Raw genomic sequence first — 111,852 nt, forward strand, 5'->3', positions numbered from 1 at the left:
CGACAACTGGCATGGCTTCCCCGAGATGACGGCGGGCTTTGCCATGACCGACCCGAACAAGCTGACGCTGCTCACGCCCGGGTTCGACCATGCGACCGGCGCCTATGCCGAGCACGGCGTCCCGGCCCCGGTGGTGGCGCAATATCTGCGGGAGAACCGCATCGTCGCCGAGAAAAATGACCTCAACTCCCTGCTCTTCCTGCTCACGCCCGGCGTGGAGGCGAGCAAGGCGGGGACGCTGATCTCGGGGCTCGTCGCCTTCAAGAAATTGCATGACGACAATGCGCTGCTCGAAGACGTCATCCCCGAATTCTTCCGCCGCCGGCCCGCCCGTTATGCTGGCGTGCGCCTGCGCGACCTCTGCGGCGACATGCACCGCTTCTTCCGCGCGGCCAATGTCAGCGCGCTGCAGCGCAAGCAGTTCCTGCCTGAGCACCTCCCCGACATCGCGATGTCGCCGCGCGAGGCATCACGCTACCTCGTGCGCAACGACGTCGATTATCTCCCGATCGACGAGGTTTCGGGCCGCATCGCTGCAACCCCGTTCGTGGTCTACCCGCCCGGCATCGCCACCATCGTGCCGGGCGAGCGGCTGTCGGAACAGACAAGGCCGATGATCGATTACCTGAAGATGTTCGAGGCATCCTTCAATGCCTTCCCCGGCTTCGAGGTCGAGATCCAGGGCGTCTACAAGGAGATCGACGCCACGGGGCGCGTGCGCCTGTTCACCTATGTGATTTCCGAGTGACGGCCGATGAACGAGGAGAGGATCACCGTCAGGGCCTCGCGCGAGGCCGATGTCGAGGCCATGCTGTCGATCTACCGCCGCCACATCCGGCGCGGCGTCGACGACAGCGTCGAGGACAGCGGGGTGCCGGAGCCGGACGATTTTCGCGACCGGCGCAAGAATTTCCGCAACCATCGCCTGCCGCATTTGGTCGCGACCCGTGCCGGCGAGGTGGTCGGCTATGCCTATGTCGTGCTGTTCCGGAAGCGGCCGGCCTATCGCTATGCAGTAAAGCATTCGATCTATGTGCATCACGAGCATGTCGGCCGCGGCATCGGGCGCCTGTTGCTCGGCGAACTGATCGACGCCTGCGCTGCGGCCGGGTTTCGCCAGATGATCGGCTATATCGACAGCGACAACGCACCCTCGCTCGCGCTGCATGAGCGTTTCGGCTTTGCCCGCGTCGGGCTCCTGCCCGGCGTCGCCTACCGGTTCGGCCGCTGGGCCGATACCGTGATGGTGCAACGCTCGCTCGGCCCCGGCACCACCGAGGCACCGCCCCCCGCGCCATTATCGCGGAGGTGAGCAACCCTCGGCCAACTCGGCCGAGTCGCTATGTCGGCCGCCAGCGCACCGGGAAGCTTCGCGCGACCGCAAGCGCCGCGCGCTCGTTGGCCTCGAGCGCGATCTTCTGCGCCAGCATGACGTCGCCGGCCACCAGCGTGTCCCTGGGCACGAAACACCAGCCGGCATGCAGCCGGCCGAGCTCGTCCAGCTCGTAGATATTCATGCCGGTGCCGTGACGAATCCGGTAGCGCCTGCCGCTGTGGCAGCCGATCACGTCGAAATGGCCGCTCGCCTCATATTGCGCAAGCTGCTCCGGCGTCAGCCACTCCTTCAGCAGCGCCAGACCGCGTGACTGGCTGTCATCCAGTACGCAATATTCGACGAACCGCCGCCACGCCGCACGCGCCAGCCGCGCGGCCTCGGCGAACGCCCGCGACAGCCTGCCGGACATGGACCGGCTTAGCCGCCGACAAGTCGCGGATAGAACAGCGTCTCTTCGGCCTTCGGATCGAAGGAACGGACCACGGTCGGCTGCCCCGACACGTCCCGCACCGCAGCGGTGTACCCGCTCTTCATCAGTGCGTCGAAGCGCAATTGCGCCTCGCGCAGAGCCTTCTCGTCGGCGGGATTGAAGTTGTGCCGGCTGTCGCCAGTGTGATCCATCACGATTTGCGTCGCCATCCCCGCACTCCCTTGCTGGATGAAACTGCAAAGCTAATGAGAGATTAGGGCGAAAGTTCCGGCTGCGCCAGTGCAAAGTCGTGCGAGGTCTTTCGATTTTGCACGTTGGCATGATAGCCTCAATTTTAGCCACCGCCGAACCGGGCGCTGCGCCCGCCTCGGTGCAGCGCACCGCCTCATGACGATGGCGGGTTTGTGGCTTGATGAACCGGAAGACCGCTTCGGGATGCGGTGACGGCCAAGGCGGATCTAAAGCGGGCGGGTCTGAAGCGGGCGGATCGGAAGCGGCGGTGACATGTCCCTCGAGGAATCCGGCCGGCATGTCGTCGAGTTCGTCAGGGATCACCGGTCCTGGGCGGCGCCGATCGTCTTCGCGCTGGCCTTCGCTGAATCGCTCGCCTTCCTCTCGCTTGTCGTGCCGGCCTGGGCCGTGCTGGTCGCCATCGGGGCGATGATGCGCAGCGGCGGCATCGCCTTCCTGCCGGTGTTCGTCGCCGGCGCGCTGGGTGCTGCGTCCGGCGACTGGCTGTCCTACTGGATTGGCGGCAAGTTCAAGCATGCGATCGGCCGGATGTGGCCGTTCTCGCGGCATCCCGACCTCCTGGTTCACGGCGAGGCCTTCATCAAGAAATGGGGCGTGCTCGCGATCTTCATCGGCCGCTTCTCCGGCCCCTTGCGCGCCTCGGTGCCGATCGTCGCCGGCATGCTGCGGATGCCGTGGCAGCCATTCCAGATCGCGAATTTCGTCTCGGCCTTCATCTGGGTGGCGGTGCTGCTGCAGCTCGGCGACGTCGGCGCACTGCTGTGGGGGTGGCTGTGGGAGCACGTGGTGCAGCGGTTTTGGGGGTGAGCGGCGCAATGACGGGTGAGATCGGATTCAAATTTCAAACAGCTCTCCGTCGTCATCGTCCGCGAAGGCGGACGATCCAGTATTCCAGAGGCAGCGGTGCTTGAGCCGAAAGTCCGCGGGTTACTGGATGCCCCGCCTTCGCGGGGCACGACGGTTGAGTGCGGTGCGAGGATGTGACTCCGCATTCTCGCGGCACGAACTGCCCGAGCTTTGCGTCTCGTTTCACCCTCCGCGATAGCAGAGGGCGCAGGGAAAGCCGGGTGCTGGTTGCACCCGTGGGTCCCGTGCAAAGGTAGCACGGGGGTAGGACCACAGGTTCAACCGATTCACACCGGCTTTCCCTGCGCGATGGTTTTACGGCTTACTTCGTGCTCTTCCCGGTGACCGGGCTTTCTTGCCACCGTCACCTCTCGCGCAAACTTGTTTGCGCAAAAGGCTTAGCGCCAGCGTCGGGGCGCCAGAACCACACGACTTCGCCGTCCGCTGATATTGCGTTCGTCTGTCGCAACACCAGCGTCCACCGCCTCCCCGAGCCCAACGTCCGTGACGATCGCGATACGCCCCTCTTGATCGGGCCGGGATGGCGGCGGCTTTTAAAGTGATTTGCGGCAGGCGACCACCGATTTCTTTTTTCGCGCGCGACTGGACAGCGCAAATCAGCTTGAAAGCATTGGAGAAATTCGCGCGAGCGCGCAGGCGCCCCAATGGTCCTTCCGGCGCGACATCTTTCGCTTTCGCGCGCCAGTTCGAAACGTGTAGAACGACAGCACACCAAGAAGAACAAGCTTTAGAGGGAGGCACGACTTGAAACGACTGGCCATGATTGCCGCTGTTCTTGCGATCGCAAGCTCCGCGGCCTCCGCGCAGACCTATCCGGCGCGGCCCATCACCCTGCTGGTGCCGTTCGCCGCGGGCGGCGCGACCGACACGGTGGCGCGGGTGACGGCGCAATCGATGTCGAAGCAGCTCGGCCAGACCATCATCGTCGAGAACGCGACCGGCGCCGGCGGCACCATCGCGGCGACGCGCGCCGCCCGCGCCGAGCCTGATGGTTACACCCTCCTGATCCACCACATCGGCATCTCGACGGCGGCAACGCTTTACCGCAAGCTGCCCTACGACACCAAGACGGCGTTCGCGCCGATCGGCCTCGTCACCAACGCGCCGATGACCATCATCGCCCGGCCCGATTTGCCGCCGAACAATCTCGCCGAGCTGGTCACCTACATCAAGGCCAACGGCGACAAGATGACCTTCGCCAATGCGGGCCTGGGCGCCGCCTCGCATCTCTGCGGCATGCTGTTCATGAAGGCGATCGACAAGCAGATCCTCACCGTGCCCTACAAGGGCAATGCGCCCGTGATGAACGACCTGATCGGCAAGCAGATCGACCTCTCCTGCGACCAGACCACCAACACGACCGGCCCGATCTCATCCAAGGTCATCAAGAGCTACGCCATCACCACCAGGACCCGCCTCGCCTCCATGCCCGATTTGCCGACCGCCGACGAAGCCGGCCTGAAAGGTTTTGAAGTCGGCGCCTGGCACGGCATCTACGCGCCGAAGGGCACGCCCGACGAGATCGTGCGAAAACTATCCAAGGCGCTGCAGGACGCGCTGCGCGATCCGGACCTCGTGAAGCGCTTCAACGAGATCAACACCGAGCCGGTAGCGCAGGACGAAGCCACGCCCGAAGCGCTGCAGGTGAAGCTGGTGAGCGAGGTGGACCGGTGGAAGCCGATCATCGAGGCGGCGGGGCAATTTGCGGATTGAGGGCAATCAGGGCCGGAGCATAGGCCCTCATGGCCGCGCGACAGCTTCCATGACTTCCTTCGGACGTCGCTTGATCGCCAACAGGTAGGCGGCGGCGGGAGCATCCGGCATGCGCCGTCCCTGTTCCCAGTTTTTCAGCGTGGGAAGCGGAATGCGATACGCCGCCGCGAAGTGATGTTGCGACATCCGCAGCGAACGACGGATGGCCTTGACGTCAGGCAATTCAACCTTGGAGACACGCGAACCCCGCACCTTCTTGCCAGCGGCATGCCTTGCCGCCTGTTGCAGACTCTCGATCAGCTCTTCTCCGAACTTGCCCATGCTTCTTCTTCCTTTCCCGTCGCTCACCTCTTCAACACCGCGACCAGCTTTCGAACGATCTTCTTTTCGTCGGCCGTGAGATTTTCCTGGCGTGCTTTCGCGTAGACCATCAGCAAATAGAGCGGACGGTCGCCGCTATAATAAAAATAGATCACCCGCGCGCCGCCCCGTTTGCCGCTGCCGGGCCGCATCCATCGAATCTTCCGCACCCCGCCGGTTTCGGGAATCAGGTCGCCCTCTTCGGGATTCCGCGCGATGAACTCGATGAAGGCTTCCCGCTCGGCCTCGTCCCAGACATCCTGGGCCTGGCGGACAAAGACCGACGTTTCCGCCACGGTGATGAATCGTCGAACCACCTCAGCAATATACGCCATTGGCGCCCATAACACCAGCAGAAAGACGCCACTGGCGTCTAGCGCAAATTCGCGGGCGGGGCCGAGCGGCGTAGCGTGCTGCTCATGACTGTCGTCAACAACCAGAGCCCGCCGTGCCCTACAAGGGCAATGCGCCCGTGATGAACGACCTAATCGGCAAGCAGATCGACCTCTCCTGCGACCAGACCACCAACACCACAGGCCCGATCTCATCCAAGGTCATCAAGAGCTACGCCATCACCACCAAGACCCGCCTCGCCTCCATGCCCGATTTGCCACACCGCCGACGAAGCCGGCCTGAAGGGTTTTGAGGTCGGCGCCTGGCACGGCATCTACGCGCCGAAGGGCACGCCCGACGAGATCGTGAAGAAACTATCCAAGGCGCTGCAGGACGCGCTGCGCGACCCGGATCTCGTGAAGCGCTTCAACGAGATCAACACCGAGCCGGTGGCGCAGGACGAAGCCACGCCCGAAGCGCTGCAGGTGAAGCTGGTGAGCGAGGTGGACCGGTGGAAGCCGATCATCGAGGCGGCAGGGCAATTCGCGGATTGAGATGTCGCGTGCCGGCTCAATAGGCAAACCGGTCGCAGTCAGGTGGGATCCAGCGCTCGGCTTTGCTCCACTTGCCTTACCCATCCCACTCACTTCCCGCATGGCAAGCGTGGCTTTTCTCCACCAAGGCTGATGCCGAGACTCAGGCCAGATGGCAATTGTTCGATGGCGATAAGAGCGCGGTTGTCGGTAATAAGTCGACCATCGTGGAGTTCCGCATAGGAAGGAAACCACTTGTCGTCTTCTGAGTGAAATTCGTACACGATCAATTTAGGATGAAAACCTCTCCATTTCATGTTTTTTACTAAATGCTGGGCCTGTACGGCGGCATCCGGCAAAGCGTCGTGTGCATCGTAATGCCGCTTCACGCCTGTTCCTCGAAACATAAAGGAAATCTGACAATCGTCGTGAAACGATTGAATCTCCACAGTAGGTTTTTTTCGTTCGGAGAGCTTTGACAAGAACATCCGCAGCCAATTTCGCACACCGACATAAACTTCCTTTCCGGCCTCGGTGGCGATGGTCGTTACAAAGGGCTTAAAAATAAGTGTTATAAAGAGCACGCCGATAACGATGAGTTCAGTCGTGCTCTCAGCCGCGTTGTTTGACAGCGGTATTCGTTTCACCGGCATTGGAGCCGTACGCAGCACGTCATCAATCCATTGCGAATCCACTTCTCTCGGATCGACGGCAAAGTTAATCCAACAGTCATTATTGATCGCTGGAAGAAATGCCGGTGACGATGGGGCCGGCGCTGTATCCACTTCAAGATCACGAAAACTAAGCCGCTTACCATCGTAAAGTCCGAGAACCGCAGCCACAAATCTCTCGCCACTCGAACTGGTAAAATCGGCCGCGGCCAAGACCTTGCCGAGGGGAAAGCCCGGATCATGTCCCTTGAGCAGTCTGAGCCCGTCACCATTTATTTTGTCGACGATGTAGACGGGATCGATCGGAACGAGCAGTTCTCCGTCTGGTCCGGTCGCGTCGGACCAGATAACTGAACCGACAACTTTTCCGAAGATGGCGGTGGCCGAATGCCTCTGCTTTATTTGCTCAACCCATAAACAGGCATCGGCACTATTTGCGAGCAAATCCGGCATTTAACCTCCGAGCTACAGTTACTTCAGTCGTTTTCCAAGGTCATTGTCGTCGGCAGCGACAGTGTGAATTGCGCACCGCGACTAACGCCGAATCATTTGGCTACCATCAGCCGACACGCGAGCCGCTGATCTCCCCACCGAATGGCAAAGGTTTCCGTAACCTCAAACCAGCTACCATCATTGCCCGCACCGTGATGCGCACCCATACACGAACATTCACATTCGTGTCCTAAAGCATTCTGGCAGGCCGGTGAGCATTTCTCTTGCTCGCGATAAGGCTGGATGATGTAAAGTTTCCTATATCTCTCCAGGGCGCGTTCAACAAAGTCATTGAACCAAGCCTTGGGAATCTCCCAGTATCCAAGTCTTGCAACCCACGCTGGGGCGATCCTTCTTCCATTTCGTAACCAATCTCCATTGTCCGGCGAGTACGGAAGCCTTAGTCTTAGGCGCTGACCCTTTTTCGCTCTCCTCAGAACAATCGGAATTTCTGTTTGATTCCAAGCCCGTCGTCGCATCTCTCCATCTGGGTCCACGGGTTACCAAAAAGCGTTACGCGCTTCGCTCCTGAAAGAGCCTCTCGAACATGTGGTCCGCGCCCCAAGCTTGAGCTGACGTAAAGGCCACGAGACGCTTCTGCTCCCCGGTAAGAGGAGTATCGCCAGGTTTGTATGCGAGATCATGATCAGCCTCGGACCACGCGTGCTGAAAAAGTGTCTTTATCTGGAGTTCAAAAAAATTAGGGATCAAATCTTTGTCCATATCCCCGTCGATCACGTCAGAAGGCAATACCAGCACTAAATGGTGTCCAAAGTACCCAAATTCCGATTCTAAATCCGGAACGATCTTGCGATATTCGATAGCCGTGAAGTATCGCTTCACAAGGGCATCAATGCGATCCACATCGGACTTATAGAAAACGATGATGCGAGCACCGACCTGATCCTGAATTTGATCTAGCGGCTCATCATACTTCGGCCGTTCCCCAATCTGACTAGCGGCTTTCTTGAGAAAGCGGTCCACGTCCTTAGCCCTCGCCGAAATTCGATCAATACGTGGCTCCCCGCTCAGCATACCGCGAAGGTACTCGTCGACGTTCCGGGCTAGCCGAACCAGAACGGGATGCCGTCGGTGATAGGCCACACTCAATGGATCAGCGTTTGGGCCTGAGCCTCTCATTGACTATCCTGCCTTGCGTAACGAACCGCACATCCCCGTCAGGGCCATCGATCCCCTCTCGATGAAATACGTCGTCAAAGTCTGACGATGGCGCAGTCAGCGTGCCACCATTGCTTAGCTCAACGGATTTGAATGCGATTATATTTTTGAATTCATCGGCATCAAAAGTGAATCGCTCCTGCGCGAGTCTTGGTGCTTTTAGTTGGCTGGAAATGGCAGTACAGGCCTCGGCTGATAGTCCAAAGCGCCGACCAAAGTCATCAATGCTTAACCGCTGGCCGGCGAGCCCTGAAGCCAATGTCGCGGCAGCTACAATCTCCCTCTTAACACTCAGGTCCGATTTCTGAGCAGCCGCCCGTAAGGCATTGGCAAGTCGACGTGTCCCAGCCGCAGCCGTTACCGTCAGTTGTGAGGCTAAGAAATCCAAGATCCAGTAATTCGAAAACTCCCCTGCCGGATTGTTTAGCTGCTTGTCGATCGCTCGACCGTTCCAAAAGCCCCCTCTTAGAGAGGTATCGCGATAGACAGCGGCCTTGTACGAGGCCCTGTTTTTCATGAATACACGTTCGAGAAACTCTACTGTAAGTTTGTTCGGGTCCTCATCAACGTAGATCGCGTTGTCAGTGGGAAAGCGCGAGATCACTATCTTATGGTCTCGCCCTTCTTTGCCGCAAATAAGGAACAGCAAGCCGATCCCAGATCGACCATCGGTGTTTCGTTCTAAGCGCTCCGCGATTACTCGACCGTGAGCTAACGTTGGGTCGCTGAGATAAGCGCGAATTAGATCACGACAGTCGTTCTGCTGCTTACCGTCGACGCTGGGACTAAAGGTAATCTCAACATCGGCTTCTTGCTCGGATTTGATGTAGATGTTGTTGAGTAGATCGTACATCTTCCCATGCAGTGAAACGGTGGTCCCATTAATCGGCGAGATACCGGCGCCCCCTTTTCTAGGGTGAGCAACAAACGTATGAATGTGCTGGACTGCCATGCAATTTCCCCGCCCCAAGGCGAATCTTATACCTTTGGGTTGCAGCGAAATAGCTGACAGCCGTTTTTACTGTGCAAAAGGTCCTGAGCCATAAGGCGGAGGTGGTCAGCCAAGCTGCCCTCATCCTACCTAGTTACCTACCGCGGCCGCCACTTTCGGCGAAGTCGGGAGCGTTCGAGACGGCATTTTGTGGATCATATCCGCGACCACAGCCACCTCGTTGCGCGCTTCGCGCCGCGCAGTGCAAGACGGTAATCCACCGCTTTGCGGTACGTGAATGGCGGATTACGCTGCGTTAATCCGCGCTGCGAGCAAAAGCTTGCATCATCCACCAAACGGTCAGAACGCAGCCCTTCCGTCGATTGCAATCCAACGATAATATTTAGCAGGGGTTGTGGATGCGAATCATAATTCCATGGGCCATCTCCCCCTCACTAGCGTCTTCTTCTTACGGAGCTTTTTGGGGGCGTGACATGACAGCGGAATCGAACTCTGCTCCAAGAAATTCGCTTATCCAAGCCTACGGACTGTTTTGGCGCGTTGATGAAATAAATTGGTCGCCAGGGAAGGGGCGGCACGACTGGCATTTGTATGGCCGAAATGGCGCGCAAGCGTCGAAAATCAAAGTAGCGGATTTTCGAACTCAGAAAGGCATCTACATTCTCTATGGAAATTATGGGCCCCACTATGTTGGGCTGACGAGGAAAAAGGGATTGGGCCGCAGGCTGAAAGACCACCTGTTCGATCAGCACAAGGGGCAGTGGGACCGATTCAGCTGGTTTGGCTTTTGTACCGTTTTGAAAGCAAAAGATGAAAACGGCCTTCAGCGGATAAGAGAAATGCCTCTGTCAAAGATCACAGACATCAATAGCACAATTGGCGATATGGAGGCGCTTCTCATTAGAGCTATGGCGCTTAGAAACGTTAATCACATGAAATTCCGAAATGCAGTGGAATGGACACAAGTAAAGCTCGACGAACTGGATAAGTACGGCAGACGTATCAACGATTGAAAAGCAAGATCGCAGCGCGGATTAGCCAGCTCGTAGGGCGGATTAGTTAGTTAGCCGAAGTCGTAATCCGCCGCTTGCGGCACGTGAACGGCGGATTACGCTGCGCTGATCCGCCATAGGCGTTGAGGTGTCCCTGTGACACGCGAGACCCCATTCCGCGAAGCGTTGCACTCCGTAACGCCTGACTTGATCGTGGACCTTTATCTTTATCCGGTCGAGGCAGGTGGCAGGAGTGGGCCTGTCCGTCTTGGCTGGGGCTGCCCATGCACCAGGGACAAAAGTGTTGATGAAGGCTGGGATGGTTATCCCCTGCTCGAACGCGCCATGATGCCGGGCGAACGCAGGCGTCTGGGTTTCGTGTTCTTGTGTCGCGAAGAGGCAGTTCAAGCGCTCGGATCGACTGATCGCTTTTATCTCTGGGAGGGGCGGTGGATCGGCGAGGCGGCCGTCGTTCGATAGCCGTGCGCGGACATCGCAACGGAGCGATGTGCCCTGGCAACGTCGGCGAAGTGCGCGGCACGTGCGGCGGATTGGCCGGAGGCATAATCCGCCGTGGCAAGTGAACGGCGGATTACGCTGCGCTCATCCGCCCTGCGCGTTGCACTATCATTTCCGTCCGGCTACTGCACTACCAGCACCGGCACGCTTCCGTCCACCAGGACCTCCGATGTTTGGCTCCCCAGCAATAGCTTCCTGAGGCCGCGACGCCCATGAGAGGCCATGACGATCAAGTCGCAGCCTCTGGACTTTGCGGTTTCGATAATCGCGGTGGCTGGTTGCGCATTCGGAACATGCAGGAGTTCTGCAGATATCCCGATCTGCTCCGCCATGGTTCGAGCTTCATCGAGCACTTTGCCCGCACCTTCCTTGCAGGCTGCGTCAAAGCGATCGAACTCTGCCGGCGAGGGAATCCATCCCATGGCGTGTCCGCTCCCATAGTAGACCGGGAGCGGTTCCGTTACGGTGATGACTGTCACTTTGGCGTTCAAGGCCTTTGCCAAGGCAATCCCATGCTTGACGCCTTTTCTCGCGACATCCGATCCATCCGTGCACAAGAGAATATTGGCGTACATTTTCGGGCTCCCTTGCTCGTCGAACATTTTCCCTAAAAGAGTGATGCTTGCTTATCCGGCCGACCGTCGCCGTCGGCCAAGCGAACATCAGCTATGGCTCCGTATGCGAGAAATCGCCGAAGACCTCGACCAGGCGAAAGCGCTCGCACATGAGCATCATATCCTCACTGTATCTTCCGAGCCGGCCGAAATAGGCCCGATGGGCGCTACGCCAATAGGCCAGGCTCCGATCGCCTTCGCCCTCATCGTACGCAAAGACAGAGTCGATTTCATTGAAACGCCGATACGTTATCTCGGTGGTTTCGATGACACAGCGCGGTTCTCCACGTCCGTCGAGCACGACCCAACGCTCGCCGGGCGCAGAGGCGTTCGGCTCGTCTTCCGTGCCACACGTAGCGGTCTTAACGCCTCTGACTACAAGTTCAAGCAACTCGTCGGCGAGTTCGGGACTGTCGCCGAAGGCGAACGTCCGGAGGTGTTGATAGCGTTCGGGGACCAGCTTGCTCATGGTCTTCCAAATCTTCAGTGAACGACGACCTTCGCCGCGATGGCCGGCGAGCAGCCTAACTGGCCGGGTCCGGCGCACGCAACTGCTGCGCTGGGGCAAGGTCGCCGCTTTGCCGTACGTGAACGGCGGATTACGCTGCGCTAGAGCCTGATCCGATCAGGTTGAATCGGCTGCGAGTTGGCTTCACCTCCCCCGCTTGCGGGGGAGGTCGGCGCGACGCGCCGGGTGAGGGTTCTCTCCTCTTGGGGAGTCCCAACGTGGAGACAGCCCCCACCCCAGCCCTCTCGGAGCGAGCTATGCTCGTCTCCCCCGCAAGCGGGAGAGGGAGCGCAGCTTCGGCGTGGTTGCATTTCAACCCGATCGGACCACGCTTTGGTCCGCCCTACGCACTGCCGATCAGCGACGCGAAAATCATCGCCGACTTGCGGGCGGACGGCGCCGCGCGGCAGTTCGTCAAGCTTTGTCGTTTATCCGTGAGGCCGTGAACCTAGCACCAGCGGCACCGTCCCCAGCGGGCGCAGCAGCCGCCGCAACCCCCGCAGCCACCGCAGGCACGCCAACCACCGCAACCGCGGCAGGCACGGCAGCCACGGCAACCGCCGCAACCTCGGCAGCCGCGAACGACAACGGCGGCTAGCTGCACGTCGCTGCCAGCGTTTTCCTTATCGAAGAGATAGAACGTGGCGAGACTGACGTCGGCCATTTCCTCGTCGCCAAGGACCAGGCGCTGATTGGGCGAGATGTTGTCAGACTGCGGGATATCAGCCGTGGGCATCGCGGACGCGGACGCGCCCCCCGCCAGCGAAAGACCCAGTCCAGCCGTACCGAGTGCCGTTACGGCGCCGGCTTTCGTTGTGCGCGTGTGCTTCGCAGCTTGCTTCACCCGTGGCATGGTCACACCCTTTGTAAGTTTGTTGTGCAGGGTCAACTTGACGTAGCAAGTGTGCCTGTAGGCCTAGAAGTGCGACCTTGCGCATCCGGTTCCTCGCGCGCGAGGCCTTTTTTAGTTGCAACTGGCGGGCGAGGCGAGCGGGAACGGTATTGAGGCAGCAGTGCTGTCCAAACGTGCCGCGCCGCGCCCACGTGTTCTGAAGCAGGACCCGCGCTCTCCTGACCGACGGTATCGCGCTCTCCGGATTCGCAAGCCTTGCGGAGAGCGCGTGACGCTCGGGCGAGTTAGAGCAATCCACTGCCTTCGCGCCCGCCGATTGCGCGTTTCGCCTTTGCTCGTGAGGCGAGAGCAGAAGGTTATTCCGCCCGGCGGTATCGCTTGTGCCGCGCCACGCCTCCCCGGACTTCCGCCCCCGCCCAACCTTCTGCTAGTAACATCTTCTGCGAAGCGGCGTCGCAGCGGAATGAACGTCGCGCAACGGGAGGAACTTGTAGAATGTTCTCGCATGTGATGATCGGGACCAACGACCTCGACAAGTCCAAGGCGTTCTATGATGCGCTGCTCGGCACGCTCGGCGTGAAGCCCGGGTTTGTCGATCGCCATCGGGTGTTCTGGCGCACCAAGACCGGCACGTTCTCGGTGTCGAAGCCGATCGACGGCAAGGCGGCGACCTTTGCCAATGGCGGGACGATCGGCTTCAATGCGGCGTCGAAGGAGGAGGTCGATGCCTTCCATGCGAGCGGCATCGCGGGCGGGGGCAAGACCTGTGAGGATCCGCCTGGCATCCGCGAGATGGGCGAGGTGAAGCTTTATATCGCCTACTTGCGCGATCTCGACGGCAACAAGCTTTGCGCCGTGCATCGGATGGCTTGAGCGGACGAAGCGAATTCGTAAGGCGGGTTAGCGGTGGCGTAACCCGCCGACTCTCTCGCGTGTGGTTTGGCGGATTACGCTTCTGCGCGCTTCTATCGCGGCGTTCTCACCACCAGTCCCACCTCGGGATATACTCCTCCTGATTTCCGTAGCGTATCACCGGCGCTACGGGCGGGCCGTATGGATCGACGCGGTCGTCCTCGGGGCGATAGCGATATCGTGGAACGATATAGTAATCCCAGTAAGGCGTTTCCCTTACTATGGGCACCCTGATGATAGGCCTCTCCCGTGATTCACGAACGACTTTGGCCTTCTGCGCATGCGCTTCGGCACTAAACGTCCCCAGGCTGCACAGCACCAGGGCCGTTCCGAGAGCGAACGCTGTCATTGTTCTCATGCTTCGGCCTCCTTGCCCTACTCTGCCGCTTGCTGCTGGACCGGCGTTTCCAACCCCTCCAGCACTTTCGGCGGCGACATCGGCAGCGCGTAGAACCGCTTGCCTGTCGCGCGGTAGATCGCGTTGGCGACGGCGGCCATCACCGGCACCAGGGGCACCTCGCCGACGCCCTTGACGCCTTGCGGGTGTTTCGGGTTCGGGACTTCGACCAGCACGGTGTCGATCATCGGCAGATCCGAGCACACCGGCATGCGGTAGTCGAGGAAGCCGGGGTTATCGACCTTGCCGTCGCTGCGGTAGATGTATTCCTCGTTCAGCGCCCAGCCGATCCCTTGCGCGACGCCGCCCTGGAGCTGGCCTTCGACATAGCCGGGGTGGACGGCGCGGCCGACGTCCTGTACGGCGGTGTAGCGGATCACGCGCGCGATGCCGAGCTCGATGTCGACCTCAACGTCGCAGATGTGGGTGCCGAAGCCGCCGTCGGCTCCTTGCGTGTTGAGCTGAACGCCGGCGCCGATCGGGCCGCCCTGCATGGGCGCTTTCTCGGCGAGGTCCTCCAGCGTCAGCGGCTCGAACTGGCCGGCGTTGGGGCTCGCGGGGTGCGCGGCGCCGTTCTCCCATTTCACCGCCTCGGGGTCGATCTCCCAGATCTTCGCCGCGCGCTCGCGCAGGGTGTTGATCACCTTCTCGGTCGCCTGCGTCACCACCATCGCGGAGGCGAACAGCACGCGGCTGCCGCCGGTGAGGTTGGAGAAACCGACGGTCTGGGTGTCGCCGATGATGACGGAGACGCGACGATAGTCGATGCCGAGCAATTCGGCGCAGATATTGGCGATGCCGGCGCGCGAGCCGCCGATATCGGGATGCCCGGTGGTGACGACGACGTTGCCGTCCTCGGTGATGTTGACTTGCGCGGAGGATTCACCGCCGGCGTTGAACCAGAAGCCGGAGGCGACGCCCCTGCCCTGCAGCTTGCCGAGCGGGGTGCTGTAATGCGGATGGTTCTTGGCCGCTTCGACCGTCTCGATATAGCCGATGCGGGGGAAGACCGGGCCGTGCGCCGCTTTCGTGCCCTGCTTGGCCGCGTTCTTCAGGCGGAAGTCGAGCGGGTCCATCTTCAAGGCTTCCGCCACCTCGTCGAGCACGCATTCCACCGCATAGGCGCCGATCGGCGCGCCCGGCGCGCGATAGGCCGCGACCTTGGAGCGGTTCGAGCAGACGTCATAGCCGACCGAGAGCACATGCGGGATGTCGTAAGGCGCAAAGCTGCAGCCGGCGGCGCCGCGGATCGGCGAGCCCGGGAAGGCGCCGGCCTGCAGATAGAACGTGCCTTGCGCGGCGACGATGGTGCCGTCCTTTTTCGCGCCGATCTTGACCGTGCTCTTCGAGCCTGACGTCGGCCCGGTGGCGCGCATCACCTCCTCGCGCGTCATCACCATCTTGACCGGGCGGCCGGATTTCTTGGCGAGCAGCGTGGCGAGCGGCTCGAGATAGACGATGGTCTTGCCGCCGAAGCCGCCGCCGATCTCGGCGGGAATGGCGCGGATGTCGCTCTGCGGGATGCCGGTGAGATAGGCCGTCATCGCGCGGACCATGAACTGGCCCTGGCTCGAGCTCCAGATCGTGGTCTTGCCGTCGGCGGCGACCGAGATCAGGCAGGCGTGCGGCTCGATATAGCCCTGGTGCACCGGGCGGGTGGTGAAGGTGCGCTCGATGACGACATCGGCCTGCTTGAAGCCTTGCTCGATATCGCCCTTCTTGTGCTCCAGCGTGCCGACGATGTTCGATGGCTTGCCCTGGAAGGTGTTGAACTCGTGCAGGATCGGGGCATCAGGCTTGATTGCGTCGTCGATCTCGATCGACCAGGGCAAGACCTCGTAATCGACCTCGATCAATTCGCAGGCTTTTGCCGCGATCGCTTCCGTGGTGGCGGCCACCGCCGCGACGGGGTGACCGGGGAACAGCGCCTTGTCGCGCGCCATCACGTTGCGGCACATCCAGCGCATGTCCTGGATGCCGAGCATCACCGATTTATCCAGCGGGAAGTCGACGACGTCGCGCGAGGTGACGACGGCCTTCACGCCGGGCAACGCCTCGGCCTTGGAGGTGTCGATGGAGCGGATGCGCGCATGCGGATGCGGGCTGCGCAGGACCTTGCCCCAGATCATGCCGGGCATCGCGGTGTCGGCGGCAAAGGCCGCGCGTCCCGTGACCTTGTCGACGCCATCGGGACGGATGGTGCGCTGGCCGATCCACTTGTTGTTGACGACGATGTTCATTGCGCAGCCTCACGGATTGCTTCGTTCCGGATTTCTTGGGCGGTTTCCAGCACGGCGCGGACGATCTTGTCGTAGCCGGTGCAGCGGCAGAGATTGCCGGCGAGCCAGAAGCGGACTTCCTCCTCGCTCGGGTTCGGGTTCTTGCGTAACAGCGCCTCGGAGGCGACCAGCATGCCCGAGGTGCAGATGCCGCATTGCAGCGCGGCCTGCTCCAAAAATTTCTCCTGCAGCGGATGCAGCCGGCCGCCGCGCGCCATGCCCTCGATGGTCCTGATCTCGTGCCCTTCGGCTTCGGCGGCCAGCATCAGGCAGGAGCAGACCAGCCGATCATCCAGCGTGATCGAGCAGGCGCCGCAATCGCCCGACGCGCAGCCCTCCTTGGAGCCGGTGAGCGCGAGCTGGTTGCGCAGCGCGTCGAGCATGGTTTCAAAGGGCTCGCAGAGGAATTCCAACGGCTCGCCGTTGACAGTGGTGGAGACGTGCAGCTTTGCCATTTGTCAAATCCCTTGCGCGCGTTCTGCGGCGATCTTCGCGGTGCGCTTCAAGAGCACGCCCGCTACTTTCGTGCGGTAGGCGATGGTGCCGCGCTTGTCGTCGATCGGACGGCAGACGGCACGGCAGGCGTTCGCCGCGGCGTTGAGCGCGGCGTCATCGAGGCGGGAGCCGAACAGCGCCTGCGCGGCCGGCTCGACCAGCAGCGCGGTCGGCGCCACGGCGCCGAGGCCGACGCGGGCGTGGGTGCAGACGCCGTCTTTCAGCGTCAGGCTGACGCCGCAGCCGACCACGGCGATGTCCATCTCGGTGCGCGGGATCATGCGGAGGTAAGCGTCGCTCGAGCCAGGTGCGCGCGGCGGCAGTGTGAAGGAAACCAGGATCTCCCCTGGCTTGAGGTTGGTGCGGCCGGGGCCGGCGGGGACATCCTCGACATCGAGCTCGCGGCGGCCGTCCGGGCCCTGCACGGTGACGACGGCGCCGGCTGCGATCATCGCGGGCACGCTGTCGCCGGCGGGCGAAGCGTTGCAGAGATTGCCGCCGGCCGAGGCGCGGCCCTGCACTTGCGTGGAGCCGATCAGGTTCACCGCTTCCAGCACGCCGGGCCAAGCCTGCCGAAAGCGCTTGTGCTCGGCCAGCACCGCGCCCGGCACGGCGGCGCCGATGCGGAAGCCGCCGCCGGAAATCTCTTCGATGGCAGTGAGTTCCTTGACCTTCTTGATGTCGACGATCAGGCCGGGTTTCACCGCGCCCGAACGCATCTGCACCAACAGATCCGTGCCGCCGGCCAGGATGCGCGCGGCGCTGCCCGCCGCGGCATAAGCGCCGACCGCTTCATCAAGCGTCTGCGGCGCGACGTATCGGATATCCGTCATGGTCGTGTCCGATGCCTCCCTCGTTCCCTTGTTCGTGCCCTCTGCGGGGGTTTCTTAAGCAAAGATTACACGGCGTGACGCAATCGGAACAGTCTTTGGCCCCGGACGAAGTGGCACCCTCCCATGCGCAAAGGGAATTTGCACATGAGCGCCTTCACACAAATCCGTCACGATCCGCCCCCGCCTTGGCTTGTGAAGCGATCGCGCAACCGCAACGGAGCTCCGCTCCCTCTCCCGCTCGCGGGAGAGGTGAAGTGGCGACATTCGCGACGCAACATTGCGCCCATCGGTCGCGTGCGTGCCCATACTTGATGCAACCGCTGCTAACGCGCCATTAACCCTGTCAGCCGTAGGGTTTGGCCCGCGCCGGAAGGCCGGTTGTCGGGTGGCGGTGATGTCGTTTGCACAAAAGAAACCTACGGTCTTCCCGGCACAAGAAGAACGGCGGCGCTTCCAGCGCGTCAAGGTGCACCTGCTCGGCCGTTACATGCTGCCTGACCGGCGCGAGTTTCCTTGCCAGATTATTAACATGTCGCCCGGCGGGCTGGCGCTGCTCGCGCCCGGCATCGGCAATGTCGGCGACCGCGTGATCGCCTATCTCGACCATATCGGCCGGGTCGAAGGCAGGATCACCCGCATCATCGACAACGGCTTTGCGATGACGATCATCTCGACGCCGCGCAAGCGCGACAAGCTCGCCGCCCAGCTCACCTGGCTCGCCAACCGCGATATCCTCAATCTGCCGGAAGACCGCCGCCACGACCGCATCGTGCCGCGGAATCCGATCGCGCTGCTCACGCTGGAGGACGGCAGCAAGATGACCTGCCGCATCATCGACCTCTCGCTGTCGGGCGCGGCGATCGCCGCCGAGAACCGGCCGCCAGTGAAGTCGCTGGTGATGCTCGGAAGGGTGCAGTCGCGCGTGGTGCGAAACCTCGACGACGGCTTCGCGCTGGAATTCGTCCACGAGCAGGCCGCCGAGACGCTCGAAGACGCGGTTACCGCGCGGTAAAGCCCGCGCGGCTCAAATCCCCTGATTTTCAACGCTCATGAGGCGGCATCCGCGATGGCGGACGCCGCCTTTGCCCTGTCTTGCACCCGCCGAACGCGGTTAACGCGGGCCGATTTCGCGACGAGAAAGATGCACTGGCAAGGCGTCAGGGTCGTTAATGCGTAAAATTTGAATCAATTGCAGTTGTCTCGAATTTTAGTCGAATTCGCTTCAAGTATAGATCGAATTTGCTGCCAGCTTTACTTGCATTCGCGTCAAATCACCTTTGCTGACTTAGCCGCACCGCAAAACCTTTGTGCGAAACGTGGTCCCAACAAGAAAAACGGGGGCCACGATGGTTTTCAGGGGACAGGGGAAAGGATGGGCGGTTGCCGCCATCCTGTTCGGGTTGAGCATCACGACCAGCGTCGCGGCGAAAGCCGGCGACGTGGTCTATGCCAGCCTCGGCGACGCCACGCGTTCGCCGATCGGCTGGGTCGAATTCTGCGCCGAGAACGCCGGCGAATGCCGGCCCGGCGCGACGCAACCGCGCGACATCGTGCTGTCGCAGACGGCGTGGCGCGATCTGCTCCGGGTCAACAAATGGGTCAATGAGACCATCAAGCCGATGACCGACATGGAGCATTGGGGCGTGATCGAGAAATGGTCGTTGCCGACGGACGGCTACGGCGACTGCGAGGACTACGTGCTTCTGAAGCGCAAGATGCTGATCGACGCCGGCTGGCCGCGCGAGGCGCTCTTGATCACTGTCGTTCGCGACAAGAAGGGCGAAGGCCACGCGGTGCTGACGGTGAAGACCGACAAGGGCGAGTTCATCCTCGACAACCAGAACGAGGACGTCGTCGCCTGGACCGAGACTGGCTACCGTTTCGTCAAGCGGCAGTCGCAGGGCGATCCCAACGTCTGGGTCTCGCTCGGCGACAACCGCCCGGCGGTGGCCACCGCCAGCTCCCGGCAATAAGCGAAGGAATTATCTGAAACCGCGACCCGGTCACATCCCCACCCCTCCCCGTCCCAGACCGGTTCGCGCGCGGCCAGGCTCCCCCAAGCCTGGCCGCAACTTTTTGCGGCGCACGTGTGGAACCTTCACGAAACAATTGATGCGGGAGACGAAACCATTATCGGGCTTTCTCGAAATTCTCCGGAAACGGGCGCTCCATATCCTTATCGTGGGCGCTGGAGAACGACGATCGGCAGGTATTGCGGGGACTGCTTTTTGAGGTGCGCCATGCGTGAAGAATTTGCATCTTACAGCTTTCTCGCCGTCACCATCGCCGGGATCGTCCTGTTGTGCTCGGGCCTTGTCGCGCTGGCGTTGACCTGATCGCGCTGACGGGGGCGCAGGTCACCCCGAGCCTGGCCGACGTGCTAAACCAGACGTCCCATGCGCGCCCTCGTTTATTTCGGGATAACAGCACTTTCGGCGCTCTGCGCTTGTCGCGTCGTGCATGCAGCCTCGCTGACGCCCGACAGCGTTTCTCTGAGCGAGTCGGCGATTACGTGGAGCACCGTCAAGTACGCGACCGATGCGGAGAACGGATTTCTCAGCGGGTCGCTCGACAAGAACGCGATCGTCGACCGCACGTTCACGGCCCACGTGCTCGAGAATCGATATCTGAAGGTAACGCTCGTGCCCGAATTCGGCGGGCGCATTCTTTCCATCATCTACAAGCCGACCGGCCACGAACAACTTTATCGGACGGAGGTCGGCGTGCCCTACGGGATCAAGGCCGGAAATTTCTACTATGACTGGCTGATGGTGTACGGCGGCATCTTCCCCACATTCCCAGATGCCGAGCACGGCAAGACGTGGCTGAAGCCGTGGGCTTTCGAGGTGGTGAAGGAGAGCGCCGACGAAGTGACGGTCGCGATGTCGCTCAAGGACAATTTCGAGTATTCCGCACGACCTGACAAGTTCAGGGACGCAACCGGCATCGAAGCGACCTATTATGTCACGCTGAAAGCCGACCGTGCTGCACTCGATGCGCGCGTGGTGCTGAAGAATCCGCACGACCAGGCGATCAAATACGAGTATTGGACGTGCACGACGCTCGCGCCGGGATCGGAGCCGAAACATCCCAAGACGACCGCCGGCGCCGAAATCATCGCGCCGATCCGAACTTACAGCACGCCCGGCTGGTCGGCCAATCTGGCAGACGCCGATGCGAGCGTGGGCATGGGCAGGCGGCGCTTCGAAAACCTGCGCTACTTCAAGAACTGGCCGACGATGGGCATCGCCTACGCGGCACCCGATATGCAGGGCGGGAATTTCTGGGGCGTGATCAACCATGACAACGAGGAAGGAATTATTCGCATCGCGGACAATACGCTCACGCGGGGCCTGAAAATGTGGACGTGGGGATTTCACTCGTTCACCGGCGAAACCGATGCCCGCAAGGAGCCGAACGAGTGGCGGCCGTACATCGAATTGTGGGCGGGCATGTCAGACCAATTTTTCCACAGCGCTGACTTTCCCGCACTGGGTGAGGTCTCGATTCCGGAAACCTACAGTCCGACTGTCGGCATGAGCAACGTGACGCAGGCGAATGAGAAGATCCTGATCAATCTCTCGGCCGAGGCGTCTGGCGTCACCCTTCAGTTCTTCAGCATCGAACCGGCCGTCCCGTTGCGCGTAACGTTGAAACGCGGCGACACTGCACTGTTCGACGAAATCGTGAAGCCCGATCCGAAAAATGGAAATCGCATTTCGGCAACGATCCCCGACGGCCGCAGCGGCGAACAGGTGCAACTCACGATCAGGACCACGGAGGGAAAAGAACTGATCGCGGCCGAGGCAACAATAAATTGATTTCTTTCCGATGGTCGTAGAGGAGCGAAGCTTATCCTGGTCGCAGCGAGGCCGTGTACTCATGAACTGGGTTGCGTGACGCACCGATGTTGAAGTCCGCGTTGCTCCTAAAGCGACGCGGTTGCTGCGCAGCAGCGAAATAACGCGAAGGGTCAAAGGCGACGTTGGGTTCGTTAGTCATGAGGGGCGTGAGGTGCAGGCCGCGCCCCGAAAGGCACGGCCCGCATGCTTGGCGCCGCGGGATCAATCGGCTTTGGCTTTCTCTCGCATCGCCGCCACACGACCCAAAGCGGACCAATCTGCGCTGTCACCCTGCCGCCAGTGCCGGCGAGCAGGCAGTAAGAGGCGAACTGCAGCTCCTATCGCTTCTGTGCCACCAGTTCCGACGACCCGAGCCTGAAGCTCACTTTGTTAAGCTTGCCAGTGAAGCGGAATGGCACCTGGTAGTCGGCGTCGTCCACCGGCGTGCGGGTGTCAGAGCCGATGTCGAAGGTCTCGTCGATCGTCAAGACCGCCGGGATAGTGTGAGGAATGCTCTTGGTTGCGACCTCCTTGCCGTCGACTTTCAGGACGCCCTTACCGCCTTTGGCCATGCCGGGGCCGTCGTAGTCGAAGTCGAAGTCGAGAACATGCCTACCCGGAGTGAGCGGCTCCTGCCCTTCCCACCTAAATTTCTCGATGGCGAGAAAATTGTAGGTGAAGACGGGCTTGCCCTTCAGCAAATAGAGTCCGTAGCCGCCGAAGCGGCCGCCATTCGTGACGATCACCCCATCTCCACCGCCCGCCGGAACGTCGATGTCCGCCGTGATGGTATAGGACTTGGCCAAAATGTTCGGGGCGTTGCTGTTGGGAGTGCCGGCCAGTTCGCGCCTATAGGTGAACTCGGTTCGCCCAGCGACATAGCTTGGCTTGGGCGCCAAAATGCGCTGGAGGACGTCATTGTCCAGGGGAAACACTTGATATTTCGCCGCCTCGACGAGAAACAGCTCCTGCATCTCGCGCAGTTTGTCGGGCATCCTGGCCGCGAGATTGCTGGCCTGCGAGTAGTCCTCGGCTAGGTTGTATAGCTCCCACCGGTAGCCGTTCACCACGTCTGGCAGCTTTGTCAGGCCCATCAACCAGGGTCCCGCAGGCGGGGTGGTGCAGGCATACCACCCTTTGTGATAGATGCCGCGGTTGCCGAACATCTCGAAATACTGCGTGTCGCGCTTCGACGCGGCGTTGGCATTGGCCTTGTCAAACGTATAAGCCATGCTCACGCCTTCGATGGGTTTTTGGGCGATCCCATTCACCATCTTTGGCGCCGGGATGCCGGTGACGTCGAGAATGGTGGGCACGATGTCGATCATGTGATGAAACTGATGGCGGATGCCGCCTGCGTCCTTGATGCGGTTGGGCCAGGCGATGACCATGCCCTGCCGGGTGCCGCCGAAATGGGAGGCGACCTCCTTCGTCCATTTGAAGGGCGTGTCGAAAGCCCAGGACCACGCCACCGACATATGCGGAGTGGTCGCGGCCGAGCCCCAGGCGTCGTAGTACTTCAATTGCTCGGCAACCGGCACGTCGACGCCTTGGATCGCCGCCATGTCGAAGGGCGTGCCGAGGGTCGAGCCCTCGGGGCTCGTGCCGTTGTCGCCACTGATGTAGATGATCAGAGTATTGTCGAGTTTGCCCATATCCTCCACCGCCTGGATGACCCGGCCGATCTCATGGTCGGTATAGGCGGCATAGGCGGCGAAGACTTCCGCCTGACGAGCAAAGAGCTTCTTCTCATCGGCAGACAGCGTCTCCCATTTCGGCAGCTTGGCGCCGCCATACTCAGGTTGGCCGTCCGGCCATGGCGTGAGCGTCGTGTTCGCCGGGATCACACCGAGCCGCTTCTGGTTGGCCAAAATCTGCTCGCGCAGTTCGTTCCAACCCATATCGAACTTGCCCTTGAACTTATCGATCCATTCCGGCGTGGGCTGATGCGGTGCGTGGGTGGCGCCGGGAACGTAATAGAGGAAGAAGGGTTTGTCGGGTGCTGCCGTGTTGAGTTCGCTGAGATACCGGATGGCGTCATCCGCCATGCCGGTGATCATGTTGTAGCCGGGCTGGTCGCGCCAGGGAAAGATTTGCGTGGTGTTGCGAAACAGGAATGGCGTCCACTGATCGGTCTCGCCGCCCATGAAGCCGTAGAAATACTCAAAGCCCATCCCAGTGGGCCATTGGTCGAACGGCCCAGCGGCGCTGTACTGATAATCAGGCGTGTTGTGGTTCTTGCCGAACCATGACGTGGCATAGCCATTGTCCTTCAAGATTTGGCCGATGGTGGCATTTTCGATGCCAATGATGGAGTCGTAGCCCGGATAGCCGGTGGCCTGCTCGGAGATAACGCCAAATCCCACCGAATGATGATTGCGGCCGGTGATGATCGCAGCGCGCGTCGGCGAGCAAAGCGCCGTCGAGTGGAATTGCGTGTAGCGGAGGCCCATCTGCGCGATGCGATCCATGGTCGGCGTCGGAATGACGCCGCCGAAGGTGCCATAGACCCCATACCCCTGATCGTCCGTCATGATCAGCAAAACGTTGGGTGCGCCTTTGGGCGGGACGATGTTGGGCTGCCACCACGGTTTGGAATCCTTGGCGTCGAGGCCGATCTCGCCACCGAATACGGGCGGCGGATTGGGAAGGTAATTGCCGTCGATGGTCGTGGTGGCGTTCGGCGCTCCGGGCGTGCCGGTGGTTTGCTGTGCCGCAGCGGGCACGCTCGCTGCCATCGAGGCAACGAAACACGCAACTAAACGGAGCCATCTGGGATCTCTGATGTTCATGACTAATCCCTTTGATCGCAAACATCTACGCGCTCCCCGGCGCATCATGGTTCGCGGCCAGGGCGATCTGCATCTCAGTCGCGGTGGGAGGTTAGGCGAAGGATGGTGTCGCGCACTATGCGATTTCGGCTAAACGGCGCACCTCGGCCCATGATCCGGGTAGCGCTTTCGTTACGGCACCAAGCGAAACAATTTCCAGTGGTTTACCGGATAGACTGTCCCGGAAAAATTGAGGAAAAGCCTCCGCATTCACCAAGCGTCTCCGCCGAATGGCATCAGTCGAACCGGCAGTTGACTGTCGTTCGATCAACAGCCCCACCAAGCAGTCGCGCGCGACGGTGAGCACAAACGTAAATGTGCACACGATCTGGGAATCGCGCGCACATCGTAGTGATGCCTCATGAAACCTGATCCGGGCTGAAGCCGGTCGCGACCGGCATCCATGACCCTCGTCCGGCTTCATGATCACACCAGGTTGCTGTAGCCCATCCCCTTCAGAGGCGGTCCATGAAGCTTTTGCGCGTTGCTGTCGGCTCAATTCTCCTGGCTGGGGGACTTTACATCGTCATCGGCGAGCACTTCGCGGGAACGTCGGCAGATGCCACTGTCAACGCGCGGCTTTACGTTGTTCGCGCGCCTATCGAAGGCAGGGTGGCGCTGGCCGTCAAGAGCATCGGCGCGCGCGTGAACCCCGGTGAGCTCGTGGCTGATGTCACCGACGACCGGTTCGACACGGCTCGTCTTCTGGAACTCGAGCGCGAGCGCGACAATCAGCGCATCGAGCTCAAACGCATCGCTGGCCAGAGGGAGGCCATGTCGCTCTCGAGGGCCGGATTCGAAGCCCAATCGGCCGACTACCAGACCGGCCGCGTCAGGCAGATCGAGGCGCGGGTCGCCGAGATGAAGGCGGCAGAAGACGCGGCAGCGGCACGCCTGCGCGAGGCGGACGCCGAGTTCAAGCGCACCAATGAATTGAGGAATCGCGGCGTTCAGACCGTGGCCAATCTCGATAAGGCCCGTGCCGCATTCGACGTCGCCAGGCAAGACCTGACGAGTACGCAGCAGCGAGGCAATTACTTCGAGGCGGAACTCGCGTCAGCCCGCTCCGGCGTATTCATTGGCGAATCCTACAACGACTCGCCGTTCTCGACCCAACGCATCCGGGAGCTCGATATGCGGCTCGCAGGACTGTATGTCGACGAGGAACAGCTCAGGGCGCGCATCAGCCAATACGATCGCGAGATCGATTCCGAGCGTCTCCGCGTCAATCGATTGACATCGGCCGCGCTCCATTCCCGCGTCGCGGGCGTGGTGTGGGATTTCCTGGTGGACGACGGCGAACATGCGCGACGAGGCCAGGATCTCGTCAAGCTCGTCGATTGCAACAGCCTCGTCGTGACGGCCGGCGTTTCCGAAGCGCTTTACGACGGCCTGTCCGTCGGCGCGCCGGTTCAGGTCCGGCTGTTCGGCGACGACCGGATCTTTGACGGAACAGTCACCCGGCTCGGCGGATCGGGCGCTTCTTCGCTCTATGCGAACCTTGCCGTGGGCCCGAGCGCCCAACACCTGCAGCGCTTCGACGTTACGGTCACCGTGCCTGAACTTGCGCAGCAGCCGGATCTCGGCTGTGCAATCGGTCGAACCGGTCGTGTGATCTTTTCGAGCGGGCCGGTCGCCACTTTCCGTCAGCTTCTCACACGCTACGGCTTCTGATGCTGCTGCTTGCGCCACTTCTGGCGGCCTTCGCGGGAGCCGCCGTCATCATGGGGCTACGGTTGCTCGTGCTGCCGCTGATCAGCCCCAGCCGCTGGTATTGGCGCGCCATGCTGCTCGGAGCGGCGGTCGTTCTATCGTGGCGTTACGTGGTGTGGCGCTTCACCGATACGCTCGTGCCGCTCGACTGGACCGTCGATGCGCTGTTCAGCTGGGGTTTTGCGACGCTTGAAGCGCTAACGGTGCTCTCCTCATCGATCGCTTTTTTCATCCTGTCCCGGGTGAAGGAACGGACCACGGAGGCAGACCGACATGCCGGGTGGTGGTCGCCCGGGCTGCCGCCACGGGTCGATATCTTCATCACAACCGTCAACGAAGAGCTCGACGTCCTTAGACGCACAGTCGTCGGAGCGAAGGCGATCAGGTTTCCCGAAATTCGCGTGTTCGTCCTCGATGACGGCCGCAGGGACTGGGTTCGGCAGTTCTGCGAACAGCAAGGCGTCGGCTACATCGTCCGCCCCGACAGCGCGCACGCGAAGGCCGGAAATATCAATCATGCGCTGGCCGAACGGGCTCGCGACCCGGACCGTCCCGACTTTGTCGCCGTGCTCGATGCGGACTTTGTTCCGCATGTCGATTTCATCGAGCGGGCCGTGTCGCTATTCCACGACCCCAACGTGGGGCTCGTCCAGACTCCACAGCATTTCTTCAATCCGGATCCCATTCAGCACAATCTCGGAATCAGCTCAGCCTATCCCGACGAGCAGCGCCACTTTTTCGACAATGTCGAGCCGGCGCGGGATGCCTGGGGCATCGCAATATGTTGCGGCACCTCATCCGTCGTAAGGGTCCGGGCACTTGAGCTCATCGGCGGCCTTCCGACGCAAAGCGTGACCGAAGATTTCCTGCTCACATTGAAGCTGGCGGAGAACGGCTGGCGGACCGTCTATCTCAACGAGCCCCTGACCGAGGGCTTGGCGCCCGAAGGGCTGCAGGAATACATCGTTCAGCGCGGCCGCTGGTGCCTTGGGTTCATGCAGATTGTACGCAAATGCTACAATCCGCTCGGCTCTCACCGGTTGAGCCTTATGCAGCGGATCAGCCTGCTCGATTCAATGCTCTACTGGATCAGCACCTTTCCGTTCCGAATTGCCAGCCTGGTATGTCCGCTGCTGTATTGGTGGCTTGGCATCACGACCGTGAACGCATCGCTGGTCGATATCACCAGATATTACGTACCCTACTATCTGGCAGTTCTGGTGGCTCTCAACTGGCTTTCCAAAGGGCTCTTCATTCCGGTCCTGAACGACACTGCGCAACTCATCGCCGCCTGGCCGGTCTGCCGGGCCACCGCGCTCGGCCTTTTCACCAAAGGCCCCCACAGGTTTTCGGTTACGGCCAAGGGAGGGGATAGAACAAAGGTCGTTGTTCAATGGTCATTGATGTGGCCGTTCCTGATCCTCTTCGGACTGACTGTCGGCGGCCTCGTCATGCCGTTGAATTCGGATTTTCTCTTCAACACCGCATCGACGGCCGGCGACGGCCTGGCCGTCGTCATGTTCTGGACGGTTTACAATATCCTGGTCCTGCTGGTGGCCATTGCGGTGTGTATCGAGCGGCCGCGATACAACCGGCCGCAACGGCAAGTCGCCGAACCCGTCACGCTGACGATCGCAGACGAGAAACACCGCGGCTGGCTCATCAACCTCGGTCCGGAAGGCGCGCGTGTCACTGGTCCGTTCGGCCTTCCCTTGGACGCGAAAGGCAAGCTGTCGCTCCCGGTGATCGGCGACATTGACGCCCGCATCCTCGCCCACACCCGAGACGGCTATCGACTGAAGTTCTCGCCCACCGCGATGCAACGCGCCCAGATCATCGAGAAGCTCCATACGGCCCGCGCCATTCCGGGGTCCGACCGGGGCGATATCATGCGCATGATCGGCGAGTTAGCGCGGGCGCTGACCCATTAAGGAGCCGTGATGACAGGAAGAGGGCTGGGCTTACGTACGCTGGTGTTCTTTGGCGGTGCCGCACTCATGCTGGCGCCGGCGGTCGTTGCCGCGATACTCTATACAACCGCCTTGCGGCAGCGCGGCGAGGAACTGCAGGTTGAGAAGCTGATGATCCGCGGGGAACTGAGCGCCAACCTGCTGGCGCGCCGGCTTTACAGCGTTTGGAGGGATGTGGCGCAGCTGGCCACGCTGATTGATCCGAGCAACCCGATCAGAGCGCATGACGAAGTGCAGTTCCTGAGCCGCCTCGACGATCGTTATTCCTGGCTGGGAGTTGCAGATCTCGAGGGCAAGGTGCTGGCGGCCAGAGACGGAATGCTGGAGGGCGAAAGCGTCGCACAAAAACCGTGGTTCAGGCGCGGCCTGAAGGCCCCGGCGGCAATCGATCTCCATGAAGCAAAGAAGCTCGCAGACCTCTTGCCGGCATCTGCCGAACCCTACCGTTTCATCGACTTGGCTGCGCCCGTACGTCGCGACGGTTCTGTCGCCGGCGTTATTGGCGCCAAGCTGGACTGGAAGTGGATCGCGGAAGGCCTAACCGCCCTGCAGGCGCCCAGCATCGAAGTGCTCCTTCTCTCACGCGATCGGATCGTGCTGTTTGGACCGCCCGATCTCGTCAGCAAGCCCCTGAACGTCGGCTCCGCGCTGGCCGCCAGTCGGGTCAATTCCGCGTTCCTGAGCGAGCGCTGGCCTGACGGCAAAGAATACTTCACCGTGATCGTTCCAACGATAGGCTTTGCGGACCTGCCAAGCTTCGGCTGGTCCCTTCTCATCCGGCAGAATGCCGACGCGGCCATGGCATCGACCCGGCAAATGGTCCGGTCATTCTGGCTCATTCTCGGTGCCAGTGCCGTCACCGCATTGGTTCTGCTCTATCTCGCAGCCGAATGGCTGCGGACACCGCTGCGACGGCTGTCGGAAGCGGCCGAGGCTGTCGTTGTTGATCCCAACTCAAGGGCGCCCTACGCCGAAACGCGATTTGCGGAAGCGGCCAGGCTCAGCGACTCGCTGGTGCGGATGCAATCGAAGCTGATGGGCTATTCCAGTTGAGAGCTAGTAGCTCCCGGGATCGCGAAGCGAGAGGTTCGGTCGGTTCGTGGCCCCTTCCGATTCCAAGCGATGGCTGACCAGCGTCCGAAACGCGCACCAAAGCCGGCATCCGCCCAACACTCAGAGTTTACGGCTTCACGCCCCGGTTCAACTGCTGCAGCAGATCATCCGCCCGTCGCAGATCGGCTGACGTCTCGGCGGAGGAGAATTTCGCCTTCGCTGATGCGAGCACCTCTCGCGCCTCGGCGAGGCTGCGCCGGCTGTTGTTTCTCTCCATCAGGAGGTGCGCGAGGCTGATTGCAGTTCGCAATTCCCAGCCGACGGCCTCTAACTTCCTTGCATAGGCAAGCGATCGGCGGAACAGGCGGATGGCGGCAGCGTCGTCGCGATGCGGCTCAGTGCACAGCAGCGAACCGTGAATCCGGTAGATTTCCGGAGCCAGCCAGCGTTCGCCGGTCTGCTTGATCAGGGATTCGGCCGAAGTCACCAGCGCGAGCGCCCTGTCCTTCTGCCCGATCCGTCCGAACTCCGTCGCGAGCAGCGCCTTGTAGAGCGGAATCTGAATGCATCGATTCTCCGCCGGCAGCTTGCCGATCAGGGCGGAGAGCTTCTCGAGCACGACCGGCGCGGGGCCCCGCGCCGCCAGTGCCGAGGTCGCCCATAGCGGACCGATGACCTGGTACATCGGATAGCCGTAGTCGGCGGCGACCTTCATCCCGTGCTCGACACAGGCCAGATTGGCCGCGAGGTCTCCCTCATACCAGTGATCGCCGACACCAAGGATGTGGGCGAGCGCGATCATGAAGGGATGGCCGATCTCGTTGGCAAGCCGCCTTGCGGATTCACAGCACTCCCTGGCCCGGTTGGGATGGCCGAGCAGCCATTCGATGTGTCCGGAATAGACGAGCGCGACGACGAGCGGATCGTGCTGATAGGTTTGAACCAGCTTGCCGTGCTCTTTCGGATTGTAGCGCGCTTCAATCGCGACAGCCAATTCGCGTGCTTCCTTCAGACGGCCGGTGAAGAAATTGGCGATCAGCGCCGCGGTCGACGCCATCAGGATGGCCTCGCCGTCACGCCACTCCTCGGCGCGCCGGAGGAAATCCTGCGAATGCTCGAGCACCTTGGCGAGCTCGCAATTGACCAGCTTGGCCACCGCTACACCAAAAAGAACGGCAGTCTTCTCGCGGATCGTCCCATGGCTGCCGGAGAGCTTCAGCGCCCGATGATAGGGTTCGTAGACGTTCGGATCGGACCAGCCCGCAATCGCGGTGTAGGCCATCGCAAGGTTGGACTGCAGCGCGATCTCGGCCTCGTAGCGGCGCGACGAAGCAGGCAGCTTCGACAGCAAAGAGAGGCCCTGGCGCAGATGCGCCACCGCCTCCTTGGTGGCCGATCGGCGGAGCGCGGCCTTGCCCGCCTGCAGCCACGCGTCGATGGCCTCCGGAATGTTTTCTGCCTGCGCGTAGTGATAGCCCAGGACGGCCGGCTCGCAGCTCTCTCCGATGTCGGCCCGCTGCAGCAGCCAGGACGCGGCGCGCGCATGCAGCTTGCGCCGATCCTCCTTCAATAGCGAGGAATAGGCCGCCTCCTGAATCATCGCGTGCTTGAAGGCGAACAGCGTGCTTTCCTGCTCGCTGATGCGATACGCAATGCCGGCCCGCTCCAGGGCCTCAAGTGCTGATATCACCGATTCGTCCTGGTCCGGAAGCAGGCTGAAGATGCCCCGATAGTCGAACTGCCGCCCGAACACGGAGGCGATCTGGGCCACGCGCTTTGCGGTCCCCAGACGGTCAAGACGCTCCATCAGGGAATCGTGGACGCTTGCCGGCACCAGCGGGCCGGGCAATTTGCCGTGGTCGGCGCCACTCTCGATCGCCCCGGAATCCACCACCGCCCGCGTGAACTCCTCGATGAAGAGCGGCACGCCGTCGGTTCTCTCGACAATCTGGTTTGTGATCCGCGGAAGGAACTCGATGCCGGCAACGGCGGCCACCATCTGCTCGCACTCGGCTGCTGCCAGTTTCTGCAAAGTGATGCGCTTGATGGTCGGACCCGCTAGCCAGCCTGCCTCGTAGTCGTCGCGGTGCGTGATCAGATACAGGACGCGCTCGCGCGCGCAGCGCGCGACCACCCGTGAGAGAAGGTCGGCGCTCGTCGGATCGATCCACTGGACATCCTCGACGATGAACAACACCGGCTTCCTTCGCGACGCCGCCACGAGAACCTCGGTTATCACCTGGAAGGCACGTGCACGCTCGGATGGTGAACCGAGATCGGCAGGCTCGTAGCCTTCGCACGCCGGTACCGACAGCAGTGACCCGTAATAGGGCAGCGCCTGCTCGACATCGAAGCCGGCCCTCGCCAGCAGATAACGCAGCTTCGTCAGCGATAGAAGCGGGTCGTCGGTCTCGTGGATGCCGGTTGCGCGCTTCAGCCGTTCGATCTCCGGCGCAAGCGGCGTATTGACGTGAAATGGCGAACACTGGACCGAGAGAACATCAACCGCGGACCGATCAAGCGAACTTCGAAACTCGCGGATCAGGCGTGACTTGCCGATGCCGGGCTCGCCGGAGATGATACCGACGCGTCCTGCTCCCCCGAGGCTCTGCGCCCACAGTTCGGCCAGCAGCGCGCGTTCATCGTAGCGGTTGACCATCGGCGGAAGCGGCAAGGTTCGCGCGCGATCGAACCTGCTTTCACCAGGCGAAACGGCGTTCACGCGCCAAGCCTCGGCCGGCTCCTCGACGCCCTTCAGCCGGCGCCTGCCGAGCGGCTCGCAATCGAACATGCCGCGGATCAACTCGTAGGTCCCCGAACCGATGACAACAGCATTCTCGCCGGCGAGACCTTGAAGGCGCGCCGCGACGTGCACCGAGCTGCCGAACACTTCCCGCCGCTCGGAAGGCTCGCCAGGCACGCTGCCGACGACAACAGGTCCGGTGTTGACCCCGATCCTCACCCGCAGCCGGAGGAAGCTGCCGTCCGACATCTGGAATTCGCGTTCCTTGATGGCGGCGGTGATGGCGAGCGAGGCGCGCACCGCGCGCTCGGGATCGTTTTCGTGCGCCTGCGGCACGCCGAAATAAGCGAGCAATCCGTCGCCGATCATTCTGGCGATGTGGCCGCCATAGCGGCAAATCTGCTCGTTGCAGAGATCGCGATAGGTTCGGATGACCGCGAAGAACTCCTCGGGATCGATCCGCTCGCTCAGAGGTGTCGACCCGATGAGATCGACAAACACGACGGTAAGCTGTCGGCGCTCGGCCTGCAGGCCCGCCATGTCAACGTTTGGCAGCGCCGCAATCAGCCGAGGTCCATCAAATCGATCCGGGTTCGCCTGCCCGCTCAAGGTCCAACCATGTTGAGCTTCCGCCGTACCTGCAGGGACGCAAGGTACACGGCAAGCCGCATCCGATTGATGCTACCGAGAGGCCGATGCTGCTGCAAGCAGTTCCACGGGCTGAACATCATGCGCTCGCCATCGAACACCCGATCCGGCCTCAGGAAATTCTGCCTCGGAATCCTGATCTGTCCGATCGACACGGTGCGGTCGCGGGGACGGGTCCACTGCAGGAGAGCGTTCTCGACCTCCTCCGGTGTAGCCGCATGGCGCACCTTCACAGCGAAATCGAACACGACATCGTCTCCAGGTGGAGCTAGATCGCGCAGCATCGCCTCCTGGAGAAAATTCTCGGATCGCGATCCGAAAAGAAGACTCCACCACGACGGGACATCGTTCTGAGGCCGCACGGGACCGACGACGTAGCGCACGACATGGTGCTCGCCCAACAAATAGGGGGACATGCTGTGATAGGTCGCAGTCAGCGGATTGCCGATCCTGACGAGAGCGGTGCGAGCGACCGTGACGGACTGGCAAGGATGGCGAACGGCAAACACAATCAATTTCAGAGTCCGGTCAAACCTCTGGCGCCAGGTCCCACTCGGAGCCATAACCGCTTCCATGAACTCGGAATAGTCGGTCACGTTCTTGCAGAAGAACACCGGGAAGCTGCTGAGCAAGAAATCGTGCTCGCCGGCGGGCGCTATGCGGGGCTCGAGGCCACGAAGAATGGTCTCGCCTGCGACGTCGTGAAGCTTGATCGACATGCCACGGCCGTCGGACTTGCGGTCGCTATATCGCTGGCCCTTTCCGTTGGAGAACCGAACGATGGTCGGATAGCGGGCGCCCGGACGAAACAGCGGTGTCGAGAACTCGGCGGGAAGATCATGCCGGACGACGAATTCGGCGCTGACGCATCCATGAGCCTTGGCGTGCTGATCGCGCATCGCGCAGACGGAACGGTCCGTGGCCTTCATCTCACAGTAGTTCTTGATGACCAGGTTTGCGGCGAGGCGCGCCATGCTGGCGATGAGAGTCGCCTCGCCCGGCACCGCGCGCTCGAATTTCGTCAGCGGCATCGGTCGGTCCTGCAGCTCCAGCGCCTCCGTAAGCTCTTTGTATCTTGCCGGCGTCGGCTCTGAGCTCCGCGCCGTCGGCCTGGGAGCGAGTTGCACGGATTGGCGGAACATTTGCGAGAAACGCCGGAGGTCGCGCACCACACGAAACGACTGAACGACCGGATCTTCCCGCGGCGCTTGCGCGAGAGAAACCGCACTGCTTCGACGGCGGCCGCGCAGCCATCGCTGGATGGTGTCCCGATTCATGCGACGTCAACTCGGCCGGACGCCAGCAGGCCGAGCGCGGCCAGGCTTGGAACGAAGAAATAGTCGCCGCCCTTGGTGGTAACGAAGCGCGGGATGTCAAAGCATATGAACGGTCGTCGTCCGCTGGCTTCGTCGCCCGGGATCATCATTTGCGCGCTGCGACGACCGCCGATCATTGGACGGTTGCCGGCGATCGGGTCCGTATCGTTGCCCTGCTCGAAATCGTCGCCGAAGTTCATCCATTTCTGCTGCACGAACTCGAACTGGTCGAAACCGGAATTGAGCGCAATGAAAATGATGCCGCGCTTTTCCTGGCCCTCGGCTTCCTCCTCCTTGCCCGGTGGCAGATATTTGCCGTAGGCGATTCCGCGCCGGATCAACCGGTGCCGGCTCATGGTCTTGCCGCCGAAGCCCAGCGCGTCGCGCGGGTTCGCGCGTCGCACATGCGCACCGAGGGGACAGCGTGCGCCGGCGGGATCGCCGGCGTAGCCGAATGTATTGCGTTTGTCCTTGCCGGGCCTGTCAGGATAGTTGATCAACGAAGACCCATCCTGCCATCGCCCCATCATCTTGGCAGCGAGAAAGTCCTGCGCGGTAACGTGAGGCGGCAGACCACCGGGAATGGCCCGGGCAAATGCGTCCGCCTGCTGTTCAAGATACTGGCGGAAGCGAACGACATCCTGCTCCAGCTTACGGAACACGAGATAGCTGCCATCGTGAGCGAGAAGGTGCGGCAGCGGCATGGGAGCCATCTCGCCGCCCTCGCCCGGGTGGCCGAGAAGAAACTCTCCGAGCGGAATCTTGCGAAATCGCCCTTTGTCATCCGGATTGCCAACGTTCTCCCGGTCTTTGGAATCACGGTCAGGCACTCCCTCGACCGCTGGGTTGCTCAAGCCATCCTCGAAACCGAAGTGCTCCTTGCGAGTCTGTTCGCCCTTGATGTGCAGCAGTCCCGCGGGCTGATCGGGCTTCAATTCCTGCACGCCGTTCGGGAGCAGATCCCTGAGCTGTTGGCAGTGCGCCACGAGCGCGTCGTCTGTCCGGCCGTAGATCGTGATCAGCATATGAACACGATGCGTCCTCCACGGATCGTCCCAGTGCTCCGGTGAACTTTCATCGATGTCACCGAGCTCGTTCGCACGACGCTTCATGCCCTCCTGAAACTCGGAAGGAAAAGTGGCGAGACTCTCCTGAGGCAGTCCGAGAGCGCGGAGGCCGTCAAAGGTAAAGGCGATGTTGAGGGTAGCGTCCGGCTTTGCGCGCCACAGTGCCGGCGTGACGGCGTCGGTACCGAGCAGCCGCCCGATGAACGCCTTGGCATCGTCCGCGCTGTGGATCGCGAAGAACAAGAACTGCGCGTGCGGAAACGACGCGTAACCGCGAAGAATATTGCCTTGGATATTGGTAAGGTTGAGCATCGCGAGACCCCTGCTCCGATCGTTGCGTACTCACAAATCTCCCGGGAGCGGCCGCTCGTTTTGGAGGCTTTCCCACATTTGCCTGAACTCTCGTTGGAGCACATCGGGAGGCCGCGGCTTGCTTTGAACCAGCTTGACGAACTCGCCAAGGCGGCGTCGGCACAACAGCGCCATCAGAATCTCGCTGACGCTCGCCTCGGGCTGGTCTGCCAGAAACAGCGTGGTCGTGAGCTGACATCGCTCGAAATATTCGGAGAGCAGATCGCGCCGATGGAGTCCCGGAAAGCCAAGGCAGTGCCCCCAAATGGTCGCGACTTCGTTTGGGATATTGCTGGCCAGGGCCTGGACCAGGGGATCGACGCTTTCGCCATCAAATCCGCACATGAACACCAGATAGTCCGACTTGAGCTTATCGAACTTCGCCGGCGTGCCCTGATAGGCGAGACGGTCGACAATGAACAATCGCGCCATGTGGATGATCGGCACGTGGCTGAAAGGCGAGCCGCGCGGATAGGTTCCGGTATCATCCAGCGTGCGCAGAAACGCTCGCAAATCGTCCGATCGATTGGTTGCGATCGGAAACAGGCCTGTGAAGCCGTACTTCTCACCGTTTTGATTCGCCACGTCGCGAACTCCGTTCGACCGGCCTGCTATGTTGGTCCAAACGTACCGAGCTTGTTCTGCACGTTGATCAGCAAGCGATCGAACTCGACCGCAAACCGTTCGGGCGACAGCCCGCTTGAGCTTTGAAAAAGCTTTTCGACTTCGTTGCGCAACTCGAGTGCCGAGCGTACGTCCCGCACCGATGCGCCCGGATACGCGCTATAGCAATGATCCGACTCGATCTGGTTGCGCTGGATATAGGCCTTCAGCGGCCCGACCGGACGGGCGAAGGGATATCCGACGCTCCAGAACCAGACAAGGTCGAGCGGCTTGTAGAGCACGTCGGCGAAGGCTTCGATGTAAGGTCCCCAGGGACCGTTGAACGTGCTCAGGAAGAACAAATAATCGTAGTGCAAATCTTCCACCGGCTGACTGTCGCCCAGGCGCGGAAAGCTATCGCGCCTGACGATGACCCAGTGAACAAAAGGCAGAAACGCCAGCTCCTTCGCGGTGGCTTGGGTCGACTTGACTCGATCGAAGATAAACAGCAGCGCCCAGACGACAAAGGTGCCGACGCGCGTCATCGGCGTTATCACGTTGAAAGTAACGGCCTTGCCTAATCCGTACTGATTACGTGCGCGATCAGCCATGCAACGTCTCGCCATAAATTAAGGTCAGCTCGGCGACACGAAGGCTCGGGCTCACCTGTAAAATAATACCCCAGGCAATAGTACAACGTCAGGTAATAACGTTACTACTATTATCGAAAGTCGCTGGTCCGTCCAGTGCAATGAACGCTGTCGTGCACGACTAACTTTCGCACATCCGGCATGGCTTGCTAATACCGACCAACATCAACCAGCATCAAAGGTCTGTCATCCAGCGTGACAATGCATGTGATCGCGCGGTTCAGCGACAGCACGCCGACGGCTTCGACGATGTGAGCAGCCACGCCGGCGCACCGTCCGTCGGCGGCGCCATGCCGGCGGCAATCTTGCGCTCGGGCTGATCGGCCGGTTGCTGGGAGACGGCGTGGATTTGCCCGGCTGCGCCTGGCTGATCTCGCGTGGACCGAGGAGATCTCGCCGCACATGATCCACGCGCGGCCGTTGTGGAATGCGAGGCCTAGTACCGGCCGCCACGCGTTTTCCAAGATGGGGGAGGTTATCCCATAGCCGCTCTGCCCGTCGCCCGAGCCAAAAAACCTCGATTTCGCAGGTTTTTAGTGCCGATGCGTACCAATACGGGACAAATCACGGGGTTTTAGGCCCGCGGAGGTTGTGGTATTCGGAACCTTTAGAATTAGTCCGGTTTGGTGTCGAATGATGGACCTCGCCCCCGGGAATTCCGCCAGCACCATGCGCATCGGTGTGCAACCCATCGCGGTCACCGCAGTCGGACTCTTCCTGGTGCTGTTCGGGATCGGCGCGATCGCACTGTACCGGGTCACTACCGGCACGTCGCCGGAGTCCGATCGCGTCGTCGCCAGCCGGCAGTTGCAGGCCCGCACCGCGCAAGTGTCCGAACAGCTCGTCGAGAAGACCAAGGGGTTGGAGGCGACCCAGCAGGAGTCCATCGACCAGCTCCAGATGGTGCAGGACCAGTTGCAAACGATGCGCCGGATGCTCGCCTCACAGCAGGCCGAAACCAAGAAGCTGTCCGAGCAGGTCACGGCGCTGACCGAGGCTGTCGAGGGCCTGAGGCAATCCTTCGCCAGTGCCCAGGCCAATGAGCCTGCCGCCGAGCCGGTCCGCAAACGATCGCGGTCGCAAGCGGTCCGCGGCGGGCGCAAGCGACGCGGCTGAGCCGTTCGACGTCGCCTCAGCCCCCAGCCCGCAGCGCTTTAGCCATCTCCACCCTGTATTGCTCCGCGTATTGGTCCGCGCTGCCGAATCTCGATAGAGATTTTTTCGCCGACTTTGTGAACTAGTTCACATTCGGGAACCTATTTCCAAGGCAAGGTGCCGGCCACCGGATGGCGTGAGCCGATTTCAATATCCGGGGCTGGCAAGGTCGTTGGCGGTATACTGCGTCAACGGCCTTGTTCTTTTGGATGGCCCTGCTTCCGCCGCGGGCCCCCTTTTCTCCCGACCGCTCCGACCCGCCTCTCACGCTGGTGACTTGCCATCGGCAGGCTTTGCTTGCTGAATGCCGCCGCTTTTGAAGCCGGTCGGGCCGAAGCCCGGATCGGGTTCGATGGTTTGCAAATCATTTTGAAATGAGGCCCGCATGCGCGCTGAACCCCTGCTCACCTCGGATGTCATCGGACTGACAAAAACGGCCCCGTTCTCGCGCCGCGGCTTCATGACGGCTTCGGCCGCCGTAGCGGCCGGCTACACCCTCGCCGCAGGCCCCGTGCGGGCCGACGTGATCAAGACCGATACCGCCGGCCTCACCGCGGGCGAGGCCAAGATCAAGGTTGCCGATGGCGAGATGCCCGCCTATTTCGCGCGGCCGGCCGGCGCCAGCAATCCGCCGGTCATCCTGGTGGCGATGGAGATTTTCGGCCTCCACGAATACATCCGCGACGTGACGCGCCGGCTCGCCAAGCTCGGCGCATTTGCGGTGGCGCCCGACTATTATTTCCGCAAGGGCGACCTCACCAAAATGACCGACATGCAGCAGGTCTTGCCGATCGTGAATGGCAAGCCGGACGCTGAGCTGTTGTCCGATCTCGACAGCACCGTGGCCTGGGCGAAATCGCAAGGAGGCGACACCTCCCGCCTCGGCATCGTCGGCTTCTGCCGTGGCGGACGCACGGTCTGGGAATATGCCGCCCACAGCACCGCGCTGAAGGCCGGCGCGGCGTTCTATGGCCCGCCGGTCGACCCGCAAAATCCGGTCTGGCCGAAGAGCCCGATGCAGCTCGCGCCCGAGAAGAAGGCGCCGGTGATCGGCTTCTATGGCGAAGCCGACACCGGCATCCCGGTCTCGCAGGTCGAGGCGCTGAAGGCGGCGCTTGCCGAGAACAAGAAGACCGCCGAGTTCAAGATCTATCCGGGCGCCCCGCACGGCTTCCATGCCGACTATCGCGCGAGCTACCGCAAGGAAGCCGCCGAAGATGCATGGGCGCAGATGCAGGCCTGGTTCAAGAAATACGGCGTGCTGAGCTAGAGCGTTTTCGAGCGAAGTGGACACCGGTTCGCGTGAAGAAAACGCGTCAAGACAAGGCGCGCGCTCCCTCTCCCGCGCTCGCGGGCGAGGGACCAAAGCGCGTTGCGACTGCTCGCTCAGCCGAGATGATCTCGATTGCGCGGCTTGGTCAATTGCCGTTCGACTTCCCAGAGCATCAGCACAAAGGCGGCGCCCAGGCCGACGACGATGCCTAGAAAGACGAAGGTGAAGGCGGCGGTGGTGAGCGTGTCCAGCATTTCGAAAACCGCTGCAGTCGACGTACCAGCCCCTATGCAGAAATGATGCGGCCTCGATGTGCAAAACACCGAGGCTGCATCGATCATTCCCGATAATTTTCGCTGCAATATCGGCTGAGATCAGTCGCAGACGTCAACCGCCCTGATGCGCCAGCCATATGACGTCCAAACGCGCTGCTGGACGACGTAGCATCCGCCGTAGCCGGCATTGTCGTAATAGCCGTAGTAGGGATCGCCGTAGTCGTAATAGCCATACGGCCCACCGCCGTAGAGCCCATAGCCGAGACCTACACCGATCGCTGCGGCGGCAAACGGAAATCCACGACGATAGCCCCAGTAGCCGGGACGATATCCGAAGCCCGGACGGTACCCAAAGCCCGGACGGTAGAAGCCGCCACGAAATCCGGCCGAACGGAAGCCGCCGGCGCCGATCGCGGCCGAACGGAAACCGCCTCCGCTGAACGCCGCACCGCGGAAGCCTCCGCCGCCAAAACCGCCGCCGCGGAAACCACCGAATCCGCCACCGCGAAAGCCACCGCCGCCAAAGCCGCCTCCATGAAAGCCGCCGCCACCGAACCCGCCGCGGGCGGACGCCGTATCTATTGTCAAAATTCCAAGCGAGGCCACCGCCAGCAAGGCAACCATCGTTTTACGCAACATACCGTTCCTCCATCACGGCCTGCCCATACCGGCGCGGCCTGCGCCAGCCATCGCAAGCACTGCCGATAGTCTAGAGCGAGTTCCGGTCATGCGCCTTGACGACGCGCTCACTTCTGCGCGACCGGCACGTCACGCAGGACAGAGCTAGCAGCCTCTGCAGATACCTCTGATCTTGCGATCGAGCTGTGCGCTCTCCGCGTCGATTGCAGTATCCTCCTTGGTCCTGCCCGCAGCCGCACCGGTCGTGGTACCCGGGCCGGAGGACTGTGCAGTACCAGCGCTGTTGGTCCCTCGCGGCGGGTTCGCCAGTCCAGTGGTACTATTGGTGTTGCCGGGGTTGATGGCCTGATTGCTCTGCCCGCCGACATTCGCCGAACCGGAGGGCGCACCACCGATGCCAGTGGTCCCAGTGGCGCCGCCGGTGCCGGCGGACGCTCCGCCGGCCGCGCTTCCCGCGCTTGCGCCACCGCCGCTTCCTCCCCCTTGGGCAAGCGACATCGCAGGTGCAGCGAGGACAGCGAAAGCCGTGATGAAGATCGCAAGCGATTTCCTGGTCATGAGCGTCTCCCTTATTTTGTACTGCTAACGACAGGCGAAGCCGGCCGTTCCCTTCCGGAACCAAACCGTCCGGGAGCCATTGGGCCTTACGCAGTGCAAGGTGCGAGGATGCGCAAACTGATCGCTTTCGACGAGGATACGTTCGACAAGCTCAAACAGCTCGGCCGCGACAGGATGGCGACGTTTCAGGAATTGGCCGATGAAGCGTTCGCGGACCTGCTCAAGAAGCACGGCATTCCGATCGATCTGCGCGACGCGCTACGCAAGAGCGCCGCGCAGTCGAAGACGGATACTGCCAAGTCTACCGTCAAGTCGCCGAAGCCGAAGCCAAGGAAGTGACGCACGCGTGACGACAGACGGATCGGGCCCTTCAACCGATCTTGCGGAGGCCCTTTTTGAAGCGCGGCCCGTTGAGCTGATAGAACTTCGCCGCGCTTCCCATCTTCGCGACCTGCGCAGGATCCAATGTCCGGATCACGCGCGCGGGCGAGCCGATGATCAGCGAGTGCGGCGGAAATTCCTTGCCCTCGGTGATGACAGAACCCGCGCCGACGATGCTCTCGCGGCCGATCCGCGCGCCGTTCATCACGGTCGATCCCATGCCGACCAACGCGCCGTCTTCCAGCGTGCAGCCGTGCAGGATCACGTTGTGGCCGACGGTGACGTTCTTGCCGACCACCAACGGAAAGCCGAGGTCGGTATGGCAGGTAGAGTTGTCCTGGATGTTGGAGCCTTCGCCGATCTCGATCCACTCATTGTCGCCGCGCAACACCGCGCCGAACCACACGCTCGCCCCGCTCGAGAGGCGCACCTTGCCGATCACAGCAGCGGTTTCCGCGATGAAATAATTGCCGTCGGCCGGCAGATCGGGCCCCTGCCCGTCCAGTTCATAGATCGCCATGGATGTCTCCTCTTTCGAGGGCGACATTGGCACAGCGGTCAAAGGCTTTTCAAGCGAGCGACTACCGAGATTACCGTCGGGAACAGCGGTGGAAGCAGCGTTCAGACGAGGACGCCGGCGGCGCGCAGCGTCATCAGGAAAAAGGTGCCCGACATCAGGCTCCAGAAGCCGGCGATGATGGTCGCCATCATCACGAATTCGAAGCGGCGGCGTTCGATCCTGGCGCCGCGCAGCGTGTTGCGCATGATGATGAAGGGCGCGGCGAACACCAGGAACGGCACCGCAGCGAACGCCCTCGGTGCCGCGCCTTCCTGCAACAGGCCGAAGCCGGCCGGCCGCTGCGCCATCGCCTGATAGCCGCTGGTCAGAGCGCCCGCGAGCGCGAAACCGATGAACAGAGCGAAGAACGAATTCAGCGCTTCGGGCGACATGGCACACTTCCGCTACTCAACAGACCGCGCGCTTCATTGGCAAAATTGCCGCTCCGCCGCTACATCATCCTTAAGAAAGGGTTAACATCCATCGCGAGCCCGCCGCGTTTGCGCATGGCTCATCGCTTGCCGGACTCGGTGAAATCATACGGAAGTCGGGCCGACGCGTGGCATATTCGCGGGATGATTCGGCATCACGCGAACCAATCCATTCTCGTTCGATGACACTGCTCTCGACGGCCCAGCACCTCGCGCGCGACACGCGCAGGAATCCGCGCGCCCATATCGTCCCGATCCTGATCGCGGCCGTCCTCGCCTGCGGCGCGATCGCGCTGGTCACCTACCTGTTGTGGCCGACCTGGACCACGGTGCCCTTGAGCGATCCGTCGCGGCTGCCGGTGAGCGTCGGCGGCACGCTGTTCAACGTGCCGACCGCGGCGGTGCGCATGAAGATCCAGCGCCACTCGGGCGCGCAGGAGCGTGTCGATCTCAGCTTTTCCTATCCCTCGCTCGACCCGCCGGCGCCGCAGAAGCATGTCAGCGCCGAGACGGTGGAGGACAAGGTGCAGCCGATCGACCGGATCTTCCTCTCGATCGCAGCCCATCACGATCAGCTTGCGCCCGACATCCGCGTGCGCACGATCTATCCGCGCTATCTCGATCAGGCGGCAAGCACGGACGACGGCCTGACGATGCGCGCGTTCCGCGACGGCTCGCCCTATGGCGGCGAGGATTTGTTCACGGCGACGTCGCCCACCCTCAGCGCCCGCTGCACGCGCGATGCGCCGACGCCCGGCATGTGCCTGAGCGAACGCCGCATCGACGGCGCCGACTTCACCTTCCGCTTTCCGCGAAGCTGGCTCTCACAATGGCGCGACATCGCCACCGCCATGGACCGCCTGACGACGCAATTGCGCGGCCCGAAGGGGTAGCTCCGTCATTGCGAGCGGAGCGAAGCAATCCATAGTGCCACTCGCTGAGGCGTGGATTGCTTCGCTCCGCTCGCAATGACGGTCTTAGCCGATAGGCCTACTCGACCAGCTATTTCGTAGGGTGGGCAAAGCGCAGCGTGCCCACCTTCGCTTGCACCGACCGTGAATGGTGGGCACGCTTCGCTTTGCCCACCCTACAGACTAACCCCTCCCCTCACCCTGAGGAGACCGCGCAGCGGTCGTCTCGAAGGGCGAGGCCACCGGCGGGGCCTCATGGTTCTTCGAGCGATGCGCAGCATCGTCTCGACACGCGCTCCGTGTCCTCACCATGAGGATCGACAACGGAGTGATCCCTTTCATTGCGAAGCTATTTCGTAGGGTGGGCAAAGTGCAGCGTGCCCACCATTCTTGCGCGCTCGTGAAGGTGGGCACGCTACGCTTTGCCCACCCTACAGATCTGCGCAAGGCTACTCAGCCAGATCCTCTTCGAGGATCGCCATCTGGAATTGGAACGAGCGGTCGTCGTCCTCATCGTCGACGAAGAGGACGCCGACGAACTCCTCGCCGATATAGACTTCGGCCGAGTCGTCTTTCTTGGGCCGCGGCACGACGCGGATCTTCGGATTACCGAAGACGCGTTTGAGATATGCGTCAAGCTTTCTGACTTCCTGAACGTCCACGGGCGATCTCCAATCGGGTCGATGATTTTGGGACGGAGTTTTAGGACGGGACGGCGGCAATCGCCAGAGCCTTTTCGGCTCTGGCACAATCTAATATTTGCAGTCGAAACGATCGCGAAATGCGAGTGAAATCAAAGCCCGATCGCGTTGAGCATCTGATCCATGGTGCGCGACGGCTCGGCGCAGCCGGCTTCGCCCACGATCTTTGCCGGCACGCCGGCGACCGTGACGTTGTGCGGCACCGGCTTGACCACGACCGAGCCGGCTGCGATGCGCGCGCAATGACCGACCTCGATATTGCCGAGGATCTTGGCGCCGGCGCCGATCATCACGCCATGGCGAATCTTCGGATGGCGATCCTCGTTCTCCTTGCCGGTGCCGCCGAGGGTGACGCCATGCAGGATCGAGACGTCGTCGTCGATGACGGCGGTCTCACCGCAGACAAAGCCGGTGGCGTGGTCGAGGAAGATGCCGCGGCCGATCTTGGCGGCCGGATTGATGTCGGTCTGGAAGACTTCCGAGGAGCGGCTCTGCAGGTAATACGCAAAATCCTTGCGGCCCTTCAGAAGGAGCCAGTGCGCAAGCCGATGCGTCTGCAGCGCGTGGAAGCCCTTGAAGTAGAGCAACGGATCGATGAAGCGCGAGGTCGCGGGATCGCGGTCGTAGACGGCGACGAGATCGGCGCGGAAGGCGTTACCGATGTCGGGCTCGTCGCGCAACGCCTCGTCATAGGTCTGGCGGATCAGATCGCCTGACAGCGCCGAGTGGTCGAGCCGCTCGGCCAGCCGATGCACGATCGAATCTTCGAGGCGCTCGTGATGCAGCACCGCGGAATAGATGAAGGTGGCAAGCTCCGGCTCGCGGCGAACAATCTCCTCGGCCTCGCTCCTGATCCGTTCCCAGATCGGATCAAGCGCGGCGAGCTTGCCGCCTTGCGGATTGACCTGATGCACTGCCATGGCCGGCCTCGCAAATCCTGATCTTTGCCGAGCATGATCTTGTTTAGGATCATGCCCCAGTTTCGGTGTGCGCTATAGCACGGTTAAACGACGCTTGTCCCTGATAGCTTCGGCGAAGGATAAGCCTCGCTTAACCCCTATGCAGAGACGTCACATCCAATTGGTCGGGATTTGGCGGAAATCAAGCAGGCTTAAGTCCGATTTCCGTAGAAGAACATTCTCCTAGCGTAGAAGATCATTCTCTTTGCGATAGAAAGTCGATCACGCCGGTCTTGTAGACCTTGTCGCCGACCGCCCGCATGTGATCGCGGTTCGGGATCGCAAGCACTTGCGACCGCGGGATGATGCGCCCGAGCGCCTCCGCCGAACCCGCGATCTCGTCATTGCTGCCGACCGCGATCAGGATGGGCACGTCGATATCGGCCGCCTCCTGCCGCGTCATCAGCCCTCGCGAGCCGCGCAGGCAGGCGGCGAGCGCGCGACGGTCGGAGCGGGTCTGATCGGCAAAGGCACGGAAAGTGCGGCCGACCGGATCGGTGACATCCTCCAGCGCCGGCGCCTCCAGCGCGACCGCAACATTCTCCCCGGGACCGCCGCCTTCGATCAGTCCGATGCCGATGCCGCCGAGTATAGCCGAGCGCAGCCGCTGCGGCTCGTTGTGTGCCAGCACGGCCGTCATCCGCGAGCCCAGCGAGTAGCCCATGATATCCGCGCGCGGGATGCCGAGATGATCCATCAGCGCGATGATGTCGCTTGCCATGGTGGCGATGTCATATTGCGCGGGATCGTAGAGCTTGGCGGACTCGCCGTGGCCGCGATTGTCGAGCGCGATCACACGGCGGCCGTCCTTGCGCAGTTCCGAGACCCAGCCGGGATAGACCCAGTTCACGTTCTTGCTCGAGGCAAAGCCGTGCACGAGGATAATCGGATCGCCCTCGCCTTCGTCGAGATAGGCAATTTCGACAGCGCCGTGGTTAAAGCTCGGCATCGCGTCTTCCGTTGTTTGAGGGATTTCTTGGATTGGCGACCGGCAAACGATCGCAGAGCTTAGCCGCAGGCGGTGGTGCCCGCTACCGCAACCTCAGACTGCGCTTGCGCCATCGCGAGTTGTTTCCGCAGGCGACGCGCCTTGCTCCGCCGCAGCCATGCCAGCGTCAGGCGCTCGGTGGTCGCCTTGATCGAGGACAGGAAACCGAACAGCATCAGCAGGGCGCCGAACAGCCACATCGTGAGGTTGAAGGTGCCGGCGGCGAGCAGCAGCGCGCCGCGGCCGAACAATTTCAGGATCGCACGGGTCTGGCTGCCCTTCGCTTCCGCCAGCCGCGCCGCGCGCGCGATATCCTTCGGCCCGTCCGCGATCTTGAGCGTCTCCAGCGCGCCGCGGGTACCGGCCTTCTCGCCGATGCGCCCGACATCCTTGGCAAGGCGGACCAGCGCGCCGGCTTTTTCCGCGCGGAACGCCGCCTTGATCGCGGTCATCGTCTGGCTCGGACGAAGCACGGAAGCGGAGGCGACGGCCTCCTGCAGCATCGGCGCATCCACGACTTGGCGCGCCGAGCGGCCGGCCCAGGCGGAGAGCCCCTCGCTGATGCGGCCGACCTTGCGCGCATCCTTCACCAGCGACAGCCCGGCGCGCACCGGCGCGACACCGCCGACAGAGACATAGGTCGCAGCCGTCACCGCAAGGCCGGCCGCGGCAAGGCCAAGAATGAGGTGGTCGGTCTCTTCGCCCATCGCGAGATGCTTGCCTTCGCGCACGACATCCCTGATATCGCCGAAGACAAAGAGATCGCCGGCGACCGTGCCGGACAGGCTGGCGAGATCGTCCGCGGTGCCGGTGACCAGACCGGCGGCAAAGCGCTTGGCGACATGCGAGGTCGAGCTCGCTTCCGCAACCGCATCGTTCACGCGCGTGGTCAGGCCATCGTCGATCGCGACATTCTTCTCACGCGCGAGTTCGAGAAAGCTGCTTGCGAGATCGGCGTCATCAGCGGCCAGCGCCTGTTCGATATTCTGCTCGATCAGCAGTTGGTTATTCCGCAAGGCAGAACTGATCTGGAGATCGGCCAATTGCGCAGGCTCGTCCTGCGCGGCCAGCAGGGCATAGGCGTCGCGGGCATGCGGCCATAGCGCGGCGCCGACGGCGATGCTCATCAGCATCCCCGCCACCCCTATACTGACCCGCACTCGCTTCATTCGATAAAACCCAGGGTTTTGCTCAAGTTGGAAATAGTGTGCCCTTTTTAAGACACAACAGCCCCGACGAAAGAAGGGCTTCTCTGGGACGACAAGATTGTGTCGAATTTGCATGAGCAAATGGATGGACGGGGCCCTAGGAATCAACTCCACCCGCCAGTATGGTGCCGGGCATTTCGCAATGCCGCATCGCGTTGATTGCGTCCGTCCGTCATTGCCATCCAAGGTGAAGATATGTCCGACCACGTCGTCCCGCACTTCCATAACGATGCCGGAGTCTCGGTGATCGAGATCGGCTCGCAGGAGTTCATGTGCGTGGGCGCAAACCCGCCGTTCGACCACCCGCATGTGTTCCTCGATCTCGGCAACGACAGCGAGATCATCTGCCCCTACTGCTCGACGCTCTATCGCTTCGCACCCGATCTCGCGGCAGGCGAAGCGCGTCCGCCGGAATGCGTGCTGAAGGATAAAGTCGCCTGATCAATCCGTGGTCGCTACGCGCACCGTCGTCGTTGCGGGTGCCGGGATCGGAGGACTGACTGCCTCGCTGGCGCTCGCGGCGAAAGGCTTTCGTGTCGTCGTCCTGGAAAAGGCCGAGCGGCTGGAGGAAGTCGGCGCGGGGCTGCAGCTTTCGCCCAACGCCAGCAGCATCCTGGTCGGTCTCGGCCTCGAGCCGCGGCTTGCTCCGCGCGCTGTGACGCCGGAAGCGATCAGCATCATAAGCGTGCGCGCCGGCGGCGAGATCGCCCGCCTGCCGCTCGGCGAGGCCGCGACCGCGCGCGCCGGCTCACCCTATTGGGTGGTGCATCGCGCCGATTTGCAAGGAGCGCTGCAAGCCGAGGTTGAGGACCATCCCGACATTGAGCTCCGCCTGGGCTGGCAGTTCGAGGATGTCGCCGACCACGCCAGGGGACTGACGGTGGCGGCGCGCCGCGGCGACGCGCAGCACCATGAACCGGCGGCGGCGCTGATTGGTGCCGACGGCATCTGGTCGTCCGTGCGCGGCCGCCTGTTCCCGGAACTGCAGCCGCGGTTTTCCGGCCTGATCGCCTGGCGCGGCACGCTGGACGCGAAGGCGCTGCCGCGCGAATACACCTCGCCGCGGGTGCAACTCTGGATGGGACCGAACGCGCATCTGGTGGCCTATCCGATCGCCGCGGCGCGGCGGATCAATGTGGTCGCGATCGTGCCGGGAACCTGGAACCAGCCGGGCTGGAGCGAGGCCGGCAATGCGAGCGAGATCAAGAACGCGTTCTCCGCGGATTGGCCCGGCTCTGCGCGAATACTGATCGACGCGGTCGAGGAATGGCGGCGCTGGGCGCTGTTCACGATGCCCGAGGTCAGCGAATGGAGCGCAGGTGCGGTCGCGCTGCTCGGCGACGCCGTGCATGGGATGCTGCCGTTCGCGGCGCAAGGCGCCGGCATGGCGATCGAGGATGCCGCCGTGCTTGCCGATTGCCTCAGCGGCTGCACCGGCGAAGACATCTCCGGCCTTCCCGATGCGCTGAAGCGCTACACCAGGCTGCGTCGCGGGCGCGTCGATCGGGTGCGGCGCATCGCGCAGCGACAGGGCCGCATCTATCACCTCACGGGACCGATGGCGCTCACGCGCGACCTCCTCATCCGGGCGATGGGGCCGCAGCGGATGCTGGCGCGGCAGGACTGGATCTATGACTGGCGGGCGGGCGGCTCACCGCGCTGACGAACGTGCGCCTCGGGCGGGCGCAGGTGGCACTGGCGGCACGATGGGCGCCGGCGCGGCCACGATGGTCTCATGGCATTTGTTGCGCCGCCAGTTTTCGTCGGCGAGCTTCTGCTGGGCGCGTATCGCGACGTAATCGTTGCGGTAGGCCACCTCCGCCACCACGGCGCCGCCGACGCCGGTCTCCGCCTTCGACATCAGCCCCTGCAATTCCGCCGCGCGTGTCGCCAGCACCGCACGCTCGGTCTCGAGCTGCTTGCAGTCGTAAAGGTCGTATTTGGCAGGATCGACAAAGGCCGGGCTGAGCGTCTCGCCCATCTGGGCGCAGCCGCAAAGCAAGCCGCCAAGCGCAAGCAGCGCGGCAGTCACGGCCGCGCGCGGCGGCAGGTGGCGGAAGGTGCTGATGGACATGGCGCCTTGGTAGAAGGTGAGTGTTGAGATTGGCTAAAGCAGCCGCAGATGTCGGGATTGAGGCTGGCCGGATTGGCGTGACTAAATATCTGATTTATCTGCAATAGACTCAAGGGCCGGCGGAACCGTCTTGGATGTTGCGGCGACCCGGGTTAAGAGACCCCTGTCAAGAGAGCCTTGGCATGCGGGCGTGGCGAAACTGGTAGACGCAACGGACTTAAGCCAAGTTGAGTGCCCCCGGGGAAACCCGGGATGCAGAACTGCTCAAATTCGGGGAAGCCTTCGCTGGTAATCCCGAGCCAAGCCCGGCGACGGGAAGGTGTAGAGACTAGACGGGCAGCACCTAAAGCGGCGACGCCAGGGTGAAGGGATAGTCCAGACCACAAACGCTACGATCGTAGCGGCGGCGAAAGCCGTAGCTGGTACGAAAATCCGTAGGGCCGCAAGGCCTGTACCGGTTCGATTCCGGTCGCCCGCACCAGCCTTCGCTCGCGAAGCGAGTGAAGGCTGCCGCGCCGAAGCCCAACGGGCGAAGGCGGGCTCTCCGCGAGCTGCGGCTCGGCAAGCCCTCACGTACGGCAAAGCCCATCAGCGGCGAAAGCCTGGACCACAGCGAAGCGAAGACGATTGCAGCCCGTTCAGGCGCGGCTTCACAGACGACGACTGCTGCACCAGCATAAGTCCTCGCTAACTTCTTTCGACTGGTCGATCGCACTGACCCATGAATCAAAGAGACTCATTGAAAAGCTGTCCACAGACTGTTCCCCGAGCAAGCTCACGTCTGCTTGCGAAAGCCGCCCGGTTCAGTTGTATTTGGCGCTTTCTACTTGGGGTTGGGCAAAATGATACGACTGGTACTGATTACTTTGGGCTTTCTGTTCGGCGCAACGGCGGCACAAGCGCAGGTGCAGCCTCAAACGGTATACCGATATGACGCGCAAACCATCGACGCCTCGATAAAGTGTGAGTTGGGCCAGGTCGCCAGGCTGCTTGGCTCACCCAAACCCGGCTGGCCCAAAATGCAAGCCGTAGTTAATGTCTCGGGCACCGAAACCACCACGAAGAAAATCGGGGGCGGCGTCGGCCTCTTCGCAGAGGCCGGAGCGTCTTACGAGGTCACACAAGGAAGGACTCGCGGCGCAAAAGGCACACGCAATATTCACGTCGACAACAGCGTGAATTGCCGGAAGTCCTTTGTCGTCGATGTAGGTGTTCTCTCCTGCTTCAGGGAGCAGAAGGACCTCTATCTCGCGGGGCAAACCATCAGTTGCTCGGATTCGACGACCGCCTCATCGGCCGCCAACGCCGGCGGAAAGTTTGACATCTGGGTGATCAATGTAAGTGTCACGGGAGACCTGACCAAGAAGCGCGAATGGAAGGTCGATCTCTCGGCTCCACCGGAGGAGAAGTAAGGCTCTCCTCCGGAGCCTTGCCGAAGATCGTGTCGGCTCTTGCCGAGGTCGGCCGTAAGCCCATCTCGGCTGCGCTGTCTTTTTGAGCCGTCAATCCGACTGAACCTCCTTGCGCGCTGCTGCACTTGCGGCGCGCGCCGTCGCGGTCGGCTCCCATCTGGAGCGTCGGTTCCGATTCAATCAGAACCGAATATGCTCTAGACTGAAACGACGGGTCCATCGTGGTGAGGATGTTTTGATGCGCAGTTTGGCTTTGGTTATCCTGGCGCTCGCAGCGGTCCTGAAGACAGCGCCTGCGCAGGCGCAAACCTACGATCCCGCTTACCCAGTTTGCCTCCAGGTCTACCAGGGCATGGTGGATTACTACTTCGAATGTCGCTACACCTCGATACCCCAGTGTCAGGCATCGGCCTCGGGCCGGGCGGCTCAGTGCGTGGTCAATCCTTACTACGCCAAGCCCGTTCCGCGCAAAAAGCGCCGCACGAGCAAATCGTACAGATGAACGTGTGCAGTCGCCTCAGCCAGATTTTTTTGAGCGCGCCTTGAGACCATGATGCGTCCGCATCGCTGCACACACACACACGCTCGCACGAGATTGTCCGCAACGATTCGACGTTAAGCGCAAGCTCGGCACGCTTTGATTGCCCACGAGAGCGCAGGATCGTTCGAGTTGCTACGTGGCGACAGTTTGCTCACGCGCTCGCGCCCATCACGATCCTGTCAGGTGTGGCAAAGTTCACATCGACGCTTGCCGTCCAAACCTAGTCTCCGCACGCCGACCGCATTCTTGCGGCTGTCAAATCTCAACGCGTATTGATTGGAGATGTGACGATGGCAGGTTCGGAGCAGGATCGGCTTGCGGACAAGAGAGCCTGGATCGGCCGCGTATCAACCATCATTGGCGCTCTGATCTTATCTCGGCTGTTTCTCGTCGCGTTGTACGCCGCCTCGACGTCGCCCGGCACTGCAATCGACGATTTCGCGACGATGACTGTATTTCCGTAGGCTGTTGGATCAGGAGTATTACCCGTGCGAACGGCCTGGAACGTTCTCTTGCCGAAAATGTTGTCGTGCAGCATTGGAGTGCGACGACATGGCGAAAGACGATCCTCGGGAACAACGGGCGGCGGAACAGCGTCCGGAACCGCGAGAGCAGACCCGCGAGAAGCACACGCCGGCTTCGCTGCCGGAACCCGCTCCCCCGCTCTCGAATGAAGGGCTGGAGCGCGTGCGCGAGAGTCACTGCTGAGCGAAGACGAGCCTGCGCTCACCGAAATGAAAATGGCCGGGGCTGAGCCCGGCCATTCTGCTTTCCGTTCGATTGAGGCGCCCTACTCGGTCTTGTCGATGTTCCAGAAGATCGGGGTCGCCGGGCCGTCGAGCACGCCGGTGAGCGATTTGCGCCAGCCGGCCGGGACGAGATACTGGCCAAGCGGGATGTACATCACCTGGTCATAGGCCTCCTTCTGGATCTCGGCGGCGATCTTCTTCTGCTCATCCAGCGAGGACGAGCGCGCGAACTTGTCGCGCAGTTCCTCGATCTTGGCATCCTCGGCCCAGCCGAACCAGCCGCCTTTCTTGCCGAGGCCGGTAATGGAGGCGTTGACGATTGGGTTGGAGACGTCGGCCGCAACCCAGTTGGTGAAGAACATGTTCCAGCCGCCCTCCTTCGGAGGCTTCTGGCTGGCGCGGCGGGTCACCACCGTCTGCCAATCGGTGGCCTGCAGATCGACCTTGAAGCCGGCATCGCGCAGCAATTGTGCGGCGACGATCGGCTGCGCCTTCAACGTGGTGACGTCGCCGGGCGCCATGATCACGACGGGCGTGCCGTCATAGCCGGACTCGGCGAGTGCCTTCTTGGCTTCGGCCATGCCGTTGCCCTTCACCAGGGTCTCGGCACCGACATCGGTCTCAAGCGGCGTGCCGCAAACGAAGAAGGCGCCGCAGATTTTCTGATACTTGGCATTGCCGACCAACGCATCGAGCACGTCCTTCTGGTTCAGCGCCAGGAAAGCGGCGCGACGCACTTTCACGTTATCGAAGGGTGGATAGAGGAAGTTCATGCGTCCCAGCGTCTGAAAGCCGAACTTGTTCAAGACCTCGATCTTGAGATCCTTGTTGGGCTCCAGCACGGGAAGCATGTCGAACGGCAGGTTCTCCATGAAGTCGATGTCGCCGGACTGCAGCGCATTCACCGCGGTCTGCGCGTCGGGCATGGTGATCCATTCGACGCGATCGACCTTCACCACCTTGCCGCCGGAGGTCCAGCTCGGCGCCTCCTTGCGCGGCACGTAGTCCTTGTTCTTCTCATAGACCGCCTTCACGCCCGGCTGGAATTCGGCCTGCACGAACTTGAACGGACCGGAGCCGATCTGCTCGGGAATCGCCTTGTCCGGCGGCGTCTCGGCGAGACGCTTCGGCATCATGAACGGCACGCGCGAGGACGGCTTGCCGATCGCATCCAGCACCAGGCCGTAGGGCTCCTTCAGCTTCAGCGTGATGGTCTTGGCGTCGGTCGCGGTGAGGCTGGCGGTGAAGTCCATCAGCTTCTGGCCCATGCCGTCGACCTTGCCCCAGCGCTGCAGCGAGGCGACGCAATCTTCCGCCGTCACCGGCGTGCCGTCATGCCACTTCAAGCCGTCGCGCAGCGTGAAGGTGTAGGTGAGCTTGTCGTCGGAGACCTTCCAGTCCGCCATCTGCGGCTGGATCTTGAAGTTGGAGTCGGTCGCGAGCAGCGTGTCATAGACCATGTAGCCGTGATCGCGGGTGATGTAGGCCGTGGTCATGATCGGGTCGATCACGCGCAAATCCGAATGCATCACCGCGGTGATGGTCTTGCCGGCCGCGAGCGCCTGCGCGCTCAGCGCCACCGAGAGCGCAACGATTGATAACGCTGATGCCAGCGCTCTGCGCTTCCAACTGGATGTTTGGAACATTCGTGTCTCTCCTGACGTGAAACTGGTCAAAGCCGGCTTATTCGTTATGCATTCGGTCCGTTATTTAGGCGGACTAACATGCTGCAAGGGCTGGAAATTTGAGACTTGCACCAAGCGTGTGTGGCGTCAATCCGGATTTAGTCGAGATCGGATGTACACAAACGAATGGTGCGGGCCTTCGCATTTGACGCTACAAATCCACTCGCGATTTCGGTATTCGCCGCGTGACGGCATTACGCGCCTGCAGCAACGAAGAGAGAGTCCTCCATGAACCCAGCCAATCTTCCCTTTGATTCCGAAGTCATGCTGCAGGGCCTGCGTAGCTGGGTGGAGTGCGAGAGTCCGACCTGGGACGCGGCTGCCGTCGAGCGCATGCTCGACCTTGCGGCGCGCGAGATGGCGATCATGGGTGCGACGATCGAGCGCATCGCCGGCCGCCAAGGCTTTGCCGGGTGCGTGCGCGCGCGCTTTCCGCATCCGAAGTTCGGCGAGCCCGGCATTCTGATCGCGGGCCATCTCGACACCGTGCATCCGGTCGGCACCATCGAGAAGCTGAAGTGGCGGCGCGAAGGCAACAAATGCTTCGGCCCCGGCATCTTCGACATGAAGGGCGGCAATTATCTGAGCTTGGAAGCAATCCGGCAATTGATCCGTGCGTCGTTCACGACGCCATTGCCGATCACCGTGCTGTTCACGCCGGACGAGGAAGTCGGCACGCCCTCGACGCGCGACATCATCGAGGCGGAAGCCGCGCGCAATAAATATGTGCTGGTGCCGGAGCCGGGCACCGCCGACAACGGCGTCGTCACCGGCCGCTATGCGATCGCGCGCTTCAACCTGGAAGCAACGGGACGGCCGAGCCACGCCGGCGCGACGCTTTCCTCGGGCCGCTCGGCGATCCGCGAGATGGCGCGACAGATCCTTGCGATCGACGGCATGACGACGGAAGACTGCACCTTCTCGGTCGGCATCGTCCATGGCGGCCAATGGGTCAATTGCGTCGCCACCACCTGCACCGGCGAGGCGCTCAGCATGGCCAAGCGCCAGGCCGATCTCGACCGCGGCGTCGAGCGGATGCTGGCGCTGTCGGGCACATCGAACGATGTCACCTTCACGGTGACGCGCGGCGTCACCCGCCCGGTCTGGGAGCCGGATGCCGGCACCATGGCACTCTACGAAAAGGCCCGCGCGCTTGCGGAAGGGATGGGCTTGAGGCTACCCCATGGCAGCAAGGGCGGCGGCTCCGACGGCAATTTTACCGGCGCGATGGGCGTGCCGACGCTCGACGGCCTTGGGGTGCGTGGCGCCGATGCGCACACGCTGAACGAACATATCGAGGTCGACAGCCTCGCCGAGCGCGGCCGGCTGATGGCGGGGCTATTGGCGAGCTTGCAGTGATCGCCCGGACGCTGCAGTCTGCTCGTCATGGCCGGGCTTGACCCGGCCATCCACGTGCGCCTGCGGCGCGAAAGGCGCGGATGCCGGGACGAGCCCGGGCATGACGGCGGTGAGTGGCCTGATGGCACGGGAATTGCTGAAATGCTACGCTGGTGACGGAACTCAGCTTAACGGCCGACGTCACTCTTAACTGACCCTAATCTGACGGATCGACATTGCTCGGATATCTGCTTCGCCGAATCCTTGCCGCTATTCCCGTGATGGGCGTGGTGGCGCTGTTCGTGTTCCTCTTGCTGCGGCTGACGCCGGGCGATCCCGCGGCGATCCTCGCCGGCGACAATGCGACGCCGGAGCAACTCGAACGGATCAGGACCTCGCTCGGACTCAACGAGCCGCTCCACATCCAGTTCTTCACCTGGATCGGAAAACTCCTGCATGGCGATCTCGGCGTGTCGCTGATCTCGAACGTGCCGGTCCTGAAGATGATCAGCCAGCGCATCGAGCCCTCGATCTCGATCGCGCTCTCCACCATCGTGCTTTCGATCGTGGTGGCGGTGCCGCTCGGCGTGATCGCGGCCTGGAAGCACGGCACCTGGATCGATCGCTTCGTGATGGGACTGTCCGTGCTCGGCTTCTCCGTGCCGGTGTTCGTGATCGGCTATGTGCTGATCCAGATCTTCGCGATCGACCTGCGCTGGGTGCCGGTGCAGGGGTTCCGCAGCATCACTGCAGGTTTCGGCCCGTTCTTCGAGCGCATCATCCTGCCGACCTGCGCCCTGTCCTTCATCTATGTCGCGCTGATCGCGCGCATGACGCGTGCCTCGATGCTCGACGTGATGGGTGAGGACTACATCCGCACGGCGCGCGCGAAGGGCATCGGCGAGATGGGCGTGCTACTGCGGCACGGGCTGCGCAATGCCGCGGTGCCCGTCATCACCGTGATCGGCAGCGGCTTTGCGCTGCTGATCTCCGGCGTCGTCGTCACCGAGAGCGTGTTCAATCTGCCCGGCATCGGCCGCCTCACCGTCGATGCGGTGCTGGCGCGCGACTACCCGGTGATCCAGGCCATGATCCTGTTGACGTCGGGCATCTATGTCGCCGTCAACCTCCTGATCGACCTCGCCTACACCCTGCTTGATCCGAGGATCCGCTACTGATGGCGATCGAAACCCTCCCCGAGTCGTCGCTCCCGATCACGACGCCGCTGCGGCCACGTTTCGGATTCCTGACCTCGACGCCGATCATGACCGTCGCGACGGTCTGCCTGTCGCTGATCATCCTGATGGCGATCTTCGCGCCGCTGCTGGCGCCGCATGACCCGGTGCAGCTCGCGCCGGCCCTACGGCTCAAGCCGGCCAGCGCGGAATTCCCGCTCGGCACCGATGCCTATGGCCGCGACCTGTTGTCACGGATCATCTACGGCGGCCGGATCTCGCTGCTGGTCGGCCTCGGCGCCGCCGTGTTCTCGATCAGCATCGGGCTCCTGATCGGTCTCGTCTCCGGCTTCTTCAAATGGGTCGACGCTGTCTTGATGCGGATCATGGACGGCCTGATGGCGATCCCGAGCATCCTGCTCGCGATCGCCGTGGTCTCGCTGTCCGGCGCGAGCATCTGGACCGTGCTGGTGGCGATCACCATTCCAGAAGTGCCGCGGGTGGCGCGACTGGTGCGCTCGGTGGTGCTCACCGCACGCGAGGAACCCTATGTGGAGGCTGCGATCTCGCTCGGCTCCAGCCTGCCAAAAATCATGTGGCGGCATCTGATGCCGAACACGATCGCGCCGCTGATCGTGCAGGGCACCTATGTCTGCGCGTCCGCCGTGCTCACCGAAGCGATCCTGTCGTTCCTCGGCGCCGGCATCTCGCCGGAAACGCCGACCTGGGGCAACATCATGGCCGAGGGACGCGCCTATTTTCAGATCAAGCCGTCCCTGATCTTCTGGCCCGGCCTGCTGCTGTCGATCGCGATCCTCTCCGTGAACCTGATCGGCGACGCCGCGCGCGATGCGCTCGATCCGCGCATGAAGCAGCGGGGAGGCAAGTGAATTCAATCGTGAGCACTGTCATTGCGAGCGAAGCGAAGCAATCCATCGCGCCGCAAGCAGAAACAATGGATTGCTTCGTCGCTATCGCTCCTCGCAATGACGGCAGAGTAACCGCATGACCGACATCGTCCTTGACATCGATAATCTCGTCGTGGCCCTCGGCAGGAAGCCGGGCGCAAGCCGCATCATCGACGACATTTCGCTCCAGGTACGTGAGCGCGAGACGCTGTGCCTGGTCGGCGAAAGCGGCTCCGGCAAATCGGTGACGTCGCTGACCGTGATGGGCCTGTTGCAGAAGGGCTCGCTGATCCCGACCGGCGGCAGCGTCAAGCTGGTGGGCGAGGAATTGCTCACCGCGAGCGACCGCCGCTTGCGGCAATTGCGCGCCACGCGGATGGCGATGATCTTCCAGGAGCCGATGACGGCGCTCAATCCGGTGGTGCCGGTCGGCCGCCAGATCGACGAAGTCTTGCGCGTGCACACCAATCTCGACGCCCGCGCGCGGCGGCAGAAGATCCTGGCGATGATGGAGCACGTGCGGCTGCCCGACGTGGAACGCATCTTCGCCTCCTACCCGCACCGGCTCTCCGGTGGACAACGCCAGCGCATCATGATCGCGATGGCGCTGGTGCTGGAACCGAAGCTCTTGATCGCCGACGAGCCGACCACCGCGCTCGACGTCACCACGCAGAAGCAGATCCTCACGCTGATCCGCGACCTGCAGCGTGACCACGGCACCGCCGTGCTGTTCATCACCCATGACATGGGCGTGGTCGCCGAGATCGCCGACCGCGTCGCGGTGATGCGTCACGGCCGTCTGGTCGAGAGCGGTCCGCTGGACGACATCCTGCGCAGTCCGTCGATGGAATACACCCGCAACCTGCTCGCCTCGGTGCCCAGCCTGGTGCCGCGGCCGCCGCGCGAGGAGACCAAGGAGCCGGTGGTGCTGGAAGCCAACGAGCTCTGCAAAATCTATCGCGAGCGCTCGTTCTTCGGCAAAACCCGCGAGGTCGCGGCGGCCAAGGACGTCACGTTGACGCTGCGCAAGGGCCGCACGCTCGGCATCGTCGGCGAAAGCGGCTCGGGCAAATCGACGGTGGCGCGCTGCATCGTGCGCCTGATCGACCCGACCTCCGGCGGCGTGCGGCTGGTGGGCCGCGAAATCTCCGAACTGTCGCGGCGACTGTTGCAGCCGCACCGCAAGAAGATCCAGATCATCTTCCAGGACCCCTATCGCTCGCTCAACCCGCGCGTCACCGTCGGCGAGTCTATCGCGGAAGGCCCGATCAATTTCGGGATGCCGCACAAGGAGGCGCTCGCCAAAGCGCGCGAACTGCTCGAGCTGGTGCACCTGCCGGCGGACGCGATCTCGCGCTATCCGCATCAGTTCTCCGGCGGCCAGCGCCAGCGCATCGCGATAGCACGAGCGCTCGCGCTCGACCCTGAGGTGCTGGTCGCGGATGAAGCGGTGTCCGCGCTCGACGTCTCCGTGCAGGCGCAGGTGCTGGATCTCCTGGATGAAATCCAGAAGCGGCTCGGCATCGCGCTGCTGTTCATCACCCACGATTTGCGCGTTGCGGCGCAGATCTGCGACGATGTCGTTGTGATGCAGCATGGCCGCGTCGTCGAACAGGGGCCGGCGGCGGAAGTGCTCACTCACCCGAAAGAGGCCTATACCCGGGCGCTACTTGATGCCGCACCCGGCCGCGGCTGGGATTTTGCCAATTTCCGGGCAGTGGCTGAGGCCGCGGAGTAGGTTTCCCCCGGTCATTGCGAGCGAAGCGAAGCAATCCATGCCGCCGCTTGCTGAGACGTGGATTGCTTCGTCGCTGCGCTCCTCGCAATGACGGGATGATAGTCTGAGCCAATTCCCAACGCCCATGCGGCATGCAAATCCGGAATGCTTCACGGCTTGCGCTGGCCGCAGCGACACGCTTAACGTCGCGCCCCACGACCCCTGTCCGAGACCTTGATCAATGACCCGCATCGCCGTCGGCGGCTTCCTGCACGAGACAAATACCTTTGCGCCGACCAAGGCGACCTATGATGATTTCGTGCATGGCGGCGGCTGGCCCTCGATGGCGCATGGCGCCGACGTGCTGAAGGTGATGCGCAAGATCAATGTCGGGCTTGCCGGTTTCGTCGAGACGGCGGAAGCCAATGGCTGGGAACTGATCCCGACGATCTCCTGCGGCGCCAGCCCATCGGCGCATGTCACGGAAGATGCGTTCGAGCGCATCGTCAGGGAAATGGTCGACGGCATCGCCAATGCAGGTCCGCTCGACGCCGTCTATCTCGACCTGCACGGCGCGATGGTGACCGAGCATCTCGACGACGGCGAAGGCGAGATCCTCGCCCGCGTGCGCAAGGTGATCGGCAACGACCTGCCGCTGGTCGCGAGCCTCGATCTGCACGCCAATGTCACGCCCGACATGGTCGAACATGCCGACGCGCTGATCGCCTACCGCACCTACCCTCACGTCGACATGGCCGACACCGGTCGCGCCTCAGCAAGACATCTCGCGCTGCTGCTGAAGACCAGGCAGCGCTTCGCCAAGGCGTTCCGGCAATTGCCGTTCCTGATCCCGATCAGTTGGCAATGCACCAACGATCAGCCCACCAAAAGCATCTACGAGAAGCTCGCCGCGATGGAGAGCGATACGGTGCCGACGCTGTCCTTTGCGCCGGGCTTTCCCGCGGCCGATTTCGAACATTGCGGGCCGACCGTGTTCGCCTACGGCGGCACGCAGGCCGATGCCGATGCCGCCGCCGACGAGCTCGCCGCGCTGATCGCGGGCCACGAGGATGATTTCGACGGCCGCATCTATTCCCCCGATGACGGCGTGCGTTATGCGATGGAACTGGCGAAGAGCGCGACCAGGCCGATCATCATCGCCGACACCCAGGACAATCCCGGCGCCGGCGGCGACTCCGACACCACGGGCATGCTGCGGGCGCTGGTGCGCAACAATGCCACGCGCGCCGCAACCGGCGTGATCTACGATCCGCAATCGGCGAAAGCAGCACATGCCGCAGGCGTCGGCGCCACGGTGACGCTCGCGCTCGGCGGCAAGTCGGGCATCCCGGGCGATGCACCCTACAAGGAAACCTTCATCGTCGAGCAACTCTCGGATGGAAAGTTCGTGGCACCCGGCCCCTATTACGGCGGGCGCGACATGGACATGGGACCATCCGCGTGCCTGCGCATCGGCGACGTGCGCGTGGTTGTCAGCTCGCACAAGGCGCAGCTCGCGGACCAGGCGATGTACCGCTATGTCGGCATCGAGCCGACCAAACAGGCGATCCTCGTCAACAAGAGCTCGGTGCATTTTCGCGCCGACTTCGAACCGATCGCCGAGAAGCTGTTGATCTGCGCCGCCCCCGGCGCGATGCCGGCCGACAGCGCGTCGCTGCCGTGGACCAAACTGCGGGCGGGAATCCGCATCAAGCCGAACGGCCCCGCCTTCACGCCTGCCAACACATCACGTTCAACCGGATAAGGACCAAATGCCCACCATCGAACGCATCGAAGGCTTTGCCGACGAACTCACGGCGATCCGTCGGGATTTCCATGCCCATCCCGAGATCGGCTTCGAGGAGGTCCGCACCTCCGGCATCGTCGCCGAGAAGCTCGCGAGCTGGGGCATCGAAGTGCATCGGGGCCTCGGCGGCACCGGCGTGGTCGGCGTCCTCAAGGGCAATGGCAACGGCGGCAAGCGCATCGGCCTGCGCGCCGACATGGACGCGCTGCCGATGGAGGAAAACACCAACCTGAAATGGCGCTCGACCATTCCCGGCCGCTTTCACGGCTGCGGCCATGACGGCCACACCACCATGCTGCTCGGCAGCGCGCGCTATCTCGCCGAAACCCGCAACTTCGACGGCACGGTGCATTTCATCTTCCAGCCGGCCGAGGAAGGTCTTGGCGGCGCGCGCGCCATGATCAAGGACGGCTTGTTCGAAAAATTCCCGTGTGACGAGGTCTACGGCCTGCACAATGCGCCTGACCTGAACCACGGCGAGATCGCGATCCTGCCGGGCCCGGCAATGGCCGGCGCCGATTTCTTCGACATCACCATCCAGGGCTATGGCGCGCATGGCGCGATGCCGGAGCGCTCCAAGGATGCCGTCGTGATCGCGATGACGCTCGGACAGGCGCTGCAGACCATCGTCAGCCGCAACGTCGACCCGCTGCAGGCGGCGGTGCTGTCGATCACGCAGATCCACTCGGGTTCGGCCTACAACGTCATTCCCGGCGATGCGAAGCTGTGCGGCACTGTGCGCGCCTTCTCCGACGAAGTCCGCGCGCTGATCCGCGAGCGCATGCGCGCGATCTGCGCCGGCATTGCCGCCACGTTCCAGGTCGAGATCACCGTCGACATCCGCGACGGTTTCAGCGTGCTCGTCAACCAGGAAGAACAGTCGCGCGTCGTGGAGCAAGTCGCGCGCACCGTGGTCGATCCCTCGAAGGTCATCACCCGCTCGCAGCCGAAGATGGGCAGCGAGGACTTTGCCGACATGATGATGGCAGTGCCCGGCGCCTATTTCTGGGTCGGCCATGACGGCTCGGTGCCGGTGCACAATCCCGGCTATGTCCTCGACGACAAGATTCTGCCTGTCGGCGCCAGCATGTTCGCACGCATCATCGAGACTCGTTTGCCGGTAGGTGCCCATGCATAAACCAGCCCCCGAAGAAGCCATCACCTCGCTGCACGACCTTTCCGCAACCGACCTGATCGCCGGCTACCGCGCCAAGCAGTTCTCGCCGCTGGAGGTGCTGGACGAGGTGATCGCGCATGTCGCGCAGTGGGAACCGCACATCAAGGCGCTCTATCTGTACGACCCCGACGGCGCGCGTGCGGTGGCCAAGGCCTCCACCGACCGCTGGCAGGCCGGCGAGCCGCTGGGCACGCTCGACGGCGTGCCGGTGACGATCAAGGACAATGTCGCCACCAAGGGCCAGCCGGTGCCGCTGGGCGCCGCCAGCGTCAAGCACGTACCGGCGGAGAAGGACGCGCCTCCCGCCGCGCGCTTGCGCGAGGCGGGCGCGGTGATCTTTTCCAAGACCACGATGCCGGATTACGGCATGCTGTCCTCGGGGCTCTCCTCGTTCCATCCCCTCACCCGCAATCCCTGGGACCTCAGCAAGAATCCCGGCGGCTCGAGCGCGGGTGCAGGTGCGGCCGGCGCGGCCGGCTACGGCCCGCTGCATCTCGGCACCGACATCGGCGGTTCGGTCCGGTTGCCGGCGTGCTGGTGCGGCCTGGTCGCGCTGAAGCCGAGCCTCGGGCGCATTCCGATCGATCCGCCCTATGTCGGCCGCGTCGCAGGCCCGATGACCCGCACCGTGGACGACGCCGTGCTGATGATGAGCGTATTGTCGCGCCCGGACCGCCGCGACGGCATGAGCCTGCCGGCGCATGAGATCAACTGGAAGACGCTGGAGAAATCGCCGCGCAAGATGCGCTTCGGCCTGATGCTCGATCTCGACGTCGGCCAGGCGCTGGAGAAGGACGTGCGCGACGTCGTGGTGCAGGCGGCGAAAGCCTTCGAATCCGCCGGCGCCGTCGTCACAGAGATCGACGGCTTCTTCACGCGGGAAATGCTCGGGGGTCTCGACAATTTCTGGCGCGCGCGGATGTGGGACGATCTGTCGAAACTCTCAACGGAAGACCGCGCAAAGGTGCTGCCCTACATCTACAAATGGGGCGAAGCCGGCGCGAAACTGTCGGGCGTGGACGTGATCCGCGGCTTCAACCAGACCATGGCGATCCGCGCGGCCGCAGCCAAACTGTTCTGCGATTTCGACTACATCATCTCGCCGGTCTCGCCGGTGGTGAACTTCGCGGCCGAGCTTGCCGCGCCCCTCAACGATCCCGACAAGCCGTTCGAGCACATCTGCTATACCGTGCCGTGGAATATGTCGGAGAATCCGGCGCTGTCGATCAACGGCGGCTACGACAAAAAGGGCTTTCCGATCGGCGTGCAGATTATCGGCCGCCGCTTCGACGACATCGGCGTCCTCGCCATGGCCAAGGCCTTCGAGGGGCTGCGCGGCGCGCAACGGCCCTGGCCGCAGCCGCCTGAGAAATAATATCTCCGCACCGTCATTCCGGGATGACCCGAAGGGTCAGGCCCGGAATCCATCTATCCACGCTCACAGCGCGGATGAATGGATTCCGGGCTCGCGCTTGCGCGCGCCCCGGAATGACGTGCTAGAGATAGGCAACGAACAGACACAAGGAAGGAAACCACCATGGCGTATGAGACGATCAAATACGAGGTCGCCGAGCAGATCCTTACGATCACGCTGAACCGCCCGGACAAGCTCAACGCCTTCAACGCAACGATGCAGCAGGAACTGATCGACGCCTTCGATGCCGCCGATGAGGACGACGACATCCGCGCCATCATCGTCACCGGCGAAGGCCGCGCCTTCTGCGCCGGCGCCGACCTTTCCTCCGGCGCCAACACCTTCGATCGCGACGCGCGGCGCGGGCCGGTGAAGCGCCTGCCAAATGGCGCGGTCGACTACAGCGATCCCAATGTGCGCGACGGCGGTGGCCAGGTGACGCTGCGCATCTTCAAAAGCCTGAAGCCGGTGATCGCGGCGGTGAACGGGCCCGCAGTCGGCATCGGTGTCACCATGCAGCTCGCGATGGATATCCGCATCGCATCCGAGGCCGCGCGCTTCGGCTTCGTGTTCTCCCAGCGCGGCATCGTGCCGGAGGCGGCCTCGAGCTGGTTCCTGCCGCGCATCGTCGGCATCGCGCAGGCGCTGGAGTGGTGCTACACCGGCCGCGTCTTCCCCGCTCAAGAAGCGCTTGCCGGCCGTCTCGTCAGCAAGGTGGTGCCGCCGAACGATCTGTTGCCGACCGCCCGCGCGCTGGCAAAGGAGATCGCCGCCAAGACCGCACCGGTCTCGGTGGCGCTGATCCGGCAGATGATGTGGCGCATGTTAGGGGCCGACGATCCGATGGAAGCGCACAAGGTCGACAGCCGCGGCATCTATGCCCGCGGCCGCTCTGAGGACGTCAAGGAAGGCGTGGTCTCGTTCCTGGAAAAACGCCCCGCGCAGTTCAAGAACAAGGTCTCCTCCGACATGCCCGACTATTTCCCGTGGTGGCAAGAGCGCGAATATAAATGAACGCATCCGCGACGCCGGCGCAGGACGGCGTCGTGCTCTTGCACGGACGGCGAAGTGAAGTGGGCGTCGATAACGTGCCACTTCGCTTTTTGATCCATGTCGGCCGTGCATGGAGGCGAGCCGCCGCTCCACTGCAACGCGAATTCGCAACGCGATATCGTCGGCACAAGTCCGGAAATCGAGTGGGTACTGATGCGACTTCGCCTGTGGACGCTGGTCTTGGCACCCATCATCCTCGCCGGCTGTGCGGAACGGGATGCCGAATGGGCGCGACGCGGCAGGGAAAGCCTGATCGGACTTAATCAGTCAAATATCCGGATGTGCGCGGGGCTGCCGAGTGGAACCGCCAAGGACGGCACCGGCGAAATCTGGATGTATGAGCACGCCGCCAGCGCTCCCGGCGGTGTTGCACCGCCCGCCGTGACAATCCCGCCCGGCCTGAACATCGGCGGCCAGCCTTTGAACGGCTATTGCCGCGTGCAGCTTCGTTTCGTCGGCGGCAAGGTGGCGGAGGTGCAATATGCAGGGAATACCGACATCGGCGACGCGCGGGATGCCGTCTGCGGCCAGATCGTGAGGACTTGTCTGAGTTACGCGCAGAACAAGTGACGCCGTCATTGCGAGGAGCGAAGCGACGAAGCAATCCATCGCGCCACAAGCGGAGGAATGGATTGCTTCGCTTCGCTCGCAATGACGGCTACCCCATCATCAGCGCCACGCGGCCGATGGCCTTGCGATCCAGCAACAGGCGCATCGCCTTGGCATAGTCCTCCAGCGGCAGACGATGCGAGATGTTCGGGCGCACCTTGCCGGCTTCCGCCCATTCGGTCAGCGCCTTGAGGCGCACCTCGCCCAGCGCCGGGTTCCGGCGCACGGCTTCACCGGCACGGATGCCGAGCACGCTGGCGCCCTTGATCAGCAAGAGATTGGTGCGGGCAAGCCCGATGCCGCCGGTGAAGCCGATGACGAGCAGCCGCGCGCCCCAGTTGATGCAGCGCATCGAGTTCTCGAACACCTCGCCGCCGACCGGATCGAACACGACGTCGGCACCGCTGCCGTCCGTGATGCGTTTCACCGCGTCACGGAACGGCTCGCGCGCGTAGAGCACGAGATGGTCCGCGCCCCTCGCCTTCGCGATCGCAAGCTTCTCCTCACTGGACGCGGCCGCGATCACGACCGCGCCGAGCAGCTTGCCGATCTCGACCGCGGCGAGGCCGACGCCGCCGCCGGCGCCATGCACCAGCAGCACTTCGCCGGGCCTGAGGTGGCCGCGGTCGATCAGCGCGTGATAGGCCGTGCCATGCGCGGCGAGGAAGGTCGCGCCTTCAGCGTAGTCGAAGGTCGACGGCATCCGCGTAAGCTGCGACGGCACGGCCACCGCCTCGTCGCTGAAGGCGCCGTAACGCATCTTTACGATCACCTTGTCGCCGACCTTGACGCTGCCGGCGTCATTCACCTCGACCACGTCGCCGGCGGCCTCCATGCCCGGCGTGAACGGCAAGGGCGGCTTGAGCTGATATTCGCCGGCCGCCATCAGCACATCGGGGAAGTTGATGCCGGCAGCGCGGATCGCGATGCGCACCTCGCCAGCCTTCAGCGGCGCGGACGAAAAGGTTTCCAGCCGCAGGCGCTCGGGCGGGCCGAGCTCGCGGCAGACCACGGCTCTCGGCATCAGGCTGCGCGCTCCGTCTTGCGCGCCAGGGCCTCGCGGATCAGCGGCAAGCGGTCGTTGCCGAAATACATGTCGGTCTTGTCGATGAAGATGGTCGGCGAACCGAAGCCGCCGCGCGCCATCACTTCGTCGGTATTGGCCTTGAGCTGATCCTTGATCGCCTGCTCACCGATGCCGGCAAAGAATTTTGCGGGATCGATGCCGACCTTGTTGCAGATCCCGGTCAGCACCGCATCCTGAGAAATGTCCTTGTCGTCGCCCCAATAGGCCTCGAATACTGCGCGCGCGAACGGCACCATCCTGTCGTTGCCAAGCCAGATGCAGCCACGCATCGCCTTGACGCTGTTCACCGGAAACACGGTCGGCGGCATCTTGATCGCAAGGCCTGCCGAGCGCGCCCAGTCGGAGAGGTCCTTCTTCATGTAGCGCGCCTTCAGCGGCACCGGCGTTTCGCGCGAGGCGTAAACACTCGGGTTGACCGTGTTGAAGATGCCGCCAACCAGGATCGGCCGCCAGGAAATCTCGGCGCCGAATTCCTTTGCCAGCGGCTGGATGTTGTGGAAGGCGAGATAGGTCCAGGGGCTGGAGCAGTCGAAGAAGAATTCGATCATGGTTGCGTTTCCTTTGTTCCTTTTGCTTTCAGTTATGATCACCACTTGCGCTGACCTCATCCTGAGGAGCGCGGCACGCGCGTCTCGAAGGATGGGCCACGGGCGACATCGGGGCCTCATGGTTCTCCCGGCGATGCGAAGCATCGTCCGGAGACGGCGCTTCGCGCCTCCTCACCATGAGGGGAGAGACGCTCATTTTGTCTGTAACATCTCCTTCGCGCGCTGGCCGAACATGTTCTTGCGCGATTCCTCGTCGAACGGTTCCTTGACGAACTTGCCAATCGCGAGCCCCGCCTGCACCTGCGGCCGGGCACGCACCTCGGCGTACCAGCGCTTGATGTTCGGGTAGTCGTCGAGCGTAAAACCCTGCGCCTTGTGGGTCATGGTCCAGGGAAAGCAGGCGATATCAGCAATGGAGTAGTCGCCGGCAATATAGGCGCCGGTCTTGCCGAGCTGGCGATCGAGCACGCCATAGAGCCGCGCCGCCTCGTCGCGATAGCGCTCGATCGCATAGGGGATCTTTTCGGCGGCATAGAGCGCGAAATGGCCGTGCTGTCCGAGCATCGGCCCGAGCCCGCCCATCTGCCACATCACCCACTGGATGACGCGGGAGCGGCCGCGCATATCCGCGGGCAGGAAGCGGCCGGTCTTCTCCGCCAGATAGATCAGGATTGCGCCGGTCTCGAACACCGAAAACGGCTCGCCGCCATCGGCGGGCGCATGGTCGACGATCGCCGGAATCCGGTTGTTCGGGCTGATCGCCAGAAATTCCGGGCGAAACTGCTCGCCGGCGCGGATATTGACCGGGATGACCTGATAGAGAAGCCCAAGTTCCTCCAGCATGATCGAGATCTTCCAGCCATTCGGCGTCGGCGCGTAATGCAGGTCGATCATGGTTTCCCCAAAGGTCCCGTCACAAGGACGCTTGTTGTTCTGTACCTCGATCATAAGACATGGCAGACAGGCGCTCAATCCGAACCGAGGGAGGCCAGACATGCTGTTTCCGACCACAATCGCGGGCTCCTTGCCGAAGCCGGAATGGCTGGCCGAGCCCAACACGCTCTGGGCGCCCTGGAAGTCGCAAGGCGCGGAGCTTGCGCGCGCCAAGCGCGACGCCACCCTGCTGGCGCTGAAGCTGCAGGAAGATGCCGGGATCGATCTCGTCACCGAGGGCGAGCAGGCGCGGCAGCATTTCGTCCACGGCTTCCTGGAGAAGGTCGAGGGCATCGATTTCGCCCACAAGGTCGAGATGGGCATCCGCAAGGACCGCTATAAGGCCATGGTGCCGCAGGTGGTGGCGCCGCTGCAGCTCAGGGGTCGCGTCCACGCCGATGAGGCCCGCGTCGCCCGCGCCCACACGACGCGCAAGCTCAAATTCACCCTGCCCGGCCCGATGACCATCATCGACACCATCGCCGACAAATATTACGGCGACCGGGTCAAGATGGCCTTCGCTTTTGCCGACCTGCTGAACGAGGAAGCCAAGGCGCTTGAGGCCGACGGCGTCGACATGATCCAGTTCGACGAACCCGCCTTCAATGTCTACATGGACGAGGTGCGCGACTGGGGCGTCAAGGCGCTGGAGCGCGCCGCCGAGGGGCTGACCTGTGAGACCGCCGTGCACATCTGCTACGGCTACGGCATCAAGGCCAACACCGACTGGAAGCAGACGCTGGGCAGTGAGTGGCGGCAATATGAAGAGACCTTTCCCGTGATCGACAGGAGCACGATCCAGCAGGTCGCAATCGAATGCCGCAACTCGAAAGTGCCGATCGAGCTGCTCGCGCTGCTGCCGGGCAAGATCGTCCAGGCCGGCGTGATCGATGTCGCGAGCGACGTGGTCGAGACCGCGGAAGACGTGGCCAGCGTGATCGAGGCGGTCGCGAAATTCGTGCCGAAGAGCAACATTGTCGCGACGACCAATTGCGGCATGGCGCCGATGCGACGCGATATCGCGGAAGCCAAGCTGATGGCGCTCGGCGCGGGTGCCGCGCTGGCGCGGCAGCGGCTCGGCTGATGTCGGTTGCTTCGTTTCTTGGGCTGATGGTTGTTGCGCTGCTGGGCGCTAGCTTGCCGGCCCAGGCCGGCGAGCGGGATCAGCTCAACGCGTGTCAGGCGCTGGTCGGGCGCTCGGCGCAATCGCAGAAGCCGGATACGCCGGAAATCGCACGCTGCCGCCAGATCATCAAGGAATGGACGCTGCGCGATTCCCGCATGAGCGTCGACGAACAGGGCCGGCCGTTGCGCTGAGGCGAACGCTTCTTGGCAATGCTGACTGATTGAGTCGGTCCGACCGCGAGTTCACTTCACCTCTCCCGCTTGCGGGGGAGGTCGACGCGCGAAGCGCGGCGGGTGGGGGCTCTCTCCACTTGCAAGATCGCCCGTGGAGACACCCCCACCCCAGCCCTTCCCCGCAAGCGGGAGAGGGAGCGCAGCTTCAGCGTGGACGCAACTCGATCTGATTTCTTCAAGCGCTGACCGGCATCGCGCTTGGATGCAGCGCGGGCTGATAACCGGCGGCGAGCGCGCGAACCGTCGACGGCGGCGTCAGTAGCATCGCAGTATCCGGATTGATGTCGTCACGCGAGTAGCCGGCGAATGACCAGCGCAGCGGCTCGCCGCTCACGATCAAGAAACTTTCCTCACCCGCCTGCACCATCGCTCCATCGGGCAGTTTCACGAGCGGCATCGGCAGCGGGTGCAGCCGCTTGCGGCCGCGGTCCAGCCGCTCGCGGTGAAGCACAGCGTCGATCTCGCGTGCGCGGATATCGTTGGCATCATTGCCCTGCTCCCATGCGGCGCGAAAGCGGTTGGCATCATCGCGGCGGCAGAAGAAGCATGGGCGGTGGCCGGCGGCGAGCGCGGTCGCTTCATCGAGAAAGAACAATTCGGTCCAGCTCCGCCCGCCCATCACCTTGCGCCGCCAGCCGCGGAATTCGCAAAGGCAGGTGATCCAGGCCGGGCTCGACCAGCGCTTTTTCAGCAGCGTCTTGGTGGCGGGATCATGGATGATGCCGCGGTTGCCGGTGAACAACCCGCGGTGCGGCGTGGCGACGATCTCGCCCGTTGGTGTGACGCGGTTTTGCAGGGGCATTGGAGCGTTCACGATACCGCATTTTTTCTGGTGGCGAATGGCGAGTAGCGAATGGTCCCCTATTCGCCATTCGCCATTCCCCATTCGCTATTCGCCTTCCATCACGCCGCGCCGTCGCGGATCGGGGGCTGGAACGAAAGCGCGGTGTCCCAGGGGAAGAAGATCCAGGTGTCCTGCGATACTTCGGTGATGAAGGTGTCGACCAGCGGGCGGCCCTTCGGCTTGGCGTAGACGGTGGCGAAGTGGGCATCGGGCATCATCTCGCGCACCAACTTGCCGGTCTTGCCGGTGTCGACGAGGTCGTCGACGATCAGGAGCCCCTTGCCGGTGCCATTGCCAAGCCTGGCGGTTGCTTCTGAAATGCTCTTCAGGACCTGAAGGTCGCCCTGCTTGGTGTGGTCGTAGCTCGCGCGATGCAGACGGTGTCGATCACGCGCACGCCGAGCTCGCGCGCCACGATCGCCGCCGGCACCAGCCCGCCGCGGGTGATCGCGATCACCGCCTGGAATGGCCCGACCTCGTTGAGCCGCCAGGTCAGCGCCCGGCAGTCCCGATGGAACTGGTCCCAGGACACCGGGAAGGCCTTGCCTGCCCGCTCCTGCGCGCTGAGGGTGTCCGCAGCCATCTTTCTCTCCTGAAAATCTCGTAGCCTTGTTGCCGCTTTAGCGACTCACCTGCAGGTTCGCCAGCATCTCCTTCACCGCGCCCATTGCGGCGGCGAGCTTGTCCGGATCGCGGGAGCGGACGACCAGGTTGGTGTTCGGTCGCTGGTCTTCGTCCATGAACGGATAGCTGCCGATGATGGTGTCGGGATGGGCGTTGGCGATCTGCCTTAAGGGTCCGCCGATATCGCCCTCCCGCGCATTGGCGCGGACCGAATCGGACAGCATCCGCACGCCCGATTTCAGGCGCGGCGCGACGATGTCCATCATCGCCTGCATGATGGTCGGTATGCCCGCCATCACGATGACATTGCCGAGCTTGAAGCCGGGCGCGAGGATGGTCGCGCTCTGAATCAGGTCGGCACCGTCTGGGATCCGTGCCATGCGCAGCCGTGCCTCGTTCAGATCCTGATCGCTCCAGCGCTCGCGGAAGCGCGCCACCACTTCCGGATGGTGATCGATGCCGACGCCGAACGCCTTGGCCACCGCATCGGCGGTGATGTCGTCGTGGGTCGGCCCGATGCCGCCGGTGGTGAACACATACGTGTAGCGATGGCGCAGCGCATTCAGGGCGGCGACAATGTCGTCCTCGTCGTCGGCGACGACGCGCACTTCCTTCAGGTCGATGCCGATATTGGTCAGGTATTCGGCGATGAAGCCGATATTCTTGTCCTTGGTCCGGCCGGACAGGATCTCGTCGCCGATCACCAGAAGGCCAGCCGTGACGATCTCGCTCATGGTCTCTTCCTCACCCTTTTCCGCCCCGGCCCTGCCGATGCAGCGCCTTGAAGTGGCAGGTCTTTGCTGCCGAAATAAGCAGGCGGCAGCCGGTTTTTCGAGCAGCCCCTCGAGACACCCATACCAAATGTCGCCAGCCAATGCATATCCCGCTGGCCCGGCCCTTGCTACCATCCCGTCAAGTCATGCACTGTGGCGTATGGCTTCGGAGGACGTTCAGGATTTATGGCAGTTGCATTCGATGAGATGAACGGCCAGGGCGGCGCCGAAATCCGCCAGGCCTACCAGGAGCTCTCCCGCTGGCTTTCGGAGACGCCCCCGGATGCGCTGGAATATCGCCGCCAGGAGGCGGAGCTCCTGTTCCGCCGGATCGGCATCACCTTTGCGGTCTATGGCGACGCCGAGGCCCAGGAGCGGCTGATCCCCTTCGACGTGATCCCGCGCATCCTGTCGGCCAGGGAATGGACGCTGCTGGAAAAGGGGCTGAAGCAGCGCGTGCTCGCGCTCAACCTGTTCCTGCGCGACATCTATCACGGCCGCGACATCCTGCGCGCCAACATCATCCCGGAAGACCTGATCTTCCAGAACCCGGTGTTCCGGCCCGAGATGAACGGCCAGGACGTGCCGCACGACGTCTATGTGCATATCGCCGGCATCGACATCATCCGGACCGATCCGGAAAACTTCATCGTGCTGGAGGACAATGCGCGCACGCCCTCGGGCGTGTCCTACATGCTGGAAAACCGCGAGATCATGATGCGGCTGTTTCCGGACCTGTTCGCCCGCCACCGCGTCGCGCCGGTGGAACGCTATCCGGACGAGTTGTTGGCCGCGCTCCGCTCGGTCGCGCCACTGAGCGCAGCCAGTGAGCCGACGGTCGCGCTGATGACGCCCGGCATCTACAATTCCGCCTATTACGAACACTCCTTCCTCGCCGACAAGCTCGGCATCGAGCTGGTCGAAGGGCGCGACCTCATCGTCAAGAACGATGAAGTGTTCATGCGCACGACCGAGGGGCTGAAACGTGTCGACGTGATCTACCGCCGCGTCGATGACGACTTTCTCGATCCCCTCACCTTTCGTCCGGACTCCGCGCTCGGCGTGCCCGGGCTGATGTCGGCCTACGCCGCCGGCAATATCACGCTTGCCAACGCGGTCGGGACCGGGATCGCCGACGACAAGGCGATCTACTCCTACATGCCCGACATCGTGAAATTCTATCTCTCTGAAGAGCCGATCCTGAAGAACGTTCAGACCTGGCGCTGCCGCGAGCCGCAGGATCTCGCCTATGTGCTCGACCATCTCGACGACCTCGTGGTGAAGGAAGTACACGGCTCCGGCGGTTACGGCATGCTGATCGGACCGGCCGCGACCAAGGCGACCATCGAGGCGTTCCGCGACAAGCTCAAGCGCGAGCCTGAAGGCTTCATCGCCCAGCCGACACTGGCGCTGTCGACCTGCCCGACCTGCACTGAAAAGGGGCTGGCGCCGCGCCATGTCGATCTGCGTCCCTTCGTGCTGACCGGCAGCGAGCGCGTCACCATCGTGCCGGGCGGGCTGACGCGGGTCGCGCTGAAGGAAGGCTCGCTCGTGGTCAATTCCAGCCAGGGCGGCGGCACCAAGGACACCTGGATACTGGACGAGTAGAACTTGATAAGATTGGATCTGGTTGGCGCAACGACGGCAGTGCTCCACCTCTCCCCATCGGGGAGAGGTCGGATTGCATCGCCAGATGCAATCCGGGTGAGGGGTTCCGCTCTCTCGTGGGACCTGCTCCCCCTCACCCGGCGCTTCGCGCCGACCTCTCCCCACTGGGGAGAGGTGATCCCCGCGGACAGTCCAATTCGACCAACTGGCGTCATGCTATAGAGGTTATTGTTCGCATGCTGTCGCGCACCGCCGAAAACCTGTACTGGCTCGCCCGCTATGTCGAGCGCGCGGAATATCTCGCGCGCACCATCGACGCCACCCTGCGCGTCACCGCGCTGCCCGCGGCCTATATCGGCAAGACCAACGAATGGGACTCGGCGCTGCTGACCGCCGGCGTCGGCCAGAGCTTTTACGACCACTACCAGGAGGCCAACGAGGCGAACGTCGTCGAGTATCTGTCGTTCGCATCAGACAATCCTTCCTCGATCAAGAACTGCATCGAGGCGGCCCGGCTCAATGCGCGCTCGGTGCGCACCGCGCTGACCAGCGAGATGTGGGACACCATCAACGCGGCCTGGATCGAACTGCAGGCGGTGTGGTCGAAGGGCACCGGGAGTCGGGAGGATCTGGCCAAATTCCTGCGCTTCGTCCAGGAGACTTCGCTGCGCTTCGACGGCTCCGCCTATCGGACCATGCTGCGCAACGACGCCTACTGGTTCTCGCGGCTGGGCGTGCACCTGGAGCGCGCCGATAACACCGCGCGCATTCTCGACGTGAAGTACCACGTGCTGCTGCCGGAAGAAGAGCATGTCGGCGGCCCGCTCGACTACTACCAGTGGACCTCGATCCTGCGCTCGGTATCGGCGCTGACAGCCTATCACTGGGTCTATCGCGAGACGCTCAAGCCGTGGCTGATCGCCGACCTCCTGATCCTCAACGACACGCTGCCGCGGTCGCTCGCAAGCTGCTACGGCAATCTGGTGCGCAACCTCGACCAGATCGGCGTCGCCTATGGCCGCCAGGGCGCCGCCCAACGCCACGCCCGCGGCATCCGCAACCGGCTTGAGCACAGCCATATGGACGATATCTTCCAGCACGGCGTGCATGAATTCATCCAGGAGTTCCTTGCAGATAATTCACGTCTGGGCGAGATCATAACGAAGCAATATCTGATATAGGGCTACTGCCCTCGAGTCAGGACTTAAGGCCATGCGCCTGCGAATTGCCCATACCACGACCTATCGCTACGAACCCCAGGCTTCCGGCGTGATCCAGATCCTCAGGATGACGCCCACGAGCCATGACGGGCAGTATGTCGCGGACTGGCAGATCGACGTCTCGACCGACAGCAGGCTCGACACGCATGAGGACGCGTTCGGCAACGTCACGCATGTCCTGACCCACGGCCCGCTCGCCGACCTCACCATCCATTGCGAGGGGCAGATCGAGACCCAGGACACCGGCGGCGTGTTGCGCGGCACCGACGAGCGCTTTCCGCCAAGCCTGTTCCTGCGCCCGACCGCACTCACCGAGATCAATCCGGCGATGGCGGCCCTCACCCGCGAGTTGCGCTCGGAGGCTGACGGCGATGTGCTCGGCTTCCTGCACGCACTGATGGTGCAGATCTACGAAGGCATGGAATTCGACGAGGATCCGACCAACAGCGGCACCACGGCGGCGGAGGCCTTCGCTTTGAAGCGCGGCGTGTGCCAGGACTACGCGCACATCTTCATCACCTGCGCGCGCTCCGGCGGCGTGCCGGCGCGCTTCGTCTCCGGCCACTTCTTCCGTTCCGACGGCACGGTCAACCAGGCGGCGGGCCACGCCTGGGCGGAAGCCTATGTGCCTGATCTCGGCTGGATCGGCTTCGATGCCGCCAACGGCATCTGCACCACCGACGCGCACGCCCGCGTCGCCGTCGGCCTCGACTATCTCGGCGCCGCGCCGGTGCGCGGCACCCGTTATGGCGGCGGTACCGAGACGCTCACCGTTGCAGTCAAGGTCGAGCACGCCGGCCGGCCCGGCCAGTGGCAATCGCAGTCGCAGTGAGCGACGCAAGCGCGTCCTGATCGATTCGCGCATCGTCGAACTGCTCGCGCGCGACCAAGAATTCCCGCAGTATTTACCTGATATTCCCGACGAGATCGTAGAAGCGAACATCGCGATACCTGCGCGCATGGCGCCGCCGTGTTCGATGCGCAACACCAAGCCGCAATTCAGCGCGATTGCATCACAGCTCATCTTCTAGCGCGCGAGTACGCGTGCGACGGATTCAACAGCGCCGTCGCTCAGTTAGTCGACCTATTAGAAGTCTTCGAAAAAATTCCTCTGCTGCAAACTTCGAGCGATTCAAAAACGCGACAACTCGACGCGCGCCGCATGGACCCATAACACGCGTACGGCTGCGAACGTCGCGTGAGGTCAGAACATCAATTCCGCCCACGGCGTTCGCCGGATGGGGCACTGACATATGCATTGGAATACGCACGGCGTTGCGCGTCGTACTATCTCTCTTTCGCAACTCACTACTTTCAAGTGTACTGCAAGCATATTAGCACTAGGCGGATTGCTGATGACCGGCTCGCCCGTGCAGGCGCAGAACGCAGGGCAATCGGGAGCATCGGCGCTGCCGCCCGTCAACATCGACGCGCCTGCGCAGCGCGCGCAGCGTCCGACGCAGGTCCGGCGCAACGCAGCGTCGCGGCGCGATCCAAACCAGCGGCCCAATCAGCAGGCCGGTCGCGCGGGGCCGCAGCAGCAGGCAAAGCCTGCGCTGGTCTCGACGGCGCAGCGCGTCAACGCCGGCACCAACGGCTTCGTCGCAAGCCGCGCCTCGGGCGCCACCAAGACCGACGCGCCGATCATGTCGACGCCGGGGTCGGTCGCCGTCATCACCCGCAGCGAGATGGATGTCCGCCAGGCGCAGAGCATCCGCGATCTCCTGCGCTACGCGCCCGGCATCTATTTCAGCAACGATACCGACTTCCGCTTCCAGCAAGTCAACGCGCGCGGGTTCGCCGTCGAGCAATATCTGGACGGCCTGCGCCTGCAGGGCGGGCCGTTTGGTGCGCCGCGCGTCGATCCCTATCTGCTCGAGCGCGCCGAGCTGATCACCGGCCCGGCATCGATCCTTTACGGTGCGGCTTCGCCCGGCGGCATTCTCAACCTCGTCAGCAAGCGCCCGACTGAAAATCCCTTCGGCGAGGTCTCGCTGCAAACCGGCTCGTTCGACCGCATCCAGGGCGCGTTCGACGTCGGCGGCCCCGTCGACAAGGACAAGACCTTGCTCTACCGCGTCACCGGCATCGGACTTGGCGCCAACACGCAGGTCGACCATATCGGCGAGGAAAAATACGCGATCGCGCCGGCCTGGACCTGGCGGCCGGACATCGACACCACGATAACCTTTCTCACGAGCTACCGTCAGGACCCGAACGGCGGCGCCTTCGCGCTGCTGCCGATCCAGGGCACGCTGGTGCCGGGCACCTACGGGCAAATCCCGCGCAACTTCTTCGCCGGCGACTTCAACTATGAGAGCCTGAAATACAGACAGGCGACCGTCGGCTACGAGTTCGAGCACCGCTTCGACGACATCTTCACGGTGCGCCAGAACGTGCGCTATCTGCACAACGAGCTCAATTACATCGAGGTGCAGCCCGGCGCGTTCACGACAACCGGCGCCGGCCCCACCCTTCGGCTGGCCGACGGCCGCACCATCACGCGGAGCTATTTTTCAACCAACGAAAACCTCAACACCTTCGCGGCGGACAACCAGCTCCAGGCCAAGTTCAACATGGGTCCGTTGCAGCACACCGTGCTCGCCGGCTTCGACTATCAGCGCTTCGACTTCAACAATCTGGCGCGCTACGCCTCCACCAACAGTCTCGACATCCTGGCGCCGAACTACACCCAGAACATCGCGGTCCCGACGTCGGTGTTCCAGAACCTGGACCAGCACCTGGAGCAGCGCGGGGTCTATGTGCAGGACGAGGCCAAGCTCGGGAAGCTGACCGTGCTCGGCGGCATCCGCTACGACTGGGCCGAAGGCGATACGCTCGCTGCCAACCTCGGCACGCGCGTCATCAACAATGACGAGAAGTCGAGCGGCCGCATCGGCGCGATCTATAATTTCGACGTCGGGATCGCGCCCTATGTCAGCTATTCGACCTCATTCCAGCCGACCAGCGTCGGCACGCTGCTCAACGGCCAGCCCTACAAGCCAACCACGGGCGAGCAGGTCGAGGTGGGCGTCAAGTACCAGCCGGTGGGCTACAACCTGATCTTCACCGCCGCGGTCTACGACCTGAAGCAGCAGAACGTGGTGAGCGCGATTTCCGGCCCTGGCATCCCGCCCAACTCCACCTCCCAGGTCGGCGAGGTCACCTCGCGCGGCTTCGAGGGATCGGTGGTCGGAAGCCCCCTGCCCGGCTTGAGCCTGCGCGGGCAATACTCCTACCTCGACAACCGGATCACCAGCCCGCTGGACGTCAATTTCGGCAAGGTGCTCGCCAACACGCCGATGCATACGGCCTCGCTCTGGGCCAACTACGTGGTGCAGAGCGGCCCGGCGAGCGGCTTTGGCTTCGGCGGCGGCGTCCGCTACGTCAGCGACGTGTACACGACCAACGCCAACAATCTCACCGTGCCGACCATCGTCGCGAACAGCCCCGCGCTGGCCAACATCGTTCCCGCCAGCACCGTGTTCGACGCGGCGCTGTCCTATGATTTCGGGATGCGGTTCAAGGAGTGGAAAGGATTGAGCGCGGCGCTGAACGTCAACAACGTGTTCGACCGCACCTATGTCTCGCTCTGCACGGCGGGCGGCTGCCGCTGGGCGGTCGGGCGCACCGTATTGGCAACGTTGACCTACCGGTGGTGATGGGATGACCGCGCAGTCCGTGAAATGGTGGTCGCTGGTCCATAAATGGACCAGCCTAATCTGCATGCTGTTCATGCTGATGCTGTGCGTCACCGGGCTGCCGCTGATCTTTCACGACGAGATCGACGAACTCTTCGAGCCCGAGATTGCGACGCGCGAACTTCCACCCGCTACTCCGGAAGTCCCGCTGACCAGGCTGATTGACGCGGCAAAGGCGCGCCATCCGGAACGCTACGTCCAGGTCCTGAACTGGGACGACGACCACGCCAATGTCGTCAATGTCTTTATGTCGCAGACGCCGGTGCCACCGCCGGGACAGCGCTTCTTGAAGCTGTCCTTCGATTCGCGGACCGCCGAGATCCTCGCGGAAGACGCGCAGCAAGGCGGGCTGATGCGGACCATCCGTATCTTCCACCGCGACATGCTGATGGGACTGCCGGGCGAGTTGTTCCTCGGGGTTATGGGCTTGTTGTTCGTGGTCGCCCTCGCCTCCGGCGTCGTGCTCTACGCGCCGTTCATGCGCCGGCTCGACTTCGGCGAGGTGCGACGCGCCCGCGCGCCGCGGACCAAATGGCTCGACCTGCACAATCTGATCGGCGCGGTGACGCTGGTGTGGGCGTTCGCCGTCGGTCTCACCGGCGTCATCAACACGATATCGCTGCCGCTGTTCACCGCCTGGCGCGCGCAGGTGATGCCCGAGTTGATCGCGCCGCATCTCGGCAAGCCGCCGCTTGTGAAATTCGCTTCCATCGATGACGTCGTTGCCACGGCGCGCCGTGCGCTCGGCGACAACACGCCCGCCAGCGTCGTGCTGCCGACCGAAGCGCCGTTCGGCACGCCGCGCCATTTCATCATCTGGACCAAGGGGTCGACGCCGATCACCTCGCGGCTGTTCACGCCGGTGCTGGTCGACGCCGAGACCGCGCAACTCGTCACCGCGAAGGGATTGCCGTGGTACCTGCGGACGCTGCAGGTGTCGCGCCCGCTGCATTTCGGCGATTACGGCGGCCTGCCGCTCAAGATCATCTGGGCGCTGCTCGATCTCGCGACCATCGTCGTGCTCGCAAGTGGCATCTATCTCTGGCTCGGCAAGCGCAGGACGGCCGGTGCGGCAAGGCAAACCCCGTCCAGACCGGGCGCAGCCGCGGCATCGCTGGCCGGCTGATGAATTGTCCCCGCCGGACCGTCGGCCGAGCTGACCGAGATCGCCGCGCCATGCCCTCGCGGAAACGTTAGCACCGCGTTACAGCCGTAATCGAGAGCGACCTCGCTGAAACCATGCGGTAGCGCCACGCCTCCATTCTCTCTTGCAAAACCTTTACCGCAAGAGAGGTCGAGACAGATGCTCCATCAAGACCAATTTCGTGACCTTCGTACGCTAACGGCGCCGGACAGCAACAAGACCGTACTCGCCGGCATCCGGAAATTGGCTCCCGAGATCACGGCACGCGCCGCCGAGATAGAAGCCGCCCGCTGCGTCCCGCCCGACCTCATAGATCGGCTGAAATCGATCGGCATCTTTCGGCTGTTCGTGCCGAGGAGCTACGGCGGGCTGGAACTTGCCTTGCCGGCGGGGCTGGAGGTCATCAGGGCTCTGGCGCGGCTTGACGGTTCGATCGGCTGGACCGCTGCGACCGGCAGCGGGGGCAGCATTTTCGCGACCTTGGAACGACGCGAAACCTACGAGCGCATCTATCAAAACGGACCCGACGTGCCGATCTGCGGATCCGCGCAGCCGGCCGGAACGGCCACGCCCACGGCGGGCGGCTTCCGGGTCAGCGGCCGATGGCCGTACGCGAGCGGCTGCAAGCACGCCGAGTGGATGGCAGGGTTCTGCATCATCACCGACGACAGCGGCAAACCGGTCGCCGGTCCAAACGGGCAGCCGCTGGTTCGCGGCGTTGCGTTGCCCGTGCAGGACTGGGAAATCGAGGACACCTGGCATGCGGCTGGTCTCAAGGGAACCGGCAGCCATCACATTGTGCTGCGGGATATGCTGGTTCCCGAGGCCAATTTCTTCGATCTCGACCGCGGCACGCCCTGTGTGCCAGGCCCGCTCTATCCGGCGGTGAAGCAATTGCTGCCGATGTTTCACGGTGCGTTCGCCGTCGGAATGGCCGAAGGCGCCGTGGACGAATTGGTGGCATCGGCCAATACGGGGCGGCAGCAGTTCCGGGCAACCACGCCGATGCGGGACTCCGAGACATTCCAGTACGAACTTGGCCGCATCTGCGCCGACGTCAGGGCAGCGCAGGCCTTTTACGAGACACAGACCGCAAACCTTTGGCATCACGCTTTGGCGGGAACGCTGAACGACGAAGGCCTTCTGATCGAGGCCACGCAGGCCGCGATCTGGATCGCGACCACCTGCGTTCGCGTAACCGATGCATGCTTCGCGCTTGCCGGAAGCAGCGCCGTCTATGAGACTTCGCCGCTGCAGCGGCGCTTGCGGGACATGCATGTCGCCGCCCAGCACGCCGTTGCGCAGCAACGACAGTATGTCGCCGGCGGCAAACTGCTCCTGGCACGCTCGGCACAGGATGCCGGACCGACGGGATAGTGATAGGCTTGCCGTCACTATCGTGCTGTAGCAGGAGCGCGCATTGACCATGAATATGGACCGGCGTCACTTCATCGTCGCCGCTCTCGCCAGTCTGGCGTCGCTCGACAGCGCCGCCGCAGCCGAGCGGTGGAAAAGCCTGCCCGCAACGCCGGCGCCGGTCGCAGGGCGCAGCGCGCGAGCGCAGGTGAATGGCATCAGCCTGTATTACGTCGAACTCGGCGAAGGAAGCCCGGTGGTGTTTCTCCATGGCGGGCTTTCGAACTCCGATTACTTCGGCCTGCAGGTGCCGGAGGTCATGCGCAAGCATCGCGTCATTCTCGTCGACAGCCGCGGCCATGGCCGCAGCACGCGCAACGCGCAGCCGTTCGGATACGATCTGATGACGGATGATGTCGTCGCGCTGCTCGATCACCTGCAGATCCCGCGCGCGGCGATCGTCGGCTGGAGCGACGGCGCCATCATCGGATTGGACATGGCGATGCGCCATCCCGACCGGGTCAGTCGCGTGTTTGCGTTCGGCGCCAATACCCAGACCTCGGGCCTGAAGCCGGACGTCGACAAGGACCCGACCTTTGCGCAGTTCATCGCGCGCGCAAAGACCGAATATGAGCGCCTCTCGCCGACGCCTGGGGAATTCGACCAGTTCCTGCATCAGATCGAGAAGATGTGGGAAACCCAGCCGAACTGGACCGACGAGCAGTTGCGCGCGATCCGCACCCCCGTGCTGATCGCGGACGGCCAGTATGACGAGGGCATCAAGCGCGAGCACACCGAATACATGGCGGCGACCATTCCGGGCGCCGGCCTGCTCATCCTTCCCAATGTCAGCCATTTCGCGTTTCTGCAGGATCCTGTGCTGTTCAACGCGGCGCTGCTCGATTTCCTGGAAAGCTAGCGCCGCTCGCTTCACCTCCCCCGCTTGCGAGCAAGGCTATCGCATATGAAATAGAACTCGCGGCGGGCAGTTCCTTCGCGGCCCATCCTTCGAGACGGTCGCTGCGCGACCTCCTCAGGATGAGGTCTAATTTCACGGCGAAATCTTAGACCCTCATGGTGAGGAGCGCCGCTTGCGGCGCGTCTCGAACCATGAGGCCCACCTCGCCCACCCCCTGGTAATTGGGGTTGGATGCGGCCTCGAAATTGGCTACTAGTTTGGCGCCGAGACGTTCGGACTTTCGGGGACGGAAATGACCTATTGCTGCGGAATCCTGGTGCGCGACGGTCTCGTCATGATCGCCGACACCCGCACCAACGCTGGTCTGGACAATGTCTCGACCTTCCGCAAATTGCACATCTTTTCCCAGCCCGGCGAGCGCATCATGGCGGTCGCCAGCGCCGGCAATCTCGCGATCAGCCAGTCGGTGCTCTCGACGCTGACGGAGGGCATGGAAGACCCTGAAACCGGGGAGGTCGAGACGCTCCTGAATTCGCCGACCATGTTCCAGGCCGCGCAGCGCATCGGCCGCGCTATCCGCGCGGTGCACGCGACCGAAGGCGAGGCGCTGAAGTCGGAAGACGTCTCTTTCGACGTCTCGTTCCTGTTCGGCGGCCAGATCAAGGGCTCGCGGATGCGGCTGTTCATGGTCTACACCGCCGGCAACTTCATCGAATGCACCACCGACACGCCCTATTTGCAGATCGGCGAGCATAAATACGGCAAGCCGGTGCTCGACCGCGCCATGCATTACGACGTCGAACTCTATGAAGCGCTGAAGACCGGATTGATCTCGATGGATTCGACCATGCGCTCCAATCTCGGCGTCGGCCTGCCGATCGACGTGCTGGTGGTGCGCAACGACGCCTGCGAGGCCGACCTCAATCACCGGATCGAGGCGGGCGAACCCTATTTCCACGATCTCCGCTCGCGCTGGTCGGCGGCGCTCCGCGCAGCGCATCAGAATATCCCGAGACCGCCGTACAAGACCGAAACCGAATCCAAGAAACAATAAGGAAGGAAATCATGGCCGAGGCAGGAAAGAGAATAGCTGTAGTCACCGGCGCCGGCACCGGCGTCGGACGCGCCGCATCGCTGGCGCTGATCAAGGCCGGCTTCACCGTGGTGCTCGCCGGCCGCCGGCTGGAGCCGCTGCAGGAGACGCAGAAGCTCGGCGGCGATGCCAGCAAGAGCCTGTGCGTGCAGGCCGACATGACCGATCCCGCTTCGATCGCGGCCCTGTTCGCCAAGGTGACGGACAGCTATGGCCGGCTCGATCTGCTCTTCAACAATGCCGGCATGGGCGCGCCGCCGGTGAATTTCGAGGATTTGCCGCTGGCGCAATGGCAGGCGGTGGTGAACACCAACCTCACCGGCCCCTTCCTGTGCACCCAGCATGCCTTCCGCATCATGAAGGACCAGACCCCGCGCGGCGGGCGCATCATCAACAACGGCTCGATCTCGGCGCACGCGCCGCGGCCGTTCTCCGCCGCCTACACCGCGACCAAGCACGCGATCACCGGCCTCACCAAGGCCTCCAATCTCGACGGCCGCATGTATGACATCGCGGTCGGCCAGGTCGACATCGGCAATGCTGCAACCCCAATGACCGACCGCATGGTCGACGGCGTGCTGCAGCCCGACGGCCGCAAGATGCCGGAGCCGCGCATGGACGCGAAGGCGGTCGGCGATGCGGTGGCCTACATGGCCAACCTGCCGCTCGATGCCAACGTGCTGTTCATGACGGTGATGGCCAGCAAGATGCCGTTCGTCGGCCGGGGTTAGCTTCTCGCCGCGCACCGCTCCCAGACCCTCATGGTGAGGAGGCGCGCAGCGCCGTCTCCGGACGATGCTTCGCATCGCCGGGAGAACCATGAGGCCCCGATCTCTCCCGCAGCCCATCCTTCGAGACGCCGCGCAAGCGCGGCTCCTCAGGATGAGGGCGGAGAATGGGTTGGCTTTGCTCGACCTTCATGGTGAGGAGGCGCCCCTCGGCGCCGTCTCGAACCATGAGGCCCGGCCGGTGGCCTCGCCCTTCGAGACGCGCGTGCCGTGCTCCTCAGAGGGTGAGAATGATTCGCCTTGTCCGGAGAATTTTACATGTGATGGGCTGGAAGGCACAGACCGTAAAGCTTTTCGGTTGAGCCGGCGCCGAATGACCGCGATCTGACCTCCGGGCCGGTGCTGCGGCTGCTGCGGCGCTTTGTGGGCACCTGCTGGCGTGGACGCCTCTGTTCATGCCGCGACCTGCGCCTTGGCGTGCAAGGCGAGGAAGCGCATCATGTTGTGAGCGACGGCGAACCACAGCAGATGGAGGCGGGCCTTGATCTTGCCGCGCAGGGTTAGCTGGCGCAGTCCCATGCGGCGGGCATGGGCATTGATGCATTCGTGCTCGGCGCGCAGTCGGTAGAATGCCTTACCGTCCTTGCTCTGCATGCGTTCACGCCAATCCGCGACGCCAACACCGTCACCCTGCTTCGGCGCATAAGGGTCGGTGCCGTGCCTGGTTTGCCCCGCCGGGCACCACAGTTTGATATCTTTGGCGTGGGCCCACTCGATGTCGTCGTTCTTGGTGAAGCCGCCGTCGACCAGATAGTTGGAGGGGTCGTAGCCTTCAGCGTGCACCGTCTCGATCCCCGGTTGCGCCAGGCCGCGATCCGAGCCGCTGGTATCGATGTCGACCGCAACGATCACCTGGTGTTCCGGCGCCGAGATGATCTGCATGTTATAAGCCGGACGCCACCCACCATCGGCCATCTTCATCACCCGCGCGTCGGTATCGGTGGTCGAAGCGCGCGGCTCCTTCTGCTTGGCCACCTGGTTCTTGTTGGTCTTCTCGCGCCGCTCCCGCTCGACCTCCAGTTCCTTCATGCGCTGCTGCGCCGCCGCGATCCGCGCCTCGCGCTCGCGGGCGCCACGCGCCTTCGCCGCCCGCTGGCGACGATCGCCAGCCGCCGGATCCGTCTCGGCTTCAGCGCGCAGGCGCGCCACCCGCGTCTGCGCCGCGGTGAGCAGATCATCAAGCCGCGCGCGCCGGCGGAAGGAACTCGCCCCGGCACCCGCGCGCACCCGCAAGCCATCCTGCGCCAACGTGTCGAGCGACACCAGGCCAGCTTCCACCATGGATGCGACCCCCTGCGCCAGCAGCCGCTCCAGAACTGCCATATGCGCGATCCGGAAGTTCGACAGGCTGTGATAGTTCATCGACACCCCGCCGCATAACCAGCGATAGACCAGATGATCGCGGCACAGCCGATCCAGTTGGCGGGCGCTGCCCACCCCATCGACCGTGGCCCACAGCCAAAGCGCCAACATCAGTTCCGGTGCTGCTGGCGGATGTCCGGGCTGGCCCTCGCGCGCCTTGATCACCTCGTGCAACGCCGACAGATCCAGCCCCTCGACGAACGCCCAGACCGAGCGGACCGGATGATCCTCCGAGATCAGATCGTCCAATGCCGCCACCTGCATGCCGATCTGACTGCGTTCCGGCACCCGCAGCCGCAGCGCACCACGCCCTTCGGCCTGCGGTCTTTCCTGCTCAGGTAACCCCTCGAACAATTGCTCGTCAGCCATCGTCAGCCCCTGCCTCGCGCGCAATGCAAGCGAATCACAGCACCGCGGCTGTGGCAAATGCTCATTGCCTAAAGATTCTCACGCTCTCAGGATGAGGGTTAGGCATTGCGTTTCCCCCTGCTCCAGCTCTCCACCTCCAGCGCGGAAAACGGCCAATCCACAACAGCGGACGTCCACCGCACCGAACGAAGCGGCATTGCACTTGCAGATCGTGCTGCCATAATCGTTCGGGAGATCTTGTGAATGTTACAACTGCAATCGGCGTTCGGCGTGGTGGCGCTGCTGGCGATCGCCTGGGCGTTCAGCGAGAAGCACCGCGCGGTGTCGATCCGGCAGGCGATCGTCGGACTGGTGGTGACGCTGGTCACCGCGCTGGTGCTGATCAAGGTGCCGCTGGTGGCAACGGCGTTCGGCGCGATCAACGAGGCCGTCGGCGTCATCGCCGCCGCCTCGCGCGCCGGCACCTCCTTCGTGTTCGGCTATCTCGGCGGCGCGCCGCTGCCGTTCGACCTCAAGGCACCGGGCGCGGACTTCATCCTCGCCTTCCAGGCGCTGCCGATCGTGCTGGTCATGAGCGTGTTGACCACGCTTCTGTTCTATTGGCGCGTGCTGCCGCCGATCGTGCGCGGCATGGCCTGGCTGCTCGAGCGGACGCTCGGCGTCGGCGGCGCGGTCGGGCTCTCCACCGCCGCCAATATCTTCCTCGGCATGGTGGAAGCGCCGCTGTTCATCCGGCCCTATCTTGCGCAGCTCACCCGCTCCGAATTGTTCCTGGTGATGACGGGCGGCATGGCCGGGATCGCCGGCACCGTGCTGGTGCTCTACGCTACCCTGCTCGCGCCGCTGATCCCGGACGCCGCCGCGCATTTCGTCATCGCCTCCGTGCTAGGGGCGCCGGCGGCGATCCTGGTGAGCCTGATCATGGTCCCGGAGACGTCCGATCAGCGCACCGGCGGGTCGCTCGGCGATCCCGGAGTCGCTAGCGATCCCGAAATGCACGCGTCCTCGACGATGGACGCCATCGTCAAGGGCACCGCGGCCGGGCTCGAACTGCTGCTCCACATCGTCGCGATGCTGCTGGTGCTGGTAGCGCTGGTCTATCTCGTCAACGCGATCCTCGGGATCCTGCCGGAAATCGGCGGCGCCAGGATCTCCTTGCAGCGCCTGCTCGGCTACGTCATGGCGCCGGTGTGCTGGCTGATGGGCCTGCCGTGGTCGCAGGCCATCACGGCGGGCAGCCTGATGGGCACCAAGACGGTGCTGAACGAATTGATCGCCTATGTCGATCTGTCGAACCTTCCCACCGACGCGCTGGATCCGCGCTCGCGCCTGATCATGCTCTATGCGATGTGCGGCTTCGCCAATTTCGCCAGCCTCGGCATCATGATCGGCGGCCTCAACACCATGGCGCCGACGCGGCGCGAGGAGATCAACGCGCTCGGGCTGAAGTCGATCGTATCGGGCACGCTGACGACATGCCTGATGGGCGCGATCGTGGGGGTGTTGACCTGACCTGTCATTCCGAGGCGCGCGCAGCGCGAGCCCGGAATCCATTCCACCACTTGCGCCTGCGGCCCGATGGATTCCGGGTTCGATGCTTCGCATCGCCCCGGAATGACAGTGGTGGTTACGTCGTCAATTCCACCGTCTTGAATTCAGCCGGCAGGATGATCTCGAGCAGTTCGACATCATCGGAATAATCGAGGATCATGTGCCTGATCTTCGGCGGCTGGGTCCAGGCGCTGCCCTCTCGCATCAGAGTCTCGCCCTGCCCTTCCATGTAGGTCTTCACCCAGCCCCTGAGCACGTAGACCATCTGGAATTGCACGTCATGGTAATGCAGCTTTGACACCTCTTCCGGATTGCACGGTCCGACCAGCCGGATCACATGCGCCTGCGCCAGCCCGTGCGTGGCGTCGGCAATGCCGAGGTCGCGGTATTGCGCGTAAGCGCGCAGCCCGTCCGCCTTGAAATCCTCTTCGCGATGATGGCTGACGGCTATGCGCTGTTTCGGCCGCGCCTTGTGCGCCGCCTTGGATACGCGGCCCTTGGACTTGATCGCCTTGCGGGCGGTGGATTTGGCGGCGGTCTTGTGGCCGGTCCACTTCTTCCGGACCGCCGTCTTGGCTGCGGGTCTTGATGCCGGCTTCTGCTTGGCCATGGCGTGCCTCCCTGTTGCAGGCGTCCGCGACGCGGACGCGTCAAAGGAAGGTTATCACCGTTCCCCCCGACGGCAATTGCCGATGCACCTTCAATGCAGGCGGAAGACGCCGTCGACCGCGCGCAGCTCGGTCGGCTTGATCAGCTTGGAATGCGCGACGGTCACCGAGTGCAGCGGCCCCTCGAGCTTCTCCTGCCAGAAGACGAGGAAATCCTGCAGCGCCGGGAATTTCGGGAAGAGATCGTAGTTCTGCCAGACGTAGGTCTGCAGCAGCGAGGGATGGTCCGGCATCCGGTAGAGGATCTGCGCCGTCGTCAGCCCGTAACCCAGCATCTGCTTCCGGAAATCGTCGGAAACAACCCCACCAACCCGCGAGACCATATGCCAACCCTCCACTTTCGAAGGAGCGCATTTCACGGGATGGCTTTCCTGCCGGAGCCACCCCGGCGGAGATGCGCTCACATGAGAGAAATGTGACGCATGCGACCAACGCATCACAAGTCTAAATGTTTAACGGACTGTTGAAAAATCGTGCGTTAGCAGCAACTTAGCGCATGTGCTAATATGACCTCGCCGGTCGATCTCTGGCCAGGTTAATGATGATAAGCGATACTGGCAGGCGGCACTTCCGAGTGCCAATTTTTCTGCTACAAGCCCTTGCCCCCACGCAAAGTCTGGCCTATTTCCATCGCGGGCTGGCTTAGCACTCGCTTGGCTAGACTGCTAATACCCCAAAATTCTACAGCATCCACAATAGCTTAGGAGGACTGCATGAGTTTCCGTCCGCTTCACGACCGCGTCGTGGTCAAGCGCATCGACGCCGAAGAGAAGACTGCAGGCGGCATCATCATTCCCGACACTGCCAAGGAAAAGCCCTCCCAGGGCGAAGTCGTCGCCGTCGGCCCGGGCGGCCGCGACGAGGCTGGCAAGCTGATCCCGATCGACCTCAAGGTTGGCGATCGCGTCCTGTTCGGCAAGTGGTCCGGCACCGAGGTCAAGATCGACGGCCAGGAGCTGTTGATCATGAAGGAAAGCGACATCATGGGCGTCCTCGACGTCCCCGCTTCCAAGAAGAAGGCGGCCTAAGGCCCTCCCTCCCAGGATAAATCCCTCAAGGAAAAACACACATGGCAGCTAAAGAAGTCAAATTCTCCGTCGAGGCGCGCGACAAGATGCTGCGCGGCGTCGACATCCTCGCCAATGCGGTGAAGGTCACCCTCGGCCCGAAGGGCCGCAACGTCGTGCTCGACAAGTCGTTCGGCGCTCCCCGCATCACCAAGGACGGCGTCACCGTCGCCAAGGAGATCGAGCTCGACGACAAGTTCGAGAACATGGGCGCCCAGATGGTGCGCGAAGTCGCTTCCAAGTCCGCTGACGCGGCCGGCGACGGCACCACCACCGCCACCGTGCTGGCCCAGGCGATCGTGAAGGAAGGCGCCAAGTCGGTCGCCGCCGGCATGAACCCGATGGACCTGAAGCGTGGCATCGACCTTGCGGTCGAGGCTGTGGTTGCGGACCTGCAGAAGAACTCCAAGAAGGTCACCTCCAACGACGAGATCGCCCAGGTCGGCACCATCTCCGCCAACGGCGACGCCGAGATCGGCAAGTTCCTCTCCGACGCCATGAAAAAGGTCGGCAATGAGGGTGTGATCACCGTCGAGGAAGCCAAGTCGCTGGAGACCGAGCTCGACGTCGTCGAGGGCATGCAGTTCGACCGCGGCTACATCTCGCCCTACTTCGTCACCAACGCCGACAAGATGCGCGTTGAGATGGACGACGCCTACATCCTCATCAACGAGAAGAAGCTCTCCTCGCTGAACGAGCTGCTGCCGCTGCTCGAGGCCGTGGTGCAGACCGGCAAGCCGCTCGTCATCGTCGCTGAAGACGTCGAAGGCGAAGCCCTCGCCACCCTGGTCGTGAACCGCCTGCGTGGCGGCCTGAAGGTCGCGGCCGTCAAGGCTCCGGGCTTCGGCGATCGCCGCAAGGCCATGCTGCAGGACATCGCGATCCTGACCGGCGGCCAGGCGATCTCGGAAGATCTCGGCATCAAGCTCGAGAACGTCACGCTGCAGATGCTCGGTCGCGCCAAGAAGGTGATGATCGACAAGGAGAACACCACGATCGTCAACGGCGCCGGCAAGAAGGCCGACATCGAGGCGCGCGTGGCCCAGATCAAGGCGCAGATCGAGGAGACCACCTCGGACTACGACCGTGAGAAGCTGCAGGAGCGTCTGGCCAAGCTTGCGGGCGGCGTCGCGGTGATCCGCGTCGGCGGCGCGACCGAGATCGAGGTCAAGGAGCGCAAGGACCGCGTTGATGACGCGATGCATGCGACCCGTGCGGCGGTCGAGGAAGGCATCGTTCCGGGCGGCGGCGTCGCCCTGCTCCGTGCCTCCGAGCAGCTCAAGGGCCTGCGCACCAAGAACGACGACCAGAAGACCGGCGTCGAGATCGTGCGCAAGGCGCTGTCGGCTCCGGCCCGCCAGATCGCGATCAACGCGGGTGAAGACGGCTCGGTCATCGTCGGCAAGATCCTCGAGAACAAGGCCTACGCTTATGGCTTCGACTCGCAGACCGGCGAATACGCCGACCTCGTCAAGAAGGGCATCATCGACCCGACCAAGGTCGTGCGCACCGCGATCCAGAACGCGGCGTCGGTGGCAGCTCTGCTGATCACCACCGAGGCGATGGTCGCCGAGCTGCCGAAGAAGAACGCAGGCGGCCCCGCAATGCCTCCGGGCGGCGGCATGGACTTCTGAGGTCCGACGTCGCTTCGCCAAGCGATCCACCAAATGCAAAACCCCGGCAGCAATGCCGGGGTTTTTGTTTTATGACGATGCTTGATCTTCTTCATGAGCCAGCCGTACCATCCGGTGTCATTCCGGGGCGCGCGAAGCGCGAGCCCGGAATCCATTTCACGGCTCGCTCATGGCTTATTACGTCTACCTGCTCGCAAGCAAGAAATACGGCACACTGTATCTCGGCGTGACCAACGACATCATTCGCCGCACTTATGAGCACAAGACCAAGGCTGTCCCCGGCTTCACCAAGCGATACACGGTGGACAAATTGGTCTGGTTCGAAATCTACGATGACCCGACTACAGCTATCACACGCGAGAAAGAACTGAAGAAGTGGCGAAGGGACTGGAAGATTCGGCTCATCGAGGAGAAGAATCCCGAGTGGATCGATCTTTATCCGGAAATTACGGCCTGAGTTCGCGGATGAATGGATTCCGGGCTCGCGCTTCGCGCGCCCCGGAATGACGAGAGACGAAAAACACTCTCCGCCGTCATTCCGGGGTGGCGCAAAGCGCCGAGCCCGGAATCCATTTCGCCGCTTGCGCAGAGCTATCCGCTCACGCGGGATCGCGAATATTCCGCGCGTCAGCAACTCATCTCATTTTGGCGGCCGTAGATCGACATCGTAGCGCGCGTAGATCCGGGCGAGCGTGCCGTCGGCCAGCAATGCCTCCAGCGCTGCGTCGATGCCCTGTCGCAGCTTCTCGTCCGGACTGAGCATCCCGACAGCGACATTCCAGTTCAGGTCCGGCTCGTCTTCGAAGCCAGGGATACGGCGGACGTGTGCATCGGGATGGGTGTGGTTGAACCAGCCGATTGCGGCGGGCGTGACCGCCGCCGCATCGATCTCGCCTTTGGCCAGCGCGTCCATGATGTCGTCCTCGAACGCGAATGGCGAGGTCCTGATCCCTCGCTTGCCAAGGATCACTGACACGATCGAGCCGACCTGCACGCCGACCCGCTGCCCCGGCCTCAACTCCGCCAGCGACGCGGCGGTGGAGCTGGCTCCAACCGCCAGCGCGACCCCGCTGCGGTGATAGGGCCGCGACATGCGTAGGCCCACCTCTGCCAGCACCGCGCGGTCGGCGATCGCATCGAGGATGACGTCGCAATCGGCGCGGCGATACTGGAAGCTGTTGATCACCCAGTGCTGTTCCAGCGAGACCTCGAGCCGCTTCGCCAGCTCCCTGGCGATCTCGACCTGGAACCCCGGAACGTCGCCGCGCCTGCTGGCGAACGGCAGCGCGTTGGGGTGGGCGCAGAGCGTCAGCGCACCGCGCTGGCGGATCGCTTCAAGCGAACGCGCCGTGGCATTGGCGGCGCCGCACAAGGCCAGCAGGCTTGCAAGAACGACACATCGCATCGCCGGCATCACTCGTCGAGCGCCCGGATGTAGGCCACGATCGCCATGATCTGGCTCTCCGAAAAGGCGCCGCCGAAGGCGGGCATGACGCCGGGCTTGCCCTTCCTGATCCGCTCCGCCAGAAAATTGTCGTCGCGGGTCGTGCCGGCGAGCTTCGGTCCCTTGCCTGCTGTGCGGCCGCCGTTCTGGTGGCAGAAGCCGCATGAGGTCGCGAACATTGTTCCACCCTCGATGTCGCTCTCCCTGGCCGACTGATCTTGATTTTGAGCCTGGCTCTGCTGCGCGCAGACGCCCAGGGGCCACGAGGACGGCAACAACAACGCCATGCCGGTGGCGAGAATGATTGATTTCGACATTCGCATCAGGATTGTAGCGGCGGGATGCAACCGCACCCCACCGCCTCGCCTCCCTGTTATTGTTGTTACTTCAGCGCAAACACGACGAGCGCACCGGCGTCCTTCGGCATGCTCTTGTAAGGTTCGCCGAACAGGGCCGGAAATTCATCGGCCACCATGCCGCCCCATCCGGCCGGCACCGCGATGTACTGCTTGCCGCCAGCGGTGTAGCTGATGATGCCGCCATTGTGGCCGACACCATTGTAATGCGACCACAATTCCGACCCGGTCTCGGCATTGTAGGCGTGCAGCACACCGCGCGAGTCCGGTACGAACACCAGATTGCCGCCCGTCGCGAGCACGCTCGCGAGCGGCGGCTCGCTGAAGGTGACCTCCCATTTCTTGTCGCCGGTGACGGGGTCGCGGGCACTGAGATGTCCGCGCGCCGGTCCGTCCGGCGGCGGGACGAGCTTGAAGTTGGCGCCGATGTTGAGTTGCGCCATCGGTTCGGTGATTGGCGTGGTCTTCACCACATCCACGTCCATGCACCATTCCTGTCCGATCTTGTACCAGAGGCCGGTCTTCGGGTTGTACGAGCCCGCGTTCCAACTGATGCCGCCGGCGATCGCCGGGCAGAGCGGCGAGCTCGTCGGGCCGAGCGACAGATCGCGCCGACCGATGAGTTCGCCGGTCTTCGGGTCGATATCCTTCACGAAGTTGATGTTCTTCGTGAGCCGCCATACGTTCTGTACCTTCCCGTTGGCGCGATCGTAGACGAAGACGAACCCGCCCTTGTTCGGATGCACGACGAGCTTGCGGCCGTCACGGTCGATCATCAGGAATTCACCGACCGCCGAGTCGAAGTCCCAGGCGTCGTGCGGCAGCTCCTGGTGATAGAACTTCAGCTTTCCGCTATCGGGATCGAGCGCGATGACCGAGGTGGTGTAGAGGTTGGTGCCTGGCCGCGGACCGCTTTTCTGCCAATCCGCGCCGGACCAGTCGTACAGCGGTGCGGGATTCGCCGTTCCCCACCAGATGGTGTTGCTCTCCGGATCGTAGCCGCCCGGCATCCAGGCGCCGCCGCCGCCGGTGCGCCATGATTCATTGCCCCACGTCGCCTTGGCGTCCTCGGTGCCGGCGACGGTGAAAAACTCCCATTTCTTCTTGCCGGTCTTGATATCGACGCCGAACAGCGGCCCGCGCGAGGTCCACTCGCCGCCCTGGCTGCCGATGATGACGGTGTCCTTCACCACCAGCGGCGCGCCGGTGAAGCCGACGGTGAGCTTCTTGGAATCGACCAGCCGCGTGTCCCACGCCGGCTTGCCGGTTTTCATGTCGAGCGCAATGAGCCGTCCGTCAACGGTGCCGACGAAGACCTTGCCATCGCCGAGCGCGACGCCGCGATTGTACGGCGAGTGCGTCTGCATCGCCACCAGCTCTTCGTCGAGCTCGGGGAAGTACGACCAGATGAGCTTGCCGGTCGCGCCATCGAGCGCGTAGACGCGACTGTAGGAGCCCGAATAGTACAGCACGCCGTCAGCCGCGAGCGGCATCGACTGCAGGCCGCGCGTCGAGCGCCCGGGCATATGGATCCACGCGACCTGAAGGTTTTTCACGTTGTCTGCGTTGATCTGATCGAGCGCGCTGTAGTGATACGACTTGTAGCCGCCATGGTAGGTCAGCCAATCGTTCGGACTCTGCTCGGCCGCCTGTAGACGGGCAGGATCAATCGCTGATGCAGGTGACGCAACAGCCATAACGGCCAGCGCAAGCGCCGCACAACTCGTAAGGTACTTGATACCGATTGCCATTGGATTCCTCCCCTTTGATTTTCATTTTGATTTTCATGTCACTGGAACTGCATCGGCGGTGAACCTTGCCGATCCGCTTGCCGCTTGCTTCTTGCAGCGGTTTCGTCCTCCCTCCTGCTATTGCTGACTTGTCTTGTTGCCGATTGTCGCCGCAACGCGCTCAGCTCTATGTTTCGGCGGGAAATCCGTTACGCGTGCGCGGCGGCACACTCAGGAGCAGGCCACGCCGATGCTCCTCTCAATCCTTGCGCTTCCGGTTATGGTCGCGACATATCCGTTCTGAGCAGGTCACTCGCGCGAAAGGCCGCTATTCGCCGCAGTCTTCGCGACTTCCTGTGGAGGCGGTGTTGTCCCTCCTCTCTATCCCTGGTTGATCAGACCGTACTCAAAAGACGATGTCGAAGTGCACCCATGGATGGAAAATAGCCTAGATTTCTCTCCCGAACTGTCAAGCTTCAACACGACCCCTGGGGCGCGGCCTTTTGTGTTCCCTGCCGAAAGCCGATCGTCTTGGACTGCTATCTCAAGCCTCGTGAAACGTCGATGGACCGCCCGCAGGCGGCCCATGGATTCCGGGCTCGATGCTTCGCATCGCCCCGGAATGACAAGCGGATAAGCTGAAATACAGATCAGATACGCTGTCCGCGTCACTGCACCTTCGCCAGCACCGCAAGCCGGCGGATACCCTTATTCCGGTATGCATCCAGGAACGCGTAGTAGTTCTTGAAGGAGACGCAGCCGTTGGAATCGCCGTTGGGTCCGAGCATGTAGGTGTGCGCGAGCAGGCCGGAGCGACCATAGATTTTGTCCTCGCCGCCGATCGGCGTCAGGCGCAGCGCGGGCACGCCGTGAAACAGCGCTTCGCGCGGCTTGAGCTCGTAGATGTGCGGCGGTGTCACGCCCTGCATGCGCACATGCGCATAGCGGACGTCGTCGATCTTGGAGCCGAGGCCGGAATGCGCTTCGAGCCGGGTGCCGTCCGGCAGATACACCGTTTTGGCGGCGATGTCGTAGACCGCGGTCTGGCGATCATAGGGCGGCGAGCCGCCGTTCATCGGGTTCTGGCTCAGCGTCGAGGGAATGCTGCCGGTGACGTTGGCATCCGCAGAGGCGAACGACAGCAGCGAGCCCGAGGACTCGCGCTTGCCCCAGAGCTTTTCGACGATCGACTGCCTCTCGCCTGAGGCGATCGACATCACCGCGGCCTTGGCGCGCGCCGCCATGTCGCGGACGGACCCGCCGGACGATTTTGCCGCGGACTTGATGTCGACGGGCGCGGTCGGCGTGTTGAGCGCGACCTGCAGCGAGGCCGCGGCCTCCTTCTTCGCGGCTTCAACCCCCTTCGGCGCAGCACCCGCCTTCGCTTCGGCGAGTTTGGCTGCGGCGGCCGGCTTCGACGCTTCCGCGATCTTCGGCGCTTCCGCCGGCGGCGCGGCCTCGGCCGCCCGTGACGCGACGCCCTCCGGAGAGGCGGCTGCAAACCTTTCGTTAAACATGATCGAAGCCGAGGAGGGCTCGGGCTTCGACAATGTCGGCGGCGGTGGCGGCAGCGACGCGAATACCTCGTTGAAGGCCGGCGTCGGACGCGCAGCGACCGCGGCCTCCCGCTTCATCACAGGCGCCTTATAGGCGGCCCTGTCCATCGAGGGATAGACGTTCGCCGCGAAGATGTTGGTGTAGACGGTCCAGGCGCAGCCGACCACGAGCCCCGCCACAGCGGCGCTGCCAATGAAATAGTGAGGGAGGACCTTCCGGGAAGATTTTTTGCGGGAGGGCGCCGCAAAGCCAAACGCACCGGTACTCGTACTCATTCGCCTTGCGTCCAGAACAGTTCCACTTCTTCCTCTTTGAGAGCGCGGGACAACTTCCGCCGGAGCGTCTCGCAGAGGCGCGGAGCGTCATTAAGGCGACTTTTAGTTAAATGCGGATTAAACGCGGGCAGATGTGAGGCGCGAGAAACGGCGGGGAATTTCCTTTTTGAATTACCCCGTAATATTGCCGAAATAAGGCACGATTTATCTCTGTCCCAAAGCGGGATTCGATTTGATTGGAAAGGCCGTCCGCAAGCTTTGTTCACCTCTCCCGCTTGCGGGAGAGGTCGGCGCACTCGGATCGGCGCTTCGCGCCGTCCGAGCACAGGCTCCGCGCCGGGTGAGGGCTCTCTCCACTCGGGGAGTCCCAACGCGGAAATACCCTCACCCCAGCCCTCTCCCGCAAGCGGGAGAGGGAGCGCAGCCCGCTCAGTAACTCAACTTCGGATACCAGTCCGTACCGCGGCCTTCGGGCGTGGTGTCGAGAATGGTCCAGAGCGGATCGATGTCGGGCGCGCCGCGCGGGTCCTGGCCGGGGTCGGCCATCTTCGGCCCCATCTCGCCGGACCAGAAATGGCGGATGGTGCCGTCGCGCCGCGTGAAGACGTTGTAGCCGGGCGCGTCGGCATCGGCCGCGCTGACGTAATCGCGCGTATAGTCTCCCGACATGTCGGAGAAAATCCTGTGCTGCGTCCAGCCGCGCGCCTTCTTCGCCGCGACCAGACGCTCGATCGGCGAGCGCGCCACGAACACGAAGGCGATGCGCTGCTCGACGTCGGGCAGCTTGGCTTCCCAGGTCCCCATGAACGAGGTGCACATCGGGCACGGCTTCTCACGCTGCGGCCCGAACATGTAGCTGTAGATCACAAGCGTCTGCTTGCCACCGAACAGCTCGGGCAAACCAACCTTGCCGCCCTCGCCGATGAACTCGTAAGCCTTCGTCACCTCGCCGCCCGGCGGCAAGGTCCGACGCAGCGCCGCGACACGCTCGATCTGGCGGCGCAGCTCGATCTCCTCGACGAGCAGGGCCTGGCGCGCCCGGCGATATTCCGTGCTCTCATTGGGATGGCGCGCGGTGTTGGTGGCAGCGAGCTCGGCGGCGGGTTTCAGGATGGAACTGGTCATGACGGAACCTCGCTGGTTGGCGACTTCTCGTAGAAGACGTTCCGGGAGGCGTAGAGACGACATGCTCGGCAAAAATTTCTGCTCGTCGTCACCCGCGAAGGCGGGTGACCCAGTATTCCACAGCGGTGATTGGAGACGAGGCGCCATTGCGTACTGGATACCTCGCATGCGCGGGGTATGACGCCATCTCTTGCGGGCGAGAACGTCCCCTTAGTGCGCTACTGCAGTTCCGGCGGCGGCGAGCGGTCGAAGACGTCGCCCTTCGGTCCCTGCAGGAGATCGAGCGCGTAGGTCTCGATCACGAGCGGGCCACGCTTGCGCTGCACCTCGGCGATCCTCTCCACATGGGAGAACATCTCCTTTGGGAATGGCGGGTCCTCGGGCCTGAATTCATGGACATAGAGCAGCTTTCCGGCAAGCTCAGCCGCGCTCGGCTCAGGCATGTTGACCCAGCGGATACGCTGGTCTTGCTGCGCGACACAGGTGCCCTGCGGCAGATAGAAGGCGAGCCAGGCCGTGGTGCCGTAGTCCGGGGCGAGCACGCAGCTCGCGCCGACACGCGCGCGTGCCGCTTCGATCTCCGCCGCCGTCTCGCGCCAGCCGACGCCGACGCTGCGCACGGTGGCATCGCGGCGATAGAGCGTGAGCACGCCGGTATTGGCCTGCACGATCAGCAGCACGAACATCACGATCCCGGTCGGCGCCGCCCAGCGCCGGCAGAAATCGGCAAGCCGCTGCCAGCGTCCTTCCCACGGCACGATCGTCGCCGCCACAGCAGCCGCGACCATGAAGGGCGGATACACCGGTGCGAACCAGTTGGCCTCGACCCGCGCATGCAGCGAATGCCAGACGAAATAGACGACGATGATCCAGAACAAGAGATTGACGAGCAGGCGCGAGGCGAAGGCACCCGTGCGTCGAAACGCAAGCGCATGCAGCCCCATCGCGCCGAGGATGAAGACCAGCGGCGTCGCGAACGCGATCTGGGTCGGGATCAGTTCGCCGATGAAGGCCGGCCTGAAATCCTCGATCCGCGCGCGCCCCATCTGCTTGATGAAGGAGACCCAGTGGTGGTCGGCGTTCCAGAGGATGACGGGTGCGAACATCAACAGCGCGACCAGGCCGCCGAGATAGAGCCAGGGCGACAGGAGCCAGCGCCGCAGCTTCGGCACCGCGGCGAGCCAGATCAGGATCGCCGGGCCGAAGAACAGGGCGGTGTATTTTGACAGAAGCGCGGCGCCGGCGGCGGCGCCGACCGCAAGCCACCATGCGCCCTGCCCGGTCTGAAGCACCTTGGCCAGCGCGAACAGCAAGAGGCTTGCGGAGACCAGAAGCGGCGCATCCGGGGTCACGATCATGGTGCCGACCGCGGCCAGCAAGGTGGCGTTGAGCAGGATCACAGCACTCGCCGCCACGCGCGGGCCGCCGAACAGGATCTCGGCCGAGCGATAGACCGCCCAGCTCATCGGCAGCGCCAGCAGAATCGAGACCAGCCGCACGCCGAGTTCGGTATCGCCGGCGATCAGCGTGCCGGCACGGATCACCAGCGCAACCATCGGCGGATGGTCGTAATAGCCGCCGGCAAGACTCTTCGACCACATCCAGTAATAGGCTTCGTCGAAGGTGATCGGTGTAAGAGCGGCGGCGAGAAGCCGCAGCAGGACGAGCATGACGACCGTCACAGCGGTCGTGCGGACGAGACTCGCCTCGTTCGGATTCATGTCCCGATCATCGCTTGCGCCAGACGAACAGTCCGGACATCGCGTAGTTCCAAACCACGCCCATCAGCGCGCCGGCCGCGCCCGCGAGCCACCAGATCGGCTCCTGGTCATAGACCGAGAAGGCGACGCCGACATTGGCGAACAGGCCAACGCTGCAGACGAGGTAGAACAGCAAGAGGCCGCGCAAGATCGCAAAGCCCTTCAGCCGCTGGTCGCGATAGGTCAGGAAATTGTTCAGGATGAAGTTGCTGGTCATCGCGACGATCGCGCCGGTCGCCTGCGCCTCCGCAAACGGCGCGCCGAAGACTTCCAGCGCAACGAACAATGCGGCGAGATGCACGAGCAGGCCGAGCGAGCCGACCAGGCCGAACAGCACGAAGCGGAGCGAGATGACGTCATTCGTCAGCTTCGCCAGCACCAGCCCGAGGAAATCCAGCGCGACCATGGAATCGAGCTTGCTCTCGCCGTGCTGCCGCGAGCCGAACGTATAGGGTATCTCCACCGTACGCAGCTTGCCCTGCGCCGTGGCGACCACGTCGAGCAGGATCTTGAAGCCTTGCGTCGAGAGGTTCGGCGCCAGCTCCTCGAAGCGGTCGCGACGGATCGCGAAGAAGCCGCTCATGGGATCGGCGATGTCGACCCGCAGCAGGCGGCGCGCGATCTCGGTGGCGAAGGCGCTGGCGCCGGCGCGCTGCTTGTTGAACCCCTCGGCCCGGTAGCCCTCGATGTAGCGGCTGCCGAGCACGAGATCCGCCTGCCCGCTCCGCAACAGCTCGACCATCTTCGGCAGTTGCGTCTCGTCATGCTGCAGGTCGGCGTCCATCACCGCCGCATAGGGCGCGCTGGAGGCGAGGATACCCTCGATGCAGGCGCCCGAGAGCCCGCGCCGCCCGACCCGGCGGATGCAGCGGACGCGGGAATCCTGCCGCGCCAGGCCGCGCACCACCTCCCAGGTTCCGTCAGGAGAATTGTCGTCGACGAAGATGACCTCCCAGGGGATGCCGGCGAGCGTCGTCTCCAGTCGCCGGTACAGGACGGCGACGTTATCGCGCTCTTTGAAGGTGGGGACGACAACCGAAAGAAGTGGCAAACCAACGGCCTGCGACGGGATTTCGGGGCCCGGTTTGATGGCGTCATTCATGGCGGCCAAGCGTATATCCGCGCTGCCAGGCCGCGGGAAGCCCTAACGCCGGCCAGAATGCGGGAAAACGGGCCCGAAGGCGCCCGAAAATGCCAACGACCACGAACAACAGGCGCGCGTACATCCGGCGCTGCCTTGCTATTGCGTGGTCGTCCCAGCGCCAGAGCCCTTTCAGGCTGCGACGGCGCCGTTGCTAGCTAAATAGGAACCGTTGTGCGCTTCCGCAAGGGGCTACGCGGGCGCTCAGGCTAGAGCATTTTCGAGCGAAGTGGATACCGGTTCGCGTGAAGAAAACGCGTCAAAACAAGAATCTAGAGATTTGGTTCTGATCCAATCAGAACCAAATCTCTAGTTCGGGACCTCCCGAATCACCGGCCCCTTCGGGGCCGGCTCGGCGGGCGCCGGTTGCGCCGCCGCCGCGGGCTGCTGCGTCTCGGCCGGTTTGGGCTTGCCCATCTGCCCGATCGGCCCATAGACGACCGCCGCCCCCAGCACGATGACCGCGACGATGGCGCCCAAGAGGCCTCCGACCGATTGAGATTTCATACCCGATTATCCCGCAACTGGAACGCGATCGCCCGATCGCGCCATGACGGTTCCTGATATCATGAAAGACGCCGGTCGAGGAATAGGCCCGCCTACTTCGCCGCCGCCTTGCGTCGGACGAAAGCGGTGACGATGTCCTTCTGCGCTAGCTCGATGGCGCGGTTGGCGGTGGCGAGATGCGCGCTCGGGTCCTCGTTCGGGAATTGCTCGGTGAGAAAGCCGATCAGCGAGGCCCGGAAATTCTGCCGCTCCGAGGGACATGCGCCCGCCATCAGGGACGCGAACTCCTGGTCTGACATGGTCTTGTTGCTGTCGCGGGGATATTCGCGCGCGAGGCAATTCCAGTAGGCGTCGCGGCCGATCACGGCGAGCTTGTGCGCATCGTCGAGGTCGTCGTCGGCGATCGCGGCGGAGGATATCAAGACGAGAAGGGCCGCGATCATCATGCGCATGGTTGTTCTCCTTTTTGAGCGATCCTAGCGCGGAACGCGACGATCGATAAAGCTCGGACCAACCGCCGCTGGCGAACTGGCCAATCACGATTTATTTGACTAGTCTTGGCTGTCCCCCCTCACGATGAGTTCTTCTCGTGGCCAAAGCCCCAAAGAAAACTTCAGGCAGCATCTACATCGGCATCGGCGGCTGGACCTTCGAGCCGTGGCGCGGCGTGTTCTATCCGGAAAAACTCGCGCAATCGAAGGAGCTGTCCTATGCCGCCTCGAAGCTGACCTCGATCGAGATCAACGGCACCTATTACGGCTCGCAGAAGCCGGAGAGCTTCCGCAAATGGGCAAGCGAAGTCCCGGACGGATTCGTGTTCTCCGTGAAGGGCCCGCGCTTTGCGACCAACCGCCGCGTGCTGGCGGAGGCCGGCGATTCCATCAAGCGCTTCTATGATTCCGGCGTGCTGGAACTGGGCGACCGGCTCGGGCCGGTGCTCTGGCAATTCGCGCCGACCAAGAAATTCGACGGCGCCGATTTCGGCAAGTTCCTCGAGCTCTTGCCGCGCAAGCTCGACGGCCGCGCGCTGCGCCATGTGGTCGAAGTGCGGCACGACAGTTTCTGCGCGCCCGAATTCGTCGCGCTGATCCGCGAATTCCAGACGCCGGTGGTGTTCGCCGAGCACGGCAAATATCCGGCGATTGCCGACGTCGCCAGCGATTTCGTTTACGCGCGGCTGCAGAAAGGCAATGACGAGATCAAGACCTGTTACCCGCCGAAGCAGCTCGACGCCTGGGCCAAGCGGTTCGAGGAATGGGCCGGCGGCGGCGATCCGGACGACCTGCCCCATGTCGACAAGGCCAAGCCGAAGAAGGCGCCGCGCGACGTGTTCGCCTATGTGATCCACGAAGGAAAGGTGCGCGCGCCGGCCGGCGCGATGGAGTTGATCGAGCGCGTGAAGTGACTGGGATACGAGATGGCCAAAGCCAAGAAGCTCTTCACGATCGGCTACGAGCAGACACCCCCAAAGGCGGTGCTCGATGAGCTCGAGCAAGCCGGCGTGAAGCTTCTGGTCGATGTCCGGGCGGTAACGTCATCGCGCCGGCCAGGCTTCTCCAAGAAGCAGCTTGCAGCGGGGCTCGACGAGCGCGGCATCGCCTATGTCCATCTCGCGGCGCTCGGCACCCCGAAAGAGGGACGGCTTGCTGCGCGCAGCGGCCAGTACGAGGCGCTCCGCAAGATCTATGGAAAGCACCTGAAGACGTCGCAGGCGCAGGAAGAGCTCGACGAATTGTCGTCGCTGGTGAAGAAGGCGGGACCGGTGTGCCTGATGTGCTACGAGCGCGACCACACGCATTGTCACCGCCAGATGATCGCTGAGATCATCGAGGACCGCGACGGCGTGAAGGTGGAGAATTTGGTGGCGCCGCAGGTGTAAGTCGTCATTCCGGGGCGCGCGAAGCGCGAGCCCGGAATCCATTTCGCCGCGCGTTGTGCGGTAGGATGGATTCCGGGCCTGCGCCTGCGGCGCATCCCGGAATGACGGAGGGTGGGTGGATTACCCCTCCCCCTCCAACTCCAACGTCCCCTCCATCATCTTCACGCAGCCGCCGCCGACATGCACGGACGCGGCAACGCCGCCCCGCTTGTGGACGCGGGTGAGCAGGAGACTCGGCCGGCCCATGTCGACGCCCTGCCCGATGCGCAGCCGCAACTCGCCCTCGCGCGGTCCGTCGAGCTCGGCGAGGAATGCGGCGGCGGCCGCGGTGGCGCTGCCGGTGGCGGGATCCTCGGAGAGACCGCTCGAGCCGGGATGGAACATGCGCGCCTGCAGGTCGAGCGGCTGCTCGCTTGCGGGCACATCACGCGTATAGAAATAGACCGCATCGGAGCCGTCACACGGAAACGTCCGCGCGAACGCCGCGGCATCGGGCCGTGCCCGCTTCAGCGCATCGCGCGAGGCGAGCTCGACCATCAGGAACGGCAGCCCGACCGAGGCGATCTGCGGCGGATGCCGGTCCATCTTCACGTCACTCGCTGATAGCGACAGGCAGGCCGCGGCCTGTTCGGCATCGACGCGCGACATCAGCTTCAGCGGCTGCGGCGCGGTGAGCTCGGCGCCCGTGACCCTGCCCTGCCCGGCCAGGATCTCGACCGGCACGAGCCCAGCCTTCTCCTCAAATCTCAGCCGCTCCGGCGGCTTTTTCGCGAGCGTCGCCAGCACGAAGGCAGTGCCGACATTCGGATGGCCGGCGAAGGGGATTTCCGAGCGCACCGTGAAGATGCGGACCTGCGCGTCGTTTGTTCTGTCCTGCGGCGGCAGCACGAAGGTCGTCTCGGAATAGTTGAACTCGGTCGCGATCGCCTGCATCTGCGCGGTCGACAGGCCGGTCGCATCGAGCACCACGGCAAGCGGATTGCCGCCGAACGCGCGATCGGTGAAAACGTCCACGGTGATGTAGCGACGCTGCATAGATTCCTCCTATCCCAGTTGCCACACCGCAACGGGCTTCTCGTAGCCGCGGACCGGTACCTCGCCGCGCGGCACGGCATCGTGCGCCGCCTCGCCGATCGCCTCGCGCACTTCGGACGAGATCAGGAACTGCGAGTTGAGCTCCTTGTTGAGCGTCTCCAGCCGCGCGGCGAAATTCACGGTGTCGCCGATCACGGTATATTCCTTGCGCCTGGGCGAGCCGATACTGCCGGCGACGACCTCGCCGATATGGATGGCGATGCCGATACGCAGCGGCCAGCTCGTGGTCTCGTTGAATCGCGCATTGGCGATCAGCATCTCGCGCGCCGCGGCCACCGCCTGATGCGCGGCGTCGTCGGCTTCGAGCGGGGCGCCGAACAGTGCGAGGAAGCCGTCGCCCAAAAACTTGTTCACGATGCCGCCATGGCGGTCGAGGATATCGACCAGCACGGCAAAGGCACGGTCGAGCCGCTCGACCACTTCTTGCGGCGAGCGCTCCCGCGCGCCCGCGGTGAAGCTGCGGAAATCGACGAACATCACCGCGACACGGCGGATATCGCTGTCGGTCGAGGCGCCTTCCGTCATCAGCCGCTCGACCACCTGCGGCGAGACGTGCTGCCCGAACAGGTCGGTGATGCGGTCACGCGCGGTGGCGGCCGCGATGCTGGCCTCGAATTGCCGCCGCAACTGCATGCCGACCGCGCCCGCAAGCACGCCGCAGACCAGCAGGATCAAGCTGCGCGAAGCGTGATAGTACAGGTTAGGCTCCGGCGCGGTGTCGCCTGCCGGATGATAGAACATCGCCATGCAGAACAACTGCGCCGCTGCGACGAACCCGGTGAAGGCCGAGAGCCAGAAATCCAGCCGCAGCGTCGAGAGGATGATGAAGATGAAATAGATAAGCGGCCCGACGAAGCCGAGCGCTGCTTCCGAGCCCATGCTGTTGATCTGCAGCGCCAGCGCAACTGTCGGTATCGAGGTCTCGACCAGCGCGCCGAGATAGCGCCGGATCACCGGCAGGTCGCGCCCCTTGCGCATGTGCCGCGTGATCGCCCCATGCACCCACAGCTCGAACAGGATGAATGGCACGACGATTCCGTAAAGATAGAGCGGATTGAGGTTGCCGTGCCAGACCCGGCTCACCGCGTCGGGGGCGAACAGGTAGACGATGCCTGAGATCAGCGAGAGCAGCGCGACGGTCCCGATCAGCGCCTTGACCCGGAGCAGCTCGGTCGTCATCACTTCGCGCATCAATATCTGGTGGAATTCGGCCGATACAGCCGAAGCTTGCGCGTCTTTTTTCCTACCCCAGAATCTGGCCATGCTCGTGCCCTTCGTCGGGCGACTATAGCCTCAATCGAGCGTGCGACGGAAGCGTGTCACGGCGATCGTCATCGCCACCAGCATCAGTACAATGAGTGCAATCGTGTCGTATTGCAGGTTGGCGGGGCCGGCGCCCTTGAGCATGATGGCGCGGACGATGCGGACGTAATGGGTCAGCGGCAGGCCCTCGCCGAGATATTGTGCCCAGACTGGCATGCCCGCGAACGGAAACATGAAGCCGGAGAGCAGGATGCTCGGCAGGAAGAACATCATCGAGAGCTGCATCGCCTGCAACTGGTTCTGCACGATGGTCGAAAACGTATAGCCGATCGAGAGATTGGTGGTGATGAACAGCGTGGTCAGCGCCGCCAGCAGGAGCACGCTGCCAAGGATCGGGACGCCGAACAGCAGCACGCCGATGCCGACGATCAGCGAGGCCTGCACGAAGCCGACAATCACATAAGGGATGATCTTGCCGAACATCACCTCCACCGGCTTGATCGGCATCGAGAGCAGGCTCTCCATGGTGCCGCGCTCGATCTCGCGCGTCACCGACAGCGCGGTGAAGATCAGCATGGTCATGGTCAGGATGGTGCCGACCAGGCCCGGCACGATGTTGAGCCGCGACTCCGCGGCCGGGTTGTAGCGGGCATGCGTCCTGATCTCGAACGGCATTTCCGGGGGATCGCCGGTGCGCAGATCATGCTCCAGCGCGGTCTGCACCAGCGCGCCAAGCGCGCCGAGCGCAGATCCCGCCGCCACTGGATCGGTGGCGTCGGCCGCGACCAATAGCGCCGGCTTGTCGCCACGCCGTACCGCGCGCTCGAAGCCGCGCGGGATCTCGACGCCGAACAGCACCTTGCCGGATTTCAGGAGCTCGTCGAACTCGGCGACATCGTGCACTTCGCGGGTGAAGCGGAAATAGGCGGTGTTCTCCATCGCCTTCAGGATCGAGCGCCCGAGATCGCTGTCCTGCTGTACTAGCACCGCCGTCGGCAGATGGCGCGGCGTGGTGTTGATGGCATAGCCGAACAGCAGGAGCTGCATCACCGGGATCATCACGATCATGGCGAAGGAGACGCGGTCGCGGCGGAGCTGGATGAATTCCTTCACCAGCATCGCATAGCTGCGTCGCCAGAAGCCGAAGGCCGGCTCCCTTGCCTCAACGGTGGGATGGATTGCCTCGATCGCGCTCATTGGAGATTATCCTTGGAAATTATCCTTGGAGCGGCCCATGAGATCGATGAACACGTCTTCGAGCGACGGCTGGCTGTCCTGCCAGTGCCAGCGCGGATTATCGCGATACGGCGCAATGGTCGCATCCAGCGCCGCCTTGTCGCGGCCGGAGACGTGCAGGCTGGTGCCGAACGGCGCCACCATGTCGATGCCGTCCTTGCCGGTGAGTTCGCCCGCGAGCCCGTTGAGCTCGTCGCCGGAGACGGTATAGGTCGAGAGCGCGGATTCCGCGATCACCTCTTCCACCGTCCCATGCGTCAGCAGATGGCCATAGGCGATATACGCAATCTCATGGCAGCGCTCGGCCTCATCCATGTAGTGCGTGGAAACCAGCACGGTCAGGCCCTCGGCAGCAAGCGCGTGGATCTCGTTCCAGAAATCGCGCCGCGCCTTGGGGTCGACGCCGGCGGTCGGCTCGTCGAGCAGCAAGAGTCTCGGATTGGGCAGCGTGCAGGCACCGAGCGCAAGCCGCTGCTTCCAGCCGCCGGAGAGATTGCCGGCAAGCTGCTCCTCCCGACCGTTCAGCCCGATGCGCGCGATCATCTCGCGCGCGGCGCCGCGCGCGTCAGGCAGGCCGTAGAGCCGCGCGACGAATTCCAGATTCTCGCGCACCGAGAGGTCCTGGTACAGGCTGAAGCGCTGCGTCATGTAGCCGACCTGGCGTTTGATCCGATCGGCATCGCGGCGGATATCGTAGCCGAGGCAGGTGCCATTGCCGCTGTCGGGCGTGAGCAGGCCGCAGAGCATGCGGATGGTCGTGGTCTTGCCGCTGCCGTTGGGACCGAGGAAACCGTAGATCGAGCCGCGCCTGACCTGCATCGACAGATCATGCACGACCTCGCGGCCGCCGAACGATTTGGTCAGGCCATGGACATCGATGGCGATGTCGGGCGTATGGTTGGTGGCCGCGCTCATTGCCGATCCGCTACCGGCGTCTTCGGATTGAGATAGACGCTGATCGGCTGCCCGACGCGCAAGGCATCCGGCCGGCTCGGCCGCGCCTGGATCAGGTAGACGAGCTTGTTGCGCTCATCGAGGCTGTAGATCACGGGCGGCGTGTATTCCGCCGTGGTGGCGATGAAATAGATCTTCGCCGTGAGATCGGCGGCGCAATTGTCGCAGACCACACGGACCTGGTCGCCGATTGAAAGCTTCGGCAGTTCGGTCTCGGGCACAAAGAAGCGCAGCTTCATGTTGCCGGGCGGCATGATCGAAAGCACCGGCCGCTGCGCCGCCACCATCTCGCCCTCGCGGAAATAGATCTGCTGGATGGTGCCGGCGACCGGCGCGAAACCCTTGCGCCGCGCCAACCGCGTCTCCGACGTGTTGACCTTTGCTTCGGCCACGCGCAGCGCCGAGACGGCGGCGTCAAGATTGGCCTGCGTGCCTGCGCCCGTCCCTCTCAGCGAAGCGGCGCGGTCATAGGTCTGCTGCGCATTGGCAAGCGTGGCCTTGTTCTGATTGAGATCGGCCTGCTGCAGGTCGTCGTCGACCGAATAAAGCAGTTCGCCGACCTTGACCTCCTCGCCTTCGCGCACGTTGAGCTTCGTCACGCGGCCGGCTTCGTCCGGGCTGACAAAGATCATGTCGGCCTCGACCCATCCCTGGAAACCGGGATCGCGGCGTTCCTGGCAGCCGGCGAGCGCCGCGGCCAGCGCTACCATCGCCAGAATTTTCGCCAGGCGCGACGAAATCATGTCGTCCTCCGTTCGCCGAAGATCAGATCGAGATGAACGCGAAACATCTCGATCGCATCCAGTGGCGAATGCCGGCTGAACATGCTCTGCCAGATCACCGCGACCAGTGCCGGCGCGATCATGATCTGCGGGTAGCGCGCCAATTCCTTGTTGCGGATCTCGCCGCGCGTGATCCCAAGCTCGATCAAAGCGCGCATGCCGGCGATCCCGCGCGAGACCACTTCACGGAAATAGAAATCTGCGATCGCCGGAAAGCGCGGCCCTTCGGCCATGATCAGGCGCACGATGTCGCCGCGCGACGTGGACGCGACCTCTCGGATAAACATTTGCGCAAAGCCCTCCACCACCTCGCGCACCGATCCGTGGAGCGGCGCCGACGGGGCCATGCGGCCGATCAGCGGCACCAGCGCGGTACGGATCAATTCCTCGAACATCGATTCCTTGTCCTTGAAGTGGAGATAGATCGTGCCCTTGGCGACGCCGGCCCGCTTGGCGATGTCGTCGAGCCGGGTCGCGGCAAAGCCCCGCGCGACGAACTCCTGCATCGCCGCCTCCACGATTGCAGCCCGCCGCTCCGCCGCGCGCTCGGCGCGGTTCGGCCCGCCGCCGGCGAGTTTGGGCGAGACCACTTTTGACACCCTGGCGCGCGCCGCCCTGCTGGCGGGCCGGCGGGCCTTGGACGGAGCGGAGGGTTTAGTGCGCTGTTTCATAGTTACAATTATGACTGACTAGTCAGTCATTGTCAATTGCCGCGAGCTCGGTTCCACCTCTCCCGCTTGCGGGGGAGGTCGGCGCGTAGCGCCGGGTGGGGGCTCTCTCCACTGGGGGACTCGATCTGTCGGGATTCATGTCGGTCCGACCCCGTGGAAGCACCCTCACCCCGCCCTCTCCCGCAAGCGGGAGAGGGAGCGCAGCTCTCGCGTGGATCAGTTCGCTCTCGCCGCCCTAAGCAAAATCCAGCACCATGCGGCCGTCGATCTTGCCGGACTTCATCCGGTCGAAGATGTCGTTGATCTTCTCCAGCGGCGCCTTGGTGATCTCGGCGTGCACCTTGCCGTCGGCGGCGAAGGCGATGGCTTCGTCGAGATCGCGGCGGGTGCCGACGATCGAGCCGCGCACCGTGATGCGCTTCAGCACGACATCGAAGATCGGCGTCGGGAATTCGCCGGGCGGAAGACCGACGAGGCTGACGGTCCCCTTGCGGCGGACCATCTTCAGCGCCTGCGCGAACGCAGCGGTGGACACCGCCGTCACCAGCACGCCGTGCGCCCCTCCCCCGGTCGACGCCAAAACTTTCTCCACCGCCGTGTCGGACAGCGCATTGACGGCGAGATCGGCGCCGGTGGTCCGTGCAAGCTCAAGCTTGTCCTCGGCGATATCGACCGCGGCCACCTTGAGCCCCATCGCCTTCGCATATTGGATCGCGACATGGCCGAGGCCGCCGACGCCTGATATGACGACCCACTCGCCGGGCCGCGCTTCGGTCTCCTTCAATCCCTTGTAGGTCGTGACGCCCGCGCACAGGATCGGCGCCACCTTTGCAAAATCAATGTTGGCCGGCAATTTCGCGGTGAAGGCGGCCGATGCGATGACGTATTCGGCGAAGCCACCGTTCACGCTGTAGCCGGTGTTGTGCTGATGCTCGCACAGGGTTTCCCAACCGGTCTCGCAATACTCACAGCGCATGCAGGCATCATGCAGCCACGCGACGCCTACGGCGTCACCAACCCTGAGATTGGTCACATCAGGGCCGACCGCTGCGACGATGCCGGCAGCCTCATGGCCGGGAATGAAAGGCGGAACCGGCTTCACCGGCCAGTCGCCGGACGCGGCGTGCAGATCGGTGTGACATACGCCGCAAGCTTTCACCTTGACCAGGACTTCACCCGGACCTGGCTCGGGCACTGGCACATTCTCGATCTCGAGCGGCTTGCCAAAATTTCGGACAACAGCAGCTTTCATGGTCGGCATCTGTCTGCTCCTTCGCTTTGGAATGCAGACTAGCGGCCACCAACCTCCCGCCCTTTGATCGGTGTCAAACTACGCGACGGAACCGCGATTGTGACAACGCGACGACTTGCGAAAATCACCCTCTGGCGTCGCAGGCCCAGGCGCGGATCACGCATTCCTTGCCGCCATACTCATAGCACTTGCGGGTGGCGGCATTCAGCGAGCTCGAGATCTTCGGCTCCACAGCGTAGCCGTGGGCGCCGCAGGGATTCGTCATGTCGATGGAGAACGCAGCGCAGGCACGCTTCATGGTGACGGTGGTGCATTCGCCCTTGCACTGCTTCAACGCCGCGGCGCGCGCCTGCGCTTCGGCAGCATAGTCATAGGCATGGCCGTAGGCGCCGCATTTTCCCACGGCGAACGCACCCGCCGCCCAGCTCTCGGTGATGAAGCGCGTCGCGGCCAACAGCAGCGTCAGCGCAAGAATGAACAACGCGCGGCGTTGCGCGGCCCTCGTCGAGACGATCACTTTCCCCACCCCCAGACAGTCGGCGGGAACTCTAGCCGCCGGACGTTTCCACTTGGTGAACGGGAGGTTGAAGACGATCGACGTGTAGATTCCATGGGGCGGTGAGCGCGCCCTTTCCGGTAGGTTTGGGTTTCCACACTCGAACCATCGGAGAGTCTGATGCAAGCATTGACCAAGAACACGCCCACCGCCGGGCATTGTGGCACGATTTTCGTTGCGATCGAACTGAGTCAGAAGACGTGGCTGGTGACGCTGCACAGTCCGGATCGGGACCGGATATCGCGCCACAAGCTGGAAGGCGGCGATCACGCCGGGCTGCTGGCGCTGATCGAGCAGGTCAAGGCCCGGGCGACTGCGAAGCTTGGAGCGGCGCCGCGGGTGGTGAGCTGCTACGAGGCTGGCTATGACGGCTTCTGGCTGCACCGGCTGCTCGCGGCGGCTGGGATCACCAACTTCATCTTCGACCCGGCGAGCATCGCGGTGGAGCAACGGGCGCGGCGGGCGAAGACAGACCGGATCGATGGCGAGCTTCTGCTGCGCACCTTGATGGCTCATTTGCGAGGCGAGCCGCGGGTGGTGCGGATCGTCCGGGTGCCGAGCGTGGCCGAGGAGGACGCCCGGCGCGCCAGCCGCGAACGCGAACGACTGGTGAAGGAGCAGACGGGGCACACCAACCGGATCAAGGCGCTGCTGCGCCTGTTGGGCATGGCGGCCGGCACCTTGCGACGACGGACCTGGCTCGCCTGGCTGGAGCAGCAGCGGGACTGGCAAGGGCAGCCGCTGCCGCCGCAGCTTCTGGCCGAAGTGAAGCGCGAGCATGCCCGGCTGATGCTGGTGCGCGACCAGCTCAAGGCGCTGGAGCAGGCCCAAGTCGCTACAGAAGTCGCGGCAGAAGTCGCGGCGGAAGCCGCCGCGGCGCCGGCGCCGATGGCGAAGCGACGGGATCAGTTGCAGCAGCTCAAGGCGCTCGGCCCGGCGTTTGCCGCGACGCTGGTGAACGAGGTGTTCTACAAGGACTTCCGCAACCGGCGCGAGGTCGCCAGCTATTGCGGATTGGCGCCCAGTCCCTGGCAAAGCGGCAGCATCGATCGCGAGCAGGGGATCAGCAAGGCCGGCAACCGGCGCGCCCGCCACAAGACGATCGAACTGGCCTGGCTCTGGCTGCGCCATCAGCCGGACAGCGCGCTCAGCCGCTGGTTCCGCACCCGCACCGAAAACGCCGGCAAGCGCGCCAAGCGCATCGCCATCGTCGCGCTGGCGCGCAAGCTGATCGTGGCGCTGTGGCGCTATCTCACCACCGGCCTTGTTCCGGAGCAGGCCGTGATGAAGGCCTAGCACCGGACCACGCCACCAGGGCGAGGCGGCTCCGCGCCGCGCGCCCCGTACAGGATGGATGATGACCGTGCCACCCAGGGGCCCAACCAGGCCGCTTTGTAGATGGGTCTCATCCTCTTGGCTTCCTCGCCGCAAGCATGCGGAATGTGGGTACGGATCAGCCGATCCGACCGGATATGAGGTGATGCAGTGAGCTGCAGAAATCTTCGGAAGCCAATCCTCGCCCGGGGCCCGGTCGTCGCGCTGCGCTACGCATGGCTCCGCGCGCCGCCCTCTCACTGCAAAAACCCAACCCGCACCGGTTCAAGAGCCTTGACTCACAAAGCCCCATATGAGGGTGGGCAAAGCGAAGCGTGCCCACCATCCAGAGCAGGGAGCGTGACGGTGGGCACGCTTCGCTTTGCCCACCCTACGCAGCTACGCTTACGCCCCGCGCGCGGCTTCGAGGGCTTGCGGGGTGTCGATGTCGAGGAAGGCGCTCTCGCCGTCGACGGGGACTTCGGCCACCGCTTCGGCATGCTTGGCGATCAGGTGGCGCGCCCCGATGTCGCCGTCGAGCGTCATCAATTCCTTGAAGAAGCGGCGCGACCACAGCACGGGATTGCCGCGCCTGCCCTCGCTGACAGGCACCGCGATCAGATGGCCGCGGTCGGGCGCAAAGGTCTCGATCAGACGATCGATCAAGGACGCATCGATCAGCGGCATGTCGCCGAGGCAGATCACGGCGCCGTCGACGCTGTCGGACACCGCTGATATCCCCGCCTTCACCGAGCTCGCGAGCCCGCCGGCGAAATCCGGATTGCGCACGAATTTCACCTTCAGCCCCTGCAGCGCCTGCTCGACCAGTTCGGCCTGATGGCCGGTGACGACGATCACTTCCGAGGCCTTCGACGCCAGCGCCTGTTCGGCCGCGATCCTGACCAGCTTCTTGCCGCTGATCTCCGCGAGCAGCTTGTTGGGACCGCCCATCCGCGTCGAGCGGCCGGCGGCGAGCACGATAGCGGCGACATTGCGGTTGCCTTCGGTGTCGGAGCCCGTGCGCGGCTGCGGCCGCGTCACGATCTCCATCAAGAGCCCGCCGACGCCCATGCCGGTGAGCTCTGCGCGCGTGACCTTGATCCCTGCAAGCAGGCGCATCAGCACCCAGTCGAATCCGTTCTCGACCGGCGAGCGCGCGCAGCCAGGCGCACCCAGCACCGGCACATTCCCCGCGCTGCCGATCAGGAGCAGATTGCCCGGATCGACCGGCATGCCGAAATGCTCGACCGCGCCGCCGATCCCGGTGATCGCCGCGGGGATCACGTCACGCCTATCAGCGATCGCGGAAGCGCCGAACACGATCACGAGCTCGGCACCGAGCGCGAGCAATTCCTTGATCGAGGCAGCCAGTGCCTTCTCTTCATGCGGCACGCGGCGCTCGGCGATGACACTGGCGCCCGCGGGTGCCAGCCGCTCGGCGGTGACGCGCAGCGTCTTCTCGATCACCTTCGGCGCCAGCCCCGGCAGCATCGTGGAGACTACGCCGACCTTCTTGATGACATAAGGCGCGACCCGCAGCGTCTCGCGGCCAGCCACTGCGACCGCCGCGTCGCGCAAGCGCGCTTCGACACCAAAAGGAATAAGCTTGACGGTGGCGATCATCTCGCCTTCGACCACCGGCTTGAACGCGGTCAGCGTGGCGAGCGTGATCGCCTCATCGACGTCATTGATGCGATCGACCGCGGCACGGTCGACCACCAGCACGCCGGCGCGTGCCGCGAACAAATTGGCGCGGCCGGTGAAGGCACGCTCGACGTTGACGCCGTCGCCGGCAATGGCCTGCGCGATGCTGGCCGCGGCGGCGTCCTCGGAGACATCGCCCTCCTCCAGCCGCACGACGACGATTTCCTTCACGCCGGCCTTATCCAAGGCTTCCACTTCGGCAGGGCCGATCGTGGTGCCCTTCTTCAGCACCAGCGATCCCTGCCGCAGGGTGTGAACGGTGACGCCGCCAATCGCGTCACGCGGACTGGCAGGCCCGAACCTCATGCCGCAACTTCTTTCTCTTTCGGCGGCAGCCGCAGCGTCGCGGTGATCTCCGCCATGATCGCGACCGCGATCTCCGACGGCGACACCGCACCGATGTCGAGCCCGATCGGCGCATGGATGCGCGCGATGTCGCTCTCCTTCGCGCCCTGGGCGCGCAGCCGTTCGCCGCGCTTGGCATGCGTCTTCCGCGAGCCGAGCGCCCCGATATAGAAGCAGTTGCGCTCGAAGGCGTGCAGCAGCGCGGGATCGTCGATCTTGGGATCGTGGGTCACTGCGACGAAGGCCGTATAGGG

General features: G+C 63.3%; 107 protein-coding genes and 2 pseudogenes (2 of these 109 running past the window's edge). 50 read left to right on the plus strand and 59 right to left on the minus strand.

From position 1 onward, the window contains the following. Together ACVJGD_RS11665 and ACVJGD_RS11670 are read left to right on the plus strand one after the other, a co-directional pair. Positions 1-748: the 3' end of an Orn/Lys/Arg family decarboxylase gene (locus ACVJGD_RS11665; RefSeq protein WP_456634481.1), read on the plus strand. Its footprint begins 1,610 nt before the window's first position; only the last 748 of its 2,358 coding nucleotides appear in the window; its start codon lies beyond the left edge, outside the window; its stop codon occupies positions 746-748. 6 nt (positions 749-754) lie between these two features. After that, complete coding sequence (locus ACVJGD_RS11670; protein WP_456634482.1) at positions 755-1,312, plus strand: N-acetyltransferase family protein; 558 nt, start codon at positions 755-757, stop codon at positions 1,310-1,312. A gap of 28 nt (positions 1,313-1,340) precedes the next feature. Here the strand turns inward: ACVJGD_RS11670 and ACVJGD_RS11675 are convergent, their stop codons facing one another. Next, positions 1,341-1,745: a hypothetical protein gene (locus ACVJGD_RS11675; protein WP_456634483.1), complete on the minus strand. Its 405-nt coding sequence runs from the start codon at positions 1,743-1,745 to the stop codon at positions 1,341-1,343. A gap of 8 nt (positions 1,746-1,753) precedes the next feature. Then, positions 1,754-1,975, minus strand: a complete 222-nt coding sequence (locus ACVJGD_RS11680) for a hypothetical protein (protein ID WP_130229773.1) — start codon at positions 1,973-1,975, stop codon at positions 1,754-1,756. 295 nt (positions 1,976-2,270) lie between these two features. Here ACVJGD_RS11680 and ACVJGD_RS11685 point away from each other — a divergent pair, with 295 nt between their 5' ends. Further along, complete coding sequence (locus ACVJGD_RS11685; protein WP_456634484.1) at positions 2,271-2,825, plus strand: DedA family protein; 555 nt, start codon at positions 2,271-2,273, stop codon at positions 2,823-2,825. 819 nt (positions 2,826-3,644) lie between these two features. Continuing rightward, positions 3,645-4,598, plus strand: a complete 954-nt coding sequence (locus ACVJGD_RS11690; RefSeq protein ID WP_456640230.1) for a tripartite tricarboxylate transporter substrate-binding protein — start codon at positions 3,645-3,647, stop codon at positions 4,596-4,598. 27 nt (positions 4,599-4,625) lie between these two features. On the opposite strand, the gene ACVJGD_RS11695 is transcribed toward ACVJGD_RS11690, so the two are convergent. Both ACVJGD_RS11695 and ACVJGD_RS11700 read right to left on the minus strand, forming a co-directional pair. Beyond that, entirely contained in the window at positions 4,626-4,919 is a 294-nt protein-coding gene (locus ACVJGD_RS11695; RefSeq protein WP_456634485.1) for a helix-turn-helix domain-containing protein, read from the minus strand. A 23-nt stretch (positions 4,920-4,942) separates the two neighbouring features. Beyond that, a complete protein-coding gene (locus ACVJGD_RS11700) occupies positions 4,943-5,293 on the minus strand; it encodes a type II toxin-antitoxin system RelE/ParE family toxin (RefSeq protein WP_456634486.1) in 351 nt (116 codons plus the stop codon). A gap of 110 nt (positions 5,294-5,403) precedes the next feature. On the opposite strand from ACVJGD_RS11700, the pseudogene ACVJGD_RS11705 reads away from it, so the two are divergent. Further along, positions 5,404-5,845: pseudogene (locus tag ACVJGD_RS11705) on the plus strand (tripartite tricarboxylate transporter substrate-binding protein); the annotation flags it as partial. A gap of 89 nt (positions 5,846-5,934) precedes the next feature. Here ACVJGD_RS11705 and ACVJGD_RS11710 read toward each other — a convergent pair. The 3 genes from ACVJGD_RS11710 to ACVJGD_RS11720 form a co-directional block, all read right to left on the minus strand. Then, positions 5,935-6,948, minus strand: a complete 1,014-nt coding sequence (locus ACVJGD_RS11710; RefSeq protein ID WP_456634487.1) for a hypothetical protein — start codon at positions 6,946-6,948, stop codon at positions 5,935-5,937. A gap of 552 nt (positions 6,949-7,500) precedes the next feature. Continuing rightward, positions 7,501-7,971, minus strand: a complete 471-nt coding sequence (locus ACVJGD_RS11715) for a GTP pyrophosphokinase (protein ID WP_456634488.1) — start codon at positions 7,969-7,971, stop codon at positions 7,501-7,503. 130 nt (positions 7,972-8,101) lie between these two features. Continuing rightward, entirely contained in the window at positions 8,102-9,118 is a 1,017-nt protein-coding gene (locus ACVJGD_RS11720) for a hypothetical protein (RefSeq protein WP_456634489.1), read from the minus strand. Between the two features lie 473 nt (positions 9,119-9,591). Between ACVJGD_RS11720 and ACVJGD_RS11725 the strand changes: the two genes are divergently transcribed. Together ACVJGD_RS11725 and ACVJGD_RS11730 are read left to right on the plus strand one after the other, a co-directional pair. Beyond that, positions 9,592-10,131 (plus strand): GIY-YIG nuclease family protein, encoded by a 540-nt coding sequence (locus ACVJGD_RS11725; protein ID WP_456634490.1) that lies wholly within the window; start codon positions 9,592-9,594, stop codon positions 10,129-10,131. Positions 10,132-10,266: 135 nt separating this feature from the next. Further along, entirely contained in the window at positions 10,267-10,590 is a 324-nt protein-coding gene (locus ACVJGD_RS11730) for a hypothetical protein (protein ID WP_456634491.1), read from the plus strand. Between the two features lie 161 nt (positions 10,591-10,751). Here the strand turns inward: ACVJGD_RS11730 and ACVJGD_RS11735 are convergent, their stop codons facing one another. Beyond that, positions 10,752-11,204 (minus strand): universal stress protein, encoded by a 453-nt coding sequence (locus ACVJGD_RS11735; protein WP_456634492.1) that lies wholly within the window; start codon positions 11,202-11,204, stop codon positions 10,752-10,754. 91 nt (positions 11,205-11,295) lie between these two features. Further along, complete coding sequence (locus ACVJGD_RS11740; protein ID WP_456634493.1) at positions 11,296-11,712, minus strand: ASCH domain-containing protein; 417 nt, start codon at positions 11,710-11,712, stop codon at positions 11,296-11,298. 1,387 nt (positions 11,713-13,099) lie between these two features. Here ACVJGD_RS11740 and ACVJGD_RS11745 point away from each other — a divergent pair. Then, a complete protein-coding gene (locus ACVJGD_RS11745; RefSeq protein WP_456634494.1) occupies positions 13,100-13,477 on the plus strand; it encodes a VOC family protein in 378 nt (125 codons plus the stop codon). A gap of 106 nt (positions 13,478-13,583) precedes the next feature. Here the strand turns inward: ACVJGD_RS11745 and ACVJGD_RS11750 are convergent, their stop codons facing one another. From ACVJGD_RS11750 to ACVJGD_RS11765, 4 genes are read right to left on the minus strand one after another with little or no spacing between them, the layout of a single operon-like run. Next, entirely contained in the window at positions 13,584-13,874 is a 291-nt protein-coding gene (locus ACVJGD_RS11750) for a hypothetical protein (protein WP_456634495.1), read from the minus strand. A gap of 17 nt (positions 13,875-13,891) precedes the next feature. Next, positions 13,892-16,153, minus strand: a complete 2,262-nt coding sequence (locus tag ACVJGD_RS11755) for a xanthine dehydrogenase family protein molybdopterin-binding subunit (RefSeq protein WP_456634496.1) — start codon at positions 16,151-16,153, stop codon at positions 13,892-13,894. Further along, positions 16,150-16,647, minus strand: coding sequence for a (2Fe-2S)-binding protein (locus tag ACVJGD_RS11760; RefSeq protein WP_456634497.1), 498 nt, complete (start codon positions 16,645-16,647; stop codon positions 16,150-16,152). The genes ACVJGD_RS11755 and ACVJGD_RS11760 overlap by 4 nt, the downstream gene beginning before the upstream one ends. Positions 16,648-16,650: 3 nt before the next feature. Beyond that, positions 16,651-17,511 (minus strand): FAD binding domain-containing protein, encoded by an 861-nt coding sequence (locus ACVJGD_RS11765; RefSeq protein WP_456640231.1) that lies wholly within the window; start codon positions 17,509-17,511, stop codon positions 16,651-16,653. A gap of 403 nt (positions 17,512-17,914) precedes the next feature. Here ACVJGD_RS11765 and ACVJGD_RS11770 point away from each other — a divergent pair, with 403 nt between their 5' ends. The 3 genes from ACVJGD_RS11770 (at position 17,915) to ACVJGD_RS11780 (ending at position 21,341) form a co-directional block, all read left to right on the plus strand. After that, on the plus strand, positions 17,915-18,532 hold the full coding sequence (locus ACVJGD_RS11770; protein WP_454619802.1) for a PilZ domain-containing protein: 618 nt from the start codon (positions 17,915-17,917) through the stop codon (positions 18,530-18,532). Between the two features lie 334 nt (positions 18,533-18,866). After that, positions 18,867-19,493, plus strand: a complete 627-nt coding sequence (locus ACVJGD_RS11775; protein WP_456634498.1) for a transglutaminase-like cysteine peptidase — start codon at positions 18,867-18,869, stop codon at positions 19,491-19,493. A gap of 423 nt (positions 19,494-19,916) precedes the next feature. Continuing rightward, complete coding sequence (locus tag ACVJGD_RS11780) at positions 19,917-21,341, plus strand: DUF5107 domain-containing protein (RefSeq protein ID WP_456634499.1); 1,425 nt, start codon at positions 19,917-19,919, stop codon at positions 21,339-21,341. Positions 21,342-21,700: 359 nt separating this feature from the next. On the opposite strand, the gene ACVJGD_RS11785 is transcribed toward ACVJGD_RS11780, so the two are convergent. Beyond that, a complete protein-coding gene (locus ACVJGD_RS11785; protein ID WP_456634500.1) occupies positions 21,701-24,100 on the minus strand; it encodes an arylsulfatase in 2,400 nt (799 codons plus the stop codon). A gap of 561 nt (positions 24,101-24,661) precedes the next feature. Between ACVJGD_RS11785 and ACVJGD_RS11790 the strand changes: the two genes are divergently transcribed. From ACVJGD_RS11790 to ACVJGD_RS11800, 3 genes are read left to right on the plus strand one after another with little or no spacing between them, the layout of a single operon-like run. Further along, positions 24,662-25,867 carry an HlyD family secretion protein gene (locus ACVJGD_RS11790; RefSeq protein ID WP_456634501.1) on the plus strand — a complete coding sequence of 402 codons (1,206 nt, stop codon included), beginning with the start codon at positions 24,662-24,664 and terminating at the stop codon, positions 25,865-25,867. Beyond that, positions 25,867-27,837, plus strand: a complete 1,971-nt coding sequence (locus tag ACVJGD_RS11795; RefSeq protein WP_456634502.1) for a glycosyltransferase — start codon at positions 25,867-25,869, stop codon at positions 27,835-27,837. Before ACVJGD_RS11790 ends, ACVJGD_RS11795 begins: the two co-directional genes overlap by 1 nt. A gap of 9 nt (positions 27,838-27,846) precedes the next feature. Beyond that, positions 27,847-28,929 (plus strand): hypothetical protein, encoded by a 1,083-nt coding sequence (locus tag ACVJGD_RS11800; RefSeq protein ID WP_456634503.1) that lies wholly within the window; start codon positions 27,847-27,849, stop codon positions 28,927-28,929. Positions 28,930-29,056: 127 nt separating this feature from the next. On the opposite strand, the gene ACVJGD_RS11805 is transcribed toward ACVJGD_RS11800, so the two are convergent. From ACVJGD_RS11805 to ACVJGD_RS11825, 5 genes are all read right to left on the minus strand, one after another. Next, positions 29,057-32,212, minus strand: a complete 3,156-nt coding sequence (locus tag ACVJGD_RS11805) for an AAA family ATPase (RefSeq protein ID WP_456634504.1) — start codon at positions 32,210-32,212, stop codon at positions 29,057-29,059. A gap of 65 nt (positions 32,213-32,277) precedes the next feature. Next, on the minus strand, positions 32,278-33,351 hold the full coding sequence (locus ACVJGD_RS11810; protein ID WP_456634505.1) for a catalase: 1,074 nt from the start codon (positions 33,349-33,351) through the stop codon (positions 32,278-32,280). Between the two features lie 242 nt (positions 33,352-33,593). Continuing rightward, complete coding sequence (locus tag ACVJGD_RS11815; protein WP_456634506.1) at positions 33,594-35,015, minus strand: Dyp-type peroxidase; 1,422 nt, start codon at positions 35,013-35,015, stop codon at positions 33,594-33,596. A 30-nt stretch (positions 35,016-35,045) separates the two neighbouring features. Then, on the minus strand, positions 35,046-35,639 hold the full coding sequence (locus ACVJGD_RS11820) for a hypothetical protein (protein ID WP_456634507.1): 594 nt from the start codon (positions 35,637-35,639) through the stop codon (positions 35,046-35,048). Positions 35,640-35,665: 26 nt separating this feature from the next. Continuing rightward, on the minus strand, positions 35,666-36,268 hold the full coding sequence (locus ACVJGD_RS11825; protein ID WP_456634508.1) for a hypothetical protein: 603 nt from the start codon (positions 36,266-36,268) through the stop codon (positions 35,666-35,668). Positions 36,269-36,940: 672 nt separating this feature from the next. Between ACVJGD_RS11825 and ACVJGD_RS11830 the strand changes: the two genes are divergently transcribed. Further along, positions 36,941-37,423: a hypothetical protein gene (locus tag ACVJGD_RS11830; protein WP_456634509.1), complete on the plus strand. Its 483-nt coding sequence runs from the start codon at positions 36,941-36,943 to the stop codon at positions 37,421-37,423. Positions 37,424-37,726: 303 nt separating this feature from the next. Here ACVJGD_RS11830 and ACVJGD_RS11835 read toward each other — a convergent pair whose 3' ends face one another. Then, the gene (locus tag ACVJGD_RS11835) at positions 37,727-37,849 is read right to left on the minus strand and encodes a hypothetical protein (protein WP_456634510.1); all 123 of its coding nucleotides are present in this window, start codon (positions 37,847-37,849) and stop codon (positions 37,727-37,729) included. A gap of 73 nt (positions 37,850-37,922) precedes the next feature. Here ACVJGD_RS11835 and ACVJGD_RS11840 point away from each other — a divergent pair, with 73 nt between their 5' ends. After that, positions 37,923-38,732, plus strand: coding sequence for a dienelactone hydrolase family protein (locus ACVJGD_RS11840; RefSeq protein WP_456640232.1), 810 nt, complete (start codon positions 37,923-37,925; stop codon positions 38,730-38,732). A gap of 116 nt (positions 38,733-38,848) precedes the next feature. Here the strand turns inward: ACVJGD_RS11840 and ACVJGD_RS11845 are convergent, their stop codons facing one another. The 3 genes from ACVJGD_RS11845 to ACVJGD_RS11855 all read right to left on the minus strand — a co-directional run bounded on the left by ACVJGD_RS11845 (position 38,849) and on the right by ACVJGD_RS11855 (position 40,207). Then, positions 38,849-38,989, minus strand: coding sequence for a hypothetical protein (locus ACVJGD_RS11845; RefSeq protein WP_456634511.1), 141 nt, complete (start codon positions 38,987-38,989; stop codon positions 38,849-38,851). Between the two features lie 120 nt (positions 38,990-39,109). After that, on the minus strand, positions 39,110-39,649 hold the full coding sequence (locus ACVJGD_RS11850) for a hypothetical protein (RefSeq protein WP_456634512.1): 540 nt from the start codon (positions 39,647-39,649) through the stop codon (positions 39,110-39,112). Positions 39,650-39,793: 144 nt separating this feature from the next. Beyond that, positions 39,794-40,207, minus strand: a complete 414-nt coding sequence (locus ACVJGD_RS11855) for a hypothetical protein (protein WP_456634513.1) — start codon at positions 40,205-40,207, stop codon at positions 39,794-39,796. 108 nt (positions 40,208-40,315) lie between these two features. Between ACVJGD_RS11855 and ACVJGD_RS11860 the strand changes: the two genes are divergently transcribed. Next, entirely contained in the window at positions 40,316-40,546 is a 231-nt protein-coding gene (locus tag ACVJGD_RS11860) for a hypothetical protein (protein WP_456634514.1), read from the plus strand. Positions 40,547-40,577: 31 nt separating this feature from the next. Here the strand turns inward: ACVJGD_RS11860 and ACVJGD_RS11865 are convergent, their stop codons facing one another. Next, entirely contained in the window at positions 40,578-41,108 is a 531-nt protein-coding gene (locus tag ACVJGD_RS11865) for a gamma carbonic anhydrase family protein (RefSeq protein WP_456634515.1), read from the minus strand. 101 nt (positions 41,109-41,209) lie between these two features. Further along, entirely contained in the window at positions 41,210-41,539 is a 330-nt protein-coding gene (locus ACVJGD_RS11870) for a DUF6949 family protein (RefSeq protein WP_456634516.1), read from the minus strand. Positions 41,540-41,760: 221 nt separating this feature from the next. On the opposite strand from ACVJGD_RS11870, the gene ACVJGD_RS11875 reads away from it, so the two are divergent. Then, entirely contained in the window at positions 41,761-42,471 is a 711-nt protein-coding gene (locus tag ACVJGD_RS11875) for a hypothetical protein (protein WP_456634517.1), read from the plus strand. A gap of 467 nt (positions 42,472-42,938) precedes the next feature. Here ACVJGD_RS11875 and ACVJGD_RS11880 read toward each other — a convergent pair whose 3' ends face one another. The 4 genes from ACVJGD_RS11880 to ACVJGD_RS11895 form a co-directional block, all read right to left on the minus strand. Further along, positions 42,939-43,151 carry a DUF3126 family protein gene (locus tag ACVJGD_RS11880; protein WP_027583509.1) on the minus strand — a complete coding sequence of 71 codons (213 nt, stop codon included), beginning with the start codon at positions 43,149-43,151 and terminating at the stop codon, positions 42,939-42,941. Between the two features lie 131 nt (positions 43,152-43,282). Further along, complete coding sequence (gene cysE, locus ACVJGD_RS11885; protein WP_456634518.1) at positions 43,283-44,110, minus strand: serine O-acetyltransferase; 828 nt, start codon at positions 44,108-44,110, stop codon at positions 43,283-43,285. 235 nt (positions 44,111-44,345) lie between these two features. Continuing rightward, on the minus strand, positions 44,346-45,098 hold the full coding sequence (locus ACVJGD_RS11890) for an alpha/beta fold hydrolase (protein WP_456634519.1): 753 nt from the start codon (positions 45,096-45,098) through the stop codon (positions 44,346-44,348). A gap of 59 nt (positions 45,099-45,157) precedes the next feature. After that, positions 45,158-46,306, minus strand: a complete 1,149-nt coding sequence (locus ACVJGD_RS11895) for a hypothetical protein (protein ID WP_456634520.1) — start codon at positions 46,304-46,306, stop codon at positions 45,158-45,160. A 234-nt stretch (positions 46,307-46,540) separates the two neighbouring features. On the opposite strand from ACVJGD_RS11895, the gene ACVJGD_RS11900 reads away from it, so the two are divergent. Together ACVJGD_RS11900 and ACVJGD_RS11905 are read left to right on the plus strand one after the other, a co-directional pair. Continuing rightward, a complete protein-coding gene (locus ACVJGD_RS11900; protein WP_029081532.1) occupies positions 46,541-46,786 on the plus strand; it encodes a zinc-finger domain-containing protein in 246 nt (81 codons plus the stop codon). A gap of 7 nt (positions 46,787-46,793) precedes the next feature. Next, positions 46,794-48,008: an FAD-dependent monooxygenase gene (locus ACVJGD_RS11905; RefSeq protein ID WP_456634521.1), complete on the plus strand. Its 1,215-nt coding sequence runs from the start codon at positions 46,794-46,796 to the stop codon at positions 48,006-48,008. Here the strand turns inward: ACVJGD_RS11905 and ACVJGD_RS11910 are convergent. Continuing rightward, complete coding sequence (locus tag ACVJGD_RS11910; RefSeq protein ID WP_456634522.1) at positions 47,997-48,419, minus strand: twin-arginine translocation pathway signal; 423 nt, start codon at positions 48,417-48,419, stop codon at positions 47,997-47,999. The genes ACVJGD_RS11905 and ACVJGD_RS11910 overlap by 12 nt on opposite strands. A gap of 842 nt (positions 48,420-49,261) precedes the next feature. Here ACVJGD_RS11910 and ACVJGD_RS11915 point away from each other — a divergent pair. The 3 genes from ACVJGD_RS11915 to ACVJGD_RS11925 all read left to right on the plus strand — a co-directional run bounded on the left by ACVJGD_RS11915 (position 49,262) and on the right by ACVJGD_RS11925 (position 50,836). Then, entirely contained in the window at positions 49,262-49,831 is a 570-nt protein-coding gene (locus tag ACVJGD_RS11915) for a hypothetical protein (protein ID WP_456634523.1), read from the plus strand. A gap of 238 nt (positions 49,832-50,069) precedes the next feature. Further along, the gene (locus tag ACVJGD_RS11920) at positions 50,070-50,333 is read left to right on the plus strand and encodes a DUF3551 domain-containing protein (protein WP_456634524.1); all 264 of its coding nucleotides are present in this window, start codon (positions 50,070-50,072) and stop codon (positions 50,331-50,333) included. A 329-nt stretch (positions 50,334-50,662) separates the two neighbouring features. After that, positions 50,663-50,836, plus strand: a complete 174-nt coding sequence (locus ACVJGD_RS11925) for a hypothetical protein (protein WP_456634525.1) — start codon at positions 50,663-50,665, stop codon at positions 50,834-50,836. Between the two features lie 326 nt (positions 50,837-51,162). On the opposite strand, the gene ACVJGD_RS11930 is transcribed toward ACVJGD_RS11925, so the two are convergent. Continuing rightward, a complete protein-coding gene (locus ACVJGD_RS11930) occupies positions 51,163-52,767 on the minus strand; it encodes an ABC transporter substrate-binding protein (RefSeq protein WP_456634526.1) in 1,605 nt (534 codons plus the stop codon). A gap of 267 nt (positions 52,768-53,034) precedes the next feature. Here ACVJGD_RS11930 and ACVJGD_RS11935 point away from each other — a divergent pair, with 267 nt between their 5' ends. From ACVJGD_RS11935 to ACVJGD_RS11975, 9 genes are all read left to right on the plus strand, one after another. After that, positions 53,035-54,165: a M20/M25/M40 family metallo-hydrolase gene (locus ACVJGD_RS11935; protein WP_456634527.1), complete on the plus strand. Its 1,131-nt coding sequence runs from the start codon at positions 53,035-53,037 to the stop codon at positions 54,163-54,165. A 215-nt stretch (positions 54,166-54,380) separates the two neighbouring features. Next, the gene (locus ACVJGD_RS11940; protein ID WP_028166285.1) at positions 54,381-55,322 is read left to right on the plus strand and encodes an ABC transporter permease; all 942 of its coding nucleotides are present in this window, start codon (positions 54,381-54,383) and stop codon (positions 55,320-55,322) included. After that, complete coding sequence (locus tag ACVJGD_RS11945; RefSeq protein ID WP_456634528.1) at positions 55,322-56,209, plus strand: ABC transporter permease; 888 nt, start codon at positions 55,322-55,324, stop codon at positions 56,207-56,209. Before ACVJGD_RS11940 ends, ACVJGD_RS11945 begins: the two co-directional genes overlap by 1 nt. Positions 56,210-56,324: 115 nt before the next feature. Further along, positions 56,325-57,965, plus strand: coding sequence for an ABC transporter ATP-binding protein (locus ACVJGD_RS11950; protein WP_456634529.1), 1,641 nt, complete (start codon positions 56,325-56,327; stop codon positions 57,963-57,965). A 220-nt stretch (positions 57,966-58,185) separates the two neighbouring features. Beyond that, the gene (locus tag ACVJGD_RS11955) at positions 58,186-59,709 is read left to right on the plus strand and encodes a M81 family metallopeptidase (RefSeq protein WP_456634530.1); all 1,524 of its coding nucleotides are present in this window, start codon (positions 58,186-58,188) and stop codon (positions 59,707-59,709) included. A 7-nt stretch (positions 59,710-59,716) separates the two neighbouring features. Then, positions 59,717-60,889: a M20 aminoacylase family protein gene (locus ACVJGD_RS11960; RefSeq protein ID WP_456634531.1), complete on the plus strand. Its 1,173-nt coding sequence runs from the start codon at positions 59,717-59,719 to the stop codon at positions 60,887-60,889. Next, positions 60,882-62,303 (plus strand): amidase, encoded by a 1,422-nt coding sequence (locus tag ACVJGD_RS11965; RefSeq protein WP_456634532.1) that lies wholly within the window; start codon positions 60,882-60,884, stop codon positions 62,301-62,303. The genes ACVJGD_RS11960 and ACVJGD_RS11965 overlap by 8 nt, the downstream gene beginning before the upstream one ends. Positions 62,304-62,465: 162 nt before the next feature. After that, positions 62,466-63,356, plus strand: coding sequence for a crotonase/enoyl-CoA hydratase family protein (locus ACVJGD_RS11970; protein ID WP_456634533.1), 891 nt, complete (start codon positions 62,466-62,468; stop codon positions 63,354-63,356). 192 nt (positions 63,357-63,548) lie between these two features. After that, complete coding sequence (locus ACVJGD_RS11975; RefSeq protein WP_456634534.1) at positions 63,549-63,965, plus strand: hypothetical protein; 417 nt, start codon at positions 63,549-63,551, stop codon at positions 63,963-63,965. An 88-nt stretch (positions 63,966-64,053) separates the two neighbouring features. Here the strand turns inward: ACVJGD_RS11975 and ACVJGD_RS11980 are convergent, their stop codons facing one another. From ACVJGD_RS11980 to ACVJGD_RS11990, 3 genes are all read right to left on the minus strand, one after another. Next, positions 64,054-65,028 carry an NADPH:quinone oxidoreductase family protein gene (locus ACVJGD_RS11980; RefSeq protein ID WP_456634535.1) on the minus strand — a complete coding sequence of 325 codons (975 nt, stop codon included), beginning with the start codon at positions 65,026-65,028 and terminating at the stop codon, positions 64,054-64,056. Next, positions 65,028-65,639 carry a DsbA family protein gene (locus ACVJGD_RS11985; protein WP_456634536.1) on the minus strand — a complete coding sequence of 204 codons (612 nt, stop codon included), beginning with the start codon at positions 65,637-65,639 and terminating at the stop codon, positions 65,028-65,030. Before ACVJGD_RS11985 ends, ACVJGD_RS11980 begins: the two co-directional genes overlap by 1 nt. 192 nt (positions 65,640-65,831) lie before the next feature. Beyond that, entirely contained in the window at positions 65,832-66,533 is a 702-nt protein-coding gene (locus ACVJGD_RS11990) for a glutathione binding-like protein (protein ID WP_456634537.1), read from the minus strand. 100 nt (positions 66,534-66,633) lie between these two features. On the opposite strand from ACVJGD_RS11990, the gene ACVJGD_RS11995 reads away from it, so the two are divergent. Continuing rightward, complete coding sequence (locus ACVJGD_RS11995) at positions 66,634-67,656, plus strand: methionine synthase (RefSeq protein WP_456634538.1); 1,023 nt, start codon at positions 66,634-66,636, stop codon at positions 67,654-67,656. A 26-nt stretch (positions 67,657-67,682) separates the two neighbouring features. Continuing rightward, positions 67,683-67,889, plus strand: coding sequence for a hypothetical protein (locus ACVJGD_RS12000; protein ID WP_456634539.1), 207 nt, complete (start codon positions 67,683-67,685; stop codon positions 67,887-67,889). Between the two features lie 217 nt (positions 67,890-68,106). On the opposite strand, the gene ACVJGD_RS12005 is transcribed toward ACVJGD_RS12000, so the two are convergent. The 3 genes and pseudogenes from ACVJGD_RS12005 to ACVJGD_RS12015 form a co-directional block, all read right to left on the minus strand. Then, positions 68,107-68,733 carry a hypothetical protein gene (locus ACVJGD_RS12005; protein ID WP_456634540.1) on the minus strand — a complete coding sequence of 209 codons (627 nt, stop codon included), beginning with the start codon at positions 68,731-68,733 and terminating at the stop codon, positions 68,107-68,109. A 101-nt stretch (positions 68,734-68,834) separates the two neighbouring features. Beyond that, positions 68,835-69,358: pseudogene (gene gpt / locus ACVJGD_RS12010) on the minus strand (xanthine phosphoribosyltransferase). 37 nt (positions 69,359-69,395) lie between these two features. Next, positions 69,396-70,133 carry a competence/damage-inducible protein A gene (locus tag ACVJGD_RS12015; RefSeq protein WP_456634541.1) on the minus strand — a complete coding sequence of 246 codons (738 nt, stop codon included), beginning with the start codon at positions 70,131-70,133 and terminating at the stop codon, positions 69,396-69,398. Positions 70,134-70,358: 225 nt separating this feature from the next. On the opposite strand from ACVJGD_RS12015, the gene ACVJGD_RS12020 reads away from it, so the two are divergent. From ACVJGD_RS12020 to ACVJGD_RS12060, 9 genes are all read left to right on the plus strand, one after another. Then, on the plus strand, positions 70,359-71,780 hold the full coding sequence (locus ACVJGD_RS12020; RefSeq protein WP_456634542.1) for a circularly permuted type 2 ATP-grasp protein: 1,422 nt from the start codon (positions 70,359-70,361) through the stop codon (positions 71,778-71,780). A 236-nt stretch (positions 71,781-72,016) separates the two neighbouring features. Further along, positions 72,017-72,961: an alpha-E domain-containing protein gene (locus ACVJGD_RS12025; RefSeq protein WP_456634543.1), complete on the plus strand. Its 945-nt coding sequence runs from the start codon at positions 72,017-72,019 to the stop codon at positions 72,959-72,961. Between the two features lie 31 nt (positions 72,962-72,992). Further along, a complete protein-coding gene (locus ACVJGD_RS12030) occupies positions 72,993-73,832 on the plus strand; it encodes a transglutaminase family protein (protein ID WP_456634544.1) in 840 nt (279 codons plus the stop codon). Between the two features lie 523 nt (positions 73,833-74,355). Continuing rightward, positions 74,356-76,662 carry a TonB-dependent siderophore receptor gene (locus ACVJGD_RS12035; RefSeq protein WP_456634545.1) on the plus strand — a complete coding sequence of 769 codons (2,307 nt, stop codon included), beginning with the start codon at positions 74,356-74,358 and terminating at the stop codon, positions 76,660-76,662. Positions 76,663-76,666: 4 nt separating this feature from the next. Continuing rightward, a complete protein-coding gene (locus tag ACVJGD_RS12040; RefSeq protein ID WP_456634546.1) occupies positions 76,667-77,827 on the plus strand; it encodes a PepSY-associated TM helix domain-containing protein in 1,161 nt (386 codons plus the stop codon). Between the two features lie 177 nt (positions 77,828-78,004). Continuing rightward, a complete protein-coding gene (locus ACVJGD_RS12045; RefSeq protein WP_456634547.1) occupies positions 78,005-79,222 on the plus strand; it encodes an acyl-CoA dehydrogenase family protein in 1,218 nt (405 codons plus the stop codon). A gap of 49 nt (positions 79,223-79,271) precedes the next feature. Beyond that, positions 79,272-80,120: an alpha/beta fold hydrolase gene (locus tag ACVJGD_RS12050; RefSeq protein WP_456640233.1), complete on the plus strand. Its 849-nt coding sequence runs from the start codon at positions 79,272-79,274 to the stop codon at positions 80,118-80,120. Positions 80,121-80,412: 292 nt separating this feature from the next. Further along, positions 80,413-81,174 carry a peptidase gene (locus tag ACVJGD_RS12055; protein WP_456634548.1) on the plus strand — a complete coding sequence of 254 codons (762 nt, stop codon included), beginning with the start codon at positions 80,413-80,415 and terminating at the stop codon, positions 81,172-81,174. A gap of 11 nt (positions 81,175-81,185) precedes the next feature. Continuing rightward, on the plus strand, positions 81,186-81,944 hold the full coding sequence (locus ACVJGD_RS12060) for an SDR family oxidoreductase (protein ID WP_456634549.1): 759 nt from the start codon (positions 81,186-81,188) through the stop codon (positions 81,942-81,944). A gap of 450 nt (positions 81,945-82,394) precedes the next feature. Here the strand turns inward: ACVJGD_RS12060 and ACVJGD_RS12065 are convergent, their stop codons facing one another. Next, positions 82,395-83,732, minus strand: a complete 1,338-nt coding sequence (locus ACVJGD_RS12065) for an IS1182 family transposase (protein ID WP_456633186.1) — start codon at positions 83,730-83,732, stop codon at positions 82,395-82,397. A gap of 243 nt (positions 83,733-83,975) precedes the next feature. Between ACVJGD_RS12065 and ACVJGD_RS12070 the strand changes: the two genes are divergently transcribed. Further along, positions 83,976-85,244, plus strand: coding sequence for a NupC/NupG family nucleoside CNT transporter (locus tag ACVJGD_RS12070; protein ID WP_456634550.1), 1,269 nt, complete (start codon positions 83,976-83,978; stop codon positions 85,242-85,244). A gap of 115 nt (positions 85,245-85,359) precedes the next feature. Here the strand turns inward: ACVJGD_RS12070 and ACVJGD_RS12075 are convergent, their stop codons facing one another. After that, positions 85,360-85,893 carry a cupin domain-containing protein gene (locus tag ACVJGD_RS12075; RefSeq protein ID WP_456634551.1) on the minus strand — a complete coding sequence of 178 codons (534 nt, stop codon included), beginning with the start codon at positions 85,891-85,893 and terminating at the stop codon, positions 85,360-85,362. Positions 85,894-85,983: 90 nt separating this feature from the next. Further along, positions 85,984-86,274, minus strand: coding sequence for an usg protein (locus ACVJGD_RS12080; protein WP_456634552.1), 291 nt, complete (start codon positions 86,272-86,274; stop codon positions 85,984-85,986). 390 nt (positions 86,275-86,664) lie between these two features. On the opposite strand from ACVJGD_RS12080, the gene groES reads away from it, so the two are divergent. The 3 genes from groES (at position 86,665) to ACVJGD_RS12095 (ending at position 89,109) form a co-directional block, all read left to right on the plus strand. After that, positions 86,665-86,979 (plus strand): co-chaperone GroES, encoded by a 315-nt coding sequence (gene groES / locus ACVJGD_RS12085; protein WP_028166314.1) that lies wholly within the window; start codon positions 86,665-86,667, stop codon positions 86,977-86,979. A gap of 41 nt (positions 86,980-87,020) precedes the next feature. Next, positions 87,021-88,652 carry a chaperonin GroEL gene (gene groL, locus ACVJGD_RS12090; RefSeq protein WP_456634553.1) on the plus strand — a complete coding sequence of 544 codons (1,632 nt, stop codon included), beginning with the start codon at positions 87,021-87,023 and terminating at the stop codon, positions 88,650-88,652. A 169-nt stretch (positions 88,653-88,821) separates the two neighbouring features. Continuing rightward, entirely contained in the window at positions 88,822-89,109 is a 288-nt protein-coding gene (locus ACVJGD_RS12095; RefSeq protein WP_456634554.1) for a GIY-YIG nuclease family protein, read from the plus strand. A gap of 183 nt (positions 89,110-89,292) precedes the next feature. On the opposite strand, the gene ACVJGD_RS12100 is transcribed toward ACVJGD_RS12095, so the two are convergent. The 9 genes from ACVJGD_RS12100 to ACVJGD_RS12140 form a co-directional block, all read right to left on the minus strand. Further along, on the minus strand, positions 89,293-90,057 hold the full coding sequence (locus tag ACVJGD_RS12100) for a substrate-binding periplasmic protein (RefSeq protein ID WP_456634555.1): 765 nt from the start codon (positions 90,055-90,057) through the stop codon (positions 89,293-89,295). 8 nt (positions 90,058-90,065) lie between these two features. Beyond that, positions 90,066-90,413 carry a c-type cytochrome gene (locus ACVJGD_RS12105; RefSeq protein WP_456634556.1) on the minus strand — a complete coding sequence of 116 codons (348 nt, stop codon included), beginning with the start codon at positions 90,411-90,413 and terminating at the stop codon, positions 90,066-90,068. A gap of 65 nt (positions 90,414-90,478) precedes the next feature. Next, positions 90,479-92,149: an outer membrane protein assembly factor BamB family protein gene (locus tag ACVJGD_RS12110; RefSeq protein WP_456640234.1), complete on the minus strand. Its 1,671-nt coding sequence runs from the start codon at positions 92,147-92,149 to the stop codon at positions 90,479-90,481. A 701-nt stretch (positions 92,150-92,850) separates the two neighbouring features. Further along, positions 92,851-94,014, minus strand: coding sequence for a DUF2778 domain-containing protein (locus tag ACVJGD_RS12115; RefSeq protein ID WP_456634557.1), 1,164 nt, complete (start codon positions 94,012-94,014; stop codon positions 92,851-92,853). A gap of 429 nt (positions 94,015-94,443) precedes the next feature. Continuing rightward, positions 94,444-95,139, minus strand: coding sequence for a DUF899 family protein (locus tag ACVJGD_RS12120; RefSeq protein ID WP_456634558.1), 696 nt, complete (start codon positions 95,137-95,139; stop codon positions 94,444-94,446). A 218-nt stretch (positions 95,140-95,357) separates the two neighbouring features. Beyond that, the gene (locus ACVJGD_RS12125; RefSeq protein WP_456634559.1) at positions 95,358-96,860 is read right to left on the minus strand and encodes a glycosyltransferase family 39 protein; all 1,503 of its coding nucleotides are present in this window, start codon (positions 96,858-96,860) and stop codon (positions 95,358-95,360) included. Positions 96,861-96,867: 7 nt separating this feature from the next. After that, positions 96,868-98,001 carry a glycosyltransferase family 2 protein gene (locus tag ACVJGD_RS12130; RefSeq protein ID WP_456640235.1) on the minus strand — a complete coding sequence of 378 codons (1,134 nt, stop codon included), beginning with the start codon at positions 97,999-98,001 and terminating at the stop codon, positions 96,868-96,870. A gap of 348 nt (positions 98,002-98,349) precedes the next feature. After that, positions 98,350-98,547 carry a hypothetical protein gene (locus tag ACVJGD_RS12135; RefSeq protein WP_456634560.1) on the minus strand — a complete coding sequence of 66 codons (198 nt, stop codon included), beginning with the start codon at positions 98,545-98,547 and terminating at the stop codon, positions 98,350-98,352. Positions 98,548-98,639: 92 nt separating this feature from the next. Further along, positions 98,640-98,999: a hypothetical protein gene (locus tag ACVJGD_RS12140; protein ID WP_456634561.1), complete on the minus strand. Its 360-nt coding sequence runs from the start codon at positions 98,997-98,999 to the stop codon at positions 98,640-98,642. Between the two features lie 137 nt (positions 99,000-99,136). Here ACVJGD_RS12140 and ACVJGD_RS12145 point away from each other — a divergent pair, with 137 nt between their 5' ends. Both ACVJGD_RS12145 and ACVJGD_RS12150 read left to right on the plus strand, forming a co-directional pair. Further along, a complete protein-coding gene (locus ACVJGD_RS12145) occupies positions 99,137-99,952 on the plus strand; it encodes a DUF72 domain-containing protein (protein WP_456634562.1) in 816 nt (271 codons plus the stop codon). 12 nt (positions 99,953-99,964) lie between these two features. Continuing rightward, the gene (locus tag ACVJGD_RS12150; RefSeq protein WP_456634563.1) at positions 99,965-100,426 is read left to right on the plus strand and encodes a DUF488 domain-containing protein; all 462 of its coding nucleotides are present in this window, start codon (positions 99,965-99,967) and stop codon (positions 100,424-100,426) included. Between the two features lie 120 nt (positions 100,427-100,546). Here the strand turns inward: ACVJGD_RS12150 and ACVJGD_RS12155 are convergent, their stop codons facing one another. The 8 genes from ACVJGD_RS12155 to ACVJGD_RS12190 form a co-directional block, all read right to left on the minus strand. Then, on the minus strand, positions 100,547-101,461 hold the full coding sequence (locus tag ACVJGD_RS12155; protein ID WP_456634564.1) for a PhzF family phenazine biosynthesis protein: 915 nt from the start codon (positions 101,459-101,461) through the stop codon (positions 100,547-100,549). A gap of 9 nt (positions 101,462-101,470) precedes the next feature. After that, positions 101,471-102,784, minus strand: coding sequence for an adenylate/guanylate cyclase domain-containing protein (locus ACVJGD_RS12160; protein ID WP_456634565.1), 1,314 nt, complete (start codon positions 102,782-102,784; stop codon positions 101,471-101,473). Between the two features lie 30 nt (positions 102,785-102,814). Beyond that, positions 102,815-103,981, minus strand: a complete 1,167-nt coding sequence (locus ACVJGD_RS12165) for an ABC transporter permease (RefSeq protein WP_456634566.1) — start codon at positions 103,979-103,981, stop codon at positions 102,815-102,817. A 6-nt stretch (positions 103,982-103,987) separates the two neighbouring features. After that, on the minus strand, positions 103,988-104,935 hold the full coding sequence (locus ACVJGD_RS12170; RefSeq protein WP_456634567.1) for an ABC transporter ATP-binding protein: 948 nt from the start codon (positions 104,933-104,935) through the stop codon (positions 103,988-103,990). Continuing rightward, entirely contained in the window at positions 104,932-105,717 is a 786-nt protein-coding gene (locus tag ACVJGD_RS12175; protein WP_456634568.1) for an HlyD family secretion protein, read from the minus strand. The genes ACVJGD_RS12170 and ACVJGD_RS12175 overlap by 4 nt, the downstream gene beginning before the upstream one ends. Next, a complete protein-coding gene (locus ACVJGD_RS12180) occupies positions 105,714-106,427 on the minus strand; it encodes a TetR/AcrR family transcriptional regulator (RefSeq protein ID WP_456634569.1) in 714 nt (237 codons plus the stop codon). The genes ACVJGD_RS12175 and ACVJGD_RS12180 overlap by 4 nt, the downstream gene beginning before the upstream one ends. Before the next feature lie 235 nt (positions 106,428-106,662). Continuing rightward, complete coding sequence (gene adhP / locus ACVJGD_RS12185; RefSeq protein WP_456634570.1) at positions 106,663-107,688, minus strand: alcohol dehydrogenase AdhP; 1,026 nt, start codon at positions 107,686-107,688, stop codon at positions 106,663-106,665. Between the two features lie 115 nt (positions 107,689-107,803). Continuing rightward, complete coding sequence (locus ACVJGD_RS12190; protein WP_456634571.1) at positions 107,804-108,196, minus strand: DUF4189 domain-containing protein; 393 nt, start codon at positions 108,194-108,196, stop codon at positions 107,804-107,806. A 159-nt stretch (positions 108,197-108,355) separates the two neighbouring features. Here ACVJGD_RS12190 and ACVJGD_RS12195 point away from each other — a divergent pair, with 159 nt between their 5' ends. Next, positions 108,356-109,531 (plus strand): IS110 family RNA-guided transposase, encoded by a 1,176-nt coding sequence (locus ACVJGD_RS12195; protein ID WP_456632918.1) that lies wholly within the window; start codon positions 108,356-108,358, stop codon positions 109,529-109,531. 423 nt (positions 109,532-109,954) lie between these two features. On the opposite strand, the gene ACVJGD_RS12200 is transcribed toward ACVJGD_RS12195, so the two are convergent. Both ACVJGD_RS12200 and ACVJGD_RS12205 read right to left on the minus strand, forming a co-directional pair. Next, positions 109,955-111,559: an NTP transferase domain-containing protein gene (locus tag ACVJGD_RS12200; protein ID WP_456634572.1), complete on the minus strand. Its 1,605-nt coding sequence runs from the start codon at positions 111,557-111,559 to the stop codon at positions 109,955-109,957. Next, on the minus strand, positions 111,556-111,852 hold the final stretch of the coding sequence (locus ACVJGD_RS12205; RefSeq protein WP_456634573.1) for an XdhC family protein. It continues 405 nt past the right edge of the window; 297 of the gene's 702 nt are visible here — the last part of the coding sequence; the start codon falls outside the window, past its right edge — the gene reads right to left on this strand; it ends in the stop codon at positions 111,556-111,558. Before ACVJGD_RS12205 ends, ACVJGD_RS12200 begins: the two co-directional genes overlap by 4 nt.

The sequence above is a fragment of the Bradyrhizobium sp. USDA 10063 genome, from assembly GCF_054063735.1.

Bases quoted from the DNA above. Each gene is read 5' to 3' on its own strand.
- ACVJGD_RS11670 (WP_456634482.1), top strand. From the start codon at position 755: ATGAACGAGGAGAGGATCACCGTCAGGGCCTCGCGCGAGGCCGATGTC.
- ACVJGD_RS11675 (WP_456634483.1), bottom strand. From the start codon at position 1,745: ATGTCCGGCAGGCTGTCGCGGGCGTTCGCCGAGGCCGCGCGGCTGGCG.
- ACVJGD_RS11680 (WP_130229773.1), bottom strand. From the start codon at position 1,975: ATGGCGACGCAAATCGTGATGGATCACACTGGCGACAGCCGGCACAAC.
- ACVJGD_RS11685 (WP_456634484.1), top strand. From the start codon at position 2,271: ATGTCCCTCGAGGAATCCGGCCGGCATGTCGTCGAGTTCGTCAGGGAT.
- ACVJGD_RS11690 (WP_456640230.1), top strand. From the start codon at position 3,645: ATGATTGCCGCTGTTCTTGCGATCGCAAGCTCCGCGGCCTCCGCGCAG.
- ACVJGD_RS11695 (WP_456634485.1), bottom strand. From the start codon at position 4,919: ATGGGCAAGTTCGGAGAAGAGCTGATCGAGAGTCTGCAACAGGCGGCA.
- ACVJGD_RS11700 (WP_456634486.1), bottom strand. From the start codon at position 5,293: ATGGCGTATATTGCTGAGGTGGTTCGACGATTCATCACCGTGGCGGAA.
- ACVJGD_RS11710 (WP_456634487.1), bottom strand. From the start codon at position 6,948: ATGCCGGATTTGCTCGCAAATAGTGCCGATGCCTGTTTATGGGTTGAG.
- ACVJGD_RS11720 (WP_456634489.1), bottom strand. From the start codon at position 9,118: ATGGCAGTCCAGCACATTCATACGTTTGTTGCTCACCCTAGAAAAGGG.
- ACVJGD_RS11725 (WP_456634490.1), top strand. From the start codon at position 9,592: ATGACAGCGGAATCGAACTCTGCTCCAAGAAATTCGCTTATCCAAGCC.
- ACVJGD_RS11735 (WP_456634492.1), bottom strand. From the start codon at position 11,204: ATGTACGCCAATATTCTCTTGTGCACGGATGGATCGGATGTCGCGAGA.
- ACVJGD_RS11740 (WP_456634493.1), bottom strand. From the start codon at position 11,712: ATGAGCAAGCTGGTCCCCGAACGCTATCAACACCTCCGGACGTTCGCC.
- ACVJGD_RS11745 (WP_456634494.1), top strand. From the start codon at position 13,100: ATGTTCTCGCATGTGATGATCGGGACCAACGACCTCGACAAGTCCAAG.
- ACVJGD_RS11750 (WP_456634495.1), bottom strand. From the start codon at position 13,874: ATGAGAACAATGACAGCGTTCGCTCTCGGAACGGCCCTGGTGCTGTGC.
- ACVJGD_RS11755 (WP_456634496.1), bottom strand. From the start codon at position 16,153: ATGAACATCGTCGTCAACAACAAGTGGATCGGCCAGCGCACCATCCGT.
- ACVJGD_RS11760 (WP_456634497.1), bottom strand. From the start codon at position 16,647: ATGGCAAAGCTGCACGTCTCCACCACTGTCAACGGCGAGCCGTTGGAA.
- ACVJGD_RS11770 (WP_454619802.1), top strand. From the start codon at position 17,915: ATGTCGTTTGCACAAAAGAAACCTACGGTCTTCCCGGCACAAGAAGAA.
- ACVJGD_RS11775 (WP_456634498.1), top strand. From the start codon at position 18,867: ATGGTTTTCAGGGGACAGGGGAAAGGATGGGCGGTTGCCGCCATCCTG.
- ACVJGD_RS11780 (WP_456634499.1), top strand. From the start codon at position 19,917: ATGCGCGCCCTCGTTTATTTCGGGATAACAGCACTTTCGGCGCTCTGC.
- ACVJGD_RS11785 (WP_456634500.1), bottom strand. From the start codon at position 24,100: ATGGCAGCGAGCGTGCCCGCTGCGGCACAGCAAACCACCGGCACGCCC.
- ACVJGD_RS11790 (WP_456634501.1), top strand. From the start codon at position 24,662: ATGAAGCTTTTGCGCGTTGCTGTCGGCTCAATTCTCCTGGCTGGGGGA.
- ACVJGD_RS11795 (WP_456634502.1), top strand. From the start codon at position 25,867: ATGCTGCTGCTTGCGCCACTTCTGGCGGCCTTCGCGGGAGCCGCCGTC.
- ACVJGD_RS11800 (WP_456634503.1), top strand. From the start codon at position 27,847: ATGACAGGAAGAGGGCTGGGCTTACGTACGCTGGTGTTCTTTGGCGGT.
- ACVJGD_RS11805 (WP_456634504.1), bottom strand. From the start codon at position 32,212: ATGGCGGGCCTGCAGGCCGAGCGCCGACAGCTTACCGTCGTGTTTGTC.
- ACVJGD_RS11810 (WP_456634505.1), bottom strand. From the start codon at position 33,351: ATGCCGCTGACGAAATTCGAGCGCGCGGTGCCGGGCGAGGCGACTCTC.
- ACVJGD_RS11815 (WP_456634506.1), bottom strand. From the start codon at position 35,015: ATGCTCAACCTTACCAATATCCAAGGCAATATTCTTCGCGGTTACGCG.
- ACVJGD_RS11825 (WP_456634508.1), bottom strand. From the start codon at position 36,268: ATGGCTGATCGCGCACGTAATCAGTACGGATTAGGCAAGGCCGTTACT.
- ACVJGD_RS11830 (WP_456634509.1), top strand. From the start codon at position 36,941: ATGATGGACCTCGCCCCCGGGAATTCCGCCAGCACCATGCGCATCGGT.
- ACVJGD_RS11835 (WP_456634510.1), bottom strand. From the start codon at position 37,849: ATGCGGGCCTCATTTCAAAATGATTTGCAAACCATCGAACCCGATCCG.
- ACVJGD_RS11840 (WP_456640232.1), top strand. From the start codon at position 37,923: ATGACGGCTTCGGCCGCCGTAGCGGCCGGCTACACCCTCGCCGCAGGC.
- ACVJGD_RS11845 (WP_456634511.1), bottom strand. From the start codon at position 38,989: ATGCTGGACACGCTCACCACCGCCGCCTTCACCTTCGTCTTTCTAGGC.
- ACVJGD_RS11850 (WP_456634512.1), bottom strand. From the start codon at position 39,649: ATGTTGCGTAAAACGATGGTTGCCTTGCTGGCGGTGGCCTCGCTTGGA.
- ACVJGD_RS11855 (WP_456634513.1), bottom strand. From the start codon at position 40,207: ATGACCAGGAAATCGCTTGCGATCTTCATCACGGCTTTCGCTGTCCTC.
- ACVJGD_RS11860 (WP_456634514.1), top strand. From the start codon at position 40,316: ATGCGCAAACTGATCGCTTTCGACGAGGATACGTTCGACAAGCTCAAA.
- ACVJGD_RS11865 (WP_456634515.1), bottom strand. From the start codon at position 41,108: ATGGCGATCTATGAACTGGACGGGCAGGGGCCCGATCTGCCGGCCGAC.
- ACVJGD_RS11870 (WP_456634516.1), bottom strand. From the start codon at position 41,539: ATGTCGCCCGAAGCGCTGAATTCGTTCTTCGCTCTGTTCATCGGTTTC.
- ACVJGD_RS11875 (WP_456634517.1), top strand. From the start codon at position 41,761: ATGACACTGCTCTCGACGGCCCAGCACCTCGCGCGCGACACGCGCAGG.
- cysE (WP_456634518.1), bottom strand. From the start codon at position 44,110: ATGGCAGTGCATCAGGTCAATCCGCAAGGCGGCAAGCTCGCCGCGCTT.
- ACVJGD_RS11890 (WP_456634519.1), bottom strand. From the start codon at position 45,098: ATGCCGAGCTTTAACCACGGCGCTGTCGAAATTGCCTATCTCGACGAA.
- ACVJGD_RS11895 (WP_456634520.1), bottom strand. From the start codon at position 46,306: ATGAAGCGAGTGCGGGTCAGTATAGGGGTGGCGGGGATGCTGATGAGC.
- ACVJGD_RS11900 (WP_029081532.1), top strand. From the start codon at position 46,541: ATGTCCGACCACGTCGTCCCGCACTTCCATAACGATGCCGGAGTCTCG.
- ACVJGD_RS11910 (WP_456634522.1), bottom strand. From the start codon at position 48,419: ATGTCCATCAGCACCTTCCGCCACCTGCCGCCGCGCGCGGCCGTGACT.
- ACVJGD_RS11915 (WP_456634523.1), top strand. From the start codon at position 49,262: ATGATACGACTGGTACTGATTACTTTGGGCTTTCTGTTCGGCGCAACG.
- ACVJGD_RS11920 (WP_456634524.1), top strand. From the start codon at position 50,070: ATGCGCAGTTTGGCTTTGGTTATCCTGGCGCTCGCAGCGGTCCTGAAG.
- ACVJGD_RS11925 (WP_456634525.1), top strand. From the start codon at position 50,663: ATGGCAGGTTCGGAGCAGGATCGGCTTGCGGACAAGAGAGCCTGGATC.
- ACVJGD_RS11930 (WP_456634526.1), bottom strand. From the start codon at position 52,767: ATGTTCCAAACATCCAGTTGGAAGCGCAGAGCGCTGGCATCAGCGTTA.
- ACVJGD_RS11935 (WP_456634527.1), top strand. From the start codon at position 53,035: ATGAACCCAGCCAATCTTCCCTTTGATTCCGAAGTCATGCTGCAGGGC.
- ACVJGD_RS11945 (WP_456634528.1), top strand. From the start codon at position 55,322: ATGGCGATCGAAACCCTCCCCGAGTCGTCGCTCCCGATCACGACGCCG.
- ACVJGD_RS11950 (WP_456634529.1), top strand. From the start codon at position 56,325: ATGACCGACATCGTCCTTGACATCGATAATCTCGTCGTGGCCCTCGGC.
- ACVJGD_RS11955 (WP_456634530.1), top strand. From the start codon at position 58,186: ATGACCCGCATCGCCGTCGGCGGCTTCCTGCACGAGACAAATACCTTT.
- ACVJGD_RS11960 (WP_456634531.1), top strand. From the start codon at position 59,717: ATGCCCACCATCGAACGCATCGAAGGCTTTGCCGACGAACTCACGGCG.
- ACVJGD_RS11965 (WP_456634532.1), top strand. From the start codon at position 60,882: ATGCATAAACCAGCCCCCGAAGAAGCCATCACCTCGCTGCACGACCTT.
- ACVJGD_RS11970 (WP_456634533.1), top strand. From the start codon at position 62,466: ATGGCGTATGAGACGATCAAATACGAGGTCGCCGAGCAGATCCTTACG.
- ACVJGD_RS11975 (WP_456634534.1), top strand. From the start codon at position 63,549: ATGCGACTTCGCCTGTGGACGCTGGTCTTGGCACCCATCATCCTCGCC.
- ACVJGD_RS11980 (WP_456634535.1), bottom strand. From the start codon at position 65,028: ATGCCGAGAGCCGTGGTCTGCCGCGAGCTCGGCCCGCCCGAGCGCCTG.
- ACVJGD_RS11985 (WP_456634536.1), bottom strand. From the start codon at position 65,639: ATGATCGAATTCTTCTTCGACTGCTCCAGCCCCTGGACCTATCTCGCC.
- ACVJGD_RS11990 (WP_456634537.1), bottom strand. From the start codon at position 66,533: ATGATCGACCTGCATTACGCGCCGACGCCGAATGGCTGGAAGATCTCG.
- ACVJGD_RS11995 (WP_456634538.1), top strand. From the start codon at position 66,634: ATGCTGTTTCCGACCACAATCGCGGGCTCCTTGCCGAAGCCGGAATGG.
- ACVJGD_RS12000 (WP_456634539.1), top strand. From the start codon at position 67,683: ATGGTTGTTGCGCTGCTGGGCGCTAGCTTGCCGGCCCAGGCCGGCGAG.
- ACVJGD_RS12005 (WP_456634540.1), bottom strand. From the start codon at position 68,733: ATGCCCCTGCAAAACCGCGTCACACCAACGGGCGAGATCGTCGCCACG.
- ACVJGD_RS12015 (WP_456634541.1), bottom strand. From the start codon at position 70,133: ATGAGCGAGATCGTCACGGCTGGCCTTCTGGTGATCGGCGACGAGATC.
- ACVJGD_RS12020 (WP_456634542.1), top strand. From the start codon at position 70,359: ATGGCAGTTGCATTCGATGAGATGAACGGCCAGGGCGGCGCCGAAATC.
- ACVJGD_RS12025 (WP_456634543.1), top strand. From the start codon at position 72,017: ATGCTGTCGCGCACCGCCGAAAACCTGTACTGGCTCGCCCGCTATGTC.
- ACVJGD_RS12030 (WP_456634544.1), top strand. From the start codon at position 72,993: ATGCGCCTGCGAATTGCCCATACCACGACCTATCGCTACGAACCCCAG.
- ACVJGD_RS12035 (WP_456634545.1), top strand. From the start codon at position 74,356: ATGACCGGCTCGCCCGTGCAGGCGCAGAACGCAGGGCAATCGGGAGCA.
- ACVJGD_RS12040 (WP_456634546.1), top strand. From the start codon at position 76,667: ATGACCGCGCAGTCCGTGAAATGGTGGTCGCTGGTCCATAAATGGACC.
- ACVJGD_RS12045 (WP_456634547.1), top strand. From the start codon at position 78,005: ATGCTCCATCAAGACCAATTTCGTGACCTTCGTACGCTAACGGCGCCG.
- ACVJGD_RS12050 (WP_456640233.1), top strand. From the start codon at position 79,272: ATGAATATGGACCGGCGTCACTTCATCGTCGCCGCTCTCGCCAGTCTG.
- ACVJGD_RS12055 (WP_456634548.1), top strand. From the start codon at position 80,413: ATGACCTATTGCTGCGGAATCCTGGTGCGCGACGGTCTCGTCATGATC.
- ACVJGD_RS12060 (WP_456634549.1), top strand. From the start codon at position 81,186: ATGGCCGAGGCAGGAAAGAGAATAGCTGTAGTCACCGGCGCCGGCACC.
- ACVJGD_RS12065 (WP_456633186.1), bottom strand. From the start codon at position 83,732: ATGGCTGACGAGCAATTGTTCGAGGGGTTACCTGAGCAGGAAAGACCG.
- ACVJGD_RS12070 (WP_456634550.1), top strand. From the start codon at position 83,976: ATGTTACAACTGCAATCGGCGTTCGGCGTGGTGGCGCTGCTGGCGATC.
- ACVJGD_RS12075 (WP_456634551.1), bottom strand. From the start codon at position 85,893: ATGGCCAAGCAGAAGCCGGCATCAAGACCCGCAGCCAAGACGGCGGTC.
- ACVJGD_RS12080 (WP_456634552.1), bottom strand. From the start codon at position 86,274: ATGGTCTCGCGGGTTGGTGGGGTTGTTTCCGACGATTTCCGGAAGCAG.
- groES (WP_028166314.1), top strand. From the start codon at position 86,665: ATGAGTTTCCGTCCGCTTCACGACCGCGTCGTGGTCAAGCGCATCGAC.
- groL (WP_456634553.1), top strand. From the start codon at position 87,021: ATGGCAGCTAAAGAAGTCAAATTCTCCGTCGAGGCGCGCGACAAGATG.
- ACVJGD_RS12095 (WP_456634554.1), top strand. From the start codon at position 88,822: ATGGCTTATTACGTCTACCTGCTCGCAAGCAAGAAATACGGCACACTG.
- ACVJGD_RS12100 (WP_456634555.1), bottom strand. From the start codon at position 90,057: ATGCGATGTGTCGTTCTTGCAAGCCTGCTGGCCTTGTGCGGCGCCGCC.
- ACVJGD_RS12105 (WP_456634556.1), bottom strand. From the start codon at position 90,413: ATGTCGAAATCAATCATTCTCGCCACCGGCATGGCGTTGTTGTTGCCG.
- ACVJGD_RS12110 (WP_456640234.1), bottom strand. From the start codon at position 92,149: ATGGCTGTTGCGTCACCTGCATCAGCGATTGATCCTGCCCGTCTACAG.
- ACVJGD_RS12115 (WP_456634557.1), bottom strand. From the start codon at position 94,014: ATGAGTACGAGTACCGGTGCGTTTGGCTTTGCGGCGCCCTCCCGCAAA.
- ACVJGD_RS12120 (WP_456634558.1), bottom strand. From the start codon at position 95,139: ATGACCAGTTCCATCCTGAAACCCGCCGCCGAGCTCGCTGCCACCAAC.
- ACVJGD_RS12125 (WP_456634559.1), bottom strand. From the start codon at position 96,860: ATGAATCCGAACGAGGCGAGTCTCGTCCGCACGACCGCTGTGACGGTC.
- ACVJGD_RS12130 (WP_456640235.1), bottom strand. From the start codon at position 98,001: ATGAATGACGCCATCAAACCGGGCCCCGAAATCCCGTCGCAGGCCGTT.
- ACVJGD_RS12135 (WP_456634560.1), bottom strand. From the start codon at position 98,547: ATGAAATCTCAATCGGTCGGAGGCCTCTTGGGCGCCATCGTCGCGGTC.
- ACVJGD_RS12140 (WP_456634561.1), bottom strand. From the start codon at position 98,999: ATGCGCATGATGATCGCGGCCCTTCTCGTCTTGATATCCTCCGCCGCG.
- ACVJGD_RS12150 (WP_456634563.1), top strand. From the start codon at position 99,965: ATGGCCAAAGCCAAGAAGCTCTTCACGATCGGCTACGAGCAGACACCC.
- ACVJGD_RS12155 (WP_456634564.1), bottom strand. From the start codon at position 101,461: ATGCAGCGTCGCTACATCACCGTGGACGTTTTCACCGATCGCGCGTTC.
- ACVJGD_RS12160 (WP_456634565.1), bottom strand. From the start codon at position 102,784: ATGGCCAGATTCTGGGGTAGGAAAAAAGACGCGCAAGCTTCGGCTGTA.
- ACVJGD_RS12165 (WP_456634566.1), bottom strand. From the start codon at position 103,981: ATGAGCGCGATCGAGGCAATCCATCCCACCGTTGAGGCAAGGGAGCCG.
- ACVJGD_RS12170 (WP_456634567.1), bottom strand. From the start codon at position 104,935: ATGAGCGCGGCCACCAACCATACGCCCGACATCGCCATCGATGTCCAT.
- ACVJGD_RS12175 (WP_456634568.1), bottom strand. From the start codon at position 105,717: ATGATTTCGTCGCGCCTGGCGAAAATTCTGGCGATGGTAGCGCTGGCC.
- ACVJGD_RS12180 (WP_456634569.1), bottom strand. From the start codon at position 106,427: ATGAAACAGCGCACTAAACCCTCCGCTCCGTCCAAGGCCCGCCGGCCC.
- adhP (WP_456634570.1), bottom strand. From the start codon at position 107,688: ATGCCGACCATGAAAGCTGCTGTTGTCCGAAATTTTGGCAAGCCGCTC.
- ACVJGD_RS12195 (WP_456632918.1), top strand. From the start codon at position 108,356: ATGCAAGCATTGACCAAGAACACGCCCACCGCCGGGCATTGTGGCACG.
- ACVJGD_RS12200 (WP_456634572.1), bottom strand. From the start codon at position 111,559: ATGAGGTTCGGGCCTGCCAGTCCGCGTGACGCGATTGGCGGCGTCACC.